This is a genomic window from Nocardia higoensis, from assembly GCF_015477835.1.
Classification (GTDB): Bacteria; Actinomycetota; Actinomycetes; order Mycobacteriales; family Mycobacteriaceae; genus Nocardia; species Nocardia higoensis_A.
Window position 1 is genome coordinate 2,238,869 of sequence record NZ_JADLQN010000001.1, and the last position, 114,390, is coordinate 2,353,258.

At 68.1% G+C, this 114,390-nt stretch carries 111 protein-coding genes and 3 pseudogenes (2 of these 114 only partly in view); 67 read left to right on the plus strand and 47 right to left on the minus strand.

Features of this window, described 5'->3' with window-relative positions:
• Both IU449_RS10120 and IU449_RS10125 read right to left on the minus strand, forming a co-directional pair.
• A protein-coding gene (locus tag IU449_RS10120) for an MFS transporter (protein ID WP_195001576.1) crosses the window boundary here: on the minus strand, window positions 1-465 show its beginning. Its footprint begins 867 nt before the window's first position; 465 of the gene's 1,332 nt are visible here — the first part of the coding sequence; it begins with the start codon at window positions 463-465; the stop codon falls past the left edge of the window.
• 327 nt (window positions 466-792) lie between these two features.
• Window positions 793-2,373 (minus strand): bifunctional phosphatase PAP2/diacylglycerol kinase family protein, encoded by a 1,581-nt coding sequence (locus tag IU449_RS10125; RefSeq protein WP_195001577.1) that lies wholly within the window; start codon window positions 2,371-2,373, stop codon window positions 793-795.
• A 150-nt stretch (window positions 2,374-2,523) separates the two neighbouring features.
• Here IU449_RS10125 and IU449_RS10130 point away from each other — a divergent pair, with 150 nt between their 5' ends.
• Window positions 2,524-3,690 (plus strand): thiolase family protein, encoded by a 1,167-nt coding sequence (locus IU449_RS10130; RefSeq protein ID WP_195001578.1) that lies wholly within the window; start codon window positions 2,524-2,526, stop codon window positions 3,688-3,690.
• Window positions 3,690-4,439 (plus strand): SDR family NAD(P)-dependent oxidoreductase, encoded by a 750-nt coding sequence (locus IU449_RS10135; protein ID WP_195001579.1) that lies wholly within the window; start codon window positions 3,690-3,692, stop codon window positions 4,437-4,439. The genes IU449_RS10130 and IU449_RS10135 overlap by 1 nt, the downstream gene beginning before the upstream one ends.
• 254 nt (window positions 4,440-4,693) lie before the next feature.
• Here the strand turns inward: IU449_RS10135 and IU449_RS10140 are convergent, their stop codons facing one another.
• A complete protein-coding gene (locus IU449_RS10140) occupies window positions 4,694-5,158 on the minus strand; it encodes a MarR family winged helix-turn-helix transcriptional regulator (protein WP_195001580.1) in 465 nt (154 codons plus the stop codon).
• 164 nt (window positions 5,159-5,322) lie between these two features.
• Here IU449_RS10140 and IU449_RS10145 point away from each other — a divergent pair, with 164 nt between their 5' ends.
• The 3 genes from IU449_RS10145 to IU449_RS10155 all read left to right on the plus strand — a co-directional run bounded on the left by IU449_RS10145 (window position 5,323) and on the right by IU449_RS10155 (window position 7,668).
• Window positions 5,323-6,075, plus strand: coding sequence for a dioxygenase (locus IU449_RS10145; RefSeq protein WP_195002463.1), 753 nt, complete (start codon window positions 5,323-5,325; stop codon window positions 6,073-6,075).
• Window positions 6,076-6,101: 26 nt separating this feature from the next.
• Window positions 6,102-6,620 (plus strand): DoxX family protein, encoded by a 519-nt coding sequence (locus tag IU449_RS10150; protein ID WP_195001581.1) that lies wholly within the window; start codon window positions 6,102-6,104, stop codon window positions 6,618-6,620.
• A gap of 139 nt (window positions 6,621-6,759) precedes the next feature.
• Complete coding sequence (locus IU449_RS10155) at window positions 6,760-7,668, plus strand: NAD-dependent protein deacetylase (protein WP_195001582.1); 909 nt, start codon at window positions 6,760-6,762, stop codon at window positions 7,666-7,668.
• 66 nt (window positions 7,669-7,734) lie between these two features.
• Here the strand turns inward: IU449_RS10155 and IU449_RS10160 are convergent, their stop codons facing one another.
• Window positions 7,735-8,064, minus strand: coding sequence for a plasmid stabilization protein (locus IU449_RS10160; protein ID WP_195001583.1), 330 nt, complete (start codon window positions 8,062-8,064; stop codon window positions 7,735-7,737).
• Between the two features lie 346 nt (window positions 8,065-8,410).
• On the opposite strand from IU449_RS10160, the gene IU449_RS10165 reads away from it, so the two are divergent.
• Window positions 8,411-9,652: an AI-2E family transporter gene (locus tag IU449_RS10165; RefSeq protein WP_416382123.1), complete on the plus strand. Its 1,242-nt coding sequence runs from the start codon at window positions 8,411-8,413 to the stop codon at window positions 9,650-9,652.
• 13 nt (window positions 9,653-9,665) lie between these two features.
• Here the strand turns inward: IU449_RS10165 and IU449_RS10170 are convergent, their stop codons facing one another.
• On the minus strand, window positions 9,666-10,730 hold the full coding sequence (locus IU449_RS10170; protein WP_195001584.1) for an AraC family transcriptional regulator: 1,065 nt from the start codon (window positions 10,728-10,730) through the stop codon (window positions 9,666-9,668).
• A gap of 74 nt (window positions 10,731-10,804) precedes the next feature.
• Between IU449_RS10170 and IU449_RS10175 the strand changes: the two genes are divergently transcribed.
• Genes IU449_RS10175 through IU449_RS10185 form a run of 3 tightly spaced genes read left to right on the plus strand, consistent with a single transcriptional unit; the run spans window position 10,805 to window position 14,644 of the window.
• Window positions 10,805-12,268 carry a flavin-containing monooxygenase gene (locus IU449_RS10175; protein ID WP_195001585.1) on the plus strand — a complete coding sequence of 488 codons (1,464 nt, stop codon included), beginning with the start codon at window positions 10,805-10,807 and terminating at the stop codon, window positions 12,266-12,268.
• A gap of 18 nt (window positions 12,269-12,286) precedes the next feature.
• Complete coding sequence (locus tag IU449_RS10180; protein ID WP_195001586.1) at window positions 12,287-14,032, plus strand: FAD-dependent oxidoreductase; 1,746 nt, start codon at window positions 12,287-12,289, stop codon at window positions 14,030-14,032.
• Between the two features lie 30 nt (window positions 14,033-14,062).
• A complete protein-coding gene (locus tag IU449_RS10185; RefSeq protein WP_195001587.1) occupies window positions 14,063-14,644 on the plus strand; it encodes a DUF4334 domain-containing protein in 582 nt (193 codons plus the stop codon).
• Between the two features lie 32 nt (window positions 14,645-14,676).
• Here IU449_RS10185 and IU449_RS10190 read toward each other — a convergent pair whose 3' ends face one another.
• The gene (locus IU449_RS10190) at window positions 14,677-15,855 is read right to left on the minus strand and encodes an XdhC family protein (protein WP_195001588.1); all 1,179 of its coding nucleotides are present in this window, start codon (window positions 15,853-15,855) and stop codon (window positions 14,677-14,679) included.
• A 261-nt stretch (window positions 15,856-16,116) separates the two neighbouring features.
• On the opposite strand from IU449_RS10190, the gene IU449_RS10195 reads away from it, so the two are divergent.
• From IU449_RS10195 to IU449_RS10210, 4 genes are read left to right on the plus strand one after another with little or no spacing between them, the layout of a single operon-like run.
• A complete protein-coding gene (locus IU449_RS10195; protein WP_324188162.1) occupies window positions 16,117-18,549 on the plus strand; it encodes a xanthine dehydrogenase family protein molybdopterin-binding subunit in 2,433 nt (810 codons plus the stop codon).
• Entirely contained in the window at window positions 18,546-19,421 is an 876-nt protein-coding gene (locus IU449_RS10200) for an FAD binding domain-containing protein (protein WP_195001589.1), read from the plus strand. Before IU449_RS10195 ends, IU449_RS10200 begins: the two co-directional genes overlap by 4 nt.
• Window positions 19,414-19,938: a (2Fe-2S)-binding protein gene (locus IU449_RS10205; protein ID WP_195001590.1), complete on the plus strand. Its 525-nt coding sequence runs from the start codon at window positions 19,414-19,416 to the stop codon at window positions 19,936-19,938. The genes IU449_RS10200 and IU449_RS10205 overlap by 8 nt, the downstream gene beginning before the upstream one ends.
• Before the next feature lie 12 nt (window positions 19,939-19,950).
• Window positions 19,951-20,700 carry an SRPBCC family protein gene (locus tag IU449_RS10210; protein ID WP_195001591.1) on the plus strand — a complete coding sequence of 250 codons (750 nt, stop codon included), beginning with the start codon at window positions 19,951-19,953 and terminating at the stop codon, window positions 20,698-20,700.
• A gap of 55 nt (window positions 20,701-20,755) precedes the next feature.
• Here IU449_RS10210 and IU449_RS10215 read toward each other — a convergent pair whose 3' ends face one another.
• The 4 genes from IU449_RS10215 to IU449_RS10230 all read right to left on the minus strand — a co-directional run bounded on the left by IU449_RS10215 (window position 20,756) and on the right by IU449_RS10230 (window position 28,940).
• Window positions 20,756-21,058: a hypothetical protein gene (locus IU449_RS10215; protein WP_195001592.1), complete on the minus strand. Its 303-nt coding sequence runs from the start codon at window positions 21,056-21,058 to the stop codon at window positions 20,756-20,758.
• A gap of 220 nt (window positions 21,059-21,278) precedes the next feature.
• Complete coding sequence (locus IU449_RS10220) at window positions 21,279-21,722, minus strand: hypothetical protein (RefSeq protein ID WP_228803875.1); 444 nt, start codon at window positions 21,720-21,722, stop codon at window positions 21,279-21,281.
• A gap of 246 nt (window positions 21,723-21,968) precedes the next feature.
• Window positions 21,969-22,535, minus strand: coding sequence for a hypothetical protein (locus IU449_RS10225; protein ID WP_195001593.1), 567 nt, complete (start codon window positions 22,533-22,535; stop codon window positions 21,969-21,971).
• Window positions 22,536-22,628: 93 nt separating this feature from the next.
• Window positions 22,629-28,940 (minus strand): PA14 domain-containing protein, encoded by a 6,312-nt coding sequence (locus IU449_RS10230; protein WP_195001594.1) that lies wholly within the window; start codon window positions 28,938-28,940, stop codon window positions 22,629-22,631.
• 842 nt (window positions 28,941-29,782) lie between these two features.
• On the opposite strand from IU449_RS10230, the gene IU449_RS10235 reads away from it, so the two are divergent.
• From IU449_RS10235 to IU449_RS10255, 5 genes are all read left to right on the plus strand, one after another.
• Complete coding sequence (locus tag IU449_RS10235; protein ID WP_228803877.1) at window positions 29,783-30,730, plus strand: alpha/beta hydrolase; 948 nt, start codon at window positions 29,783-29,785, stop codon at window positions 30,728-30,730.
• 77 nt (window positions 30,731-30,807) lie between these two features.
• Window positions 30,808-31,320 carry a hypothetical protein gene (locus IU449_RS10240; RefSeq protein WP_195001595.1) on the plus strand — a complete coding sequence of 171 codons (513 nt, stop codon included), beginning with the start codon at window positions 30,808-30,810 and terminating at the stop codon, window positions 31,318-31,320.
• A gap of 125 nt (window positions 31,321-31,445) precedes the next feature.
• On the plus strand, window positions 31,446-32,189 hold the full coding sequence (locus IU449_RS10245; protein WP_195001596.1) for a hypothetical protein: 744 nt from the start codon (window positions 31,446-31,448) through the stop codon (window positions 32,187-32,189).
• Between the two features lie 135 nt (window positions 32,190-32,324).
• Window positions 32,325-33,710 carry a helix-turn-helix domain-containing protein gene (locus tag IU449_RS10250; protein WP_195001597.1) on the plus strand — a complete coding sequence of 462 codons (1,386 nt, stop codon included), beginning with the start codon at window positions 32,325-32,327 and terminating at the stop codon, window positions 33,708-33,710.
• Window positions 33,711-33,742: 32 nt separating this feature from the next.
• Window positions 33,743-34,042: an MTH1187 family thiamine-binding protein gene (locus IU449_RS10255; protein ID WP_195001598.1), complete on the plus strand. Its 300-nt coding sequence runs from the start codon at window positions 33,743-33,745 to the stop codon at window positions 34,040-34,042.
• 702 nt (window positions 34,043-34,744) lie between these two features.
• Here IU449_RS10255 and IU449_RS10265 read toward each other — a convergent pair.
• The 3 genes from IU449_RS10265 to IU449_RS10275 are packed head-to-tail and all read right to left on the minus strand — an operon-like array spanning window position 34,745 to window position 36,916.
• On the minus strand, window positions 34,745-35,281 hold the full coding sequence (locus tag IU449_RS10265; protein ID WP_195001600.1) for a hypothetical protein: 537 nt from the start codon (window positions 35,279-35,281) through the stop codon (window positions 34,745-34,747).
• A gap of 34 nt (window positions 35,282-35,315) precedes the next feature.
• Entirely contained in the window at window positions 35,316-36,626 is a 1,311-nt protein-coding gene (locus IU449_RS10270) for a hypothetical protein (RefSeq protein ID WP_195001601.1), read from the minus strand.
• The gene (locus tag IU449_RS10275; protein ID WP_195001602.1) at window positions 36,623-36,916 is read right to left on the minus strand and encodes a type VII secretion target; all 294 of its coding nucleotides are present in this window, start codon (window positions 36,914-36,916) and stop codon (window positions 36,623-36,625) included. The genes IU449_RS10270 and IU449_RS10275 overlap by 4 nt, the downstream gene beginning before the upstream one ends.
• 63 nt (window positions 36,917-36,979) lie before the next feature.
• Between IU449_RS10275 and IU449_RS10280 the strand changes: the two genes are divergently transcribed.
• On the plus strand, window positions 36,980-37,579 hold the full coding sequence (locus IU449_RS10280; protein ID WP_324188163.1) for an HAD family hydrolase: 600 nt from the start codon (window positions 36,980-36,982) through the stop codon (window positions 37,577-37,579).
• A 5-nt stretch (window positions 37,580-37,584) separates the two neighbouring features.
• Here the strand turns inward: IU449_RS10280 and IU449_RS10285 are convergent, their stop codons facing one another.
• Window positions 37,585-38,307, minus strand: a complete 723-nt coding sequence (locus IU449_RS10285; protein WP_195001603.1) for a hypothetical protein — start codon at window positions 38,305-38,307, stop codon at window positions 37,585-37,587.
• 44 nt (window positions 38,308-38,351) lie between these two features.
• Here IU449_RS10285 and IU449_RS10290 point away from each other — a divergent pair, with 44 nt between their 5' ends.
• The 4 genes from IU449_RS10290 (at window position 38,352) to IU449_RS10305 (ending at window position 40,122) form a co-directional block, all read left to right on the plus strand.
• Entirely contained in the window at window positions 38,352-38,573 is a 222-nt protein-coding gene (locus IU449_RS10290) for a cytochrome P450 (RefSeq protein ID WP_228803879.1), read from the plus strand.
• Window positions 38,570-38,893, plus strand: a complete 324-nt coding sequence (locus IU449_RS10295) for a hypothetical protein (RefSeq protein WP_195001604.1) — start codon at window positions 38,570-38,572, stop codon at window positions 38,891-38,893. The genes IU449_RS10290 and IU449_RS10295 overlap by 4 nt, the downstream gene beginning before the upstream one ends.
• Before the next feature lie 3 nt (window positions 38,894-38,896).
• Window positions 38,897-39,199 (plus strand): hypothetical protein, encoded by a 303-nt coding sequence (locus IU449_RS10300; RefSeq protein WP_195001605.1) that lies wholly within the window; start codon window positions 38,897-38,899, stop codon window positions 39,197-39,199.
• Between the two features lie 236 nt (window positions 39,200-39,435).
• Entirely contained in the window at window positions 39,436-40,122 is a 687-nt protein-coding gene (locus IU449_RS10305) for a TIGR02206 family membrane protein (protein ID WP_195002467.1), read from the plus strand.
• Window positions 40,123-40,155: 33 nt separating this feature from the next.
• Here IU449_RS10305 and IU449_RS10310 read toward each other — a convergent pair whose 3' ends face one another.
• The 5 genes from IU449_RS10310 to IU449_RS10330 all read right to left on the minus strand — a co-directional run bounded on the left by IU449_RS10310 (window position 40,156) and on the right by IU449_RS10330 (window position 44,960).
• Window positions 40,156-41,418, minus strand: coding sequence for an acyl-CoA dehydrogenase family protein (locus IU449_RS10310; protein WP_195001606.1), 1,263 nt, complete (start codon window positions 41,416-41,418; stop codon window positions 40,156-40,158).
• Window positions 41,419-41,425: 7 nt separating this feature from the next.
• Window positions 41,426-42,430 (minus strand): phosphotransferase family protein, encoded by a 1,005-nt coding sequence (locus IU449_RS10315; RefSeq protein ID WP_195001607.1) that lies wholly within the window; start codon window positions 42,428-42,430, stop codon window positions 41,426-41,428.
• Complete coding sequence (locus IU449_RS10320) at window positions 42,427-42,723, minus strand: DUF6285 domain-containing protein (RefSeq protein ID WP_195001608.1); 297 nt, start codon at window positions 42,721-42,723, stop codon at window positions 42,427-42,429. Before IU449_RS10320 ends, IU449_RS10315 begins: the two co-directional genes overlap by 4 nt.
• A 104-nt stretch (window positions 42,724-42,827) precedes the next feature.
• On the minus strand, window positions 42,828-43,703 hold the full coding sequence (locus IU449_RS10325) for an oxygenase MpaB family protein (RefSeq protein WP_195001609.1): 876 nt from the start codon (window positions 43,701-43,703) through the stop codon (window positions 42,828-42,830).
• A 117-nt stretch (window positions 43,704-43,820) separates the two neighbouring features.
• Window positions 43,821-44,960 carry an RNA-guided endonuclease InsQ/TnpB family protein gene (locus IU449_RS10330; protein WP_195001610.1) on the minus strand — a complete coding sequence of 380 codons (1,140 nt, stop codon included), beginning with the start codon at window positions 44,958-44,960 and terminating at the stop codon, window positions 43,821-43,823.
• A 212-nt stretch (window positions 44,961-45,172) separates the two neighbouring features.
• Between IU449_RS10330 and IU449_RS10335 the strand changes: the two genes are divergently transcribed.
• Both IU449_RS10335 and IU449_RS10340 read left to right on the plus strand, forming a co-directional pair.
• Window positions 45,173-45,841 carry a TetR/AcrR family transcriptional regulator gene (locus IU449_RS10335; protein WP_195001611.1) on the plus strand — a complete coding sequence of 223 codons (669 nt, stop codon included), beginning with the start codon at window positions 45,173-45,175 and terminating at the stop codon, window positions 45,839-45,841.
• Between the two features lie 534 nt (window positions 45,842-46,375).
• Window positions 46,376-46,948, plus strand: a complete 573-nt coding sequence (locus IU449_RS10340; RefSeq protein ID WP_228803882.1) for a hypothetical protein — start codon at window positions 46,376-46,378, stop codon at window positions 46,946-46,948.
• 189 nt (window positions 46,949-47,137) lie between these two features.
• Here the strand turns inward: IU449_RS10340 and IU449_RS10345 are convergent, their stop codons facing one another.
• Entirely contained in the window at window positions 47,138-47,503 is a 366-nt protein-coding gene (locus tag IU449_RS10345; protein WP_195001612.1) for a DUF5313 family protein, read from the minus strand.
• A 108-nt stretch (window positions 47,504-47,611) separates the two neighbouring features.
• On the opposite strand from IU449_RS10345, the gene IU449_RS10350 reads away from it, so the two are divergent.
• Both IU449_RS10350 and IU449_RS10355 read left to right on the plus strand, forming a co-directional pair.
• Window positions 47,612-48,346 carry a ZIP family metal transporter gene (locus IU449_RS10350; protein WP_195001613.1) on the plus strand — a complete coding sequence of 245 codons (735 nt, stop codon included), beginning with the start codon at window positions 47,612-47,614 and terminating at the stop codon, window positions 48,344-48,346.
• 102 nt (window positions 48,347-48,448) lie between these two features.
• Window positions 48,449-48,712, plus strand: a complete 264-nt coding sequence (locus tag IU449_RS10355; protein WP_195001614.1) for a hypothetical protein — start codon at window positions 48,449-48,451, stop codon at window positions 48,710-48,712.
• A 95-nt stretch (window positions 48,713-48,807) separates the two neighbouring features.
• On the opposite strand, the gene IU449_RS10360 is transcribed toward IU449_RS10355, so the two are convergent.
• Window positions 48,808-49,533, minus strand: a complete 726-nt coding sequence (locus IU449_RS10360) for a peroxiredoxin (protein WP_228803884.1) — start codon at window positions 49,531-49,533, stop codon at window positions 48,808-48,810.
• 49 nt (window positions 49,534-49,582) lie between these two features.
• Window positions 49,583-50,140, minus strand: a complete 558-nt coding sequence (locus tag IU449_RS10365; protein WP_195001615.1) for a type 1 glutamine amidotransferase domain-containing protein — start codon at window positions 50,138-50,140, stop codon at window positions 49,583-49,585.
• 187 nt (window positions 50,141-50,327) lie between these two features.
• Between IU449_RS10365 and IU449_RS10370 the strand changes: the two genes are divergently transcribed.
• From IU449_RS10370 to IU449_RS10445, 17 genes and pseudogenes are all read left to right on the plus strand, one after another.
• Window positions 50,328-50,714 (plus strand): hydrogenase maturation nickel metallochaperone HypA, encoded by a 387-nt coding sequence (locus tag IU449_RS10370; RefSeq protein WP_195001616.1) that lies wholly within the window; start codon window positions 50,328-50,330, stop codon window positions 50,712-50,714.
• Window positions 50,660-51,397, plus strand: a complete 738-nt coding sequence (hypB, locus tag IU449_RS10375) for a hydrogenase nickel incorporation protein HypB (RefSeq protein WP_195001617.1) — start codon at window positions 50,660-50,662, stop codon at window positions 51,395-51,397. Before IU449_RS10370 ends, hypB begins: the two co-directional genes overlap by 55 nt.
• Before the next feature lie 80 nt (window positions 51,398-51,477).
• Window positions 51,478-52,533, plus strand: coding sequence for a hydrogenase expression protein HypE (locus IU449_RS10380; RefSeq protein WP_195001618.1), 1,056 nt, complete (start codon window positions 51,478-51,480; stop codon window positions 52,531-52,533).
• 11 nt (window positions 52,534-52,544) lie between these two features.
• Complete coding sequence (locus IU449_RS10385) at window positions 52,545-54,341, plus strand: nickel-dependent hydrogenase large subunit (protein WP_195001619.1); 1,797 nt, start codon at window positions 52,545-52,547, stop codon at window positions 54,339-54,341.
• 33 nt (window positions 54,342-54,374) lie between these two features.
• Window positions 54,375-55,286, plus strand: a complete 912-nt coding sequence (locus IU449_RS10390) for a NifU family protein (protein WP_195001620.1) — start codon at window positions 54,375-54,377, stop codon at window positions 55,284-55,286.
• Window positions 55,283-55,918 (plus strand): DUF5947 family protein, encoded by a 636-nt coding sequence (locus IU449_RS10395; protein WP_324188164.1) that lies wholly within the window; start codon window positions 55,283-55,285, stop codon window positions 55,916-55,918. The genes IU449_RS10390 and IU449_RS10395 overlap by 4 nt, the downstream gene beginning before the upstream one ends.
• Window positions 55,919-55,932: 14 nt before the next feature.
• Window positions 55,933-56,562 carry a DUF6084 family protein gene (locus IU449_RS10400; protein ID WP_228803886.1) on the plus strand — a complete coding sequence of 210 codons (630 nt, stop codon included), beginning with the start codon at window positions 55,933-55,935 and terminating at the stop codon, window positions 56,560-56,562.
• Window positions 56,559-57,872: pseudogene (locus IU449_RS10405) on the plus strand (hypothetical protein); the annotation flags it as partial. The gene IU449_RS10400 and the pseudogene IU449_RS10405, both read left to right, overlap by 4 nt.
• Before the next feature lie 398 nt (window positions 57,873-58,270).
• The gene (locus IU449_RS29820; protein ID WP_416382124.1) at window positions 58,271-58,390 is read left to right on the plus strand and encodes a DUF6893 family small protein; all 120 of its coding nucleotides are present in this window, start codon (window positions 58,271-58,273) and stop codon (window positions 58,388-58,390) included.
• 1 nt (window position 58,391) lies between these two features.
• Window positions 58,392-58,868 carry a hydrogenase maturation protease gene (locus tag IU449_RS10410; RefSeq protein WP_195001622.1) on the plus strand — a complete coding sequence of 159 codons (477 nt, stop codon included), beginning with the start codon at window positions 58,392-58,394 and terminating at the stop codon, window positions 58,866-58,868.
• 2 nt (window positions 58,869-58,870) lie between these two features.
• A complete protein-coding gene (locus IU449_RS10415; protein ID WP_195001623.1) occupies window positions 58,871-59,113 on the plus strand; it encodes a HypC/HybG/HupF family hydrogenase formation chaperone in 243 nt (80 codons plus the stop codon).
• Window positions 59,110-61,380 (plus strand): carbamoyltransferase HypF, encoded by a 2,271-nt coding sequence (hypF, locus tag IU449_RS10420; RefSeq protein ID WP_195001624.1) that lies wholly within the window; start codon window positions 59,110-59,112, stop codon window positions 61,378-61,380. The genes IU449_RS10415 and hypF overlap by 4 nt, the downstream gene beginning before the upstream one ends.
• A 16-nt stretch (window positions 61,381-61,396) precedes the next feature.
• The gene (locus IU449_RS10425; RefSeq protein ID WP_195001625.1) at window positions 61,397-61,732 is read left to right on the plus strand and encodes a HypC/HybG/HupF family hydrogenase formation chaperone; all 336 of its coding nucleotides are present in this window, start codon (window positions 61,397-61,399) and stop codon (window positions 61,730-61,732) included.
• Complete coding sequence (hypD, locus tag IU449_RS10430; RefSeq protein ID WP_195001626.1) at window positions 61,729-62,841, plus strand: hydrogenase formation protein HypD; 1,113 nt, start codon at window positions 61,729-61,731, stop codon at window positions 62,839-62,841. The genes IU449_RS10425 and hypD overlap by 4 nt, the downstream gene beginning before the upstream one ends.
• Before the next feature lie 10 nt (window positions 62,842-62,851).
• Window positions 62,852-63,916 (plus strand): hydrogenase expression/formation protein HypE, encoded by a 1,065-nt coding sequence (hypE, locus tag IU449_RS10435; protein WP_195002471.1) that lies wholly within the window; start codon window positions 62,852-62,854, stop codon window positions 63,914-63,916.
• A gap of 94 nt (window positions 63,917-64,010) precedes the next feature.
• Complete coding sequence (locus IU449_RS10440; RefSeq protein WP_228804382.1) at window positions 64,011-65,072, plus strand: HoxN/HupN/NixA family nickel/cobalt transporter; 1,062 nt, start codon at window positions 64,011-64,013, stop codon at window positions 65,070-65,072.
• On the plus strand, window positions 65,069-65,830 hold the full coding sequence (locus IU449_RS10445) for a DUF6390 family protein (protein ID WP_324188165.1): 762 nt from the start codon (window positions 65,069-65,071) through the stop codon (window positions 65,828-65,830). The genes IU449_RS10440 and IU449_RS10445 overlap by 4 nt, the downstream gene beginning before the upstream one ends.
• A gap of 105 nt (window positions 65,831-65,935) precedes the next feature.
• Here IU449_RS10445 and IU449_RS10450 read toward each other — a convergent pair whose 3' ends face one another.
• From IU449_RS10450 to IU449_RS10470, 5 genes and pseudogenes are all read right to left on the minus strand, one after another.
• Complete coding sequence (locus IU449_RS10450; RefSeq protein WP_195001628.1) at window positions 65,936-66,430, minus strand: hypothetical protein; 495 nt, start codon at window positions 66,428-66,430, stop codon at window positions 65,936-65,938.
• A gap of 50 nt (window positions 66,431-66,480) precedes the next feature.
• A complete protein-coding gene (locus IU449_RS10455; protein ID WP_195001629.1) occupies window positions 66,481-66,975 on the minus strand; it encodes a hypothetical protein in 495 nt (164 codons plus the stop codon).
• A gap of 78 nt (window positions 66,976-67,053) precedes the next feature.
• A pseudogene (locus IU449_RS10460) lies at window positions 67,054-67,305 on the minus strand (ATP-binding cassette domain-containing protein); the annotation flags it as partial.
• Window positions 67,306-67,474: 169 nt separating this feature from the next.
• On the minus strand, window positions 67,475-68,464 hold the full coding sequence (locus tag IU449_RS10465) for a 1-aminocyclopropane-1-carboxylate deaminase/D-cysteine desulfhydrase (protein WP_195001630.1): 990 nt from the start codon (window positions 68,462-68,464) through the stop codon (window positions 67,475-67,477).
• Window positions 68,461-69,417 (minus strand): DNA polymerase domain-containing protein, encoded by a 957-nt coding sequence (locus tag IU449_RS10470; RefSeq protein ID WP_195001631.1) that lies wholly within the window; start codon window positions 69,415-69,417, stop codon window positions 68,461-68,463. The genes IU449_RS10465 and IU449_RS10470 overlap by 4 nt, the downstream gene beginning before the upstream one ends.
• 179 nt (window positions 69,418-69,596) lie before the next feature.
• On the opposite strand from IU449_RS10470, the gene IU449_RS10475 reads away from it, so the two are divergent.
• A complete protein-coding gene (locus tag IU449_RS10475) occupies window positions 69,597-71,240 on the plus strand; it encodes an AIM24 family protein (protein ID WP_228803889.1) in 1,644 nt (547 codons plus the stop codon).
• 21 nt (window positions 71,241-71,261) lie between these two features.
• On the opposite strand, the gene IU449_RS10480 is transcribed toward IU449_RS10475, so the two are convergent.
• On the minus strand, window positions 71,262-72,257 hold the full coding sequence (locus IU449_RS10480; protein WP_195001633.1) for an alpha/beta hydrolase: 996 nt from the start codon (window positions 72,255-72,257) through the stop codon (window positions 71,262-71,264).
• A gap of 219 nt (window positions 72,258-72,476) precedes the next feature.
• Window positions 72,477-72,971, minus strand: coding sequence for a Dps family protein (locus IU449_RS10485; protein WP_195002473.1), 495 nt, complete (start codon window positions 72,969-72,971; stop codon window positions 72,477-72,479).
• A gap of 145 nt (window positions 72,972-73,116) precedes the next feature.
• Between IU449_RS10485 and IU449_RS10490 the strand changes: the two genes are divergently transcribed.
• The gene (locus IU449_RS10490) at window positions 73,117-74,742 is read left to right on the plus strand and encodes an alkaline phosphatase D family protein (RefSeq protein WP_195001634.1); all 1,626 of its coding nucleotides are present in this window, start codon (window positions 73,117-73,119) and stop codon (window positions 74,740-74,742) included.
• A 37-nt stretch (window positions 74,743-74,779) separates the two neighbouring features.
• On the opposite strand, the gene IU449_RS10495 is transcribed toward IU449_RS10490, so the two are convergent.
• A complete protein-coding gene (locus tag IU449_RS10495) occupies window positions 74,780-74,998 on the minus strand; it encodes a hypothetical protein (RefSeq protein ID WP_195001635.1) in 219 nt (72 codons plus the stop codon).
• A 238-nt stretch (window positions 74,999-75,236) separates the two neighbouring features.
• Here IU449_RS10495 and IU449_RS10500 point away from each other — a divergent pair, with 238 nt between their 5' ends.
• From IU449_RS10500 to IU449_RS10510, 3 genes are all read left to right on the plus strand, one after another.
• Window positions 75,237-75,695 carry a helix-turn-helix transcriptional regulator gene (locus IU449_RS10500; RefSeq protein WP_195001636.1) on the plus strand — a complete coding sequence of 153 codons (459 nt, stop codon included), beginning with the start codon at window positions 75,237-75,239 and terminating at the stop codon, window positions 75,693-75,695.
• Between the two features lie 5 nt (window positions 75,696-75,700).
• On the plus strand, window positions 75,701-76,111 hold the full coding sequence (locus tag IU449_RS10505) for a VOC family protein (protein ID WP_195001637.1): 411 nt from the start codon (window positions 75,701-75,703) through the stop codon (window positions 76,109-76,111).
• A gap of 100 nt (window positions 76,112-76,211) precedes the next feature.
• Entirely contained in the window at window positions 76,212-78,590 is a 2,379-nt protein-coding gene (locus tag IU449_RS10510) for an ATP-binding cassette domain-containing protein (protein ID WP_195001638.1), read from the plus strand.
• A gap of 69 nt (window positions 78,591-78,659) precedes the next feature.
• On the opposite strand, the gene IU449_RS10515 is transcribed toward IU449_RS10510, so the two are convergent.
• Window positions 78,660-79,205, minus strand: coding sequence for a TetR/AcrR family transcriptional regulator (locus tag IU449_RS10515; protein WP_195001639.1), 546 nt, complete (start codon window positions 79,203-79,205; stop codon window positions 78,660-78,662).
• A gap of 96 nt (window positions 79,206-79,301) precedes the next feature.
• Here IU449_RS10515 and IU449_RS10520 point away from each other — a divergent pair, with 96 nt between their 5' ends.
• The 6 genes from IU449_RS10520 to narI all read left to right on the plus strand — a co-directional run bounded on the left by IU449_RS10520 (window position 79,302) and on the right by narI (window position 89,404).
• Window positions 79,302-80,846, plus strand: a complete 1,545-nt coding sequence (locus IU449_RS10520; RefSeq protein ID WP_195001640.1) for an MFS transporter — start codon at window positions 79,302-79,304, stop codon at window positions 80,844-80,846.
• 445 nt (window positions 80,847-81,291) lie between these two features.
• Window positions 81,292-82,512 (plus strand): MFS transporter, encoded by a 1,221-nt coding sequence (locus IU449_RS10525; protein WP_195001641.1) that lies wholly within the window; start codon window positions 81,292-81,294, stop codon window positions 82,510-82,512.
• 28 nt (window positions 82,513-82,540) lie between these two features.
• Window positions 82,541-86,296, plus strand: coding sequence for a nitrate reductase subunit alpha (locus IU449_RS10530; protein ID WP_195001642.1), 3,756 nt, complete (start codon window positions 82,541-82,543; stop codon window positions 86,294-86,296).
• Window positions 86,296-87,960: a nitrate reductase subunit beta gene (narH, locus tag IU449_RS10535; RefSeq protein WP_195001643.1), complete on the plus strand. Its 1,665-nt coding sequence runs from the start codon at window positions 86,296-86,298 to the stop codon at window positions 87,958-87,960. Before IU449_RS10530 ends, narH begins: the two co-directional genes overlap by 1 nt.
• A complete protein-coding gene (gene narJ, locus IU449_RS10540; protein ID WP_195001644.1) occupies window positions 87,957-88,649 on the plus strand; it encodes a nitrate reductase molybdenum cofactor assembly chaperone in 693 nt (230 codons plus the stop codon). Before narH ends, narJ begins: the two co-directional genes overlap by 4 nt.
• Complete coding sequence (gene narI / locus IU449_RS10545) at window positions 88,646-89,404, plus strand: respiratory nitrate reductase subunit gamma (protein WP_195001645.1); 759 nt, start codon at window positions 88,646-88,648, stop codon at window positions 89,402-89,404. The genes narJ and narI overlap by 4 nt, the downstream gene beginning before the upstream one ends.
• 45 nt (window positions 89,405-89,449) lie before the next feature.
• Here the strand turns inward: narI and IU449_RS10550 are convergent, their stop codons facing one another.
• Window positions 89,450-90,355, minus strand: coding sequence for a sigma-70 family RNA polymerase sigma factor (locus IU449_RS10550; RefSeq protein WP_195002474.1), 906 nt, complete (start codon window positions 90,353-90,355; stop codon window positions 89,450-89,452).
• Between the two features lie 138 nt (window positions 90,356-90,493).
• Here IU449_RS10550 and IU449_RS10555 point away from each other — a divergent pair, with 138 nt between their 5' ends.
• A complete protein-coding gene (locus IU449_RS10555) occupies window positions 90,494-90,847 on the plus strand; it encodes a DoxX family protein (protein WP_195001646.1) in 354 nt (117 codons plus the stop codon).
• 31 nt (window positions 90,848-90,878) lie between these two features.
• Here the strand turns inward: IU449_RS10555 and IU449_RS10560 are convergent, their stop codons facing one another.
• From IU449_RS10560 to IU449_RS10575, 4 genes are all read right to left on the minus strand, one after another.
• On the minus strand, window positions 90,879-92,831 hold the full coding sequence (locus IU449_RS10560) for a vWA domain-containing protein (RefSeq protein WP_195001647.1): 1,953 nt from the start codon (window positions 92,829-92,831) through the stop codon (window positions 90,879-90,881).
• Window positions 92,828-94,255, minus strand: coding sequence for an ATP-binding protein (locus IU449_RS10565; RefSeq protein WP_195001648.1), 1,428 nt, complete (start codon window positions 94,253-94,255; stop codon window positions 92,828-92,830). Before IU449_RS10565 ends, IU449_RS10560 begins: the two co-directional genes overlap by 4 nt.
• Window positions 94,256-94,353: 98 nt before the next feature.
• Window positions 94,354-95,298, minus strand: a complete 945-nt coding sequence (locus IU449_RS10570; RefSeq protein ID WP_195001649.1) for an alpha/beta fold hydrolase — start codon at window positions 95,296-95,298, stop codon at window positions 94,354-94,356.
• A gap of 138 nt (window positions 95,299-95,436) precedes the next feature.
• Entirely contained in the window at window positions 95,437-95,988 is a 552-nt protein-coding gene (locus IU449_RS10575) for a nuclear transport factor 2 family protein (RefSeq protein WP_195001650.1), read from the minus strand.
• A 228-nt stretch (window positions 95,989-96,216) separates the two neighbouring features.
• On the opposite strand from IU449_RS10575, the gene IU449_RS10580 reads away from it, so the two are divergent.
• Entirely contained in the window at window positions 96,217-96,633 is a 417-nt protein-coding gene (locus tag IU449_RS10580) for a nuclear transport factor 2 family protein (RefSeq protein WP_195001651.1), read from the plus strand.
• Between the two features lie 188 nt (window positions 96,634-96,821).
• Window positions 96,822-97,634 carry a MerR family transcriptional regulator gene (locus IU449_RS10585; RefSeq protein WP_324188166.1) on the plus strand — a complete coding sequence of 271 codons (813 nt, stop codon included), beginning with the start codon at window positions 96,822-96,824 and terminating at the stop codon, window positions 97,632-97,634.
• 81 nt (window positions 97,635-97,715) lie between these two features.
• On the opposite strand, the gene IU449_RS10590 is transcribed toward IU449_RS10585, so the two are convergent.
• Complete coding sequence (locus tag IU449_RS10590; protein ID WP_195001653.1) at window positions 97,716-98,387, minus strand: fasciclin domain-containing protein; 672 nt, start codon at window positions 98,385-98,387, stop codon at window positions 97,716-97,718.
• A 304-nt stretch (window positions 98,388-98,691) separates the two neighbouring features.
• Here IU449_RS10590 and IU449_RS10595 point away from each other — a divergent pair, with 304 nt between their 5' ends.
• From IU449_RS10595 to IU449_RS10615, 5 genes are all read left to right on the plus strand, one after another.
• Window positions 98,692-99,576 carry a MerR family transcriptional regulator gene (locus IU449_RS10595; RefSeq protein ID WP_195002475.1) on the plus strand — a complete coding sequence of 295 codons (885 nt, stop codon included), beginning with the start codon at window positions 98,692-98,694 and terminating at the stop codon, window positions 99,574-99,576.
• A gap of 86 nt (window positions 99,577-99,662) precedes the next feature.
• Window positions 99,663-100,805, plus strand: coding sequence for a polyprenyl synthetase family protein (locus IU449_RS10600; protein ID WP_324188167.1), 1,143 nt, complete (start codon window positions 99,663-99,665; stop codon window positions 100,803-100,805).
• A 122-nt stretch (window positions 100,806-100,927) separates the two neighbouring features.
• Window positions 100,928-101,284, plus strand: a complete 357-nt coding sequence (locus tag IU449_RS10605; protein ID WP_324188168.1) for a UDP-glucose/GDP-mannose dehydrogenase family protein — start codon at window positions 100,928-100,930, stop codon at window positions 101,282-101,284.
• Between the two features lie 248 nt (window positions 101,285-101,532).
• Window positions 101,533-101,700 carry a hypothetical protein gene (locus IU449_RS28975; protein WP_228803891.1) on the plus strand — a complete coding sequence of 56 codons (168 nt, stop codon included), beginning with the start codon at window positions 101,533-101,535 and terminating at the stop codon, window positions 101,698-101,700.
• A 56-nt stretch (window positions 101,701-101,756) separates the two neighbouring features.
• Window positions 101,757-102,893 carry a Rieske 2Fe-2S domain-containing protein gene (locus IU449_RS10615; protein ID WP_195001656.1) on the plus strand — a complete coding sequence of 379 codons (1,137 nt, stop codon included), beginning with the start codon at window positions 101,757-101,759 and terminating at the stop codon, window positions 102,891-102,893.
• Here the strand turns inward: IU449_RS10615 and IU449_RS10620 are convergent.
• The 5 genes from IU449_RS10620 to IU449_RS10640 form a co-directional block, all read right to left on the minus strand.
• Window positions 102,876-103,505: a TetR/AcrR family transcriptional regulator gene (locus tag IU449_RS10620; protein WP_195001657.1), complete on the minus strand. Its 630-nt coding sequence runs from the start codon at window positions 103,503-103,505 to the stop codon at window positions 102,876-102,878. The genes IU449_RS10615 and IU449_RS10620 overlap by 18 nt on opposite strands.
• A gap of 192 nt (window positions 103,506-103,697) precedes the next feature.
• Window positions 103,698-104,450: an IclR family transcriptional regulator gene (locus tag IU449_RS10625; protein WP_416382159.1), complete on the minus strand. Its 753-nt coding sequence runs from the start codon at window positions 104,448-104,450 to the stop codon at window positions 103,698-103,700.
• Window positions 104,451-104,511: 61 nt separating this feature from the next.
• Window positions 104,512-105,261 carry an IclR family transcriptional regulator gene (locus tag IU449_RS10630; RefSeq protein ID WP_324188170.1) on the minus strand — a complete coding sequence of 250 codons (750 nt, stop codon included), beginning with the start codon at window positions 105,259-105,261 and terminating at the stop codon, window positions 104,512-104,514.
• Window positions 105,262-105,429: 168 nt separating this feature from the next.
• A complete protein-coding gene (bphC, locus tag IU449_RS10635) occupies window positions 105,430-106,386 on the minus strand; it encodes a biphenyl-2,3-diol 1,2-dioxygenase (RefSeq protein ID WP_195001659.1) in 957 nt (318 codons plus the stop codon).
• A 44-nt stretch (window positions 106,387-106,430) separates the two neighbouring features.
• Window positions 106,431-107,603, minus strand: a complete 1,173-nt coding sequence (locus IU449_RS10640) for an acyl-CoA dehydrogenase family protein (protein ID WP_195001660.1) — start codon at window positions 107,601-107,603, stop codon at window positions 106,431-106,433.
• 217 nt (window positions 107,604-107,820) lie between these two features.
• Here IU449_RS10640 and IU449_RS10645 point away from each other — a divergent pair, with 217 nt between their 5' ends.
• Entirely contained in the window at window positions 107,821-108,306 is a 486-nt protein-coding gene (locus IU449_RS10645) for a nuclear transport factor 2 family protein (RefSeq protein WP_195001661.1), read from the plus strand.
• 144 nt (window positions 108,307-108,450) lie between these two features.
• Here IU449_RS10645 and IU449_RS10650 read toward each other — a convergent pair whose 3' ends face one another.
• Genes IU449_RS10650 through IU449_RS10660 form a run of 3 tightly spaced genes read right to left on the minus strand, consistent with a single transcriptional unit; the run spans window position 108,451 to window position 110,666 of the window.
• Window positions 108,451-109,614 carry a 12-oxophytodienoate reductase gene (locus IU449_RS10650; RefSeq protein ID WP_195001662.1) on the minus strand — a complete coding sequence of 388 codons (1,164 nt, stop codon included), beginning with the start codon at window positions 109,612-109,614 and terminating at the stop codon, window positions 108,451-108,453.
• A 2-nt stretch (window positions 109,615-109,616) separates the two neighbouring features.
• Entirely contained in the window at window positions 109,617-110,150 is a 534-nt protein-coding gene (locus IU449_RS10655; RefSeq protein WP_195001663.1) for a nuclear transport factor 2 family protein, read from the minus strand.
• 12 nt (window positions 110,151-110,162) lie between these two features.
• Window positions 110,163-110,666, minus strand: coding sequence for a flavin reductase family protein (locus IU449_RS10660; protein WP_195001664.1), 504 nt, complete (start codon window positions 110,664-110,666; stop codon window positions 110,163-110,165).
• A gap of 192 nt (window positions 110,667-110,858) precedes the next feature.
• Between IU449_RS10660 and IU449_RS10665 the strand changes: the two are divergent.
• From IU449_RS10665 to IU449_RS10675, 3 genes and pseudogenes are all read left to right on the plus strand, one after another.
• Window positions 110,859-111,085: pseudogene (locus IU449_RS10665) on the plus strand (alpha/beta fold hydrolase); the annotation flags it as partial.
• 31 nt (window positions 111,086-111,116) lie between these two features.
• Window positions 111,117-111,965: a MaoC/PaaZ C-terminal domain-containing protein gene (locus tag IU449_RS10670; RefSeq protein ID WP_195001665.1), complete on the plus strand. Its 849-nt coding sequence runs from the start codon at window positions 111,117-111,119 to the stop codon at window positions 111,963-111,965.
• A gap of 14 nt (window positions 111,966-111,979) precedes the next feature.
• The gene (locus tag IU449_RS10675) at window positions 111,980-113,068 is read left to right on the plus strand and encodes a ferredoxin--NADP reductase (RefSeq protein ID WP_195002478.1); all 1,089 of its coding nucleotides are present in this window, start codon (window positions 111,980-111,982) and stop codon (window positions 113,066-113,068) included.
• Window positions 113,069-113,100: 32 nt separating this feature from the next.
• On the opposite strand, the gene IU449_RS10680 is transcribed toward IU449_RS10675, so the two are convergent.
• The gene (locus IU449_RS10680) at window positions 113,101-113,913 is read right to left on the minus strand and encodes an ABC transporter ATP-binding protein (protein WP_195001666.1); all 813 of its coding nucleotides are present in this window, start codon (window positions 113,911-113,913) and stop codon (window positions 113,101-113,103) included.
• Window positions 113,910-114,390, minus strand: partial view of a FadR/GntR family transcriptional regulator gene (locus IU449_RS10685; protein ID WP_195001667.1) — the 3' portion only. 188 nt of this gene lie beyond the right edge of the window; the window shows 481 of its 669 coding nt (coding positions 189-669); the start codon falls outside the window, past its right edge; its stop codon occupies window positions 113,910-113,912. Before IU449_RS10685 ends, IU449_RS10680 begins: the two co-directional genes overlap by 4 nt.

Below are 114,390 nucleotides of genomic sequence, written 5' to 3' on the forward strand. Positions count from 1 at the left end.
GAACTCGAGGAAGCTGCCGAGGAAGCCGCGGCGGCGGTCGGCCGCCGTCTCGGCCAGGTAGGTCGCCGCGCCGCCGTACTCACCGCCGGTGGAGAAGCCCTGCACCACTCGCAGCAGGATCAACAGAATCGGCGCGAACACCCCGATGCGGTCGTGCGTGGGCAGCAGACCGATGAGGCCGGTGGCCGCCGCCATCAGCAGAATGGTGGTGGCCAGCACCCGCTTGCGACCGAGCCGGTCGCCCAGCGGTCCCCAGACCATGCCGCCGAGGGGACGCAGCACGAACGAGATGGCGAAGCCGAGCATGGTGCCCAGCGTGCCGAGCTCGCCGGGGAAGAACGCGGCGGTCAGGTAGGTCGCGGTGGCGGCGTAGACGCCGTAGTCGAACCACTCGGTGGCGTTACCCATCGCCGATGCGGCCACCGATCGGCGCAACCGCCGGGAGCCCTCCTGCGTGTCGGTCATGCCGTCTCCTCACCGCCTGCGCGGACCGCGGCCACCCCGTGCTTGCCGCGCCCCGCGTTCCCTGCGCATCGACTCCGAGCCGACACGAGCACACAGGAACCGTTCCCACGTTCGACACCGGACAAACGTGACCCGGACTCGGCCGTCCGGCTGCCACAGCCCCATCCACCGGCAGGCAGGTCCGAAACATGATGTAGATCACATATCCGGACGGTTGGGCAGCTGGGATTCACGAGCCCGGGACGACGCGCCTACGGCCCGATCCGAGTTCCACCCGAACGGCCCGATGTCCACGGGTCCGAGGACCGAACCGGGATCCACCCCTGTTCACTCACCGCGCGTGCCGGCAGCAGGGCTGTCGGCGACACGACCGTCCTCGCCGTGGAAGATCCGCAGCGCGCCCGGCCTGCTGGTGAAAGTGAACTCGGTGCCTCGGTACCCGACCTCCCCGTCGGTGGCCAGCGAGACCGGACCACTGTCGATCCGCACGTGCAGCCGGTCGGTGGCGCGCCGGACATAGGTCGCGGAGTCGGCCAGTGTTCCGGTGAGGGTGGCCCACACCAACCGGGTGCGCGAGAAGGCCACATCGGCGCGCAGATAGCGCACGTCGATGGTGCCCCCGTGCAACTCCGGACGGGACATGGGGATCTGGTCGGCGGGGCTGTAGCGCCCGTTACCGACGAACAGCATCCACAGCGCCACCGGCGCGCCGTCGACGATCGCGTGCAACGGCTGGGCGCGCAGCAGGACTCGCACCATGGCGATACCCGCGGCGGGCCATTTCCCGATCCGGTGCTCCCAGCGCTCGCGCAGGTGCACGAAGTCCGGGTAGCCGCCGAGGCTGGCGGTGTTGACGAACACCCGGTCCCCGCCGCCGTCGAGATCGACAGCGGCGACATCGACCCGCGCCACCGCGCCCGCGTCCAGCGCGCTCGCGGTGTGGACGGCGTCCTCGACCCCCGCGTCCTTGGCGAAGTGGTTGAGCGTGCCACCGGCGAACACGGCGAGCGGAAGGTCCTCGCGGACCGCGATTTCGGCGATGCCGGAGACCGTTCCGTCACCGCCGAGGACGCCGAGCGCGCGCACCTCGCCGGAGCGCAGATGTTCGGCGATCTGCTCGTCGAGGGTCCGTTCGTGATCGAGTGGCAGAATGCGGGCGGCCGGCAGTGTGGCCCGCACCTCGGCGAGCACTTCCTCGGCGGCGCCGCTGCCGGACAACGGGTTGGCGACCAGCAGCAGACCCCTGCCGTGCGGCAGCGGTTCGAGGGTCTCGGTCTCCCCGACCAGCGCGGGCTCGTCGGGCCGCAGCGCCCACCATCGGCGGGTGCCCAGCGCCACTCCGGCCCCGAGCAGCGCGCCCGCGACCACGTCGGAGGGCCAGTGCACGCCGATGTGCACCCGCGAATACGCGACGGCCACGGCGACCGGCGCGACCGCCGCTGCCGCGGCGGGACTCTCCAGCGCGACTCCGGTGACGAACGCGGCCGCGGAGGCCGAGTGCCCGGACGGGAACGAGGACGACACCGGCGGCGCGACCAGCCTGCGCACCAACGGCACCGATCCGTCCGGGGGCCGCCTGCGCGGGAACAACGGCTTGGCGATGCCGTTGGCGATCCCACTGGCCAAGCCGACCGCGAGCAGCCCACGCACGCCCGCGCGCCGCACCGGCCCCTTGCCGAGCAGCAGCATGACCGCGCCGGAGCCGAGCCAGAGCCGGTTGTAGTTCGCGCCGGCGCTCAATGCGCGCAGCGCGCGGTCGGCAGGGGTAGGGCGCAGCCGCGCACTGCGTGCCACCAGGTACCGGTCCAGAGAGCCGGCGAGCCCTCGGGTCCGGGCCGGGGTGCGAGTCTCCCGGCTCGATCGCCTCGGCGTCGGCCGTGTCCGGCGCGACACCCGCTCGAACTGCATCAGCCCAGCCTAGCCCGAGCCGTGGTGTTCGGGATTCCGCTGCGGCCCAGCGCGATCGGTCACAACGGCCGCCCGCTCTGGACGATCAGAGGCGAATCCGTGTTAACTTAAGTGTGAATGGGAATTCACTTGTTTCGATCGGAGCCAGCTATGCGGTCTGCCGTCATCGTGGACATCGTCCGCACCCCGTCCGGGAAGGGCAAGGCCGGTGGCGGCCTCGCCGATGTGCATCCCGCGACGCTGCTCGCAGGCGTGCTCGCCGAGCTCGTCGCGCGCAACGACCTCGATCCCGCCGTCGTCGACGACGTCATCGGCGGTTGCGTCACCCAGAGCGGTGAGCAGGCGCTCAACATCACCCGCACCGCCGTGCTCGCGGCGGGCTTCCCGGAGACCGTGCCCGCCACCACGGTGGACCGCCAGTGCGGCTCCAGCCAGCAGGCCGCGCACTTCGCCGCCCAGGGTGTCATCGCGGGCGCCTACGACGTGGCGATCGCCTGCGGCGTGGAGATGATGAGCCGGGTGCCCATGTTCTCCAATGCCCAGGGCAAGGACACCAACGGCGGCCCGCTCGCGCACCGCTTCCCCGACGGCCTGATCCAGCAGGGCATCGCCGCCGAGATCATCGCCGCGCGCTGGAAGTTCGACCGTGCCGCGCTCGACGAATTCGCCGCGCGCTCGCATCGCCTGGCAGCCGAGACCGCGGCCGCCGGAGGCTTCGACAAGGAACTGGTCGCCGCGGGCACACTGACCGCCGACGAGACCATCCGACCCAGCACCACCGTCGAGGGGCTGGCCGGATTGCGTCCCGCTTTCGCCGACGACGCCTTCCAGGCGCGCTTCCCCGAGATCGACTGGTCGATCACCCCCGGCAACTCCTCGCCGCTGTCCGACGGCGCCTCGGCCGCGCTCATCATGAGCGAGGAGGCCGCCGCGAAACTGGGCTTGACCCCGCGCGCCCGGTTCCACTCCTTCTCGGTGGTCGGCGACGACCCGCTGCTCATGCTCACCGCCGTGGTGCCCGCCACCCGCAAGGCGCTCGAGCGGGTGAACCTCGGCATCGACGACATCGACGCCTACGAGGTCAACGAAGCCTTCGCCTCGGTCCCCCTGGTGTGGCAGCAGGAGCTGGCCGCCGATCCGGCCAAGCTGAACCCGCGCGGCGGCGCGATCGCCCTGGGCCATCCGCTCGGCGCGTCCGGCACCCGCATCATGGCGACCCTGGTCAACCACCTCGAGCAGACCGGCGGCCGCTACGGCCTGCAGACCATGTGCGAAGCGGGCGGCTTGGCCAACGCCACGATCATCGAGCGGCTCTGATGACACAGACACAGACACGCTCGGCGCTGGTCACCGGTGGCTCGCGCGGCATCGGCGCCGAGGTCGCGAACCGGCTGGCCGCCGAGGGCTACCACCTGACGATCGCCGCACGCACCGCCGAGACGCTCGAACAGACCGCCGAGCGCCTGCGCGCCGAACACGGCGTCGAGGTGCAGCCGGTGGTGGCGCGGATGAACGACCTGGACGAAGTGCGGGCGCTGGCCGCCGCGCACGGCGACCGGTTCGGCGGGTTGAACGCGCTGGTGCTCAGCGCGGGCACCGGCACGGCGGGCGCGGTGGCGGACATGCCGGCCAAGACCTACGAGCGCATGCTCGACGTCAATTTCCGGGCGCCGATCACCCTCGTCCAGGCCGCCCTCCCGCTGCTGCGCAAGAGCGCGGCCGAGGACGTCGCCCGCGGCGCGAAGATCATCGCGCTGGCCTCGATCACCGGCGTGGTGGGCGAGGCGGGGCTGGCCGCCTACGGGGCCACCAAGGCGGCGCTGGTCTCGCTGTGCGAGACGGTGTCGCTGGAGGAATCCGCGGGCGGCGTGAGCGCCACCGCGATCTCCCCCGGCTATGTGGACACCGACATGACCGCGTGGAAGCGCGACGAGCTGACTCCCTCGACCATGCTGACCACCGGCGACGTCGCGGAGATGGTGCTGGCGATCACCCGGCTCTCACGCAATGCCGTGGTGCCCAACATCGTGCTCTCGCGCGCGGGCGACCAGCTCTGGCGGGCCTGACTCACGCCGCACCGCTGCTCAACCGCGGCTGACGTCGGGATCGACTCCGCCGCACATCGCCGGGCGCCGGGGGTGGGTGTGCCGAACGCGCTCCCACCCTCCGGCACTTCCGCCACTCCGGCACTTCCGCGACTCCGGCACACCCGCCCTCCGGCACTTCCTGACTCCGGTATTTCCAGGTCCTGCATACCCGGGTTTGGTATCACCCCCGGCGCACCCGCCGACCGACCTGGCCGATCACCCGTTCGCGAGAATCAACCGCGCGCGGGTCCGCGCAACCGCGCGACCACCTCGCCGAGTCCGTCGGCGATGGCGCGGCGCTGCTCATCGCTCAGCACATCGATGAGCGCACGGCGCACGGTGGCGACGTGACCGGGTGCGAGCCGGGCGAGTCGCTCCCGCCCGGCGGGCGTCAGGACGGCGACGACTCCGCGAGCGTCGGCGTCGGCCGCCTCGCGCCGGACCAGCCCGGCCTTCTCCAGCCTGCCGATCTGGTAGCTGAGCCCGCTCTTGGAGGTGTAGAGCGCGTCGGCCAGTTCGGTCATCCGCAGTCTGCCCTGCGGTGTAGCGGACAGCCGGACGAGCGTCTCGTACTGGGGATGGGACAACCCCTCGGTCTCGAGGTGTCGTTCGATCTCGCGGTCCACCAGCGCCCCCGCCGCGAGAAAGACCTCCCAGACGCGCATCTCCCCGGTATCGAGCCACCTTGTCTCGGCCACCTGTCCACCCTACGTCACATTGTTCGAATTCGAACCAAGCGCTATGCTCGAGCCTGATAGTTCAAATTTGAACAAGTAGCCGACTCGATGCTCGCCCGGTCGGCGGAGATCCCTCGCAGGCCCGAAAGGAGTGATCCGTGCCCGACACGACGACCACCGGCCGCATGCCGGTCCTGTTCCTCTCCCACGGCGCACCGCCGTTGGTCGACCACGCGCGCTGGCCCGCCGAACTGGCCGCCTGGGCGGGCGGCCTGCCCGAGCCGACCGCGATCCTGATGGTCTCCGCGCACTGGGAAGCCGCGCCCGTCTCGGTCGGCGCGACCACCACCGTGCCGCTGGTCTACGACTTCTGGGGCTTCCCGCAGCGCTACTACGAGGTGCTCTACCCCGCGCCCGGCGCCCCGGAGCTGGCTCTCGCGGTGCGGGCGCTGCTCGGCGACGGCGTCACCCAGGCGCCCGAGCGCGGGCTCGACCACGGCGCCTACGTGCCGCTGACCCAGATGTATCCCGACGCCGATGTGCCGGTGCTGCAACTGTCGATGCCGACGCTCGATCCCACCGAGCTGTTCGAGATCGGGCGCAAGCTCGCGCCCCTGCGTGATGCGGGCGTCCTCATCGTGGGTAGCGGATTCTGGACCCACAATCTGCGTGCCCTGACCGACGACGACAGACACGTGCACACCTTCACCGCCGAATTCGACGAGTGGGGCGAGCGCGCGCTGGCCGACCGCGATATCGACGCCCTGCTCGACTTCGAACGAAAGGCCCCCGCCGCCCGGCTCGCGCATCCACGCGCGGATCACTTCGCGCCTCTGTTCGTCAGCCTCGGCGCGGGCGAAAATGATCTCGACACGTTACGCACGGTGATCGACGGATATTGGCATGGCATGGCACGACGCTCCATCCAGCTCGGCTGACCCCTCCGCGACGACAGGACACCAGCATGACGACGACCTCCACCACCCCCGTAGTAGTAGTCCGGCAGGCAGGCATCGATGTGGGCCTGCTCGTCCTGCGCCTGGGCATCGGACTCACGATGGCCGCGCACGGCGCCCAGAAACTCTTCGGCTGGTTCGACGGCCCCGGGCTCGAGGGCACCGAAGGAATGGTGAGCGGGCAGGGTTATCCCGCGCCCGACTTCTTCGCGATCGTCCTCGGCGTCACCGAGACCTTCGGCGGCCTGGCGCTGGTGATCGGTCTGCTCACTCCGCTGGCCGGCGCGGCGATCATGGGCACGATGATCAACGCCGTCGCCGTCAAATGGGGTAGCGGCTACATCGGCGGCATCGAGTACGAGACGGTTCTGGCCCTCGGCGGCGCCGCGCTGGCCTTCACCGGCGCCGGACGCATCGCCGTGGACGGCGCGATCCCCGCGCTGCGCCATCCTCGCCTGACCACCGGCCTCGGCTTCGTGATCCTCGGCCTCGTGGTCGCCGGCGTCGTCCTGCTGCTGCGCAACTGACCGGCAACCGATGGGCGGTCCGGCCCCATCCGGTTGCGACCGCAGGAGTACGCGCGGGCGCTCGGGCGGAGGCCGAGGCGCGACCGGCCCCGCACCCGAGTGCGCGGGCCGGTCCGCGGCGTCTCGGTACTCTCTTGTCATGGCGCAGCACTCTCGTCCCGCGGGGCAGCTCGCTCCGCCTCTCGGCACCGGCTCCGCCCGCACCGACGCAGGCCACGACACCGCCACGGGTCGGCTCGCCGATCTGCTCGCCGGGCGCCGAATCGCGGTCCTGACCGGCGCGGGCATTTCCACCGACAGCGGCATCCCCGACTATCGCGGCCCGGACTCCCCGCCGCGCAATCCCATGACCTACCAGCAGTTCGTCGGTGATCGGGTGTTCCGGCGGCGCTACTGGGCCCGCAACCACATCGGCTGGCGGAGCATGGACGCCGCCCGCCCCAACCCCGGCCATCGCGCCCTGGCGACACTCGAGCGAGTCGGCGTGGTGACCGGCATCATCACCCAGAACGTGGACCTGTTGCACACCAAGGCGGGCAGCAGGCGCGTCATCGACCTGCACGGCACCTACGCCCGGGTGCGCTGCCTGGGCTGCGAGACGCTCATGTCCCGCATGACCTTGGCCGACCTGCTCGAAGCGGCCAACCCGGGCTTCGCCACCGCCGCACACAGCAGCGGAATCGAGGTCGCCCCCGACGCGGACGCGGTCGTCGCCGACACCGACGCCTTCCACATGGTCGACTGCCCACATTGCGGCGGCATGCTCAAACCCGACATCGTCTACTTCGGCGAGAACGTGCCCAGGGACCGCGTCGCCGACGCCTTCGCCCTCGTCGACGACTCCGATGCCCTCCTCGTCGCGGGCTCCTCGCTCACCGTCATGTCCGGCCGCCGCTTCGTGCGCCACGCCGCCCGCCGCGGCCACCCGGTGGTGATCGTCAACCGAGGCCCGACCCGTGGCGACGACATCGCCGCCCTGCGCCTGAACACCGGCTGCTCACCTGTGCTCGATGCTCTCGCCGCGCACTTCGCTAACAGCTCCGCCTGAGCGAGAGGTCACCGGCGCAACGAGAACCGCAGGGGCGCGGGGCCGCTGCGGTCGACGATCTCGATGTCAGTCGCGGCCGAGCGCCTGCTCGAGCTCCTTCTTGGTCATCTTCGAACGGCCCTTGATGTTGCGGCGCTTGGCGTCGTTGTAGAGCTGGTCACGGGTCGGGCCCTTCGGCCCGCTGGTGCCCGAGCGCTGCCCGCCGCGCTGCTGTGGCGACTTGTCCTGCACCGTCGAACGGCTGGCGGTCTTGGTCTGCCCGGCCTGCGCGCGATTCTTGTTGACCGTGCGGGCCGCGATCTCCTTCGCGCGCTCGGTGCCCGCGCCGCGATCCTGCGCGGAATCCTTGATGTGCTCGTATTGCCGTTCCTGTTTGTCGGTCCATTCCTTCGGCATCGAAACACCTCCTTCGTGTGTTGTTCCGGGTACCCCGCGTCCGCCCGGCCAAGCGGCGCCGAGCCGGGTCATCCGCGCTCGCGCAGCAGCCGCGCGGCGTGGGCGCCGTTGCGCGCCATGGCCGCTGTCGTGGTGGCCACCTCGTCCGGGGGGCTGTCCAGATCCACCTGATCGGTGGTCTGCATGGCGTTGCCGTTCCACCAGGTGCAGCCCTGCGCCGGTGCTTCTCGGTCACTTTGTGGCGGCAATACCCGGTGGGGCGTACGGCAATCACGGTGCCGAACGTGACGAATTCCCCGCCCACAGGAGCCTGCCCGCGACGTCGCGCTCGTGTAAGACTGGGCCGGTGCGCGAGGACGACAAGCCCACGAAGCCCGGCACACACGTGGGGGAAGCCGGAAGAAGGAAGACGCCCGAGCGCGGAGATGTCATCGGGCAGGGACTGTTCTGGCTCGCCAAATGGTCGCTGTGCCTGGTGGCGATCGCCGCCGGACTGTGGGTGCTGTGGCAACTGCTGGGTGTGCTGTGGGTGATCGTGCTGCCCGTGGCGCTGGCCCTGGTGGTGGCGACGGTGCTGTGGCCGCCGACGCGCTGGCTCACCTCGCACGGCGTGCGGCCCGCGCTGGCGGCGACCCTGTCGGTGCTCGGGTTCATCGCCATCGTGGCGGGCATCATCGCGCTGATCGTGCCGTCCGTGGTCGACCAAGCCCCCGAGCTCGCCGACAAGGCGGGCGAGGGCGTGAACAAGGTGCGCGACTGGTTGCGCAAGCCGCCGCTCAACATCCGCGACGAACAATTGGATCAGGCCACCGACACCATCGTCGACCGCCTGCAGTCCAGCGCCGAGCAGATCGCCACCGGAGTGTTCAGCGGTGTCACCACGGCCGGTTCGGCACTGGTCACCCTGTTCCTGGTGCTGATCCTGGCATTCTTCTTCGTCAAGGACGGGCCCCGATTCATGCCCTGGCTGCACGGCGTGACCGGCACGAGCGCGGGCAGGCACTTCGAGGAGGTGCTCAGCCGCGTCTGGGCGACCCTGGGTGGCTTCATCCGCACCCAGGCGGTGGTGAGCCTCATCGACGCGGTGCTCATCGGCATCGGCCTGGTGGTCCTCGGGGTGCCGCTGGCGCTGGTGCTCGCCGTGCTGACCTTCTTCGGCGGCTTCATCCCGATCGTCGGCGCGTTCGTGGCGGGCGCGCTCGCGGTGCTGGTCGCGCTGGTGGCCAACGGCGTCACCACGGCGCTGATCGTGCTGGCCATCATCATCGCGGTGCAGCAGCTCGAGGGCAATATCCTGCAGCCGGTGCTGCAGAGCCGCAGCATGCAGCTGCACGCGGTGGTGGTGCTGCTCGCGGTGACCGCGGGCGGATCGATCTACGGGATCGTGGGCGCGTTCCTCGCGGTGCCGGTCGCGGCGGTCGCCGCGGTGGTGGTGCGCTATGTCGGTGAGCAGATCGACGCGGCGACGGGGACGGACGCCGCCGACGACAGCGACAGCGACAGCGACAGCGACAGCGACAGCGACGGGCCGGTAACGGAACCGGACACGACTCCCGGCGCGGCAACTCCCGACGTGGTGAAGGAGTAGACGTATCGGCCGGTCAGCGCATCTGGTGAGCGCGCCGATAGGCGGCGGGGGTGTGGCCGGTCCAGCGTTTGAATGCGTGGATGAAGGGGGTGGCCTCGGCGTAGCCGAGCCGGATCGCGATGTCGTCCATCGACAGCGGCGCGGCGGTCAGCATCTCCTCGGCCAGCGCCCGACGCACCTCGTCGAGCAGCGCTCGATAGCTGGTGCCCGCTTCGTCGAGGCGGCGGCGAAGCGTGCGGGCGCTCATATTGAGATCACGCGCCACCGCCTCGAGGGTGGGCGGGCTGCCCACGGTCGCGCCGCTGCCGGGCAGCAGCCGGTCGCGCACCTCGGCGGCGATACCGGTGCGGGCGGTGCGGCGGCGGATCAGCTCGTGGCACTGCGCGACGCATACCTGCCAGGTGGGTTGATTGGCTTGCGGCAGCGGGCGATCGAGCACCTCGGGATCGATCGCGAACAGCGTGTGGTCGCAGTCGAAGCGGGGCCGCACCCCGAACAGTTCCGCCATCCGCGCGGCGTGCGGGGGCTCCGGGTAGGCGAACTCGGCGCGCGAGAGGTTCAGGTGTTCGCCGAGCAGATCGCTCATCACCCGGTGCATGGCGACCACATCGCGTTCGACCAGGAAGGTGCGCACATCGACGGGGATCAGCTCGTGGTCGATCCGCGCGACCACCTCACCGGGCCGGAACTCCACGATCGGCGTGCAGAAGGCGAAGCCGAGACGGTAATAGCGCAGCGCCAGCGAGATCGCTTCGCGCAGGTTCGGGCTGGTGACGCAGGCGTAGCCGAAGATGCCGAAGGTGCTCACCCGGTAGCGCTGCCCCACCGCCATGCCGAGACCCGGTTCGTCGTCGAGGGCGGCGAGCAGGTTGCGCACCACGGCCAGTTCGGTGCGCGCCGGAATCTGGCGGTCGGGCTCGGCCAGCGCCCGCTCGTCGAGACCGGTGCCCGCCAGCAGAGCAGCCGTGCGCACCCCGCGGTCGGCCGCGAACTCGGCCATCACCGCGACGCCCGCGGTGCCGCGTGGGAAATCCCAGGACCGGACCTCGGGTTCCTCGATGGTGTGCACGGTCACCATTATGGCCGAAACTATTGATTTCCTGACCTCAGGTGTTTGCCGACGAGAGTTGTCCCGGTCTTAACGTCGTGTATATGAGCACACCTTCGATCGTCATCATCGGCACCGGGTTCGGTGGACTCGGCATGGCGATGGAATTGCAGAACGCCGGAATGTTCGACTTCACCATTCTGGAACGCTCCGACGATGTCGGCGGCGTCTGGCGGGAGAACACCTACCCGGGCGCGGCCTGCGACATTCCCTCGCCGCTGTACTCCTACTCCTACGCCCCGCGCACCGACTGGCCCCAGCGCTTCTCCCAGCAGGGCGAGATCCTGAAGTACATGCGTGATGTCGCCCGCGATCACGGCCTGCTGCCGAAGATCCGCTTCAACAGCGAGGTCACCGAGGCCGAGTACGACGACGCCACCGGCCGCTGGACCGTGCGCATCGCCGACGGCACGGAACTGACCTGCGACGTGCTGATCTCCGCGGTCGGGCAGCTGTCGCGGCCCGCGCTGCCCAACATCCCGGGCGTGGAGACCTTCAAGGGCACCGCCTTCCACTCCGCCGAGTGGGATCACAGCGCCGACCTGACCGGTAAGCGGGTCGCGGTGATCGGCACCGGCGCCAGCGCGGTGCAGTTCGTCCCCGCGATCGCGCCGAGCACCGAGCATCTGACGCTGTTCCAGCGCTCGGCGGCGTGGATCATGCCCAAGCCGGAGCGGGACTTCGCGGACTGGCACAAGACCATGTTCAAGCGGCTGCCGGTCACCCGGCTGACCGAGCGCTTCGCGTTCTGGGCGTTCTGCGAGTTCCTGGCGCTGGGCATCGTCGATGTGCCCGCCATCCAGAAGCTGGTGACCTGGATCGGCCATCGCCACCTGGCAAATCAGGTTCCCGATCCGGAGCTGCGGGCCAAGCTGACCCCGGACTACCCGGCGGGTTGCAAGCGCGCGCTGTTCTCCAACGAGTACCTGCCCGCGCTCGGCGCCGAAAACGTGACCGTGGAGACCACCGCGATCACCGAGATCACCCCGGAAGGTGTGCGCACCGCCGACGGCGTGCTGCACGAGGTCGACGTGATCGTCTACGGCACCGGCTTCAAGGGCACCGAGTTCCTGTGGCCGATGCAGATCTCCGGTGTCGGCGGCCGCAAGCTGCACGACGACTGGGGTACCGAGGGCGCCCGCGCCTACAAGGGCATGACCGTGCCCGGCTACCCGAACCTGTTCATGCTCTACGGTCCCAACACCAATCTCGGTGTCGGCTCGATCGTCTACATGATCGAGTCGCAGGCCCGCTACATCCGTCAGGCACTGAAGACGCTGGCCGAGCACCCCGGCCGCGTGCTCGACGTGCGCCCCGAGGTGGAAGCCGACTTCGACAAGCACCTGCAGTCGCGCATGGACCGGACCCCGTGGAACTTCTGCTCGAGCTGGTATCGCAACGCCGCGGGCCGTATCACCAACAACTGGCCGGGCACCGTCACCAGTTACCGTTGGCAAACCCGCAAGTTCGATCCCGCTGACTTCGAGCTGAAGGCCGTCTCCTCCTGAGACGAGAATGGTGAAGTGATGACGTTCGATTACGACGTGGTGATCGTCGGCTCCGGCTTCGGCGGCAGCGTGAGCGCGCTGCGCCTGACCGAGAAGGGCTACCGGGTCGGCGTGCTCGAGGCCGGCAGACGCTTCTCCGACGAGGAATTCGCCGAGAACAACTGGAACACCAAGAAGTACCTGTGGGCGCCCGCCCTCGGCTGCTTCGGCATTCAGCGCCTGACCCTGCTGAAGGACACCTTCATCATGGCGGGCGCGGGCGTCGGCGGCGGTTCGCTGGTGTACGCCAACACCCTTTACGAGCCGCCGGACCGCTTCTACCAGGACCGCCAGTGGGCGCACATCACCGACTGGAAAGACGAGCTGGCCCCGCACTACGACCAGGCCAAGCGAATGCTGGGCGTGACGACCAACCCTGCGACCACCCCCTCGGACCGGGTGCTCGCCCAGGTCGCCGAGGACATGGGCATCTCCGACACCTACGGCCCCACCCAGGTGGGCGTGTTGTTCGGCGGCAAGGACGCCAAGCCCGGCCAGCCGGTGCCCGACCCGTTCTTCGGCGGCGTCGGCCCGGACCGCGCCACCTGCACGCACTGCGGTGAGTGCATGACCGGTTGCCGGCACAACGCCAAGAACACCCTGGTCAAGAACTACCTCTACCTTGCCGAGAAGGCAGGCGCCGAGGTGCATCCGCTCACCACGGTGACCGACGTGCGCCCGAAGGCGGGCGGCGGCTACGAGATCACCACCGTGCGCACCGGCCGCTGGGTCCGCAAGGCCAAGCGCACCTTCACCGCCGAACAGGTGATCTTCTCCGCAGCGGCGCTGGGCACCCAGAAGCTGCTGCACAAGCTGCGCGATCGCGGCTCGCTGCCCGGCATCTCGCCGCGGCTCGGCGAACTCTCCCGCACCAACTCCGAAGAGCTGCTCTCGATTCGGAGCCGCCGCAAGGACAACGATTTCACCAAGGGCGTCGCGATCACCTCCTCGATCCACCCCGATCACGACACCCACATCGAGCCGGTGCGCTACGGCAAGGGCAGCAACCTGATCGCCCTGATGGGCACCGCCATGTTCGATCCCGACGGCAAGCGCGGCAATGTCCGCGTGTGGGCGAGCACGATGCGCAAGATCGGCCTGCGCGACGCCCTGCACCTGCACAACCCGCGCCGCTGGTCGGAGCAGATGATCGGCCTGCTGGTGATGCAGTCGCTGGACAACTCCATCACCACCTACACCAAGCGCGGTCTGTTCGGTCGCAAGATGACCACCAAACAGGGTGTGGGCGAGCCGAATCCGACCTGGATTCCGGCGGCGCACGAGGTCGGGCACCGGGTGGCCGAGAAGATCGACGGCATCGCGGGCGCGCCCACCAGCGCCATCTTCGACATCCCGATGACCGGTCACTTCATCGGCGGCTGCGTCATCGGCGATTCGCCGGAGACCGGCGTGGTGGACCCGTACCACCGGATGTACGGCTACCAGGGCCTGCACGTCATCGATGGTTCGACCATCTCGGCGAACCTGGGCGTGAACCCGTCGCTGACGATCACCGCGCAGTCCGAGCGCGCGGTCTCGCTGTGGCCGAACAAGGGTGAGCAGGACCAGCGGCCGAAGCAGGGTGAGCCGTACCGGCGGCTGGCTCCGATCGCGCCGCGCGATCCCGTCGTGCCGCCGCAGGCGCCCGCCGCGCTGCGACTGCCCATCGTCGAGATCAAGACACCGTCCACCACACCGGAACCCGCCGCCGACACCCGCGGCTGAAACCGGCAGACCCCAGGAGCAGCCAGGCTCATGCCCGAATCCGACACCAACGGCGCGTACCTCACCGAAGCCGAAGCAGTGCAGACCCTCGCCGCGCTCGAACGCGACGGCGGCAGCTACGAAGAGGTCACCGCCTTCTTCGATCGCCTGCCGACGGTCGCCGTCGAGGAGATCACCCTCGGCCGGTGGCGCGGCGGCGAGATCGTCACGGGCCACCCCATCGACGGCCTGCTCACCGCCTCCGGCTGGTATGGCAAGCAGTTCGACGGCCCGGAATCCGTGCACCCGCTGCTGTTCTCGACGCCGGGTCAGGGCATCTTCGCCGTCGATCCGCGACGCGTGCCGCTGAGCCTGGCGGGCAAGATCCCCAACGAGCTGGTCGCTCGCGGCAAGAAGGCACTACCCGTGCTGGCGATCGGCCTGCGCACCGAACAGCCACGGGCCCGGCTGCGGGCGATCGAGTTCCGGGGCAAGGTGAGCGCGGCGATGGTCTACGACCACCTGCCGATCATCGACGTGTTCCGCCGCGTCGACGAACACACCCTGCTCGGGGTGATGGATCAGCGCGGCGCGCCGAAGCCGTACTTCTTCACACTTCGCCTGGACCGCTGAGCCACGGTTCAGGCGCGGCCGACGCGGCCCGCTCAGGCACTCTCACGAATGCCCGGGCGGGCCGCAGGCATATCCCTGGTCTGTCGATCGGCGGTGTCGGGATGGATCGCCCGGTCGGTCGCCGACAGCGGTTGCGCCGATCCGCCGCTGCGCACGGCCACGATCTCCGCGGCGATGGCCACGGCGGTCTCCTCCGGTGTCCGGCCACCCAGCTCCAGCCCGATCGGGGAATGCAGCCTGCGTAGTTCGCACTCCCCGACCCCGGCTGCACGTAAGCGCGCTCGTCGCTCCCGGTCCGCCCGGCGCGACCCCATCGCCCCCACGTAGGCGACCGGCAGACGCAACGCCTCGGTCAGGACCGGAATGTCGAATTTCGGATCATGGGTGAGCACGCAGATCACCGTGCGCCCGTCGACCGGGGTGTCGCGCAGATATCGATGTGGCCAGGCGACGACGACCTCATCGGCCTCCGGGATGCGGGCCGGATCGGCGAAGGCGGGTCGCGCCTCGCACACCGTCACCCGATAGCCGAGCAGCGCGCCGACACGGCAGAGGGCGACGGTGAAATCCGTCGAGCCGAAGATGATCATGCGGGGGCGGGTGGTGAACGACTCGACCAGCACGGTCCGTTCCCCGGCGCCGCAGCCGACGGTGCAGACTCCGCTCGAGCCCGCCGCGAGCATCGCGCGCGCCCGCTCCACCACAGCCGAAGGCCATGGCGCGTGCGCCGAGGTCGTGATGCCGATGCCGGCGTCCGTGCCGGTGACATCCGTACCGGTGGTATCCGTGCTGGTGGTGTCCGTGCCCGTGACAGCCAGCAATCCGCCGGTGCCGAGATCACGAACCAGCGCGACCGGGATGTCGTCACGCAGCACGGCCTCGACGACCGGGTGCTCGGCGGCCGTGACGCGCTGGACGAACACCTCGAGCTCGCCCCCGCAGGTCAAGCCCACCGCGAAGGCATCGGCATCCGTATAACCGAAGCGACGGCGCACCGGCGTCCCCGTGGCCAGCACCTCCTGGCACACCTCGAAGACCGCACCCTCGACGCAGCCGCCCGACAGGCTGCCGCGCACCGTCCCCGCCGCATCGGCCGCCATCACCGCGCCGATCGCCCGCGGTGCGCTCCCCCGCACAGCGACGACCGTGGCCAGCGCGTACTCGACCCCTTCGGCATGCCAGTGCGACAACTGCCCGGCCAGCGCACGCATGATCGCCTCCTCACCGCGGTCCCGGCGCGAACACCGGTTGTCCTGCGAGAATAGCACCATGAGAACGATGCTCTCGCAATTCTGATATCTTATTCTCGACTTGGACATATGAAGCGTTGACGATGCGCGAACGACGATGTTAGACAGGGACGAGGCGGCCACCCCGCCTGCTCCACGGGAACGGAGGAACCGCCGGATGACTCGAATGAGGCTGGCGCACAGCACGCTCCATCCGCTCACAGCGATCAGACGGGGTCCGCGGTGACCGCCACCGGCGTGCCCGTCACCACAGCGGTGGGCCGCCGCGTCCCCCGTGTCGAGGACGCCCGCCTGCTCACCGGCGCGGGCACCTACGTCGACGATGTGACCAGGCCGGGCATGGCGCACGCCTGTTTCGTCCGCAGTCCGCTCCCCCGCGCCACCATCACCGGCGTGGACGTGAGCGAGGCGCTCGAACTCGACGGCGTCCTGGCCGTGTACACCGCCGCCGATCTCAACGACAGCGTCGCCGAGATCTCCTACGCGCTCGACACCCCCGGCTTCCCCGAGGTGTCGCGCCCACCGCTGGCCGAAGGCGAGGTCCGCTTCGTCGGCGACCCGGTGGTCATGGTGATCGCCCGGGACCGCTACATCGCCGAGGATGCCGCCGAACTGGTCGTCGTGGATTACGCACCGCTGACCCCGGTCGTCGACTACGCCACCGCCGCCGAATCGCCGGAACTGGTGCACGCCGCCCACCCCGGCAATTCCGCCGGCGGTCTCGGCGGCCGTCCGCCCGCCGATCTGGCGTCGGTCTTCGACGAAGCCGCGCACGCCGTGCGCAGGACCATCCACCAGCAGGCGTACTCCCCCGTCCCCTTGGAGACCCGCGGCATCATCGCCGAATGGTTCTCCGGCACCGGTGAATTGACGGTCTGGACCTCCACCCAGTCGCCCCATGAGGTGCGCGGCTTCTTCGCCCGGCTGCTGGGCGTCGACGCGCATCGGGTGCGCGCGATCGTGCGCGACACCGGCGGCGGCTTCGGTCAGAAGGTCGCCCCGCAGCGTGAGGACAGCTGCGTGGCGCTGGCCGCCCGCAAGCTCGGCGGCGCGATCAAGTGGATCGAGGACCGCCAGGAAAATCTCATGTCGGCAGGCATGGCCCGGCACGAGCACGGCGAGGTGGCGATGGCCTTCGACGCCGAAGGCGCCATCCTGGCCGCCACCATCGAACACGTGCAGAATGTCGGCGCTTATCCGATCCCCTCGCCGCTGACCTCCTCGATCGCCGTCGGCATGCTCTTCCCCGGCCCGTATCGCGTTCCGCAGGCGGGTTTCAGCACCGCCTCCTTCTACTCCAACACCGTCGGCCGGGTCGCCTACCGCGGCCCGTGGCAGTTCGAATCCGTCTCCCGGGAACTGCTGCTCGACGCGGCCGCCAGGCAGATCGGCATCGACCCGGCCGAGTTGCGGCGACGCAACATGCTGTGCCACGACGAGATGCCGACCTTCAACCCCAACGGCATGCCCTACTCCGACGCGACCCCTCTGGAATGCTTCGAACAGGCGTTGAGCATGCTGGACTACGACGCCTTCCGCGCCGAGCAGGCCGCCGCCCGTGCCGAAGGCCGCTATCTCGGCGTCGGCACCTGCACCTACATCGAGCCGACCACCGGCGCGACCCCGTTCCTGAGCACCGAGGGCGCGACCATCCGCATCGCGCCGACCGGCAAGGTGAACGTCCACCTGTCCGGCGGTTCGGCGGGCAACAGCCTGGAGACCACGGCGGTCCAACTGACCGCCGACGCCCTCGGCATCGACATCGCCGATGTGCAGACTCTGCAGGGCGATACCGCCGTGGCCCCGATGGGCGGCGGCACCAACGGCAGCCGATCCGGATCGATGGCCGCGGGCGCGATCGCGGCGACGGCGGAGATCCTGCGCGAACGGATCACCGCCATCGCCACCCACCAGCTCGGGGTCGCCGCCGAGGAGATCGACTTCGCCGGTGGCCGCGCGAGCGTGCGCGACACCGACAAGTCGCTCACCCTGGCCGAGATCGCCCACATCGCCTACTTCCAGACCGAGGCACTGCCGCCGGGCATGTCCCCCGGCCTGGAGGCGACCGGCCGCCATCGCGCCGACCAGATGATGATCTGGGCCAACGCCACCCACGTATGCACCTGCGAGGTCGACATCGAGACCGGAGCGGTGACCCTGCTGCGCTACATCGTCAGCGAGGACGTGGGGCCGATGATCAACCCGAACGTGGTGGAGGGCCAGATCTACGGCGGCACCGTGCAGGGCATCGGCGGCGCGCTCTACGAGCATCTCGCCTACGACGACGACGGCAACCCGGTCGCCACGACCTTCCTCGACTACCTCATGCCCACCGCCGCCGAGGTCCCGCATATCGAGATCGGCCACATCGAGACCCGCAGCAGCGGACCGGGCGGATTCAAGGGCGTCGGCGAGGGCGGCGCGATCGGCTCCACCCCGGCGGTGCTCAACGCCGTCGCCGACGCGCTGGCGCCCTTCGGCGTCGAGATCGATCGCCTGCCGCTCTCGCCCGCCCGCATCGTCGAGATGATCAGCTTCGCATCGACCTCGGCGTCGCACGCCGCGAACTCGGCGGCGAACTCCCGGTCGAATTCGGCCGGAGACTCGGCAACAGGCTCCGGCCCGGCCGCCCACACCGGGGAGGTCACCGCATGAAACCCGCCACGTTCACCTATCACGCACCCGAAACCGCGGCCGAAACCGTGGACCTGCTGGCCGAACTCGGCGACGAGGCCAAGATCATCGCCGGTGGTCAGAGCCTGGTGCCGATGATGGCCCTGCGGCTGGCCGCCTTCGAGCACCTGATCGACCTGCGCAAGGTCACCGAACTGCGCGGCATCGACACCGACGGCGACACCGTGCGCGTCGGCGCGGGCACCACCCACGCGATGGTCGGCCGTGACGAGAACGCCCGCCACCACGTGCCGCTGCTGCACCGCGCCACCCCGCTGATCGGCCACTTCCAGATCCGCAATCGCGGCACTATCGGCGGCGCGGTCGCCCACGCCGACGCGGCCGCCGAATACCCGGTCGTCGCACTGACTCTCGACGCCCGGATGCGCACGCTGTCCCCGCGCGGAGAACGGACGATCGACGCGGCCGACTACTTCACCGGTCTGTGGAGCACCGCGATGGAACTCGACGAAATGCTGGTCGGCATCGATTTCCCGGCCTGGCCGGGCCGCCGGGGTTTCGCCATCGAGGAATTCACCCGCCGTGCGGGCGATTTCGCCATGGCAGGCGCGACGGTGGCGATCGGCCTGGACGCCGACTCCCGCATCGAACGCGTCGGGATCGGCCTGTTCGGCCTGGCCCCGACCCCGCTGCGAGCACGGGCCGTCGAAGCCGAACTGCTCGGCCGTCCGGCGGCGGAGGCGGACGCCGAGGAGATCGGCCGCGCCGCCACCGCTGACCTGGACGCCGTTCCCGCCGATGTCCACGGCTCCGCCGCATATCGCCGCCGGGTGGGCGCGGTCATGGTCACCCGCGCCTGGCGGCGCGCTCTCGAGGAGGCGAGCGATGACTGAAGCACCCCCCGACGTCGAGATCCGAGTGGTCGTCAACGGCGTGCGCCGCCGCGACCGCATCCCACCCAGGCTCACCCTCGCCGACTACCTGCGCGAGCGCCTCGGCCTCACCGGCACCCACCTCGGTTGCGAGCACGGGGTGTGTGGTGCCTGCACCGTCATGCTCGACGGCGCCGCGGTCCGCGCCTGCCTGGTATTCGCCGTGCAGGCCGACGGCGCCGAGCTCACCACGGTCGAGGGCCTGGCCGGTCCGGACGGCGAACTCTCCTGCGTGCAGCGGGCGTTCCGTGATCACCACGGTCTCCAGTGCGGCTTCTGCACACCGGGTTTCGTGGTGTCGGCGACGGCCTTCCTGAACGACAACCCCGACCCGAGCGACGAGCAGATCCGCGACGCCATGTCAGGAAACCTGTGCCGCTGCACCGGCTACCAGGGCATCCTGCGCGCCATACGCGCCGCCGCCACCGACAGCGCCACCGAGCCCGACGCCGAATCAACTGCGGCGCAGCAGAAATAAGCCGAGGAACCCGTGAAACTCGAGAACACCTTCACCATCCCCGTCCCCGCCGACCAGGCGTGGCCGGTCCTGCTCGACCTGGAGCGCCTGGCCCCGTGTGTTCCAGGCGCCACCATCACCTCCCGTGAGGGCGACGACTACCACGGCCGCATCAAGGTGAAACTCGGCCCGGTCGGCCTGTCCTACAAGGGCATCATCAAGGTCGTCTCCCAGGACGAGTCAGCGGGCGTCGCTGTCCTGGAGGGCAGCGGCCGCGAGAACCGGGGCAACGGCACCGCCAAAGCCGTCATCACCTGCCGTCTCGTCGAATCCGGCGACGTCACCGACGTTTTCGTCGACACCGATCTGGCGATCACCGGCAAACCGGCCCAGTTCGGACGCGGCGCGCTGGCCGAAGTAGCGGGCACCTTGATCGGCACCTTCGCCGACAACCTCGCCGCCGAACTCACCGCCGCCCCGAGCGCCACCGGCGCGGCGCAGGACGCGGGCGAGAACTCCACGCTCACTGACACCGCGACGCAGAACGGCACCGCATCGAGCGCGGCCGTGACGGCGACCATCACCGCAGCGCGATCCGACAACGCGCGAGATTCGGTCGTCCGGCCGATCACTCCCCGGCAGGGTGCCGAACCGATCGACATCATGGCCGCCGCGGGCCTGTCGCCGAACCGACGGCTGACCCTCGTCGCCCTGGCCGGAGTCGGCGCGGCTGTCCTGTTCACACTGTTCTTGCGACGCCGCTCCGGCCGGCGGGTGCGCTGAGCGCTGTTCAACCGTCTCATGCTGATAGTGGAAGGCCGGTGTAACGACTACAACGTCAGCCCATGGCTTCCTTCCCCACCGCCCGCAGGATATCAGCGAACCAGATCAGGTCGTATGGCGTCATGATGTCACACGCTATCGACTTCTCGATATTCTGCCACGCCTCGGAGAATTGGCCTATCGTCAAGGTCGGATTCGAGTAGACATCGGTCATTTCCTCAATCGGAATCGACCAGAAGTAGTCGTCGTTGACGGTCGCATATTCCCCCGGACGAGCCGATCGAATATGCGCGATCAGTAGTTCGAACACCTCCAGTAGCCGCTCGTAACTGATGGCAGCAGACGGTTCACGATTCAAGAGTCACTCTCCATTAAGAACTTGTCGATAGAGACTGCCGCAGGTTGACCTGTCAGGAGCACATAAGGCGGGCTTCATCGTCGAGGGAGGAACCTGCGGGTTCTGGGGCGAATTCAGCGCGCCGAAAGGCGGCGGCCGCGGCGACGAATACGCTGAGATATCGAGCGGTCGGCCGGCGCCCTGCGGGGCGCCCTGAAAGGCCGCCCCGCAGGGTGCATTACTATTCCTTCGAAACCATAGAAATGCCACCCTGTGCAAGCGAGAACACTTGGGCGAGCGCTTGGCGAACGGCCTCGTCTCGGTCGATTCTGTTCATCGTACTCAACCTGTCGGGGCGAACATCGATTGTGGCGACTCCGCCGGCAGTTGCATCCTCTACGGTCGGGAACAACACCAGGCATCGATAGGCTCGCACACCCCCTTGTCGTTCTTCACGCATGAACGGAATCAGAAGGGAAACCCCAATTTTCACCTGTTTGCGAAGAGCCTCTTCCGAAGACCATCGAGTCGCCAAGCCGAAGCATTCGGCCTCCTGCTGCAACTGGCGGAGCGCGTCGAAGCCAACTCGGCATACTCGAAAATCTGGGTCATCCCAATGAACCATTGCCATCCGAGTTCCATCCTCCCGCATGTACATCAATTCAAACCGGGTCAATTCTCCCATCCGCGATTCTGACCATCAGCTGATCCCGGCAAGATGGGAGCGCTGACATCGGTGAAAACCGTGTAGACGGCGAGGACGCCGCCGGGACGAGCGTTGCGACCACCGTTCGGGCGACGAGGGGCCGGACATGAATCGATCAGAGATCAGCTCGAATAGACTGTCCACGTATCGATGTCAGCGGCACAGGCAGGTCCAGACAACCCGATGCGCGGGCGTGAGAAGCGCAACGCAAGCGTCCCGCGCGATTCAGGAGCCGGTGAACGGGTCGTCCGGAGCGAGCATCACGAATCCCTCTCCGTCATAGGCCCCGACGATGACCAAACGCAGATCAGCAGTGTCGGAAACAATTTCGGTGGATTCGCCGCGCAGCCATGCTCTGGTCTTCACGTTGTCCTCGATGACGAAAACACAGTACAGGTAGGTGGGATCCTGAGCATTCAGAGTTCGTGTCACGACGTACTCAGGGCTGCTCGTGGTACAGACGGCGAACACCTCCTCTCCCAGTACCACCCGCTCGAATACATGATGTGACAGGTGCGGATCTCCTGGACGGCGCAGAGGCTGCTCAGCGATGATCAAGCAGCCGGGAAACCGGTCGATGACGAACTCCGTCAGCTCACGGATCGTTGCCTTTCCCGCAGCAGCTCTGAACTCGAACCAGCTGTTCTCGGCAGCGCCGTGCGGCACCATCGCTGTTGCTCGCATTCCCTCGACCAGAGGGAGCACCGCTCGAGCGGCGGCGAGCCCGTATCGCAGATTCTCTACGACATACTCGTACCCTCGAAGACCTGCGGGCACCACGGTGGCTTTCATATCTAAACGGTCCTTCCTTTCTCGAAATCTTGTTGGGCATCAGCCTCATCGACGGTGGATCTCCAGTGGCCCGGAGATCCACCGTCGCGACACTCAGGGTTTCGGCTCGAATCGGCCGTCTTCGAACATCCTCCAGTGTTGACCATCTCGGGGGTCGACGTAATCCCAGTGAGGGTCGACACCCGGTGGATGATTGAGGTCTGGGTGCCACGATTCGTCGGTACCCGGGTTGAACCAGGCGCCGCGCGCACCACCGGGGGCATCGGGCCCCCGCCATTCCCAGCCGGGGCCAGGGGAGACGCTGCCATCGGTCCAGCTCGGCACCGGTGCCGAAGGGGACGGCGTTCCGCCTGGTGATGCGGCACCGCCAGTGTTCGGGGACGACTGAGTGACCCCCGGCTGCGAGGGTGATGGATCTGTTGCGGGCGCAGGCTTGGACGGTTCTTCGTTCTGACTCGGGAAGCTGTCGATGCTCGGCAGATCGATGGGGTTGTTGTAGAGGTACATCGCTCCGCCGTAGAGGATCATGGCACCGCCGCCGAGAATGGTCAGCGGGACGGCCAAAGCGCACGCTGGGCACTTTCCGGTGAGGTCGAAGGAGTTGACGGGGTCGCCGTTGACGTAGTCGTAGTTGTTGGCGGAACCTCCGGGGATCGGGTCGGTCTGCAGGAAGCGCCCCAGGACCGGTAGATAAGTGCGGGCGCCCATTTCGAGGGCCTGGTGACTGGCTACGTGTTCGACGGGGACGGTGTGTGTGCCGAGCCAGCCGAAGTCCATTCCGCCCTCGGCGGTGGCCGGGATCGGGATGTCGCCGATGACGCCGGTGGCCGAGTCGATGTTCTGGCCGAAGGGGTCGTAGAGGTGCAGAGTTCCGGTCCTGGTGCCGGTGCCGTCCGCAGTGAACATGATGTCGCCGTGGATGTTCGGGTAGGACCAGTTGGTGGCGTTGCCCGCGGTGTAGTTCTTGGTCAGAACCGTGCCGCCGGGCAGTTTCAGCACGCGCTGGCGCAGGTTGGCCGTGGCGTCGAGGACGAAGTCGGGACCACCGGCGTCACTGGTGTAGCCGTAGTGGTTGACCTGTGTCGGGTTCGTCGGATCCTGGACGGTGCGGCCGATGATGCGGTCGGTGACGTCGCGGGTGTAGGTGACCGAACGACCCGTCGCCGTGGTGGTGGAGACGTGCCTGCGGGTGGAGTCGTAACCGAGGGTGTCGGGTCCGACCGTGATCGCGTTGCCGTAGTTGTCGTAGGTGAACGACAGGGCGGCGCCGCCGCTGGTGGACAGCAGACGGTCGGCGTGGTCGTAGCAGTAGGTAGTGGTCACTGCCGGCGTACCGTTGAAGCTGTCGCTGAACGACGTTCGGTTGGTGTTGCGTCCGGCCTGCGGGTTCGGGCCGCACCCACCGTCGGCGGCGTAGCCGTAGGTGAGCTGGTGGAACGGTACGGTTGCCGCCGTCAGCCTGCCGACACCGTCGTAGGTGTAGGAGAACTGGTGGGTCGCGCCCGCGGTGTCGGAGATGGACTCGTCGATGATGCGCTGATCACGCGAACGCGTCGCCGCGCTGGTGACTGTCGACCCGGGAACATCCCAGGCCAGCGCGCTCACCGAGCCCGCGTCGTTGCGAGTGACGGCCAGATCGGAGCCGTTGCCGTAGTCGACGCTGGTCAGCACACCGGAGGTGTAGCCGGGGGTCGCGACGACGGCGCCGTCGAGGTCCACCCTGGTCAGACGGGAGGAGTCGTCGTAGCGGTAGTTCAGCGTCGAGGTGACACCGTTCACGGTGCTGGTCGCGCTGGTCTGCCTGCCCGCCAGGTCGTAGCCGTTGACGGTGACGACACCATTGGCGTCGGTGTAGGACACCGTACGACCCAGCAGATCAACAACCTTCGTGGTCGAACCATTCGTGTCGCCGACCCGCATCTTCAGCGGATCACCGCCCACGGCGTAGTCATAGGTGGCGATCCGGCCCGGTTGTCCGCCCATCGCCGGGAACGACGTGCTGGTCAGACGACCACGCAGATCGTAGGCGCGACACGACCAGGGCTCGCTGTTGGTCCGCATGGCGACGATGCGCCCCGCGGGGTTGTAGACGGTTTCGACCGCGTTGGCGGCCCCGTCCGAATCCTGTGCTCCGCGAACGAGCTTCACCCGTCCGGCCTGATTCACGGCCGGTGAGTTCGGCACGCACGGGTTGGCTCGGGTTTCGTTGTCGCCGTAATAGGTCGATGTGCCGCGACGATCGACATCCGTGATGTCGCCGCCGGGTAGTGACGCCGACAGTTGCCGCATGAATCCCTGACCGGGCTGCTCGAAGACCGCACGGCCGGTCAGCGCGAGGCCGCCGGGATCGCCGGTCTTCGATACCGCCAGGCCGTAGACGGCGTCGAGGCCGTTGGCCGGGTCGGCGTAGGTGGTCGCGATCGTCTTCGCTGGGGCGCGTTCGACACCGCCACCCGAGGTGTTGTGGGTGGTGAGGTTGGTTTCGAGACCGTAGCGAGGGGCCAGGTGCTGTCCCGGAACGGTCACCGCGGTGCTCGACCCTGGCGGTGTCCACTGGAAATCGAGCGCGCCGGTAGTGCCGCTGCGGTTGTAGTAGTCGACACGGATCCGGTGACGGCTGTCGGCGACGGTGTTGGTGTAGGCGCCGACGACCGTGGTGGAGGGCTTGTCGGTCCAGCTGTCGACGATCAGGACGTCATCGACCCACAACCGCACGCCGTCGACGGCGGTGAACCCGAGGGTGTATTCACCGACGGTCGGGAAGACGACTTCACCGATGAAGCGGCCCGACCAGCCAGCGCTGTTCGTCAGCGGTGGAGTCGAACCCCATGTGCGACTGAGGCTTCCGTCGACAGTGCCGATGCCGGTTGCCCACTCCTTCGGGACACCGGACAGGTACGGGTTGTCGTAGAACGCCGCCTCGAGCCCGACCAGGTTCTCGTCGTAGGTTTTCTGGGTGTGCGGCATCGTCGTCGCACACGCCGGGGTGGGCAACTGTCCGGCGAAACAGGTCGCCAGTGCCGGACCGTACTCGTCGGTGGGTCGATCCGCGTGATCGTAGATCAGCGTGGTGCGACGGCCGGTGGTGTCGATCCGCGCGGTCGGGTAGTCCTTCGGATTCCATTCGGTCCGTTCGGTGTTCCCGTGTGCGTCGGTCGCGCTGAGCGTGCGGCCGGCGGCATCCCAGGTCAGGGTGCGGTCACCGAAGGTGTCCAGACCTGCGATGTCGATATACCCCTTCTTCCCGGGAATGTCGTAGCGGTAGGTGTGTGAGGCCCGTGGTGCGAGGGTCACACCGTTCGCCGCTGGCGCGGTGACGCTGATGACGCGCGAATGCGGCGGTAGTCCCGCGGTGATGTCGTCGTGGAAGGCGTCGTACTCGATGAAGGTGCTGTCGGTGTAGCGCGGCGGGGTCGTTGTCTGGGCGGCCCGCCAGTCGACGGCCAGACTGTCGCGGACCTGCTCCATCGGCCCGACGGCGTCCATCGCCCGCAACTTCGCGGCGGTGTCGCTGCCGGCCTGGTCGTATTCCAGTCTGGCGGCGTCCAGGCTGACGTAGCTGTAGTCGCGAATCTCGGCGCCGGGGTTCTCGATACGCGCCAGAGCGCCCACCGCGTACCAGAGCAGGGTTTCGGTGCCGTCCCAGTACGTGATGCGGCACAGTCGCTGCGGAGGAGCGGGATGCGATCCGGACGGGAACGACGCACCGCCGTAGCAACTGTCACTGTTGTCGGTGTTGTAGTGCAGGATATGGCTGCGTCCGGACACCGGGTCTTTGATCTCGGTCAACCGTGTGGGCGTTCCGGAATACAGGTACTGGATCGACGCGGGCTTCTTGCTGTCCTGCACATTCGATACCGCGGCCAGGGTGCCGTCGATATTGAACACCGAGACCACACCGTCGTCGGTGATCGAGATGCGGCCGTCGGCGTCGACGGCGAGAACACCGTCCTCGTCGCGAGGCGGAAGGTAACCACCAGCCTCGGATTTGGCCCAGCTGCGCTTGCCGCCCGCGGAATCGGTCACCACGACCGAGCCGTCGAGCATCTCGGCGGACACGTAGCGGCTGCCCATCACCCCTAGGGTCCACCCGCCCGGCAGCGGAGACGGATCCTGCGCGTACAACCATTCCGTCGGCACAATCCGGGGATTCAGGTTGTGGCTACGCTGGTTCGATGAGCCGGTGGTGCTTTTGGCCCACAAGACCATGCGCGGATTGCTGGTGGTGCTGTGTCGCAACTCGATCTTGATCGGAACCCGCTGGCCGGCGATCAATGACACGTCGGTGCTCGCCTTCGGGGCGGGCTGGTTGAACGCACTGCCGACCGTGGCGGCGTTGGCCGCGTCGTAGACGACGGTGTTGTCGACCCAGATCGTCGCGCCGTCGGCGTGGTTGGCTGCGAAGCTGTAATCACCGGTGACCTGGGGCCGGAAGTAGCCCTCCCAGTGGACCACGTACCACTCGTCGTCCAGGGCTGCGGGCATCGGATCTTCCTTCCACGGAAGGTTTTCCGATACATTGCTCCAGATGTTGCCCCAGTCCAGATTCACCTGTGGCTCGCTGCGCACCATCACCGGCACCGCGTCCGCGACACCGTCACGATCGACGTCGTTGAAGTACGACGCGCGCACACCACGCCCGTCGGCGGTCTGACGCGAGTTGTAGGCGAGAGTGACACCGGCCGACCCGCCGAGCGCTTCGAAGACCGGGCCTGCGGCTTCGGTGTGCAGGTTGCCGTTGAACAGATTGACAGTGACCGGGCTATACTCGTCGACCGGAGACGGACCAGGACGCCCGATCCGCTTGTCGATCGTGAAATGCCCGACCCAATTCGACACCGCCGGCGTGGTGCTTCCCGAGGCCACCGTGGCCACCGTCCAGCTGTAGCGACCGCCGTCACGCAGGACATGCTGCGGCACAGTCCATTTCGGTGCGGTCAAACAGCCGGAGTCCACAACGCTGCCGGAGCGACCGTCGAAGCCGGTGGAGATCTTGAAGCAGTACTGAGTACCCGAAGGGCCGGCACCGACTTCGAGGGTCGGTGTGTCGGTGGCGATGATCGCGTCCTCGACCGGCGCGACCATCGTCACCGGCGGCCCGGTCGGCGGGTTGCCGGAATCGGTGTAGTCGACCACCAACGAGGCGGTGAGCGCCTTGTAGGAGAAGGTGCTGGTCTCGGTGCCCGTCAGCATGAACCACGCGTTCGGGTCGGTCGCGTCGGCCTGCTGATCGATGTGGTTGATCAGGTCGGGAGCGCTCAGTGAACCGGTGGAACCGACGGTCGCCGAAGCGAGTTGGGCACCGAGAGCGGTGTAGCCGAGCGGAGTGGTGGCCTGGTGCAGCTTCACCGTCGACGGGACGATCTGGTCGGCAGCCGAGGTGGTCACCGACAAGTTCAGCTGTGCCGCGGTGATGGTCTTACCCGCCAGCGGTGCCAGGTTGTAGCGGATCGCCGACCGCCAGAACTGGTCGGTTCCGAGGAAGCTTCGGTTGTTGCCGGTGCGGATTCCGCACCATCCACACGCGCTCGCACCTTGCCGGTAGGCGACCGTCTCAGCTTGCGTCCCGAAGGTGTAGGTCGGATCGACGACCACCGGATACTGCCGCTCACCCGCGGTCAGCCACGCAGTGTCCACCGCGACGGTCAACTGCCACGAATCACCTCGCTGTTCCAGTCCGTAGGTACCGTCGGTAGTGGTGCCGGTGGCGTCCCACACCTGGATCGGCGGCAAGGCTGCGACTACCGCTCCGGTGGTGTCGACGAACTCCACGGAATCGTCGGCCAGGCGCGGAGTAGACCCCTGAGCGCCCAACGTGAAGACCCATCGGCCGTCATCGACCGCTGAGGCAGACTCCAGGATCAGCGATTCCTTCACAGAATCACCGGTGACCTCGTATCGCAGATCTACACCGGGCAACACGTCGGTGTAGGTCGCCGTGGAATCGGTGACCTCACGCAGAGACGCTTCGGCGCCCTCCAGGCCGAGCGTGATCCCAGCGCCGCCGCGGTCCACGCTGACCAGCGCCGTATCCTCGGCCGACTCGGCGAAGGACACCTCGGCATCGGTACGCGCCGCGGACACTCGATCCGTGTCCGGATCAGGCACCAGTCGTGTATCGATCGGGTCCCAACCACCATTGCCGTCGGACAGGCTCACCGGGGTCGGCGACAGCACCACCGACCGCGAACCATCGAGATTGGTGTACTCGACACCGAACTCCGTGCGACTGAACTCGGTCGAGGTGTCCGGATCGAATCCCACCGCCGGATCCGCCAAAAACGGCGTGAAATCCGCTTCCGGGGCCGCAAAGTCGGGGGCGGATTCGATCTGGTCGACCTCGCTGGAGCTCAGCAGAGGCACATCACGCGGCGAGATCGGTGCGCCCGGGGTGTCAGAGCTCACCAGAGCCTGTATCAAGCCGGCCACCAACGCGATAGACACCACGCCGGTACCCACGCGGACGTCCCGACGAGGCATTCGAGGAGGTCCGTCGTCGGTGGGATTTCGTAGCGAGCTTCTGAGCAGCCCACCCCGCCCACGGGCGAGAATCCTCGCGAGCAGCCGGAGCGCCCAGGCGAAACGACACTTACTGGACATGATTCGACTTGGTCCTTCCATGAATCTGGACACAAAAAAACCCAAGCCCCGAGACGAGAGACTTGGGATAGCGGTGGAGGTGATATCCGGCTCGCGACGCCGATTCGGACACGAATGCGTCGAACGCATCACTGTGGCAACGAATCTCGAACGTCAGATAGGACGCTGTAGGCAGGCGCCGACAGACACGTCGGAGGCTTTGTCTTGCAGGGGCTTTCCGGATGCGAACCGGTGGAGAGCGCAGCTATGGCGCTGTCACCAGCTTCACCGAAGCCTCATCAATAGTCAATACACCCACGCAAAAGCGCAGCTCAGTGCCCTGGCGAGATACGCTGCGCCACCAGGTTTCCAGTGCATCGGCCAGCTAGCTGACAGGGTGCACTTCCCGACGCAAAGCCCCGCTACCGCACAGCCCTCCCCGATGTCCGATGACCGCCGCACGACGGAATTCATGCCCGTCCTCCCGACCTCATAGCTGTGCGTGGGCACGGTTGACGTTTCTCTGCGAGGCCGGTTTACCGCGGGGTTGACAGGCCGACACGCGCCCAATGGCCTCCCGAGCCCCAACGCGGGCCGGTCGGGCGACCCAGGACGAAATCCGCACCGTGATGCGGATCTGCGCTCTCGTCCTACATAGTCAGCGGCGCATGGTCGCGGATGCGCACCTCTGCTTCACTGATTTGGTGCCATCAGCCAGCGCCACCACCCGAATCCGCACACTCGACGGCCTTCACCTTGCAGCTAGCCTCGTCACTCCCGAGCAGCCAGTGACGCGTGCCGTCCTGCTGGTACACGGCGGGGGCGTCACCCGCGAGGAGGGCGGCTTCTTCACTCGCCTGGCCGCGGGCCTGGCCGATGTCGGCATCGCCTCGCTTCGCTTCGATCTTCGTGGTCATGGCGAGAGCGAGGGCCGACAGGAGGAGCTGACACTCGCCACCATCCTGAACGACATCCGCGTCAGTTTGGCGCACCTGCGAAAGGCAACCGGCGCTGACGAACTGAGCCTTTTGGGTGCCAGCTTCGGCGGTGGTATCTGCGGCTACTACGCCGCCAAGCGCCCCGACGAACTGGCCCGGCTGGTGCTGCTCAATCCGCAGTTCGACTACAAGAAGCGAACCATCGATACCCGGCCGTACTGGACCGACGATGTCATCAACGACGAGGCTGCCCGCGAGCTGAATGAGACAGGCGCCATTCGGTTCACACCGACGCTGAAGCACGGTCGCCCGCTCCTGAACGAAGTCTTTTGGGTGAAGCCGAACGAGGTGCTCGGCGAGATCAAGACGCCGACCCTCATCGTCCACGGCAACGCCGACACGCTGGTGCCGATCGACGGCTCGCGCGCCGCGGTCACTCAGTTCACCGCACCTGTCGAACTGGTCGAGATCGACGGCTCGCAGCACGGCTTCGCCGTCCATGATGATCCGCAGTATCTCAACCCCAAGAGCCAGGAGTACCAAGCCGAAGTCATCGGCATCGTGGCGCAGTGGCTACGGCATCAGCCAACCACCGCTCGCGATCGACACCTCGCCCCCCGCAGCCTGTTCAGCGGCGCCGCCCCCTTCTACGCCCGCTACCCCGGAACCATGAAGTAGTTCAGCCCGTTCATGCACGACCACGCCGATATGATCTGCACCGGCAAGGGGCCACAACGCGATGAGGGGATGGGCGCATGTCGGATCTGGCATCGGTGTGGGACGAGGCAGCCCAGGATGCTCCAGCGTGGGTGGCGTGGTCGGATCTGCGCCGTTGCCATATCCAGATCGACGCCCTTTTCGACGACACCTTACGGTCGCTACCCGTTGCTGAGGACTTCACCGCCGGTGAGAACGTGCCACCGTGCCCGGTCGCGGCTCGCTACTCTCCGGCCATGCTCGAATGGGTGGAGTACGGCGCGTTCGCCGTGTTTCCCACCCGCGCATCGTTGATCGACAGCTCCGAGGTCGCTGATCGATTCGTCTGCTACCTGACCGAGTATCTGGTGCGCAACGCCGACGGATTGCGGTTCAACGTGCCCGCCAACGGGACCCCGGTCTACGAGGGGATCGGGCCCTCGGTCTGCTACGGCTACACCTCGGCGGTGGACAATCCCGTCGACATGCTGCTGTCGATGATCGAGCATGGCGACGGTTTCGCCGACGACATCACCGACCGTGTCGAGGAGTACCACGACTCGAAAGCCTGACCGCAGTAGCAGGGTTCAGATGATACGGCGGGGGCGGGCCGATGACTTCGGAAGACGAAGAGAGGCGTCGCCGCGCCGAGCGCTCTCAAAAATCCCGGGAGCGGGGACGCCACTTCCATCGAGGCATGGCGCAGTTGCGGGGTGAGACGCGCGCGAACGGCTGGCAGCATGAGCAGAGCATTGTGCTCGGCCCGGACAAGGGCAAAACGCGAATCCATGACACCGCACGAACGAACGCCGCTGGTGGCCGGGATTTCACCGAATACAAGAGCGGTGTCCGCGTTCCCGGTGATGCCCATACCCTCAACCAGATAGCCCTGGACCGCAAGGTGCTGTCCACAGACCCCCATGCGACGGGCACATGGGTGATGCGGGAGGGCGCCGCGGATCGTGCGGTCCGTCAGCAACTCGAGGGATTGCAGCGTGACTTTCCCGGACGGTTCCAGGTCGTGGAGGTCTCACGCGCTGAAGCGGAGAAGGCCCGCAAACTCGGACGCGCGCTCGAGCAGCAGGCGGTCGGGGTGCAACGGGAACTGCACAATATTCCCGAGCTGATCCGCCAGCAACAACAGCAACGTGAATCCAAGACCCGAGTCCAGGAAGCGGCCGCGCGGGCGATCGCACGGCAGCAAGCGCAGAGGACAGCAGAACAGGCCCGTCGGCACGAACTCGCTCGCATCCAGGCTGCTCGGGACCAACTACTGGAACGGCTGCCACCCGACGTCGCGCGGGTACTCGAGGTGAGTATGCCTCCAGTGGAGCGGGAATTGGATCGTGAGCCCGCGACGCCGGGCAGCGGCATGACTCGCGCCGGGCGAGAAGCACGGGCCCAGGAACGCGAACGAGGACGGGACGCACGCGGACGCTGACGGAGGAAGGTTCGCTCTGGTGTTGCGAGGACTCCCATGAACTTTCCTCCGCAATGCGGTGATTGAAGACACGCGCCGCGAACGGAGCCCTTACGCTGCCCGTACACAACCAGCAGACACCGAGGGGCGGGCGTAGTGATCGTGGTGACGAAGTGGACCGGTTTGGAGGTACGCGCTCTGCGCCGGGAGGCCCTGCGCATAAGCCAGCGCGAGTTGGCCGAGATGACCGGCTTCTCTGAGGCAGCGGTCGGGAAGTGGGAGCGTCGCGGCGAAACAATCACCCTGACTGGTGAATTCGCCGCAGGCATGGACACAGCGCTGAGCAGGCTCGATGGCGAACAGTTGGCCCGGTTTCAAGCTCAGCTAACTGATCTGGCGCAGCGCGACGCATCCGCTCATGGTTCAAAGAACCGTCCTATCATCGGGACGGAGGGCACGGGCCAACTTCCGGTACCCGATGCCGCGACAGAGGAAGCCGAGGACGAGGTGAACCGCAATGAGTTTCTGCGCGGACTGGTCGCGGTCTCGGCCGCAGCAGTAGCCGACGGCCTTGAAGTTGTCGGGAGTACGCCCATCGAGCCGCCGGTTCCCCGCCGGGTAGGGATGGACCATGTTGCCCAGATTCGAGCATGGGCAGGGCTGTTCCGCGCCGCCGATGACGCGGGCCTGCGAATCGGCGAGGCGATGGCCGCACAACTGCGTACCGCTGTCGGATACCTCGATGCGGACATGCCGACGCACGTCCGGACCGCCATGCAGTCGGCAGTCGGAACATTCTTCCGTGTCGCGGGATGGGCGTACTATGATCGCGGACAGCACGGTCCGGCGCGAGCGTATTTCCAAGCAGGTTGGCGATTGGCCGACGACGTCGGCGAATGGTGGTTGCGCGCTGCGATTCTGACTTGTATGGCGCGGCAAGCCATATATCTCGACAAGGCCGATGATGCTCTGACCATGCTGGGCGTCGCCTCGGTGCGCTCCGATCGCATTTCCCTGCTGCGTCGAGCCGATATCGCTGCTGTACAGGCACGTGCCTTCGGCCGGTTGGGCAACGATGTGGAGTGCGTCAGGTCCATTCGACAAGCAGAGCAACTCTTTTCAGAGGCAGCAGACCAAGACCACGCCGACACCGAGCACGAAGGGTTCGGCACTTACTACAACGAACAGTTGCTGAACAGCGACGCCGCACATGGATTGTTCGATCTGGCATACGAGCGAAACATCGAGGTAGACAGCAGTATCGACCGTCTGCGTGGCGCACTGCAGCTGTCAGACGAGCACGCCAGATCGCGGCAAATCGGCCTCACGCGGTTGGCGGCGCTACAGCTCCGCCACGGCGACCTCGACGAAGGGGTGGCCCTCGGCCAAAAGGCCGTCGAAGATGCCTCAGGCACAACGTCGATGCGCGTGCTGGACGAGTTCAAGAGGGTGTATCAGGCAACTGGCGAAAGCCGGATCAAAAACGCAACGGGCGTGCTCGAGCTGCGACGTAACATAGCTGACCTCTTCGAGACCGTGTAGTTGAGATAATCAAACACAGCAAGGAGTCGACAGTGATCATCGCCTTCTCGATTACGCCGGTAGGTTCCGGAGAAAGTGTTGGTGCGGCGGTCGCCGAAGCTGTGCGCGTCATCCGCGCCAGCGGTCTGCCCAACGAAACCAATGCGTTGTTCACGACCATTGAAGGCGAATGGGATGAAGTCATGGCGGTGGTCAAACAAGCCATCGACGCTGTCATGGAAGTTTCGCCGCGATGCAGCATCGTACTCAAGGGCGACGTGCGCCCTGGTTCGTCGAACGCGATTACCTCGAAAGTCGAGTCGGTGGAGCGACATCTGAAGGAATCCATGTAGGAACACGCGCTGCACCCTGGGTACTGCTTGCCAGCAGCTCCAGGGGCGCTGCGCGCGATCGAGTTGCACCGATATACGGTGTCGGTGTCCCGATAGTCAACTGCGAGTCCGCCAGGGATGCCGGGTACAGCGACTTGTCTCGTGCCCAATGATCCGATGCTCGCAGACCGGCCAGCACCGTTGGCGCGTCGGCGGCCCACTGCGCGATCGCGGCCAAGGACCTGGCTCCGGTGACGGTCGCGGCCAGCGCCACCGCGAGCACACCCGCCAGTCGGTGCCGGCGGCCGCGTCGTTTCCCGAGGCTCGGGCGCCATCGCCAGCACCTCCAGCAACCCGGCAGGCATCAACGCTTCAGGGGTGTCCACAGTTGCCACCGCGCTGATCGATGTGGTCGATTCGACACACACCGCAGGCACGGGTGATGATGAGAATGCAGGCACGGCATTGGCTTTCATGGACGGTCCGAAGTGGTATCTCGATCATCGCCACACCCGAGCAGTGCCTACCCCATCGACACACCGAAAACCCAGATCAGCCCACTACTTCAAAACTTTGCCACCGCCCTAGGACTTACGCAACCAGTTCGCCAGGAAGCTTTCCGAGATCCCGAAATACTTCGCGATCTGCATCAGCGGCGCCAGCCCCTTGCGAGTGACGTCAACGACGTCGCGACGGAATTCTCTCGGGTAGACAACCAAAAAACTACGTCCTGAAGTAGTACCATGAATCATCGAGGCGGACATATTTATGATCGATATCACTGACGAGGGCTTCGCCATTAGGCAGATACATGAACCCGCTACGAACTCCCGGGTAATACCGCGAAAAATAGAATTCACATTCTCCGGCAGGCCCACTTTCGATATGGTGAAACTGGTACATGCCAATAGCTTCACTCGCATACGAACCGCCTGATCGCCCGCTTTGCAGTTTGTCACATGCCGCGGCTGCCTGATCCATTTCGCTTCGCGTCACCAACCAGCCGATCCGACCAGGAACGGAGAATCCGGCCAGCGCCACCGTGACTGCAACGAACGCAGGGACTAGAAGTCCCAAGCGCCACCAACCCGCATACCTTATACAGGCGACGACAATCAACACGAACCACACTGTCACCGGTATGGCGACCAAAAGTCCGACGGTCAGCCATAATTCATCGTCTTCGAATGCTGTGACATCCGCCCACATTTTCATAGCGCAGCATAGTCCCGTCGCAATAGCTGCCATCACCATCGTCACGTTCCAGACCACCGGTGCCGGTGCCCTGTGACGCTTACGCCATTCCCTCTTCGACATCCCGGTACTCCGTGTTCCCATTCGCACGATTCTCATTCACCAACGTATAACGCAGCGGGACCTGGTCACCGGTGTATTTGTCGGTCAGAGATACGCCCATATCGGTGACAAACCGACTCCAATCGTCAGGAGGCATTGTCTGACAACCAGCACTGGCGACATCCCCTTCTCGTCCACAGTGCCAGAACATCGATTCTCCCCCCTCACCAAAGGCATTGTCATTGAATAATCCATCATGATTCGTATCGTACTCCGCCGCTACGCGAGCATCCTCCGGCATTGTGAATACGTTTCCATCACCCACTGTGTCATGCTTATTCTTGAACCAGTTATGTCCGTACTCGTAAGTGCCTGCCGGGAGGCGCCCTAGCTCCTTTGTTCCGTCGCCATTTACATCTCGAGTCTCATTTGGATTATCGATGTACCGCGCCGTGGGGTCCGTATTTGCCTTGTACTCGCTCACATGCTTGATGCCATGGTCATCAACCCAAATCAGAACCGCCTTGTCATCGTAAATTCCCTGCCCATTGTTCGCAAAAGTGTTGGTCTCACGGCGAATCGCGACCATATTCTTCTGGTCGATCCCAGTATCGACGATTCCTCCGTTTCTTTCAATTAGGGACTTATAATAGTCGTACTTGGCGTCGATTTTCTGCTGACTGGGCGAAGTTTGCCCTGGAGCTAATATATCGGGGTCGGATATTTCATGTAGCTGGCCAACCAAACCATTGGCGTTGTTCCCCAATGTCGATTGCGGGGCGACCGCGTCGCCTTCACCTAGACTGTTGCCTCGGGTCCGGACCTCGTTTGCTGCGACGGTGATCGCGGTATTGATGTCGGTTTGCGCTCCGAGCATCTCATTAAGCGCGGTGGTGACAGCTGTCTGATGGTGCGTGCGATCGGTCTCGCGATCCTCCGTGAAGTCGTTGAGTGCCTTCACGGCCCAACTGTCGGAGACAATGAACCCGTCTTCGGCGGCAAGAGCGACCTTGTCGAAGAGGATCCGCCGGTAGTTGGTGAGGGTGGTGCCACCGCAGATCATGGCATCAGCGAGGGTGTCGACTGCCTGCTTGACCTTGTTGCCGTTGTCGCGGTCGCCAGCGACTCGGTCGTAGGCTGACCAGTACGCGTCGCCGTCCCAGTGTATGCCTGCATCGCGGATCTGTGTGACGGCGCTATCGATGAGAGTGAGGAAGTCGGTGTTGCGGGCCTTCATTTCATCGCCGGCCTCAGAGATCTTCCATGGCTCCCATGCACGGACCTGGGTTTGAGTCGGAGGTTCGGTCACAGGTTCTCGCCCATCTGCGCGAGCTTGTCACGGAAGTCCGTGTCGGTGACCTCGAAAGTGTCGGCACTGCCTTTGCACAGGTTGGAGACACGCTTGTGACGCATCGCCATCCGCAACCACGCACCCTCCACATACTCGCTCGCCGTGGCGCAAGCCGCACCGAGTGAAGACCCAGGCAGTACCCCGGCGACTGCGTCCCCCTTGGTGTGGACGTCTAGCGCGGCGACTTTGCCACTGATGTCATCCATCGACGTCGCCAGCGCGCGCAGTTGACCCGGATCGACCTTCATACCTGTGTCCCCCTTCGAACTCTATGCTTCCAGCTCACCACATTAGCTAGCTAGAGTCGACGGGTGATCAGGTCAGTGGTGTTCGACGTCGGTGAGACCCTGCTCGATGACACCCGCGAGTTCGGAGCCTGGGCCGACTGGATCGGAATCCCGCGTCACACCTTCTCGGCGGTCCTCGGCGCGGTCACAGTGCAGGGCCGGAACAACGCCGAGACCTTCCAGTACTTCCGCCCCGGCTTCGACCTGGATCGGGAACGAGAGCGCCGGGAGGCCGCTGGGCGCGGTGAGCAGATCGACGAACAAGACCTCTACCCCGATGTGCGACCAGGCTTGGCCACTCTCCGAGAGCGCGGACTATGGGTTGGCAGCGCGGGGAACCAGACCGCCCGAGCCGCAACACTACTCAGAGCACTCGAACTACCCTGTGACGCCATCGCGACTTCCGGCGAATGGGGCGTGGCGAAACCTGATTCGGCCTTCTTCGACCGCCTGGCCGATTTCGCTCCCGGAGCACGGCACGAGATCGTCTACGTCGGCGACCATCGCGACAACGATGTCATTGCGGCCCGTGCGGCCGGATTCAGGACCGCGCTGATCCGCCGGGGCCCTGGGGTCATCTGTGGGCGGACGAGGTCCGCGAGAACCGAACTGCCGACTGGGTGATCGACTCACTGAACGATCTGGTTTCGATCCTGCGCTAGCGATTCAATCGCTCGATCATGTCTTTGACATAGGGATGAGCGTGCGTGTGCTGAGGTGCGATGGCCTCGGCCATGCGGAGAGCAGCGCGCGTCATCGCGCCGCTGAGTCTGCATGTAGGCCCGAGCGGCATCGATGTAGAAGTGAGATCGTCGCTCGGCCGGAATTTCCCCGGACGGTGCCCAATCATCCGCGGCGGATATCGCCGCACCGGTGTCGCCCAATTCCACACCGAGCGAAAGTTCGTGAATTCTGACCGAACTCGGGCCGAAAGCTGTTCCGTGATAGATGTTCTCGGACACGTACCGCGCCGCTCGAGCCGCTTCGTTCAGGTGTGCCCGAGCAATGTCGGAGCGAAACTCTTTGGCTGCAACCACGGCTGCACGCATGTGGATCGATCCGTACGTGGCTGCGTCTCGTTCGGATCGCGTCGGATCGATGGCCTCGGCGGCCCGTTCGAGGAGTCGGCGGCCGATCGCCAATTGGCCGTTGGCGAAGAAGGTTTCGGTTCGAACATAGGCGGCGGTTGCGACCAGCAAGTCGTCGTCGGATGCAGTGGCCGCGTGGTGGATCATCCCGATAATCCGGGCTGACAAGTCGTAGTAGCCGAACTTATCAGCGATGGCGTCAGCGGCTCGATAGGCATGGACGAGAAGGCGGGGGATTTCGACAGCCGCCGATCCGGCGTACATGAATCGGGCCCGATGCAACTCTGTGAGAATCGCTGGAAGTTCGCATGCGAGATGCACGTAATTGCCTCGGCGCACCACTGGCCCGGTTGGAAGCAGCGATCGCGCTGCCCGCACTGTTCGATCGGTTCCCCGACATGACGGTGGCCGGTCCCCTAGAAGGGGTGGAGACGTTGGAGAGCTTCATCTCCCACGGCCACCGACATCTGCCCGCCCGACTGACGGAACCTGTCCATACCGATACCGGCCCCGCAGAGTCCAGCCTGTGACAGCACGACCCACCGGCCGAGAGGCATCGACGTCGGCGCGCAGGGACGCCACGGCCACCGACACTCCGCCACCGAAGACGCCCGAACCGGTCGGTGCCGTCATCCCGATAGACCGTGCCCGCCGCATCCGCACACCGGAGACCACCAACGATCACCTCCGCCACGACAACCCGCACTGGCCCGTGCGCTCACCCACCGACGCAGCGAACGCACTACTCCTCCACGGCGGCTGCCCCTGGCATTGCTCGACCCGCGTCGCCGCACTCCTCGTCAGCCGCAACGACTTCCAGTACTTCCGCAACTGCGGTCATCGAAAGTGACTCATGGACAACGTCCTCGGACTAGTTAACCTGGGCATCAGCCAGTCCCACACCGCCGATCAGGCAATCCTTCTGGAGCTGGCGGCCTCGCACGGCTGCCACATCACCGAGGTCGTCATCATCGACGACGAGACCTTCATGCCGACCACGCTCATCGCCCACACCGCCCACACGACCCGCGCTTCGGCGATTCTCGCTCCGAGCCTGGCCCACTTCGGCACAGCCACCAAAGCTCTGACACTGGCCTGCGCGCTGGTCGTGCCGGGGACCGTCATCCCACGGGCGGCCGGCTGGACACCCTATTGACGACCGCGACCGCATCACACCAGCACACCGTTCACTACGTCCAGATCGGGCGTGAGGTGCGGTCGAGCAGGCTCGTCGGCAGGCCGACCGGTTGTTGCTGACTCCGGAGCGAATCGACGGCTTGAACCGATGCGCGAGGGGCCACGGACTGCGACCGAACGGGGCGATTGGCTGACACACCGTGAGCCATTCTGTGCGCGGAGCCGATCCGCGCTCGCGCTAGGTTGGTCGGCGTGGTGCAACCACTGGCGAGCGAGTTCTCGGCGTACGGAGTGTCGCACTGGGTTGTGCTGGCGGTATTCGCGGTGGGAGCGGTCGCGGTCGTCGTGATCGGTCGGCGGGAGCGCACCGGGGACGGCCGCAGCCACTTCGGCCCGGTGCTCGGCTGGGTGACGCTCGGGCTGTATCTGGTGATCTTTCTGGCCGCGATGTTCCCGCCGGCGATCGGTCGTTCGGTGCCGCTGCGGTTGACCGATCTGGCGACCCTCGTCGCCGGGTACGCGCTGGTGACGCGGCGACGGTGGGCGTACACGCTGACCTACTACTGGTGTCTCACCCTGAGCACACAGGCGCTCATATCGCCGGCGTTGGAGGCCGACGATTTCCCGGGACGCGAGTTCCTGGCGTTCTGGGCGATCCACCTGCTCGTCGTCTGGGCGGCGATCTACCTGACCTGGGGTGTGGGTATGCGGCCGGATTGGGGCAGCTACCGGCTTGCGGTGACTGCGACAGTGGTGTGGGTCGCGGTGACCTTCGTCTTCAATTCGGTGGCCGGCACCAACTACGGGTTCGTCAACGGGAAACCCACGACACCGTCGCTGCTCGACGTTCTGGGGCCGTGGCCGTGGTACCTGGGCACGGTGGCTGCGCTGCTGCTCGCAGTGTGGGCGTTGATGACCTGGCCTTGGGTCCGGGGCAGCTGAGGTCCAGGCGGCCGGGTACCGGTACGAGTACGGCTACACGCCCTTGACCACGGCGCGGTCCATGAAGCCGAACAGATACCCCGCGACCCGGCGCATCTGGATCTCCTCCGCACCCTCGGTGATCCGGTACCGGCGGTGGTGCCGGTAGATGTGCTCGAACGGCTTGTACCGGGAGTAGCCGAGCCCGCCGTGCACCTGCATGGCGCGGTCGGCGGCCTCGCAGACCAGCCGGTTGGCCCAGTAGTTGCACATCGACACCTGCTCGGACACAGAGAAATTGCCGTACCGATCCATCGACCAGGCGGTCTTGTGGACCAGGGCCCGCAGCATCTCGCACTGGGTGTGCAGTTCGACCAGCTGGAACTGGATCGCCTGGTTGGACGACAACGGCTTGCCGAAGGGCTTGCGCTCGTTGGCGTAGGCGACGGCCTGATCGATGCAGTACTGCGCCGCGCCGAGACTGGAGGCGGCCTGGCGGATGCGGTTCTCGTTGAAGAAGTGCTGGACGACGCCCAGGCCGCGACCCTCCCCGCCGAAGATCGCCGAGTCGGGCACCCGCACGCTGTTCAGCGAGACGCGGGCGTGGTCGGTGGGCATGTTGAAGGTCCACAGGTACTCCTCGACGTGGAAGCCGGGAGTGTCGGTGGGGACCAGGAAGGCGGTGATGCCGCGTCCGTCGCCCGCCTTACCGGAGGTGCGGGCGAAGATAAGGTCGGCGTCGGCGATGTGCACGCCGGTGTTCCAGGTCTTGATGCCGTTGATGACCCAGTCGTCGCCGTCGCGCACGGCGGTGGTCTCCATGTGGGTGGCATCCGAGCCGTGTTCGGGCTCGGTGATGCCGAAGGCGAAGAACTTGGTGCCCTCGGCCAATCCGTCCACCCACTGCGCCTTCTGGGCCTCGGTGCCGTATTCGAGCATCAGCAGCAGGCCGACATTGTTGGCGACGATGGCGTGCTCGTTCTGCAGGTCGCAGTGCAGGCCCAGGCCGCGGCGGGCGAGATGTTCGCGGATGACCGCCATGCCGAGGTTGGTGCCGTCGCGGCCGCCGAATTCCTTGGGGAAGGCGTAGCGGTAGTGGCCCGCGGCGTCGGCGCGGCGGCGTGATTCGGCCAGCAGCGCTTCCCATTCCTCGGTGGGCAGGCCGCCGCGGTCCCAGTCGGTGCGGGCGTCCTCGCGACGGTGGTCGAAGAACTTGATGTTGTCGCCGGTCTGTTCGAGCGGGATGATCTCGGCCTCGATGAAGGCGTCGAGCTCCTTCAGGTAGGCGGCCAGTTCCTCGGGAAGTTCGAAGTCCATGTCTCTCCTAAGCTTTCGCGTCGGGCCGGATCTGCATCAGCAGGTCCCATTCGATTTCCGACACGCGGCGGCCGCTGGCGGCCATGACGATGTCGCGGACCGTACCGTCCAGATGCGCGGCGGCCTGTCCGGCCAGCCCGACGCCCCAGGCGAGCGTGCCCATGACCTTCCACCAGCGGAAGCGGTCGAGGTCGAAACTCCCGCCCGCCTCCTCGTAGCCCCGCACGAAAGCGTCCCGGTCGGCGAAACCACCGAATTCCTTGTCGTCGTTGCGGAATCGCCACATCCGCAGCGCGGGCCAGGCCACATCGCGCATCGGATCGCCGTCGCGCTGGGCGCCTTCCCAATCCAGGACGGCGGTCAGGCCCTCGGGGGCGACGATGATGTTGCCGTTGCGCAGGTCGGTGTGCAGCAGAGCGGTGCGGGCGGGCGCGGTGGGCAGCCTGCGTTCCAGCCAGCGCAACGCCATGGCGAACACCGGGCGATCGGCCAGCAGCGTGCGCACGCCCTTCTCGGCCTCGGCCAGTTGCTCGGCGGCCGGGTCGGCTCCCGCGGCGGGCAGCGCCTCCGGGGCGAGCGCCGGATCGACGGCGTGCAGCGCGCCCATCGCCGCACCCCACTGCCGGGCGACGACATCGGCATTGCCCGAGGCCGCGATCAGGCGAAGGACCTTGCGCGGCACCGTCTCGCCGTCGATGCGCTCGGATACCAGGAACGGCTCACCGATGCGGGTGGGATCGGCGCACACCGCCACCACCTCGGGCACCGGAACGCCGTTGGCGCGCGCCAGTTCCCGCACCGCGGCTTCGGCGTCGACGGTCATGATCTCCACCGCGGGCGGCACGATGGTCGCCACCAGCGGACGCGCCCCCTGCCCCTGGACTTCGGCGGTGAAGGCGACATTGCGCCGCCGCGCTCCCGCGGAGAGGAATTCCAGCCCGGTGACCCGCGTCGGGCTGCCGAAGGTCTCGCTCAGGAACTCGGCCAGTCCGGCGGACGGATCGCCGCTCACTCGCCCTCCCAGCCGTCGTAGCCGGGCTTGGCGATCGCGAGGTCGGCGCGCACCACGTCGGCGAGGGCACGCCAGAGGGCCTGTTCATCGCCCTCGGGCACGGCGGCCAGAAGTTCGGCTTCTCGCTTCGCCGCCTCCGGACCGAGTTCGACCTCGCGACCGAGGATGCGGGCCAGGTTGGCCCCCACCCGCGCGCGATGTTGCAGACCGGGCGGCAACGCGGGCAACAGCGTGTCCTCCAGCAGTTCGGCCAGCGATTCCAGCAGCTCGGCTGCCGTCGGTCGGTTCTGCACAGGCGACTCCCTCGTCGGACAGCCCGGTGATAAATGGGACCCGATCAATTTGGCCGATCGGTTGGCCCGGCGTCAATAGCCCGGCCGAGCCGGTCGGACAGCGGCTACTTTCCGCGCACTCGTTTGATACCGGCGTAGGCGCGCGGGGCGTACTTCAGGCGGTCCGGCAGCAGCGGCCAGGTGTAGCGGATGGCATTGCAGAAGACGGTGAACGCCGCCTGGTCGACGCGCCCCCACGGCCGCATGCCGAGGATCTCGCGCGCCCGCTCCGGCATCAGGCCGTTGGCCAGCCACAGGTTGAACGCCATCACCGGCCGCCAGATCACCGACCACACCGGCTCGGGAATGCCCGGCATCGTCGGAATCTTCTGCCGGTCCAGGCGCAGCGCGAAATCGGTGGTGGCGTTGCGTTCCAGCACCTCGTCGATGGTGCGGTCCCAATACTGCTTGAAATCCGCGTAATTCGAGACGAGCACCCGGTCCGACAGCCCGTACATCCGCCACCAGGTGATGCCTTCGGCGATCAACTGCTCCTTCTCGGCGTCGGTCAGCGGAGTGCCGAAGTACTCGTTGATGGCGATATTGAGTTCGACGAAGGTGGCGTGGGTCCACCAGTACACATCCGGGTTGAGCGCGTGGTAGCGCTCGCCGCGCGAATCGGTGCCCTTGAGCGGCTTGTGATAGTCGCGCACCCGCGCGGCCTGCTCCTCGTTGTCGGCGTCGTAGATCATGCCCTGGATCTGCGGCACCGAGCGGACCAGGCGGTCCCACGGGTTGTCGAAGAAGTTCGAATGATCCTGCAGCGCCGCGCCGACCGTCGGGTGCATGTTCTGCATGATGCCGGTCCGGCCCAGGAACAGCATGTTGCGCCAGTCGCCCGCGTACTTCCAGACCAGCGAGCCGGGGCCGATCGGAGCGCCGATCAGCGCGGACTCCTCCACGGCGGCAGTCGCGACGGCCGAGCCGTTCGTAGCACCCACCCACCCACCCACCACCCACGATGGGACCTCCTCTTGACTTCCTCCCGGCCCGAAGGGCGGGGATTCCCTACCTCACGGCAGAGGGTTCCTGTTTCATCGATGGTTGCCTTCCCGCAATCAACTGCGGGACGGTCTCACACCATCTCCGCAGGCGAGCACGGCCAGCCCAGCCGCGCGTATGTTCAGGGCCGCGTTCACATCCCGATCGTGCACCGCGCCACACGGGCAGGTCCATTCCCGGATGTGCAGCGGCAGCTTGTCCGCGATCCGCCCACAGTCCGAGCAGGTCTTGGACGACGGATAGAAGCGGTCGACCGCGACCACAGTGCGGCCACACCAGTCGGCCTTGTACTCCAGCATCGACCGGAACTCCGACCAGCTCGCATCCGAAATCGCCCGCGCCAGACAACGATTCCGCACCATGTTCCGCACACTCAAATCCTCGATGGCGATCACTTGGTTTTCGCGCACCAGTCGAGTCGAGAGCTTGTGCAGATGGTCGCGGCGGCGATCGGCGATCCGCGCATGAATACGAGCAACCTTCAACCGGGCCTTCGCCCGGTTCGCCGAACCCTTCTCCTTCTTCGACAGCACCCGCGCAGCCTTCGCCAGACGGGCACGGTCGCGCTTCTCGTGCCGAGGGTTCGACACCTTCTCCCCAGTGGAGAACGTGTACAGAGATGTGATCCCCGCATCCACACCCACTGTCGCATCCGCGGGCGGGTGTTCGGTGACGACCTCTTCGACCAGGACCGAGATGTGGTAGCGGCCCGCAGCATCCTTCGACACCGTGACCTGCGAGGGCACCGCCCCCTCGGGCAGGGGACGCGACCAACGAATATCCAGCGGTTGCGACTGCTTGGCGAGCTTGATCTTGCCGTCGCGGTAGGTGAAGCAGTTCGAGAAGTAGGTGGCAGAATCCTTCGTCTTGCCCTTCTTCTTGAAAGCCGGGTATCCGGTCTGCTTGCGCCAGAACTTGTCGAACGCGCCCTGCAAATTCCGCAGCGCCGCCTGCAACGGCCCCTTCGACGGCTCGGTGAGCCAGTCGGTTCCGGGGTCGCGCTTCCAGGCGGTGAGCATCCTGTCCGACTCGGCGTAGGAAATGCGCCGCTGCTCCTGCGTCCATGCGCGGGAGCGTTCCGCGAGGGCCCGGTTGTACACATAGCGGACGCAACCGAACGTGCGGGCAAGCTGTTCGGCCTGCTCGCACGTCGGATAGAAACGGTACTTGTACGCCCGCCTCACCGCTCGCGCCATTGTGACACACTAGCGTTGTTGCCCGTCAAAATCGAATGAATGTGCTAACCCCGCCCTGAAGGACAGGGCCTGCACACTACGTTTCCCCGGTCACACGAGTGAATTTATGCGACAAAATATAGCGGATTGTCGCATCGTCTCGCCAGGCGAGCGGGCGCTCGTCTCGCCGGAGCGGCCCGCATACCACCCCGGCCCCGGTAAGGTTCAGCCGCGTGGCGTCACCGAACTCCCCGGACGAGAACCCCCCGGAATCCAGCGACTTCGCATTGCTGCTCGGCGCCGAGATCGACCGCGACGCCACCACCGCCCGCATCCTCGACGCCGCCCTGACCCTGTTCGCCGACATCGGCATCAGCCGCGTCAGCGCCGACGACATCGCCCGGCAGGCAGGCGTCAACCGCGCCACCCTCTACCGGCGCGTGGGCGCCAAGGACGTGATCGTGCGCGCCGCTCTGCTGCGCGAAACCGCTCGCGTCCTCGAACAGATCGCGGCCCGCCTGCGCCATCTCGATCCGGCCGATCCCGAAGCCGCCGCCGAGCGCGTCACCCACGGTTTCGCCACCACCGTCACGCTGCTGCGCACCAATCCGATCCTGGTGAAACTGCTTGCCGTGGACCGCGATCAGACCCTCGCCGCGATCACCATCGGCGCGGGCGACATCCTCGCCCTGGCCACCGCCTTCGTCGCCGAGCAACTCTTCGCCACCACGGGCGCCGTCCGTGACCCGGAGACCGTCGCGGGCATGATCGTGCGCCTCGTGCACTCCCTGGTCCTCACCCCCGACGCGCCACCGCGGCTGCGTGACGAGCCGGAACTGCGCGCCTTCGCCGTGAACTATCTGACGCCGGTGCTGCTACCGGACAACCCGAAGCTCCGGTAACCGGCGCACCCACGCGCCACGAAATCCGAAGTGAGCAAGTTTCAGATTTTGGGCAGGTGGATGCGCCGGTTTTCTCCGCGGCTCGGGCTCTACAACCCGTGGATCAGCTGTTCAGCTCGCCGAATCGATCCGCATCCGCGGTCATCGTCGTTCTCATGGTCGTGCCTCATCTCTCCGGCCGCCTCGTCGCGGCCGGGATAATCACCCGGATCTTCCGGTCTTCCGGTTCCGGCGGACTGCCGTGAACAGCCGGATCGTATTCAATTCCACACCGGGACGACGGTTTTCGAGGGCGATCGCCGTGCCCCCGGTTTTCCCGGGCATGCCCGCCGCGACCGGGCAACCCGGCACCGGAAGGCGAACCTCGTGTCCGCAATCACCCGAGGAAATACCAGCTCGCCGCCGTCCCGACGCGAGTACGGTGGGAGCCGAGGACACAACGAGAAGTACGCGCACCGACACCGCCAGGCCGTGTGGTCCGCGCTCGCGGATCGCGCGCCGCCCTTTGTATTTCCGAGCCTTCCTGGAGGACGGATGTCCGATCCCGCCCCCGTACCACTTCACACCTACGGAACAGTTCCCGGACCCACCGGATTACCGCCGAACACCAAGGTCTGCGTGACCGAGGGCAGGCGACCGTCGATGTCGTTGTTCCTCGTTCCCGAACCACTGATACCCGGTGGACTGATCCTGCACGTGCTCGAACAGGACGACGTTCGCACCACCGGGGAAGCCCGGCCCGATCGCGAGCTGATCGACGCGGCCCAGGAAATCGTCACCCCGCCCTATCGAACAACCTTCAGTACCTACGATCCCAGCCCCTGCGACCCCGATCTGATCCGCACCGTCCTGCGCGACCATCTCATCACCGATCCCGCCCCCGCCGGCCTCGATCTCGGCGACCGCGCCGAGGTGCTGCGCCTGGCGACACTGCCCGAGCACCGGATCGGCATGCGGCGGATCGAGGACTTCCAGGCGTGGTCGGTCCGCCAGGCGATGCTCGCGGTCTACCGGCACTTCGACATCGACCAGCGCGCGCCGCTGATCTACCACGGTTTCGCCGACCCCGGCGAGGGCTGGTTCGCGCTGCGCGCCGCCGACGCCTGACTCCCACCGTGCTCCTCCGACCTGCGCGGTTCCCGATATTCGAGGGACCGCCGCAGGCGTTCGCCCGCCCGGCGGAGCGTTCGAGATCATCCGACGACTGCGACCCAAGGCGCCGCGCCATGGGACAGCGCGCCGGGGCTCACACATCGTGTGGGCGGCCTCTGTCGGCCGGAACGCGACGGCACGCGGCTACTGGTGGCCGAAGTCCCGCTCGTAATCCTCACGATCGTGCTGAGCGCCATGGCGGGTCCGCGATACGAGGTTCGGATCGAGTCCGTGCTCGAGGAGGCGGAACCGGCGGTACACGTAGTCCAGCGCGACGGCGAAGTAGATCGTCGGCACGAGCAGAATCACGATCATCGCCGCAGGCACCCATGCGGGTCCCGGGAGGAGGAAGAACAACAGCAGCAATGGCACAGGAATCATGACGCGGAGCACGTAGCGGAGATTCGCGCCACGGCCCGTGAGGTCTTTGCGGACCCAGTCCTGCAAGTCCAAGGGCAGCGTCCCACCCAAGTTGTACCAGATACGCTGGCGCAGAGATGGGGTCTTCATAGGCCCGAGCCTACCGCGACAGCATGATTCGCGGCGGTCGCCGACCGGACTCCGGCGCGCCCCGAATTCGTTCACCACCCTCGACGACACGGCCGATAGGGTCTTGCCATGTCGGTGCTGGGATGGATCGTGCTGTCAGGGCTGGCGATGAGCGCGCTCGCACTGGTAGGCAGCGTGTCCGTGCTCGTGCCCGAGTCGGTGTTCCAGAAGCTGGTGCTGCCACTGGTCGCGCTGGCGGCCGGGGCACTGCTCGGCGGCGCCCTGTTCCACATGCTGCCCGAATCCATCGCGGTGCTCGGTAACAACCTCGCCGTCTACACCTGGCTCGCCGCCGGATTGTTCGCGTTCCATGCGCTCGAACAGTTCCTGCATTGGCACCACTGCCACCGTCCGGTCGGGGAACACCGCCCCCTCGGTTACCTGATCCTCGCTGCCGACGGACTACACAACCTGATCGGCGGGGTGGCGGTCGGTAGCGCCTTCATCGTCGATATCCGGTTGGGGATGATCACCTGGTTGGTCGCGGCCGCCCACGAGATACCGCAGGAACTCGGCGACTTCGGAATCCTGGTCCACAGTGGGTGGAGTGCCCGCCACGCCCTGCTCTACAACGTGGCCTCGGCGCTGACATTCCCGCTCGGTGGCCTGCTCGCCTACGGCGTGTCCGGGCGGATCGATGTCGCGGTGCTCGTGCCGTTCGCCGCAGGAAACTTTGTCTACATCGCCGTGGCCGATCTGCTCCCGGAAATCACCACCTCCCCGATTCCACGGGAGAAGATCGTGCACACCGCCAGCTTCGGATTCGGGCTCGCCGCACTGTGGACCCTCGCGGTGCTGGTGTAACAGAGCGGCCCCGATAGGCCGTTCGGCCCTACCGGACACGCCCGTGACGGCCTGGACTGGAGGCAGGGAAACAGCCCGGAAGAAGCGGAGAGGAGATCTCTGATGAACTGCTGGTGCGGACACGGTCCCTGGCACTACCACGGCTACGCTTACCCGCCTGGAGGGGCGTATGGGCCGCCACCGGCTTATTACCCGGCTGTCGAGCCGCCCGAACCGTACGGCTACGGCAGGCGCAGGCGCCGCCGCGGACAAGGGCGGGCCGACGCCGACGAATTGGCGGACTACCTGCACGAACTGGAAGAGGAGATCGTCCGCCTCCGGCGCGAACTCGACGAACTGCGCAACTCCGGCACCGACGAAAGCTGACCGGGTCTCATCTCACCGCACGTCCACGGGTCGGACACAGGGGCACGATGGCGGATGCCGGGCAGTACCCGGCATCCGCACACCCGCGAACGGGGCTATCCCTTGCGGATGGCCCTCTCGACGTCCTCTTCGCTGATCTGCTTGGTGCAGAAGAACCAGTCCTCGCACTCGACACCTTCCTCGGCACCGGCCATGCGGTCCGCGGCGACGCCGCAGGACCCGGCGGTCGGGACGATCACCCGGTCGCCAGGACGCCAGTCGGCGGGCGTGGCCACCTCGAAGGCATCCGTGGTCTGCAAGGCTTTGATCACGCGGAGCAGTTCATCGAAATTGCGGCCGACGCTCTGCGGGTAGTAGATGATCGCGCGGATGATCCCGGCAGGGTTGACGAAGAACACCGCCCGGACGGCCTTGGTACTGTCCTCGCCCGGCATGATCATTCCGTACGTGCGGGCTACTTCCATCGTGACGTCGTCGATGAGCGGGAACGTCACGTCCACATTGCTCATCCCGCGAAAAGTGATCTTGTCCTTGATGGTGCGCAGCCAGGCGATGTGACTGTAGAGGCCGTCGACGGACAGGCCGACGAGTTCGGTGTTGTACTTCGCGAACTCGCCCTGCATCGCGGCGAAGGTCATGAACTCGCTGGTGCACACCGGGGTGAAGTCGGCCGGGTGGGAGAACAAGATCACCCACTTCCCCTGGTAGTCGGCCGGGAATTCGATTCCCCCTTGCGTGGTCACCGCGGTGAACGGGGGTGCCGGGTCGCCGATTCGGGGCATCGAGGGTGTGGTCTGAACAGGAACGTCCGCAGTGCTCATCGGTCTCACCTCTCCGATAAATGGTTGGTGGCGAAACAAAGACGGGCGGTCAGGCCGCCGCGACCTCCCGCGTGATCGCGTACACGAAGTCGTCGAGGTCGCCGGGCTTGCGTGAGGTGATCAGTGTCCACCCGCCCGTGCCGGAACGGACAGCGGGCTCGTCCACCCAACTGCCGCCCGCGTTGGCGAGATCGGTGCGCAGTGACGGGTACGAGGTCAGCGTCTTGCCTTCGACCAGGTCGGCCTCGGCGAGCAACCACGGTCCGTGGCAGATCGCGGCGATCGGCTTACCGGCCTCGGCGAAGTCCTTGGCCAGAGCCACCGCGCGATCGTCCATGCGCAGCTTGTCGGCGTTGACGGTGCCGCCGGGCAGCACCAGTAGGTCGAAGTCCCCTGCCCGGACCTCGTCGAGACCGAGATCCGGCTCCACGCTCTCGGCCGGCTCGAGATCGTGGCGGTAGGTGCTCACCCGCTCGGCCTTCGGCGCGGCATGGGTGACCGTCGCGCCGCGTTCGCGCAATCGGTCGCGCGGCGTCACGAGCTCGTCGTGTTCCACTCCGGTGTTCGCGGTGAGAACCAGTGCCCGCACCCCGTCCAATTCGGCCATCGGCCGCTCCTCTCCTCGGCGCACGACCGGTTGTGCACATGACCGGTCCTTATCGGGGGCATGCCGCGCTATCTCGCGGCTAAACATCGAGCGACCGGTGTGGCAGGTTCGGCGCCCACCGTGGCGCGATAGCAGATGGGCATCGGGCGGTAGTAGCATCCAACTATCCCTCGAGAGTCGGAACACGATGCACGAACTCGCCATCACGCAGAGTGTCATCGACGCCGTGTGTGAACACGCGGCGGGGCGGCAGGTGTACAGCGTGACCGTCGATGTGGGTGTTCTGACCGCGGTGGTCCCCGAAGCGATGCGATTCTGTTTCGACCTCGCGACCGAGGGCACCGTCGCGGAGGGCGCGAGCCTGGATATCCGGTGCGTACCTGGCGCGGCACATTGCCGCGACTGCGGTGCGGACTTCACCGTCACCGATCCGATCCTGCTCTGCCGGTGCGGAAGCGCCGATGTGGAGCTCAGGGCGGGCCGGGAATTGCGAATCCGGTCGATGGAAGTGAGCCGAGAATGTGCGCAACCTGCGGATGCGGGAACGTCGCCGAGCACGAGCACGCGCCCCTGACAGAGACGGTGTCGCTGGAGCAGAAGGTGCTGGCGAAGAACGACCACCTCGCCCAGCACAATCGCGAGTGGCTGCGCGATCGCGGCATTCTCGCACTGAATATGACCAGCTCCCCGGGCGCCGGGAAAACCACACTGCTCGAGCGGACGATTCGCGCGCTGCCCGATACACCGATCGCGGTGATCGAGGGTGACCAGGAGACGGAGCTGGACGCGGAGCGCATCACCGCGACCGGGGCGCGGGCCGTGCAGGTCAACACCGGATCCGGATGTCATCTGGATGCCGAGATGACGCATCGGGCTCTGAACGCGCTGAACCCCGCGCCCGGGACGGTGCTGTTCGTCGAGAATGTCGGCAATCTGGTCTGTCCGGCCCTGTTCGACCTCGGGGAACACCGCAAGGTCGTGATGATCTCGGTGTGCGAGGGGACCGACAAACCGCTGAAGTATCCGCACATGTTCGCCGCGGCGGGTCTGGTGCTCGTGAACAAGATCGATCTGCTGCCGTACGTCGATTTCGACCTGGCCGCGTGCACCGAGTACGCGCGCGCGGTGAATCCGGGCGTGGACATCCTGCCGCTGTCGGTGACCACCGGCGAGGGCCTCGACCACTGGTACGAGTGGCTCGGGCAGCAGCGCCGGACGGTCTCGGCGAGCCTTGAGGGTGTGATCGACCCCGCCTAGACTGACGTGATCGGCGTCACAAACCCGCGAAGCGGGCCGGAGCGACGAACCGCCGCCCCGACTCCGGAAGGTGGCAGCACATGCCCACTCAGGAAGCGGTCCGAGCTGAGGAGACGCTGATCCATGTGCTCTGGATCAACGCCGGTCTCAGTTGCGATGGCGATTCGGTGGCGTTGACCGCCGCCACCCAGCCCAGTGTCGAAGAAATCGCCCTCGGCGCATTACCCGGTCTACCGAAAGTGGCCGTGCACTGGCCACTCATCGATTTCGAGTGCGGCCCCAACGGCGGAGCCGACGATTTCCTGCAATGGTTCTTCCGCGCGGACCGGGGCGAACTCGACCCCTTCGTCCTGGTGGTGGAGGGATCGATACCGAACGAAAAGGTGCACGACGAAGGTTACTGGTGCGGATTCGGCAACGACCCCGCCACCGGCCAGCCGATCACGACCAGCGCATGGCTGGACAGGCTCGCGCCGAAGGCCACCGCGGTGGTGGCGGTCGGTACCTGCGCGACCTACGGCGGAATCCACGCGATGGCGGGCAACCCGACCGGCGCGATGGGCGTACCCGACTACCTCGGCTGGGAGTGGAAGAGCAAGGCGGACATCCCGATCGTCTGCGTGCCCGGCTGCCCCATCCACCCGGACAACCTGTCCGAGACGCTTACCTACCTGCTCTACCTGGCCACCGGCCAGGCGCCGATGATTCCGCTCGACGAGGCGCTGCGGCCGAAATGGCTGTTCGGCGCGACCGTGCACGAGGGTTGCGATCGTGCGGGCTATTACGAGCAGGGCGATTTCGCCACCGAATACGGCTCGCCGAAATGCATCGTCAAGCTCGGATGCTGGGGTCCGGTGGTCAAGTGCAACGTGCCCAAGCGCGGGTGGATCAACGGGGTGGGCGGCTGCCCGAACGTGGGCGGTATCTGCATCGGCTGCACGATGCCCGGATTCCCCGACAAATTCATGCCGTTCATGGACGAGCCGCCCGGCGGGAAGCTCTCCTCCGCTGCCTCGGGCGTCTATGGATCGGTGATCCGCAGCCTGCGGACCATCACCGGCCGCACCGTGGACAAAGAGCCGCGCTGGCGGCATCGCGGCGACAAGCTCGAGACCGGCGCCACCCGCACCTGGTAGGAGAAGCTCCGATGACCCAGATCATCCCCGAGCCCTCGCACCGCACGATCGAACCGGACAGCCTCGTCGACATGGCGTGGGATCCGATCACTCGTATCGTCGGCAGCCTCGGCATCTATACCAAGATCGACTTCGCGAACCGGGAAGTGGTCGAGTGCCACAGCACCTCGTCCATCTTCCGCGGTTACTCGATCTTCATGCGCGGCAAGGACCCGCGCGACGCCCATTTCATCACCAGCCGGATATGCGGGATCTGCGGCGACAACCACGCGACGTGCTCCTGCTACGCCCAGAACATGGCCTACCGAGTCCAGCCGCCGCACCTGGGCGAATGGATCGTCAATCTCGGCGAGGCCGCCGAGTACATGTTCGACCACAACATCTTCCAGGAGAACCTGGTCGGGGTGGATTTCTGCGAGAAGATGGTCGCGGAGACCAATCCGGGAGTGCTCGCGGTGGCCGAGCGGACCGAGGCGCCGCACGCCGAGGCCCACGGCTACCGCACCATCGCCGACATCATGCGCGCCCTCAACCCGTTCACCGGGGAGTTCTACCGGGAAGCCCTGCAGGTCAGCCGGTACACCCGCGAGATGTTCTGCCTCATGGAGGGCAGGCATGTGCATCCGTCGACGCTGTATCCCGGCGGTCCGGGCACGGTGGCGACGGTGCAGTTGATGACCGACTACATGACCAGATTGATGCGCTACGTCGAGTTCATGAAGCGCGTCGTTCCGATGCACGACGACCTGTTCGATTTCTTCTACGAGGCGTTGCCCGGCTACGAGAAAGTCGGCCTGCGGCGGACGCTGCTCGGCTGCTGGGGTTCGTTCCAGGACCCCGAGGTCTGCAATTTCGAGTACAAGGACATGGAGGACTGGGGTCGCAAGATGTTCGTCACGCCGGGAGTCGTGGTGGACGGCAGACTGGTCACCACCTCCCTGGTCGACATCAACCTCGGTCTGCGGATCCTGCTCGGCAGTTCCTACTACGAGGACTGGACCGACCAGGAGATGTTCGTGACCACCGACCCACTGGGCAATCCGGTGGACCGGCGCCACCCCTGGAACCAGCACACCAATCCCAAGCCACAGAAACGCGACCTGGACGACAAGTACAGCTGGGTCATGTCACCGCGCTGGTTCGACGGCACCGACCACCTCGCGCTGGACACCGGCGGCGGCCCGCTGGCCCGGCTGTGGTCGACGGCATTGGCGAACCTGGTCGATATCGGCTACGTGCAGGCCACCGGTCACAGCGTCCGGATCAATCTGCCGAAGACCGCGCTGAAGGGGCCGGTCACGCTCGAGTGGAAGATCCCCGTGCACGGCAGCAACACCATCGAACGCGACCGTGCCCGCACCTACTTCCAGGCCTACGCGGCGGCCTGCGCCCTGCATTTCGCGGAGAAGGCGCTGGCGGAGATCCGGGCGGGCCACACCAAGACCTGGGAGCCGTTCGAGGTGCCCGAGGAGGGCATCGGCTGTGGTTTCACCGAGGCGGTGCGCGGTGTGCTCTCACACCACATGGTGATCCGGGACGGGAAGATCGCGAACTACCACCCGTATCCGCCGACCCCGTGGAACGCCAGCCCGCGCGATGCCTACGGCACCCCGGGCCCCTACGAGGACGCGGTGCAAGGGCAGCCGATCTTCGAGGAGAACGACCGCGAGCACTTCAAGGGCATCGACATCATGCGCACGGTGCGCAGTTTCGACCCGTGCCTGCCGTGCGGTGTGCACATGTATCTCGGCAAGGGGCAGACGCTGCGGAAACTGCACTCGCCGACGCAGGCGCTCACCCCGGAGTGAATCCGTATCGGTACCGGCGACGGGAGGGTGGCGGTGGATGTCCGCCCGGCAGAACAGGTCGACGCGCACCCCGGCGAGAGCCGGTGGCGTACGGCGGGTGATCGGATAGAGACGCTGCTCGAGGCCAGTTCGGCGGGCGGCGCGGTGGCTCGTGAACGCGCCGAACAGCTGGTGCGCGAGGTCGTCGACCTGTACGGGGCCGGGCTGGCGCGGGTGGTCGCACTGCTGGACGCCGGGATGCTGGAACGGCTGGCACGCGACGACCTGGTCGCGAGTCTGCTGCTCGTCCACGGGCTGCACCCGCACGACGTGGACACCAGAGTGCGGTCAGCGCTGGACAGCGTGCGGCCCTACCTGGGTTCGCACGGCGGCGACGTGGAATTGGTCGAGATCGTGGACGCGGTGGTCCGCCTGGAACTGACCGGCAGCTGCCGCGGCTGCCCGTCCTCGTCGGTGACCCTGGAGCTGGCGGTGCAGGACGCGGTCCGCGCGGCGGCGCCGGAGATCGAGGCCATCGAGGTCGTCGCCGCGCCCACCGAGCCCGCGGCGCCGATCCCCGCCGATTCGCTGTTCTCGCGGGTGCGTTCGAGCGATGCGTCAGGCCAGTGGGTCCCGGCTCCCGAACTGGCCGAGCTGGTCCCCGGCGAGGTGGGCGGGTTCGCCGTGGCCGGGCTCCCGGTGTTGGCCTGCCGGGTGGGTGAGCACGTATTCGCCTACCGGGACCTCTGCCCGGTCTGCGCGCATTCGCTCGCCGGGGCCGCCCTGCACCGGCGGCCGGGTTTCCCGGTCGGCGACGCGGTCCTGCGCTGCCCGACCTGCCGCACGCATTTCGACGTCGTCGCGGCCGGTGCGCGTATCGACGGCGACGGTCACCTCGAGCCGATCCCGGTGCTGGTGCGTGACGGTGTGCTGTCGATGGCGGTGCCGGTGGGGGTGCACGGGTGAACACACCGTTCCGAACGTTGCAGCGGATCACCGCCGAGCGCCCGCCCCAGCGGCGGACGGGTGACCGGTGTGAGATGTGCGCCGATCCCATTGCCGGCGAACACCAGCACGTCGTGAATATCGAGGGCAGGCAGCTGTTGTGCGTATGCCGCGCCTGCTACCTGCTGTTCGTGGACCAGGAGGCGGCGCTGCGTTACCGGGCGGTGCCCGACCGCTACCTCGCCTTCCCCGATGTCGAGATCGGCCAGGGCGAGTGGGACGCGTTGGAGATTCCGGTGGGCCTGGCGTTCTTGTTCCGCAACTCCGCACTGGGCCGGACCGTCGCTTTCTATCCCGGACCGGCGGGCGCGACCGAATCGGAATTGCCGTTGGCGCAGTGGAACACGATCGTGCGGCGGCATCCGGAACTGGACACCCTCGCGGCCGATGTCGAGGCCCTGCTGATCCGGGTCCCGGAGAAGGGGGCCGCGGCCGCGAGCTGTCTGCTGCTGCCGATCGACGCGTGCTACGAATTCGTCGGCCGGATGCGGTTGCTCTGGCGCGGCTTCGACGGCGGGGCCGAGGTGCGCCGCTATCTGGACGAGTTCTTCGCGACGGTCTCGGCCCGAGCGCGGACGGGCGGCGCGCCATGAGTCCGGTCCATTCGATGACCTTCGCCGTGCTCGAGATCAAGCCGGAGCCGTACGCGGTGGCGCCGACCCTGACCGCACGGGTCGGTCTCGCCGCGCTCGCCGAGGAACCCGTGCACGCCGTCGCGTTACGCGCGCAGGTGCGGATCCAGCCGTCGCGCCGCCGCTACTCCGACGAGGAGGGCGCGGGTCTGACCGATCTGTTCGGTGCCCGCGAACGCTGGCGGGACACCCAGCGCTCCTTCCTCTGGATGCACTGCGCCACCATGGTTCCCGGATTCGCCGGTGGCGCGGAGGTGGATCTGCCGATGCCGTGCACCTACGACTTCGAGGTGACCGGGTCGAAGTACCTGCACGCGCTACGTGCGGGCACGGTGCCGCTGGTGTTCTTGTTCAGCGGCACGGTCTTCATCCGGGGCAGCGGCGGCTTCGCGATCCAGCAGATCCCCTGGGATCGTGAGGACACCTACGACATGCCGGTCTCGGTATGGCAGGACGTGATGGCCGCGCATTTCCCGAACACCGGCTGGCTGCGCCTGCACCGGGACACCCTCGACGCGCTGACTGCCTACAAATCCGGCCACGGCCTGCTCGGCTTCGACGAGGCCGTGACCCGCCTGCTCACCCACGCCGGAGAATCATCGTGACCGCCGCGGGGATCGCCCGGGCCCGCGCCGTCGCCGACGCGGTGCTCTACGAGGGCTACCTGCTCTATCCCTATCGGGCGAACAGCCCCAAGAATCGGTCGCGCTGGCAGTTCGGCGTGCTGGGTCCGCCCGGGGCCGCCGCGTCCGGGCTCGGCGAAGAGCCCTCGTTGTCGGCCGAGTTCGTCTTCGAGCCGGGTACGGACCCTGTGCTGACATGGACGGTCCGGTTCCTCCAGCTCCAGCGCCGTCAGGTGATCGACGGTGCCGGTGTGGCGCGCGCCGAACTCGCCGTCGGGGATCGATCCTGGCTGTCCTGGGACGAAGCGGTCGCGCGGGAGATCGTCGTCGGCCCCGCAGCGCCCGGGAACCTGGTGCGCGCACTGACGGTTCCCGGTGGCTCCGACACCGAGGAGATCGTCGGCGCGGCAGGCGAGGCCGTCGGCGCGCTGGTGCGGACCAGGCAGCCGCTGGCCGGTGAACTCGCCCTCGACGTCGAGCGGGACGGCCGATTCCTGCGGCTCGCCGCCGAGGTCCGCAACGTGGCCGCACCCGCGACCGACACCGACGACGCGCTCGCCCGCTCGCTGATCGGCGCACACATCATCGCCGAAGCCACCGGGGGACAGTTCGTTTCCGCGCTCGAACCACCGGCGGGGGCCGCGGCCGCGGTCGAGCGCTGCGACCGGCACCGGTGCTTCCCGGTGCTCGCCGGCCCGCCCGGCGACCGCGACCTGCTGCTGATCTCACCGATCATCCTCTACGACCATCCCGAGATCGCCGAGCAGAGCGAGCAAGCGCTGTTCGACTCCACCGAGATCGACGAGATCCTCACGCTGCGCGTGATGACCATGACCGACGACGAGAAGGCGCAGGCCCGTGCGACCGACGCGCGGGCCGGCGAGATCATCGACCGCTGCGACGCCATCACCCCGGAGGCGATGCGGCAGCTGCACGGCGTGCTGCGCGATCCGCAGTCCGGCCGCTCGCCCCTGATACCCGAGGTCCCCGAGGGCATCGATTGGTGGGATCCGGCGGCCGACGGCGCCGTGCGCCCGGAGGCCGACGCGGTGCCGGTGTCGGGCGTGCTGGTGCGCGCGGGCAGCAGGGTCAGGCTGCACCCGTCCCGCCGGGCCGATGCCCAGGATCTGTTCACCGCGGGCCGGTCCGCCCGCGTCGTCTCGGTCCACGAGGACGTGGACGGACAGACACACGTCGGTGTCGTGCTGGACGACGATCCGGCGGCCGATCTGCACGAATGGTTCGGCCGCTATCTCTATTTCGCACCCGACGAACTCGAACCGCTCGACAGCCCCCGAGAACCGGAAGGAGACACCATGCAGGACCGCAGCGAAGAACCGCAGGAGGCGCGCGGGCAGCCGGGGTCGCGCGACACCGGCGCGGATACCGCGGCCGCGGGCAGCACCGACCGTGAGCCGGGCGATATCGGCCACGAGGAGACGACCTCCGCGCCCGGAACCGCTGCCGAGCGCGAGGCCCATTTCGTCTCGGAGCCGGTCCCCGGCAGCGAACCGCCGGTCCCGCCCTACGACGACCGGGAGAAGACCGCGAACGACTCCGACGAGACCGCGACCGGCACCGTCGACGACGCGGATGTCGGCGGCGCCACTGCGCCCACCGAAGGGCAGGGATGACCCGCCCGCCGACCGGCGGGATCGGCGGCCCGAGACAACGGAAAGGAAGGCCGATTATGGCAACCGTGGGAGCGATCGCGACCGCAATCGTCGCGGTGGTGGCGGCGATCGGCGTGTACATCGGCGTCCGATCGGTGCCGGACATGCGCCGGTACCTGCGAATGCGCCGTATGTGAGATGGCGGACCGGGTATTGGTCGCCGGGATCGGCAACATCTTTCTCGGCGACGACGGATTCGGCTCCGAGGTGGCGCGCAGGCTGCGCTTCGAGGAGGAGCCGCGTGTGCGGGTGGTCGATTACGGCATCCGCGGTATGCACCTGGCCTACGACCTGCTCGCGGGATGGGATGCGCTGGTGCTGATCGACGCACTGCCCGACCGCGGATCGCAGGGACAGGTGGAGGTGTTGCGAGCCGAACCCGACGAGGCGGGCGCCCCCGGGCTCGATGCGCACGCCATGCACCCGACGGCCGTCTTCGCGGCTGTGCAAGCCCTGGGCGGCCGGGTGCCGCCCACCGTCGTCGTCGGCTGTCAGGTGGTATCGGCCGCGGAGCGGATCGGCCTGTCCGACCCGGTCGCGGCGGCGGTGGACCCGGCGGTGCGCGCGGTGTACCGGGTGGTCGCCGATCTGCTGCGGACGAAGCAGGAGGTATGAGCATGTGCCTCGGAATTCCCGGCCTCGTGCTGGAGATCCCGGACGGCTACTACGGCCAGATCGCCCTCGTCGATGTCTCCGGCGAGAAGCGACGTGTGAACATCGGGCTGCTCGACGACGATCCGGTAGGACCCGGCGATTGGGTGATCATCCACATGGGCTTCGGGATCGAGAAGACCGACGCGGCCGGTGCGGCAGCGGCCATGGCCGGGTTGCGCATCCTCGGCAGTGGTGAGCAGCAGTGACCGCCGACCGGGCCCGCCGCCGGTTCGTGGTGCGCGGTGTGGTGCAGGGCGTGGGCTTCCGGCCGTTCGTCTACACCACCGCGGCCGAACTGTCGCTGAGCGGGCGGGTATCCAACGACAGCAGTGGCGTCATCGTCGAAACCGAGGGCACCCCGGCGGATCTGGTCGAGTTCGAGCGGCGGCTGCGGTGCGCGCCGCCACCGCTGGCGGTCGTCGAATCGGTGGAGCGCTGCGAGATCCCGGTGCGCGGCGGCACCGGATTCCATATCGCCGACACCACTCGCGGCGGCGGCCGCACCCTCGCCTCACCGGATATCGCCCTCTGCGCCGCGTGCGAGGCGGAACTGCGCGACCCGTCCGACCGGCGCTACCGCCACCCGTTCGTGAACTGCACCAACTGCGGTCCCCGGTTCACCATCATCGCCGCGTTGCCCTACGACCGGGCCCGCACCTCCATGGCCGAATTCCCCATGTGCGAGCGCTGCGCCCGCGAGTACCACGATCCCACCGACCGCCGTTTCCACGCGCAGCCGATCGCGTGCCCCGAGTGCGGCCCGCGCCTGTTCTACACCGGCCCCGGCCGCGGCGAGCCGCTCGCCGCGGCCCGCGAACTGTTGCGGTCGGGCGGAATCCTGGCGGTGAAGGGCGTCGGCGGCTATCACCTGGCCTGCGACGCGGCGAACGAGACGGCAGTGGCCGAACTGCGACGCCGTAAACGCCGAAGCAGCAAGCCTTTCGCCGTGATGGCGCCGGACATCGCGCTCGCGCGCGAGATCGCTGTCGTCGACTCCGCGGCCGCCGGACTGCTGACCGGCCCGCAGCGGCCCATCGTGCTGCTCGCCCGCGGGGGCAGACCGCTCGCCGAGTCCGTCGCGCCGGACAACCCCGACCTCGGTGTGATGCTGGCCTATACCCCGCTGCACGTGCTGCTGTTCGGCCTGGCCGGCGACCCGGTCGGCCCGGATGTGCTGGTGATGACCTCGGGCAACCGCAGCAGTGAACCGATCTGCTACGACGACGCCGATGCGCGCGAGCGCCTCGCCGGGCTGGCGGACGGCTGGCTGTGGCACGACCGCCGCATCCTGGTGCCCTGTGACGATTCGGTGGTTCGCCTGGTCGACGGCATCGAGTCACCGGTACGCCGCTCGCGCGGGTACGCGCCGCTGCCACTGGCCCTTCCGGCGCCGCTGCCGCCGACGCTCGCCGTGGGCGCCGACCTGAAGAACGTCTGTGCCGTCGCCGACGGCCGCTACGCCTGGCTGAGCCAGCATGTCGGCGATATGGACGATCTGGCCACCCTGCGCGCTTTCGACGGCACGCAACGGCACCTGGAGGAGCTGACCGGGGTGCGCCCCGCCCAACTCGTCGCCGACGCGCATCCGGGTTATCGATCCACCGCGTGGGCTCGCAGGCACGCGGGCGAGCGCCCGGTGCGCACGGTCCAGCACCACCACGCGCATATCGCCGCCGTCATGGGCGAGCACGGGCTCGGTCTCACCGATACCGTCCTCGGAATCGCCTTCGACGGCACCGGGTTCGGACCCGACGGCGCGGTGTGGGGCGGTGAGATCCTCGCCGCGGGATACAAGGGCTACCAACGGCTGGCCCACCTGAGGTATGTGCCGCTGGCCGGTGGCGACACGTCGGTGCACCGGCCGTACCGCATGGCGCTGGCGCATCTGTGGGCCGCCGGTGTCGAGTGGTCGCCGGTGATCGGGTCGGTGGCCGCCTGCCCGGCCGAGGAGCGCGCGGTGCTCGCGCACCAGTTCGGCACCGGCCTGGGCTGTGTGCCGACCTCCAGCATGGGCAGATTGTTCGACGCGGTGTCCTCGCTGGCCGGGGTCCGCCACGTCGTGGATTACGAGGCGCAGGCGGCCATCGAACTCGAAGGACTTTCCCGAGGCGGGGATCCCGGTGACAGCGCGTATCGGTTCACCGTCGGTTCCGGTGCGGATCCCGCGCTGATCGACCCCGGCCCGGTGATCGCCGCCGTCGTCGCCGACGCAGTGGCCGGTGTTGCGGCGGCGGTGATCGGCGCCCGCTTCCACGCCGCCGTCGCGAGTCTGGTGCTCGACATCGCCCGGGAGTTCGCGGCGACGGACCGGGTGGTGGCGCTCTCGGGCGGCGTGTTCCAGAACGCGCTGCTGCTGTCGGGTACCCGAAGACTTCTGCGCGACAACGGATTCACCGCGCTCACGCACAGCAGACTGCCACCCAACGACGGTGGCCTCGCATTCGGGCAGGTGCTCGCGGTCGCCGCGGGCTGAGCGGAAAGGAGCAGACATGTGCTTGGCAGTTCCCGGAAAGGTGCTCAGCCTCGAGGAGCGTGACGGCACCCTGATGTCGGTCGTCGACTTCGGCGGCGTGCACAAGGACGTGTGCCTGCAGTACATCCCGGACGCGGCGATCGGCGACTACGTCGTCGTGCACGTCGGATTCGCCATCCAGCGGCTGGACGAGGAGTCCGCGTTGCAGACCCTGGCCGAGTTCGAACACCTCGGCGTGCTGAAGGAGGAGTTCGCGGACGGTTTCGCCGTCGCGGCCGCGCAGGCGGGAGAGGAGAACCCGGAGAAGGCACATCAGGATGCCCCCGAGCACGCCCCCGAGGAGGAGCTGTGAAATATCTCGACGAATTCAGCGACCCGGAGCTGGCCAAGCGTCTTCTCGAACGGATCCGGGCCACCACGGACCGCCGCTGGGCGATCATGGAAGTGTGTGGCGGACAGACACATTCGATCATCCGGCACGGGATCGACCAATTGCTGCCGGACCGGATCGAGATGATCCACGGTCCGGGCTGCCCGGTGTGCGTCACCCCGCTCGAGGTGATCGACAAGGCGCTCGAGATCGCGGCGCGGCCCGGGGTCATCTTCTGTTCGTTCGGCGATATGCTCCGGGTCCCGGGCAGCGAGAAGGATCTGTTCCGCGTCAAGAGCGAAGGCGGGGACGTCCGAGTCGTCTACTCGCCGCTGGACGCGCTGGAACTGGCCAGGGCCAATCCGGATCGGCAGGTCGTCTTCTTCGGTATCGGCTTCGAGACCACCGCCCCCGCCAACGCGATGACCGTGTACCAGGCCCGGCGGCTCGGCATCGAGAATTTCTCGCTGCTGGTCTCGCATGTGCTGGTGCCACCGGCGATCGCCGCGATCATGGAGTCGCCGCAGTGCCGGGTACAGGCCTTTCTGCTGGCCGGGCACGTCTGCACGGTGATGGGCACCCAGGAGTACCCGCCGCTGGCGCAGCGGTACCAGGTCCCGATGGTGGTCACCGGTTTCGAACCCTTGGACATCCTGGAAGGTATCCGTCGCACCGTGGCGCAGCTGGAATCCGGCCGTCACGAGGTGGACAACGCCTATCGGCGGGCGGTCTCGGAGGAGGGCAATCCGGCGGCCAAAGCCATGCTGGCCGACGTCTTCGAGGTCACCGACCGGGCCTGGCGCGGCATCGGGGTGATTCCGGACAGCGGGTGGCGGCTCTCGCCGCGCTACCGCGACTACGATGCCGAATACCGCTTCTCCGTAGGCGATCTGCACACCGCCGAATCGGCGGTCTGCCGCTCGGGCGAGGTACTACAGGGCCTGATCAAGCCCCACGAGTGCGCCGCGTTCGGCACCCAGTGCACGCCGCGCAACCCGCTGGGCGCCACCATGGTGTCCTCGGAGGGCGCGTGCGCGGCCTACTACCTCTATCGGCGCCTGGATCAGCCCGCGGAGGTGGCCCATGCGTGAGGACCCGATCATGCCCGCACCGGCGACGATCGATGCGGACGGGTGGGTCTGTCCGATGCCGCTGCGCGATTCGCCGAATATCGTGATGGGTCACGGCGGCGGTGGGGCGATGTCGGGCGAACTGATCGAGCATCTGTTCCTGCCCGCCTTCGGCCCCGCGGCCGACGCGGGTCTGGGGGATTCGGCCGTGGTCACCCTCGGCGATACCCGGCTCGCGTTCTCGACCGACTCCTTCGTCGTGAAACCGCGCACTTTTCCCGGCGGTTCGCTCGGCGAACTGGCCGTGAACGGCACCGTCAACGATCTGGCGATGGCCGGTGCGCGCCCGCTGGTGCTGTCCACCGCCTTCATCCTCGAGGAGGGCACCGCGCTGTCCGAGATCGCCGCGGTGGCCCAGGCGATCGGCACCGCGGCGTCGGCCGCGGGAGTGACCTTGGTGACCGGTGACACCAAGGTGGTCGACGCCGGGCACGGTGACGGCATCTTCGTCAACACCACAGGTATCGGCGTCATCGACCGCGGGGTCGACATCCGGCCCCAGCGCGCGCGGCCCGGCGATGTCGTCCTGGTCAGCGGCGATATCGGGGTCCACGGTATCGCCGTGATGAGCTGCCGGGAGGGGCTGGAATTCGGGACGACGGTGCTCAGCGACACCGCTCCGCTGAACGGTCTGGTGGCCGCGATGCTCACCAGCGGCGCCGACGTGCACACCTTGCGCGATCCGACCCGGGGTGGAGTGGCGGCCACGGTGAACGAAATCGCCCGCGCCGCCGGCATCGGGGTGTCGCTGGACGAGACGGCGCTGCCGGTGCCCGCCGCGGTGCGCGATGCTTGCGGGCTGCTCGGCCTCGACCCGATGTACGTGGCCAACGAGGGCAAACTGATCGCCTTCGTCGCTCCCGAGGACGCGGATCGGGTGCTGGAGGCGATGCGCGCGCACCCGCTGGGCGCTCACGCGGCGGTGATCGGCGTCTGCGTCGAGGAGCATCCCGGAATGGTCGTGGCGCGGACCGCACTCGGCGGTACCAGGGTGGTGGACCTACCGGCCGGGGAGCAGTTGCCGCGCATATGCTGACGCGGTGGGTCGTCCGGTTCGCCGGCCCGGGAAAGAAACGAGGTACCCGACAGTGCGGATATCGGCGGCAGCGATACGGGCCGGATGGTCGGATCTGGATCCGGCGCAGCGGCGCAGCGTCACGGGTATGACCCTCACGATCGTGGCGCTGCACTTGCTCGGCTTCGCGACACTGCTGTTGCTCGTGGTTCCCGGCGGCTACCTCGTGGACGGGGCGGTCTTCGGCGTCGGCCTCGGGATCACCGCCTATACCCTGGGCGCGCGGCACGCGTTCGATGCCGACCATATCGCCGCCATCGACAATACGACGCGAAAACTTCTGGCGGAGAACCGCAAACCGATGTCGGTCGGATTCTGGTTCGCGCTGGGCCACTCCACCGTCGTCTTCGTCCTGGTCGCACTGCTGGCGGCCGGAGTGAAGGCGCTGGCGGCCGACCTCGAGGACGAGAACTCGCGGTTACAGCAGTGGACGGGTGTCTTCGGCACCGGCGTCTCGGGCACCTTCCTCATCCTGATCGGTCTGCTGAACCTGATCTCCCTGATCGGAATCTGGCGGGTATTCCGCGGCATGCGGCAGGGCCGTTTCGACGAGGCGGAACTCGAACGCCACCTCACTGATCGAGGCGCGCTGAACCGGGTGTTCGGACCGCTGATGCGCGCGGTCCGAACACCCAGGCAGATGTATCCGGTCGGATTGCTGTTCGGGCTGGGCTTCGACACGGTCACCGAAGTGAGTCTGCTCGTCATCGCGGGCGGCGCGGCGGCCACCGACCTGCCGTGGTACGCGATCCTCGTTCTGCCCGTGCTGTTCTCGGCGGGCATGACGCTGTTCGACGCGCTGGACGGGACACTCATGAACTACGCCTACGGGTGGGCATTCGCCGGGCCGGTGCGCAAGGTGTACTACAACATCGTGGTGACCGGTCTGTCGGTCGCGGTGGCGCTGTTGATCGGCGTGCAGGAGATCATCTCGATCATGACCGAGAAACTCGACCTCACCTCGGGACCGCTGGCCTGGGTCGCCGAACTCGATCTCGGGGCAATGGGTTTCATCATCGTCGGATTGTTCGTCCTCACCTGGGCGATCGCGGTGGCGGTCTGGCGTCTCGGTGATGTCGAACGGCGCTGGCAGCCCGAATCGCCGGTGGATCCGTGACCACGCATGCCGCGGCGACCCGCGGCGCGGACATGTTCGCCAGGTTCGCCTACGCGCCGAATTCCCTGGGGTACTGCGGCCCATCGGGAACGACGGCGCTGCGTGACGGGTCCGCCGAGGACGTGCGGGCCGTCGCGCGCAGCTTCACCGGAGCATGGCCCTACCTGCAGGTCATGTCGCGCATGACCGGCATCGACGATCCATTGGATCACCGCCTGGTCGAGTCGTATTGGCTCGGAGGCGGCATCGGTGCGCGGCTGGACCCCGCGACCTTCGTCGACGAGTTGCTGGCGGTGATAGGTCCGGCCGCGGGGCACTACTGGAAGTACCTCACCGATGGTTCGCTGATCGAGGAGGCGGCGGCGAATCACTGTTTCCACGTCTTCGGTGTCTATCCCTGGACCCGCCTGCTCGGCCGGGGCGGCGACCACCCGGTCCGCGTGCTCGACAACTGCCGGATCACCTGGGGCACAATCAAGGCGCGTGAAGACGACCACGTCGTCGTCGAGTGCCCGCGGCTGGAGTTCGACGGCCACCGGTTGGCCCTGAGCACACCCGAGACCCGGTCGATCCCGATATGGACGGACGGCTACGCCGCGGTGCCCGACGCGGCGCCGGGCCAACTCGTCGCACTGCACTGGAACCGACTGTGCGGCCGACTGACCCGCACCCGAGCGCGAGCGCTGGCAATCAGCACCGAACAGCAACTGCGAGCCACCAATCGCAGGCTCGCCCGGGCGATGACCGCCCCGCCGTGACACCCGACATCGGCGATAGTCCGTTCTCGATGCCGCTGGCGGCCCCATCCCCCGATGAAGAGCTACACCCGAGCCGCCCGCATCCCCAAGAAGGCGAATCCAGAATCAGTCGTCCTCAGCAAGTATGGCCTCGTCCTCCAACGCCTCGAGGCGCGCCTGTTCCATCCGAGGACGGAACCAGGCGGGCAATTTCTCCTCCGACCGCGGAAACCGTTCGAGTTCCCTCACGAAGCTGTTGTAGGCCGGACCGAAGCCGCTCCACTCCGGTTCGTTCTCGTAATCGAATCTCGCGACAACCCGCATATCAGAAATAATAGTGAGCGTCATCGAATACCACGCCCCACCATCGGGAGTCGCCATAACCTTCCTGAGTTCCCCCAAAAGACCACCTGCTCTCATCGGAACGGAACAACTGACAGTGTCCGACGGTGCACGCTCTATGTACACTTGACTTTGCGACCAAGGCCCGAGCGTGCGGCGCTCGAGTCGCATTTCGACCCACTCGGTTCCGTATTCTTCGACCAGTATGCCACCGATCTCCGAGATCAACTCCCCTTGTCGAACCATCGGCAGGGCACCCGGATCTTCATCGCTGCACATCGTCGGACTCCTCATGTTCTATTCCGCCGCCATTCAGTTACGGCAAGGGCTCAGTCGTCCTCGGCAAGTATGGCCTCATACTCCAATGCCTTCAGGCGCGCCTCTTCCATCCGGGGACGGAACCAGGCGGGCAATTTCTCCTCCGACCGCGGAAATCTTTCGAGTTCCCTCACGAAGCTGTTGTAGGCCGGACCGAAGCCGCTCCACTCCGGTTCGTTCTCGTAATCGAATCTCGCGACAACCCGCATATCAGGAGTAATAGTGAGCGTCATCGAATACCACGCCCCACCCTCGGGAGTCGCCATAACGTCCCTGAGTTCCCCCAAAAGACCACCTGCTCTCATCGGAACGGAACAATTGACAGTGTCCGACGCTGCGCGCTCTATGTACACGTCGTCCTCCGACTCAGGCCCGAGCGTGCGGCTCTCGAGCCACATTTTGTCCCACTCGGTTCCGTATTCTTCGACCAGTATGCCACCTATCTCCGAGATCAACTCCCCTTGTCGAACCACAGGAAGAGCACCAACACCTTCATCGCTACACATTATTAAACCTCTCATGTCTTATTTTGCCGCCATTTATTCGGTACTCCATTTCCAACCGGTCGGGTTGCGGCTTTCCTCCCCTCGCTCCTCCGGCATGTATCCGAACTGCCTGCGCAACGCGAAATCGACCGTCGCGCCGTCGAATCGGACTTCACCGGCGTCGGCGGCGAGAACGCCGAGCACGATCCGCATGGTGGTCGACTTACCCGCGCCGTTGCTGCCGACGAACCCGAAGATCTCCCCCGACCCGACCTCGAAACCCACATCGGTCAGCGCGGTCACCGCACCGAACCGTTTCGCCAGTCCCCGTATCTCCAGCCGCACGCGCATCCCTCCCATATGTGACTCCATCCGCATCAGGGGTCCGCGCCGCGCACCCGGCGCGCAGCACCCAGGGGCCGCACCACCCGACGAACGTGTGCCAGGCAGGAGCCGCGCCGCTATCGCGGACAGCGCCGCAGGCGGCGGTCGCGCTCACCGCGCCGACCCGACCGGGCGGTCATCGTGGGCCGTTCGTGTTCACGAACAGCACCGGCCGGTCGTCTTCGACACGCGACGCGGCGAACTCCAGCGTCGCGGCCATGGCCTTGCCTGTGTAGACCGGTTCGAGCCATAGTCCTTCCCGGTCGCGCGCCGTGCGCACGGCGACGGCTCCTTCCGGCGTGGAATGCCCGTAACCGGGACCGAGCCATTCCCGGGTGACGAGCAACCGGTCCGGGCGCAAGGCCGGGGTCGGGAACACCGCGCCGCGGGCGCGCAGCAGTCGCACGCACCGACCGGCGAGCCCACCCAGGGACCGGTGGTTAAGTCGCAGCGTGTCGTTGACGACCACCGCGACGACCGTGACATCGGCCAGCCCGGCGAGCTCGAGACCGAGCCACAACCCGGCGGCCGTGCCACCGGAACCGACAGGCACCACGACACGACCGGGACGCGGCAGCTGTCCGGCCTCGATCTGTGCAGCGATCTCGAAGGCGGCCTCGACATAGCCGAGCACCCCGAACTCGTTGGAACCCCCGGGCGGCACCAGGTACGAGGGCCGATGTCGCAGCATCAGGTACGGCGCCGCCGCATAGGTGCGAGCCTTGGTGTGGGTGAAGTACAGCCGGGCACCGGATTCGCGCAGACGCTCCAGTTGTGCGCGCACATGGTCGTCGAGCGGCTGATCGACCAGGGCGAGCGCGGTGTCCAGGCCGTGGTCGCGGGCATAGCGGGCGGTGGCCAGGCCCCAGTTGGTGCCGAGGGCGCCGAAGGTCAGCACCGTGCGCTTCTCGCGGCGCACCGCCTCGGCCAGCAGCCATTCGAGCTTGCGCACTTTGTTGCCGCCCCAGCCGCCGTCGCCGAACGCGCCGTCGTCTTTGAGCCACACGGGAGTTCGGCCGGACAGCGCGGTGAGTTCCCTGACCGGTGTGGGCGCGGTGCCGAGCGGCAGCCTCGGCAAGCTCGCGCGCAATTCGGGGAAACGCTGATACAGCGACGGCGTACTCATGAGCCCTCGCGGCGGGCACGGGCTCGGCGCTTGCCCTCGTGCATGGCGTGCACACGCGCGACCGGGATCGTGTGCCCCTCCTCGACGAGGTCCGCCGGAAGCGCTTGCGGCGCGGGCATGTCGTCCTGCCAGGGGTCGGTCCCGGCGAGAAGCCCGGGCGCGGTGCGGATGGTGAAGTCGGCGGGCGCGACCTCGGGCAGGTCGGGCCAGCTCACCGGAAACGACACCGGCACCCCGGGCCGCACGCGAGGACTGTAGACCGAGACCACCGTCGCGCCACCGGAACGGGTGGAGTCGAGGAACACCTTGCCTTCCCGGTCCTCCCGGATGAAGGCGGTGGTCGCCAGACCCGGATCGAGCCGTTCGGCGCGGGCCGCGATCGCCCGGGTGGCGGCGGCCGCGTCCTCGACCGGGATGCCCGGCTCGACGGGAACGAAGACGTGCACCCCCTTCGAGCCGCTGGTCTTCACCACGCCGCGCAGCCCGTCGGCGGTGAGTGCGTCCCGGATGAGCTGGGCGGCGAGCACCGCGTGCCGGAACGTCTGCCCCGGCGAAGGATCCAGATCGAGGACCAGGTGCGTCTGCCCGGCCTCGGTGTCGGTGGTGAGCAGCGTCGGGTGGTACTCGACGGCACGCTGATTGCCCAGCCACAACAGGGTGCGCCGATCCTGGCAGAGCGGATAGGTGATCTTCCGGTGCACGCTCGCCGCCCACATGGTCACCCGGGGCACGAAATCCGGCGCGTACTCGGGCAGATTCTTCTGCATGAAGGGGTCCTGCCCCACCCGCACCCGCACCACCGACAGCGGCCGATCCCGCAACTGCCCGATCAACGGATCGGCAACAGCCTCCAGATAATCGATCAGGTCGCGCTTGGTGGCGCCCGCCCCGTCGAACAGCGGCTGATCCATATTCGTCATGGGGACGCCCGCGCGTTCCTCCTCGCTGCCCATCGCCCCACCCTGCCCTTCGGCTGCCGGCGGGTCAACCGGCGCGCCCGAGGGAGGACATGGCGCGAAATCGAGATCCGGGACAGACTTGGAATCGTGAAGGCGATATCGAACGGTGACGCCGGGAGCGCGTCGTGACGGCGCTGGCCCGCGGAGAGAACCGTCCCGCGCCCGGGGATCGGATGACGGTCACCGTCACCAGCGCCGCCCCGCTGGACGTATCGGCGCTGCTGCTGAATGCGTCTGGGCGAGTGCGGGCCGACGGCGATTTCGTGTTCTTCAACCAGCCCGCCGGCGACGGTGTGCTTCTGCGGCACGGGCGCGGCGGGCCGGACGTGATCGACGTACAGACCTCGGCGCTGCCGCCGGACATCGAGACCGTGGTGGTCGCGGCGAGTCCGGCCGGACGTGGCGGCGCCACCGCCTTGGCCGCGGCGGGCGGTCTCACGGTGACCATCGGATCCGATACGGGCACAATGACTTTCCCCGTCACCGGGCTGACCACCGAGACCGCCGTGGTCTGCGTGGAGATCTACCGACGCGCGGGCGCGTGGAAGATCCGTGCCGTCGGCCAGGGATACGACAACGGTCTGGCGGGAATCGCCACCGCGTTCGGGGTGAACGTCGACGACGAACCGGCTCCCCCGCCGCCCGCACCCGCACCTGCGGCACCGCCGCCCCACACACCGGGAGCACCGCGCGGGGCCACCCCGCCGACCGCCGCGCAGTCACCGGGGGCCGCCGCGCCCGGCGGCTATCTCTCGCCTCCGCACAGCCCACCCCCGCCTCACGCCCCCGCGCGGGGCACAGCCGGTCACCCGCAACACGTGCCCGCCGCGGGCCCGCCTCCGCACGGCGCGCCCGGCCACCCGCCACCGCCTGGTGCGCCCGGGGGAAGTCATCGCCCTCCGGCCGTGCCCGGCTACCCATCCGCGTTCCCGGGAACCCCAGGACAGCCCGGGTCCGGGGCGCCGGGCCACCCGCCCGCGGACGCACCCGGGCAGCCGCCGTACGGCGCGCCGCCCGCGCACCCCCAGCCGTCCCACCCGGCCCCACCACCGGTCGCCCCACAGCAAGGAGCACTACCGATGCAGAGCGATCTGTTCGACGCCCGCCACGCCGAGGTCAGCGGTCTCGGCATCCAGAAGCAGGGCGGCAAGATGATCAAGGTCGGAGTCAACGGCGAGGTCATGGCCAGATCCGGCTCGATGGTGGCCTACCAGGGCGAATTGCGTTTCCAGGCACAGGGTTCCGGTGGCATCGGGCGTGCGATCCAGGCGCGGCTCACCGGTGAGGGCGTGCCGCTGATGAAGGTCTCCGGGCGCGGTGATCTGTTCCTGGCCAACGCCGCCGCCGACGTGCACCTGATCGATCTGGACGGCTCCGACGGGCTCACCGTCAACGGTGCCAATGTGCTCGCCTTCGACAGCTCGCTGCGCTTCGACATCAAGCGGGTGCAGGGCGCGGCCGGATTCGCCAGTAACGCGGGCCTTTTCAACTGTGTGTTCACCGGGCGCGGGCGGATCGCCATCACGACCGAGGGCACCCCCGTGGTGCTGAACGTGGATCAGCCGACCTACGCCGACCCGCAAGCCGCGGTGGCATGGTCGTCGAGCCTGCAGACCGGCATCAAGCGCAACGACTCGTTCGGTCTGGGTACGTTGCTCGGCCGCACCACCGGAGAAGGGCTGACGCTGGCGTTCAGCGGACGCGGCTTCGTCGTCGTGCAGCCTTCGGAACTTCCGCCCGGTGGGTTCATCGCAGGCACCGGCAGCGGTCAGGAATCCGGTCAGACCAGCGGATTCATGGGCGGCCTCCTCGGCTGAGCGTCGTTCGGCCGCCGCCGGCTAGCGGTTCAGGGCCGCTTCGAAGACCGGCCACGCCTTGTGCAGGTCTTCCTGCCAGTAGTCCCAGGCGTGCGTGCCGGTGGGCCGCAGATCGATGGTGGCCGGTATCCCCAGCTCCCGCAACCGCTCTCGCAGCTGCAGGGTGCACATATTGGTGACCGCCTCCAGCGGCGCGCCGAACAACAGGCGGTAGCCCAGTTCGGACTGGTCGCCGCCCACCGCGGTGGGCGAGTCGTACGGGCCGGGGATGCCGGAGCCGCTGGAGATGTAGATCTCGGTGCCGCGCAGACCTTCCGCGTGCAGATAGGGGTCGTTGGCCTGCCAGGTCGGGTCGTCGGGCGGGCCCCACATGTTCACCGGATTCCCGCGATGCGCCGCCACGACGGCATTGACCATCACCTGGCCCTGCAGATCACTGGTGCGCACGCAACCGCTGAACGAACCGATCGCGCGATACAGACCCGGTGCGCCGAGCGCGAGCTGGAAGACCGAGGTGCCCGACATGGAGACCCCGACGACCGCGTTTGCGCCGTTCCCGCCGAACTTCTCGTCGATGAGCGGCGGGAGTTCCTCGGTGAGGAAGGTCCCCCAGCGCTGGGTGCCCAGCACCGGATCCTCGGACCGCCAATCGGTGAAGTAGCTGCCCGCGCCGCCCAGGGGAATGACGACGTTGACCTGCTTGCCCGCGAAATAGCTCTGGTAATCGGTGCTGTCGTGCCAGCTGCCGTCGACGTGGCCGGAGGCGCCGTTGAGCAGGTAGAGGGTGGGTGCGGGCCGGGTCGGGTCGGCCGCGCGCAGGACGAGCACTTCGGTGGTGCCCTTCATGGCGGGCGAGAACACCTCGACTGTCAGCGCTCGCTCGGTCCCCTGCCGGATGTCGGTGACGGCGGGTTCGGGCCCCTCTGCTCGCGCGGGCCCGAGTCCGCCGAGGAACAGCGCCGCCGCGGCTACCGCCGCACCGAAAGACCGGCGTCCCGTGAACCCGAATCCGACCATGGCATTCCTTTCCGGTGACGCAGATATGTGCGGCACCGCCGAGGATACGGTGCCGAACTCCGAGTGAACGTCATGAGTCGCCGCGCGCGATAGCCCACACCGGAAAGATTGTGCGGTTTAACCAGCACGGGTCCGGCCGAGATGGGAGCAGACCCGATGGCGCCCGCCGCCGTGCGGTCGGCAGCGGGCGCAGTCTTCGGGGCGCGGGAGATGAAGCGATCAGGCCGAGGTGGTTCGAACAGTGGCGACCTGTGCCTGCCACATCCAGTGCAGTTGCTCGAGTCGCGCGGCGATCGCGATGAACAGGTCCTGGGTGACCGGATCTGCCTTCTCGGTGGCGTCGATGCGCTCACGCAATCGGCTGATGACCGCGGCGAGATTGGCCACGATCGAGTCGATCACGGCGGTGTCCTCGAGCCAGCTGTCGCCGATGCCCGGCGCGCCGGAATCACGGGCCACGCTGGCGGCCCGGCCGTCGGGGCTGACGCCGATGGCGGTGGCGCGCTCGGCGGCCGAGTCGGTGAAGTCACGGGCCGCGGTGACGAGCTCGTCCAGCGCCAGGTGCACCGAACGGAAGTTCGGGCCGATGACGTTCCAGTGCGCTTGCTTGGCGATCAGCGACAGATCGATCAGATCGGCCACCGTCGCGCGCAAGGCGTCGCCCGCGATGCGCCGCTGCTCGGAATCGAGGGTACTGGTGATGGGCTGGGACATCTGATGCCTTTCCGATCGTCGGACGGTGTCACGTTCGGGCTTACCCAGCACCGCCGCGGTCAACCAGGAAGCGAGCACGGCCACACCTGCCGGTCGAGCTCATGACGGCCCGCGTCGGCGCCTCCGGTGGCGGTACCGTGGCGATATGGCAATCCCCCGCAGGCAGGCGCTGCGCCTGGCCGCCACCGGGTCGGTCGCCGTGCTGGTGGGAACGTCGGCGGCGAGCAGCGGCCGGTTCCGTGCTCCGCGATGGTCGGCGGACCCGTTCACCCTGGGTGTCGCCTCCGGCGACCCCGCTCCCGACAGTGTCGTGTTGTGGACCAGGCTCGCCCCCGACCCGCTGGCTCCCGACGGGCACGGCGGCATGATGAACGCTCCGGTCTCGGTCGATTACGAGATCGCCCACGACGAGCACTTCCGCTCGGTGGTGCGGCGCGGCACCGCCGTGGCCACCAGGGAACTGGCGCATTCGGTGCATCCGGAGATCCATGGCCTGGAGCCGGATCGCTGGTACCACTATCGATTTCGCGCCGGATCGGTGATCTCCCCGGTAGGCCGCACCCGCACCGCGCCCGCCCGCGGCCAGGCCGTCGAGAGGCTGCGCTTCGCCTTCGCGTCCTGCCAGGCCTGGAGCGCCGGCTACTTCACCGCCTACGAGCATCTGGCCGCCGAGGATCTGGAGCTGGTGGTGCACCTGGGCGACTACATCTACGAGAAGAGCTGGCGGCACAATCGGCTCGACGAGCCCGCGGTCCTCACCGGCGAAGCCACCGACCTGACCGGCTACCGTCTCCGCTACGCCCAAGGCAAGGCCGAGCAGCCGCTGCGCGACGCGCACGCCGCCTTCCCGTGGATCGTCACCTTCGATGATCACGAGGTCGACAACAACTGGGCCGCCGACCATCCTGGTCTCGGCTTCGACATCTACCGCCTGCCCGCGTTGTTCCGCCGCCGCAGGGCCGCCGCGTTCCAGGCCATGTACGAGCATCAACCACTGCGCCGGGCACAGCTGCCGAACGGGCCGTCGATGCTGATGCACCGCCGTTTCGGCTGGGGAGATCTGGCCGAACTCACCATGCTCGACACCCGCCAGTACCGCTCGGCCCAGGTCTGCAGTGAGAACACCACCTCGGACTGCCCCGAGGTCGCCGACCCCGAGCGCAGCATTCTCGGTGCCCCGCAACGCGACTGGCTGCTCGACGGACTGACGGATTCCAGGGCCCGCTGGCAGATCCTGGGCAATCAGGTCGGCATGAGCGAAACCGACATCGATCCCGGCCCCGGACTGACGATCTCGACCGACTCCTGGGACGGCTACACCGCCGACCGCGATCTGGTCCTGGGCACAGCCGCCGAGAGCGGCGTCGGCAACCTCGTCGTGATCACCGGTGACCGCCACCACAACCAGGCCTCGAACCTGCGCGCGGACTACTCCGACCCCGGGTCACCCGTGGTCGCGGCGGAATTCACCGGCACCTCGATCACCACCGGTGGCAACGGCCACGATCTGGACGGCATCGGGCGCATGCTGCTCGCCGCCAATCCGGACCTGCAGTTCTTCAACTCACAGCGCGGTTACGTGCGGGTGGATCTGGATCATCGGCTCTGGCGCAACGACTTCCGGGTCGTCCCCTACATCGACCGCAAGGGCGCGCCGATCCACACCAGGGCAACCTATGTCGTCGAGAACGGTGTGCCGGGGGTGGTCGCGGACTCCGAACATGCCGCGTCGGCCCCGGGTCCGGCGCCGGTCCGGGGCAGCGAGCGCTGAGGGTTCGGTTGCTCGACGAGTACGATTCCCGAGCCGCTCAGTTCTGCCTGGGTCCGTGCGCGGCGTCGTACCACCGGTGCGGCACGGACCAGTCCCACTGCGCGGCGTGCCCCAGCGCGTCGGCCAGTTCCTCGTCCTGGGAGCGACGCAGCCATTCGTCGTAGCAGGGCATCAGGCCGCCGACACCCGCGCCGTAGAGCAGGAACCCCCGCATGAAGTACCGCCAGACCGTGCGAGCGGTGATGCGCTTCGACATCGCGACCTCCTGACCGATGACGACACCGCCCGTCCGGCCGTCACCGGCTCGGCCGGACGGGCGTCGGTGGCGCTCAGGATAGTCCCGGGGACCGTGGAAATGTCCGGTTTCGCCGATCGCGGCCGCGGCCGGGACCGGCCGAGCGCAGCGGCTCCGGCCGTGCGGAATCGCACCGGGCGGACCGGGGGCACCGGGCGCGTGTCGCGCCCCGCTGGGCGCCGTCGCCTGATGTGCGACGATGGGGCAGGTGACCGGTAAGAACGGCTCTGAACAGCGCCTCCGTGATCTCGCCCGATTGCGCCGGGTGCGCGACCGCATCGACCGTGAATACGCCCGCCCGCTCGACGTGGAGGCGCTCGCGCGCGACGCGCACATGTCCGCGGGACACCTGAGCAGGCAGTTCCGCGCCGCGTACGGCGAATCTCCCTACAGCTATCTGATGACCCGCCGCATCGAGCGCGCCATGGCCCTGCTGCGCCGCGGCGACCTCAGCGTCACCGAGGTCTGCTTCGAAGTCGGCTGCTCCTCGCTGGGTACCTTCAGCACCCGTTTCACCGAGCTGGTCGGCATGTCCCCCAGCGCCTACCGCAAACAGGCCGCCGAAGCGCCGGTGGATCTGCCCTCGCTCGTGGTCAAGAAAGTCACCAGACCGGTCAGGAATCGAGAAGCGCCGGCGCATCCGCCGCAACTAGCGTGATCGTCATGGACATCACCATCGCTTCCAGCTTCCTTCCCCACGACGACGCCGAGGCCGCGCTGGCCTTCTACCGCGACGCCCTCGGCTTCGAACTGCGCCAGGACGTCGGCTACGAGGGCATGCGCTGGCTCACCGTCGGCCCGCCCGGACAGCCCAGCACCTCCATCGTGCTGCATCCGCCCGCCGCCGACCCCGGTATCACCGAGGAGGAGCGCCGGACCATCACCGAAATGATGGCCAAGGGCACCTACGGGTCGATCCTGCTCGCCTCCGACGACGTCGACGCCGCCTTCGAAAAGCTGCAGGCGCGCGATGTGGAGATCGTGCAGGAGCCGATCGACCAGCCCTACGGCGTGCGCGACTTCGCCCTGCGCGATCCGGCGGGCAACATGATCCGCATCCAGCAGCGTCGCTGACTCTGCCCTTTCTGTCCCCGCCAGCCGGTACCCTGCCTGCGCGTACCGCCCCTGCCAGTTCACCGACTGACAGCCCGATCTGCCGACCGATGGAGATCCGATGAGCCCGGCCCCCGCCACGGACACCCCGCACGTTGCCGACACCCACGATGTGATCCGCGTGCAGGGCGCGCGCGAGAACAATCTGAAGGACGTCAGCGTCGAGATCCCCAAACGCAGGCTCACGGTCTTCACCGGCGTGTCCGGATCGGGCAAGAGCTCGCTGGTCTTCGGCACCATCGCCGCCGAATCACAGCGGATGATCAACGAGACCTACAGCGCTTTCGTGCAGGGGTTCATGCCGACCCTGGCCCGTCCCGAGGTGGATCTGCTCGAGGGGCTGACCACCGCGATCATCGTCGATCAGGAGCGGATGGGCGCCAATGTCCGCTCCACCGTCGGCACCGCCACCGACGCCAACGCGCTGCTGCGCATCCTGTTCAGCCGCCTGGGCACCCCGCACATCGGTGGCCCGCAGGCCTTCTCGTTCAACGTCGCCTCCATCAGCGGCGCGGGCGCGGTCACCGTGGAGAAGGGCGGACGCGAGATCCGTGAACGGCGCGAGTTCAGCGTCACCGGCGGGATGTGTCCGCGCTGCGAGGGCATGGGCAAGGTCTCCGACTTCGACCTGACCGCCCTCTACGACGACGGCAAATCGCTGGCCGAGGGCGCGCTCACCATTCCCGGCTACAGCATGGACGGCTGGTACGGCCGCATCTTCATGGGCTCGGGCTTCCTCGACCCGAACAAGCCGATCCGCAAGTACACCAAGCGCGAGCTCAACGATCTGCTCTACAAGGAGCCGACCAAGATCAAGGTCGACAACATCAATGTCACCTACGAGGGCCTGATCCCGCGCATCCAGAAGTCGTTCCTGTCCAAGGACCGCGAGGCGATGCAGCCGCACATCCGCGCCTTCGTCGATCGGGCCATCACCTTCGCCTCCTGTCCCGAATGCGAGGGCACCCGGCTGAGCGAGCTGACCCGCTCGTCGAAGATCAAGGGCATCAGCATCGCCGACGCGTGCGCCATGCAGATTACCGATCTCGCCGACTGGGTGCGTGATCTCGACGAGCCGTCGGTCGCGCCGCTGCTGAGGACCCTGCGCCACACCCTCGACGGCTTCGTCGAGATCGGCCTGGGTTACCTGTCGCTGGACCGCCCCGCGGGCACCCTGTCCGGCGGTGAAGCCCAGCGCACCAAGATGATTCGTCATCTCGGCTCGGCGCTCACCGACGTCACCTACGTCTTCGACGAGCCGACCATCGGCCTGCACCCGCACGACATCCAGCGTATGAACGAACTGCTGATCCGCCTGCGCGACAAAGGCAATACCGTGCTGGTGGTCGAGCACAAGCCCGAGACCATCGTGATCGCCGACCATGTGGTCGACCTCGGTCCCGGCGCGGGCACCGACGGCGGCACCATCTGCTACCAAGGCGATGTCGACGGCCTGCACAGGTCCGACACCCGCACCGGACGCCACCTCGGATACCGCGCCACGCCGAAGGACACCGTCCGCGAGGCCACCGGAGTGCTCGAGATCCGCGGCGCGAACCAGAACAATCTGCGCGACGTCGACGTCGACGTCCCCACCGGTATCCTCACCGTCGTCACCGGCGTCGCGGGCTCGGGCAAGAGTTCCCTGATCCACGGCAACCTCGGCAAGCGCGACGGCGTCGTGGTGGTCGACCAGACCGCCATCAAGGGCTCGCGCCGCTCCAACCCCGCCACCTACACCGGCCTGCTCGACCCCATCCGCAAAGCCTTCGCCAAGGCCAACGGCGTGAAACCCGCTCTGTTCAGCCCGAATTCGGAAGGCGCCTGCCCCACCTGCAACGGCGCGGGCGTCGTCTACACCGACCTCGGCCCGATGGCGAGCGTGTCCACGGTGTGTGAACTGTGCGAGGGCAAACGCTTCGACGCCTCGGTGCTCGACTACCGCCTCGGCGGCCGCGACATCAGCGAAGTCCTCTCGATGCCCGCCGCCGAAGCCGCCGATTTCTTCGGCACGGGCGAGGCCCGCACCCCCGCCGCGCACAAGATCCTGCAGCGCATCACCGACGTCGGCCTCGGCTACATCACCCTCGGCCAGCCCCTGACCACCCTGTCCGGCGGCGAACGCCAGCGCCTCAAGCTGGCGAGCCAGATGGCCGACAAGGGCGAGATCTACATCCTCGACGAACCCACCACCGGCCTGCACCTCGCCGATGTCGCCAATCTGCTCGGGCTGCTCGACCGTCTCGTCGACGCGGGCAAGACGGTCATCGTCATCGAACACCACCAGGCCGTCATGGCCCACGCCGACTGGATCATCGACCTCGGCCCCGGCGCGGGTCACGACGGCGGCAAGGTCGTCTTCGAAGGCACCCCCGCCGAGCTGATCGCCGACGGGACCACCCTCACCGGCAAGCATCTGGCCGAGTACGTCGGCGGCTGATCACCTCGCGGATTGCGATCGGTTCCGGGGCACCCCGGAACCGATCGACCGCGCGTGGCGGGCGAGGTCTCAGCGCCCCAGCAAGCGCTCGACCACCCGCCGGTACCGCTGCGGGTCCATGGGCGCGATGCCGAGCAGGGCACGCAGGTAGACGCCGTCGCCGACCAGGCGGATCAGGTCGGCGCGCACCTGGTCGCCGACCTCGGCCTCCAAGCCGTCCGACCAGGAGGCCATGAGATCGGCCAGGGCCCGCTGGATGCTTTCACCGCCCGAACCCGAGGTGGCGTCGACGGTGCGCATGGTGGCCAGCATCGAGCGGTACAGCTCGAGTTCCACGGCCTCGCTCGTGTCCTGTGGATCGGGAGTCTGCAGGTACCACTCGGCGACGCCGCCGCCTTTGGCGCGGGTCTCGGCCAGCTGCTGTTCGACGCGCGCGCCCAATCGCCCGACCAGGCCGGTGAGCAGCGCCTCCTTGCTCTTGAAGTGGTAGAGCAAGCCGCCTTTGGAGACGCCCGCCGCGGCGGCGACGTTCTCCAGGGTCACCCGGGACATGCCTTTGTCCAGCAGGACGGCCTCGAGCGCGTCCAGAATCCGGTCGCGAGTGCTGGATGTCACGGCGCACGACTATACCGGCCGGCCGGTGCTGCGTAGTACTGTACCGTCTGGACGGTAAATAGTCCGGCCCTTCGAGCGACGGAAGTCGAGAAAGTCATGAACGCCCCGGCGTCCTCCACACCCCCCTCTCCCACCCGCACCTCTCCCGACCACACCCTCCCCCCGCGCGCCACCCCGCGCGACTGGGCGGGGCTGGCTGTCCTCGCCCTCGCCCTGCTGCTGCTGGCCGTCGACGCCACCGTGCTCGACCTCGCGGTGCCGGCCCTCAGCGCCGACCTCGCGCCCACCACCCCGCAGTTGCTGTGGATCATCGACGTGTACTCGTTCGTGCTCGCCGGACTGCTGGTGGTGATGGGCGATCTCGGCGACCGCATCGGCCGCCGTAAGCTGCTGATCATCGGCGCCGTCGGATTCGGGCTGGCGTCGGCGGTGGCAGCGTGGGCTGTCTCGCCCGCCATGCTCATCGCCGCCCGCGTGTTGCAGGGTGTCGCGGGCGCGACGCTGATGCCCGCCACATTGGGCCTGATCCGGTCGATGTTCCACGATCCGCGCCAGCGCACCGTCGCCATCGCGGTGTGGAGCGCGATGGCCGGAGGTGGCGCGGCCGCCGGTCCGCTGCTGGGCGGATGGCTGCTCGAGCACTACTGGTGGGGTTCGGTGTTCTTGGTGAACCTGCCGGTCATGCTCGTTCTGGTCGCGCTGGCCCCGGTGTTGATCCCCGAATCGCGCGATCCCGCCCCCGGCCGGTTCGACCTGCCGAGCGCGGCGCTGTCGATGCTCACCCTGGTGCCGATCGTCTACGCGGTGAAGGAGACCGCCGCGCACGGCCCGCGGCCGATACTCGCCGTGGCCGCCACCGCGGGCCTGCTCGCAGGCACACTGTTCGTGCGCAGGCAGCGACGGCTCGCGCGGCCGATGCTGGATCTGACCCTGTTCGACCGGCCCGCCTTCCGTACCGCCGTGCTGACCAACCTGCTGGCCGTCTTCGCCCTGGCCGGCGTGCTGTTCTTCGGCTCGCAGTACCTGCAGCTCGTGCTCGGCCACTCGCCGCTGCGCGCGGGCGTGCTGTTGCTGCCCGGCCTGATCGCCGGGGTGCTCGGCTCGCTCGCCGCCGCGTGGCTGGTGAGACGACTGCGTCCGGGCACCGTGCTGGCCGGTGCGCTGGCGACCGCCGCCGCAGGCGCGGCACTGTTGCTGCTGCTGGGCTCCGACGCCACCGCGGCTACCGCGCCCTTCGTCCTCGGTTTCCTCGGTATCGGCGCGGGCGTGGGCGTGGCACTGACGGTCTCCGCGGACCTGGTGATCAGCTCGGCCCCGGCCGAGCGCGCCGGCGCGGCGGCGGCGGTGTCGGAAACCGCCTACGAGACCGGCCTCGCGCTGGGCGTCGCCCTGCTCGGCAGCATGGTGATGGCCATCTTCCGCAATACCCTGCGCCCCGCGGGCCTACCCGGCGAGGCGGGCGAATCGCTGTCCGCCGCGACCGCATTCGCCCACGGACTACCGGAAGCGACCGCCGAGACAGTCCTCACCTCGGTACACGAGGCATTCGTCACCGGCATCCATTCGGCCACCGCGGGTGTCGCGGCGGTGCTGCTGATCGCCGCGGCCTTCGCGTTCCGGCTGCGCTCGTCGGCGAGCTGACCCTGTCCCGGCCGAACACACGGCGCAATCGGAGGTATCCGCCGCAGATCAGCCGGGCGAACGACACCTCGCGGGCGCTGTCGCCGGGCGCATACCGATCCGACGACCGGGCGGAACTTCCAGAGGCATAAGACTCTCCGCAGGAACGGTTTTCGCGGCGGAGGCCCGAATCATCCGCCGGATGGCAACTCTCTGTGCAGCGTTCACCGGCCGTTCCACTCTCCGGGGGTACGCTGGCCCCTGCCAGCAGGAATGCGCCGCGGACTTCCGGAAGCCACCGGACAGCCGGAATCCGCGTCGTCTTCCCGACATCGCACGCCCGGCAGCTCATCCGTTCCGCCGGACCCGAGACGGTTTCCGTCGGTCTCCGGATGAGCCGATGCCGCGGACATCTTCCGGTTCCGGACAACACCCGCCCGCACGCGAACGAGTCGAGGGAGCGACGATGGGAGCGGTGGATACTTCGGCCACGGGCCGGACCAGGAGCGCGGTCGGCGGCCGCACACTCATGCTGGTGCTGGCGACCGTCGGCTTCGCCCTCAATTTCTGGGCCTGGGCATTGCTGAGCCCGCTGGCTCCCCGATTCGAGGAGTCGCTGGGACTGGGCGCGTTCGCCGAGTCGCTGGTGGTGGCGGTGCCGGTGATCGTCGGCGCGCTGGGCCGGATCCCGGTGGGCGCGCTGACCGACCGGTTCGGCGGCCGGGTGATGTTCCCGCTGGTCTCGCTGATCACCGTCGTGCCGGTGCTGTTCCTCGGGCTGATCGGCCACGACTCCCTGGCGGGGCTGTTGATCGGCGGCTTCTTCCTCGGTCTCGGCGGCACCACCTTCGCCATCGGCGTGCCGTTCGTCAGCAGGTGGTTCCCGCCGCAGCGGCAGGGGCTGGCGATCGGGGTGTACGGCGCGGGCATGGGCGGCACCGCGATCAGCGCGCTGACCACGGTTCCCCTGGTCGAAGCGGGCGGTCTGTCGACCCCGTTCCTGCTGTGCGCCGCCACGCTGTCGATCTACGCGGTCGTGGCATGGCTGCTGCTGCGCGACGCGCCCGGCCGTACCGCACCGGCCGAGCCGATGCTCACCCGTCTGGGCCAGGCCCTGCGACTGCCCGCCACCTGGCAGGCCTCGGTGCTCTACGCGGTGACCTTCGGCGGTTTCGTCGCGTTCTCGGTCTATCTGCCCTCCTACCTCAAGAGCGCCTACGAGCTGACCCAATCCGACGCGGCCAACCGGATGGCCGGATTCGTGCTGCTGGCAGTGGTCATGCGTCCGGTCGGCGGCTGGCTGTCGGACCGGTTCGGCGCGGTCACCGTGCTGACGGTCGCCCTGGGCATCGTCGCGGTCGGCGCGTTCGCGGACTCCTTCACTCCCGCTCTCATGCCGATCGGCACCATCGCGTTCCTGGCGATGGCGGCCGCGCTGGGCACCGGCAGCGGCGCGACCTTCGCGCTGGTGGCCTTGCTCGCGCCGCCGGGCAAGGTCGGCGCGGTCACCGGCGTCGTCGGCGCGGCGGGCGGGCTCGGCGGATTCGTGCCGCCGCTGGTGATGGGCGCGATCTACGGCGCGATCTCCGATTACGGCCCCGGCCTGCTCGCGCTGGCGGTCGTGGCGCTGGCCGCGATGATCTTCACTCTCACCGTGGTGCGAAAAGCCGTGGCAGCCAACGCGTGAGCTGTCCCCCGCGACGGAAGGAATACCCATGGCCGGTTCCCGGAAGGGCGCACCCGCCCCGCAGCTGGACACCGAACTGACCGATGCCCTGGTCCGCACACGCCGGTTCTTCAACCGGACACTGCGCACCGGAACGGAGGTGTCGCCGGACCTGCGGGCGATGTACCAGTCCGGCGGCAGAGCGGCCGACCAGTTCTACCGGGACCGCTGGAGCCACGACAAGGTGGTGCGCTCGACCCACGGCGTGAACTGCACCGGCTCGTGCTCCTGGAAGATCTACGTCAAGGACGGGATCATCACCTGGGAAACCCAGCAGACCGACTATCCCTCGGTCGGTCCCGACAAACCCGAATACGAGCCGCGCGGCTGCCCGCGCGGCGCAGCGTTCTCCTGGTACACCTACTCCCCCACCCGGGTCCGCTACCCGTATGTGCGCGGTGTGCTGCTCGAGATGTACCGGGAGGCCAAGGCGCGCACCGGTGATCCGGTGGCGGCGTGGGCGGAGATCGTCGAAGACCCGGAGAAGGCCCGGCGCTACAAGTCGGCCCGCGGCAAGGGCGGGCTGGTCCGCGCGAGCTGGGACGAGGCCGCCGAGATCGTCGCCGCCGCGCATGTGCACACCATCGCGGCCTACGGGCCCGACCGCGTCGCCGGCTTCTCGCCGATTCCGGCCATGTCGATGGTCTCGCACGCCTCGGGCGCCCGGTTCGTCTCCCTGCTGGGCGGCACGATGCTCTCGTTCTACGACTGGTACGCCGATCTTCCCGTCGCCTCGCCGCAGGTGTTCGGCGACCAGACCGACGTGCCCGAATCCGGAGACTGGTGGGACGCGGGTTATCTGATCATGTGGGGCTCCAACCTGCCGGTGACCCGCACCCCCGACGCGCACTGGATGGCCGAGGCGCGCTACCGGGGGCAGAAGGTCATCGCGGTCTCCCCCGACTACGCCGACAACGTGAAGTTCGCCGACGAATGGCTCGCTCCCGTGCCCGGCACCGACGGCGCGCTGGCGCTGGCCATGGGGCACGTGGTGCTGCGGGAGTTCTTCGTCGACCGTCAGGTCTCCTATTTCACCGACTACGTCCGTCGCTTCACCGACCTGCCCTTCCTGGTCCGGATCGACGAACACGACGGCGGGTACCGGCCGGGCAAGTTCCTCACGGCTGCCGACCTGGGCGAGGTTCGCCCCGGAGACGAGGCACGCCGGACAGTCGCCGGGGACGACACGGCTCACGACAACGCCGAGTTCAAGACGGTGCTGCTCGACGACGCGACCGGGCGTCCGGTGGTGCCGAACGGCTCGCTGGGCTTCCGCTACGGCGATCAGGGCGCGGGCCGCTGGAACCTGCGGCTCGGCGAGGTCGTCCCCCGGCTCACCGTGCTGGGCGAGGAGGCGGTCACGGTGACACTGCCGCGTTTCGACTCCGCTGATGGCTCGCCCGCCCTGCTGCGCCGCGGCGTCCCGGTGACCCGGGTGAACGGGCACCTGGTGACCACGGTCTTCGACCTGCTGCTCGCCCAGTACGGCGTGCGTCGCGACGGCCTGCCCGGTCAGTGGCCCACCGGCTATGACGACCCCTCCGAGCCCTGTACCCCTGCCTGGCAGGAAAAGATCACCGGCGTGCCCGCGGCGGCCGCCGCGCGCATCGGCCGGGAGTTCGCGGCCAATGCCGAAGAGAGCCGTGGCCGGTCGATGATCGTGATGGGCGCGGGCACCAATCACTGGTTCCACTCCGACACCATCTATCGCGCCTTCCTCACCCTGACCACGCTGACCGGCTGCCAGGGCGTCAACGGCGGCGGATGGGCGCACTATGTGGGGCAGGAGAAGTGCAGGCCGGTCACCGGGTGGTCGCAGCTGGCGTTCGCGCTGGACTGGACCCGCCCGCCGCGGCAGATGATCCAGACCGCCTACTGGTATCTGCACACCGACCAGTTCCGGTACGACCCGTTCGGCGCCGACACGCTGTCCGCCGCGCACGCCGACGGACAGCTGGCGGGCATGAGCACCGCCGACGTCATCGCGCAGGCGGCACGCCTGGGCTGGATGCCGTCCTATCCGACCTTCGACCGCAATCCGCTGGACATCGCCGTGGCGGCAGAGCGTCTCGGGGTGCCCGTCGGGGAGTACATCGTCGGGGAATTGCGGGCGGGACGGCTGCGATTCGCCTGTGAGGACCCTGATGCCCCGGCCAACTTCCCGCGCGTGCTCACCGTCTGGCGCGCCAATCTGCTCGGCTCGTCCGGCAAGGGCAACGAGTACTTCCTCGAACACCTGCTCGGCACCGATTCCTCGCTGCGAGCCTCGGAGGCGCCGCCGGGCGCGCGCCCGCGCGATGTGGTCTGGCAGGAGCAGGCCCCGCGCGGCAAGCTCGATCTGCTGTTGTGCCTGGACTTCCGGATGACCAGCACCACCGTCTTCTCCGATGTCGTGCTGCCCGCCGCCACCTGGTACGAGAAGCACGACCTGAACACGACCGACATGCACCCGTTCGTGCACTCGTTCAATCCGGCGATCGCCCCGCCGTGGCAGACCCGCACCGACTGGGACGCCTTCCAGACCATCGCCGAGACCTTCAGCGCGCTGGCTCGCGATCGGCTCGGCGTGCGCAAGGACGCGGTCGCGGTCCCCCTGCTGCACGACACCCCCGACGAGCTGGCGACACCGCACGGCCGGGTGGCCGACTGGCGCGACGGCGAACACGAGCCGGTGCCCGGCAAGAACATGCCGAAATTCGTTGTCGTGGAGCGTGACTACGGCGCGGTGGCGGACAAGATGCGCGCACTGGGCCCGCTCGCCGACACCCTCGGCGCGACCACCAAGGGCATCACCTACGACCTGGAACGCGAGGTGGCCTACCTGCGGGAGAAGAACGGCACGATCCGCGGCGGGCCCGCCGACGGGCGTCCCTCGCTGCTGCGCGACGTGCACGCCTGCGAGGCCATCCTCGCCCTGTCCGGCACCACCAACGGACATCTGGCCACCCAGGGTTTCCGCGCGCTCGAGCGCCGCACCGGCACGGAACTGGCCGATCTGGCCGCCGAGCACGAGGGCAAGCGCATCACCTTCGCCGACACCCAGGCCGCGCCGGTGCCGGTGATCACCTCCCCGGAGTGGTCGGGGTCGGAGACCGGCGGGCGCCGCTACTCGCCGTTCACCATCAATGTCGAACGCGACAAGCCCTGGCACACCCTCACCGGCCGCCAGCACTTCTATCTCGATCACGACTGGATGAGCGAACTCGGCGAGAACCTGCCGGTCTTCCGGCCGCCACTGTCGATGCACGAACTGTTCGGCGAACCCGGCGTGGGCGAGACCGGCGAACTGGGCATCGCGGTGCGCTATCTCACCCCGCACAGCAAGTGGTCGATCCACTCCGAGTACCAGGACAACCTGTTCATGCTCAGCCTCTCGCGCGGCGGCCCGACGATCTGGATGTCACCGCTGGACGCGGCGAAAGTCGGCATCGCCGACAACGATTGGATCGAGGCGGTGAACCGCAACGGCGTCGTGGTGGCCCGCGCGATCGTCTCGCACCGCATGCCCGAGGGCACGGTGTACATGTACCACGCGCAGGAACGGCTGATCGACGTGCCGCTCAGCGAGACCACCGGCCGCCGCGGCGGCATCCACAACTCGCTGACCCGCCTGCTGGTCAAACCCAGCCACCTCATCGGCGGCTACGCCCAATTGAGTTTCGCGTTCAACTATCTCGGCCCGACCGGCAACCAGCGGGACGAAGTGACCGTCATCCGCAAGCGCAGCCAGGAAGTGAGCTACTGATGCGAATCATGGCGCAGATGGCGATGGTGATGAACCTCGACAAGTGCATCGGCTGCCACACCTGTTCGGTCACCTGCAAACAGGCGTGGACCAACCGCTCCGGGGTGGAGTACGTCTGGTTCAACAATGTGGAAACCCGTCCGGGCCAAGGATATCCACGCACATACGAGGATCAGGAGCAGTGGCGCGGCGGCTGGTCGCTGGACCGCAGGGGCAGGCTGCGGTTGAAGGGCGGCGGCCGGTTGCGCAAGCTGCTCACCATCTTCAGCAATCCGAAACTGCCCGCGCTCGGCGACTACTACGAGCCGTGGACCTACGACTACCGCAATCTCACCACCGCGCCCGCCCAGGAGCACACCCCGGTGGCCAGGCCGAAATCTCTCATCACCGGCAAGGACACCAAGATCTCCTGGTCGGCCAACTGGGACGACGACCTCGGCGGCGCACCCGAGCACGGCCACAAGGACCCGATGCTGGCGAAGATCGCCGACCAGGTGAAGTTCGAGTTCGAGCAGACCTTCATGTTCTATCTGCCCCGGATCTGCGAGCACTGCCTCAATCCCTCGTGCGCGGCCTCGTGCCCCTCGGGCGCGATCTACAAGCGCTCCGAGGACGGCATCGTGCTCGTCGACCAGGACCGCTGCCGCGGCTGGCGCATGTGCGTCTCGGGCTGCCCCTACAAGAAGGTCTATTTCAATCACCGCACCGGCAAAGCGGAGAAGTGCACGTTCTGTTTTCCGCGCGTGGAGGTCGGTCTGCCGACCGTGTGCGCCGAGACCTGCGTGGGACGGCTGCGCTACATCGGCCTGGTCCTCTACGACGCCGACAAGGTGCTCGAGGCGGCGTCGACCCCGAACGAGCGGGATCTCTACGACGCGCAGCGCGAGGTCTTCCTCGACCCGGAGGATCCACGAGTGCGCCGGGAGGCCGAGCGGGCGGGCATTCCGCACGACTGGGTCGAGGCCGCGCGCCGGTCGCCGATCTACTCGCTGATCAACACCTATCGGGTGGCGCTGCCCCTGCATCCGGAATACCGCACGCTGCCGATGGTCTGGTACATCCCGCCGCTGTCCCCGGTCGTCGACGTGGTCCGCGATACCGGTCACGACGCCGAGGACCACGGCAATCTCTTCGCCGCCATCGAGGCCCTGCGCATTCCGGTGGACTATCTGGCCCAGCTGTTCACCGCGGGCGATCCGGCGCCGGTGGTCGAGGTATTGCGCAAGCTCGCCGCCATGCGCAGCTACATGCGCGACATCAACCTCGGCCGCGAGCCCAGGGAGGAGGTGGCGAACGCGGTCGGTATGAGCGGCGAGCAGGTCTACGACATGTTCCGGCTGCTGGCGCTGGCCAAATACGACGAGCGCTACGTCATTCCGGCCGCGCACGCCGAACAGGCGCACGGTCTGGAAGAACTCGCGACCGAGTGCAGCCTCGACTACGAGGGCGGACCCGGCATGACCTCCGGTCCGTTCGGTGAGAGCTCCGGCGGGGTCTCCCCGATCGCGGTGGAGAACTTCCGGATGCTGCGCGAGCGCCAGACCACCGAGGACACCACACCGGCGGGCAACCGCGCACAGGTGAACCTGCTCAACTGGGACGGCCGCGCCGAAGAGGGCCTGTTCCCGCCCGAGCGCGAGACCGACGGGGACGGCGGCCGATGAAGATCGATCCCGCCACCCGCTCGGCCGCCTGGCAGGCCCAGTCGCTGCTGATGAACTATCCCGATGATCACTTCGCCGCGCACCTGCCGACCCTGTGCCGCGTCGCCGCCGCGCTGCCGCGACCGCTGGGCGCACCGCTCGGCTTGTTCCTGGCCCACGTCGACGCCGTCGGCCGCGAGGAGCTGGCCGCCGACTACGTCGCCACCTTCGACCACCGCAAACGGTTCAGTCCCTACCTCACCTACTTCGCCTACGGCGACACCCGCAAGCGCGGGGTGGCGCTGCTGCGCTTCAAACAGGTCTACCGCGCGGCCGGACTCGACCTCTCCGACGGCGAACTGCCCGATCACCTCGCGGTGGTACTGGAATTCGCCGCCTCCGGCGACGCCGAGACCGGGCTGCGGCTGCTCACCGAGCATCGCGCGGGACTGGAGGTCATGCGGCTCGGTCTGCACGAGACCGGCTCGCCGTGGGGCCATGTGCTCGACTCCGTCTCGGCGACCCTGCCCGCGTTGAAGGGCTCGGAAGCCGACGCGGTGGCTCGGCTCGTCGCCGAGGGGCCGCCCGAGGAACAGGTCGGGCTCGCGCCCTACGCCCCTTCGCACTATCTGCCCTCGCAGGGCGAGAGCACCGCTCGGTTGTTCCTGCCCGACCCGCACATGCCCGATCCACTGGAGGCCAGCCGATGACCGCACATCTCGCCGGCGCCGCCGACCCCACCGCCGCCGAGACCCTGCTGTGGGTCGCCGTGCCCTATGCGAGCCTGGCGATCTTCGTCGTCGGCCACTACTGGCGCTACCGCTACGACAAGTTCGGCTGGACCACCCGCTCGTCCCAGCTCTACGAGAACCGGCTGCTGCGCCTGGGCAGCCCGCTGTTCCATTTCGGCATCCTGGTCGTCATCGTCGGCCACGTCGTCGGACTGCTGATCCCGGAGTCGTTGACCGATGCCGTCGGCATCAGCGAGACCGCGTATCACGTCATCGCGGTCACCCTGGGCGTGATCGCCGGTGTCGCGACGCTCACCGGCGCCGCCATCCTCATCTATCGCCGCCGCACGGTGGGCCCCGTCTTCTCCGCCACCACCCGTAACGACAAGATCATGTACGTCCTGCTGGTCGGCACCCTCGTGCTCGGCCTCGGCACCACCGTGCTGGCCAACCTCACCGACGAACCGCACAACTACCGCGAGACCGTCGCCCCCTGGTTCCGCTCGATCTTCGCCTTCCAGCCCGACACCGCCCTCATCCTCGCGGCCCCACTCGGCTTCCAACTGCACGTCCTGTCCGCCTGGATCCTGTTCGCCTTCTGGCCCTTCAGCCGGTTGGTCCACGTGTTCTCCATGCCCCTGGGCTATCTGACCCGGCCCTACATCGTCTACCGCAGCCGCGACGAGCAACTCGGCGCCCGCGCGCCGCGGCGCGGGTGGGAGCGAGTGCAGTAATCACCGCGTCGGCGCAGCCGGTCGACCGCGCGGGCACCATCCGGATCAGGCGCCCGTCGCTCGCCCGGGCGCGGGCCATCGGTCCGGGTCCGACGCGATCTGCGTCCCGTGCAGGACCGGTTGCGCCTCGTCGGCCGCGTACGACGTGATGTCGACCTCCGTAATCGTCGCCTCGCGGAACCGGAAGCGGAGGACGGCGTACGGATGCCCGCCCGGCGCGATGACCGCACCGGCGACACCGTCCACGAAAACTGGTGTGGTGACAGCGATCCGATCCAGGAAGTACCTCGTCTCCTCCGCGATCGCGCGGGCGCCGCGCACCGTGGTCGCGGCTCCGCGCGGAAGTAGCCGGACGTCGGCGGTGCGAACGGCATCAGGGGCCAGCAGTGTCACGAGACGATCGATGTCGCCGCCCCGAGCGGCGGCCAGGAATGCCTCGACGATCGCGAGATGGTCGGCGCCGACCGCCGCCCGGGCGGGCTCGGCAGGGCGGAGGTCGGCGCGGGCGCGGCCCGCGAGCTTCTTGGCGGCGTCGGTACTGGTACCGAGGACAGCGGCGACCTGGTCGAACGGCACGGCGAACAGGTCGTGCAGGACGTAGGCGACTCGTCGGCGAGGCGAGAGCCGGTCGAGAAGGACGAGCAGCGCTCTCGAGACGTCCTCGCGTCGCAGGAACTCCTCGTCGGCGGCCAGTTGTTCGCCGGGGAGCTCGGCGGCGGGCCGGAAGACCTCGTCCCGGCGCTCGCGGCTGCGCAACAGATCCAGGCACAGCCTGGCGGTGATCGTGGTGAACCAGCCGTCGGGGTTGTCCACGTCGGTCTGCCGCGCGCTCTGGATGCGCAGCCAGGCGGCCTGCACTACGTCCTCGGCGTCGTGATGCGATCCGACGATGCGGTGGGCCAGGGAGGTCAGCTTGGGCCGGGCGGCCTCGAACTGATCGACGATTTCCATGGAGAGACTCACGCGGGTGTCCCCTTTTCTTCGTACCGAGCGTCAAGAGGGGTGAGAGACCGATCCGACCGATGAAGACTTCCGAGGAGACATCATGAGTCTACTTCCGCACGGCACCGTCGAGAGGCGGTGCGTCCGATGACCGCGATCGAGGTCGCGTTGCTCGGCGCGACCATCGGCTGCGTCATCGCCAACGGATTCGAGGTCGTCGCCAAGGCGACGCGCGCGCAGTTCGTGGTGCGCAATTGTGCCGAAGTAGGGGTGGACCGGAAATGGATCCCCTACCTCGCGGTGATCGAGGGGGCCGGAGTGGTGGGACTGATGCTCGGGCTCGCCGGAGTGCCGATCATCGGCGCAGCCGCAGCGCTGGGTCTCGTGGCCTTCTTCATCGGAGCGATGGCCGTCCACATCCGGGCGCGCGTGCTCCACAATCTGGCGTTCCCGGCAGGGTTCCTCCTGCTGGCAGCGGCCTCGGTCCCATACTTCGCCTGACAGCGTCGAACTGAGGGCGAGAGCCTGCCGCTCAGCCGCGCCTGCCCCGCAGGTAGTCCGACACCACGGCGGCCCCCAATCCGTCGAGGTCGGGAGCGATCACCCGGCCCCCGCCGCGCCGCGCGATCAGATCGACGAACGCGGCCAGGCGGGGATTCTCGCCGAGCACGAATACCGACACCGAGGCGCCCAGCCGGGCCAGCGAGTCGACCTGGGCCATGGTCACCGCCAGGGTGCGGGGCGCGGGCGGCCACTGGAAGTACGCCGCGCCGTCGGGTTCCAGGTGGGCGGTGGGCTCGCCGTCGGTGACGACCAGCACCACCGGCACCGCGTCCGGATGCCTGCGCAGGTGGCGGCCCGCCAGCAGCAGGGCGTGGTGCAGATTGGTGCCCTGCTCCCACACCGCGTCCAGCGCGGTCAGCTCGCCGATGTCGACGGTCGTGGCCTGGCGGCCGAAGGTGATGAGATCGAGTGCGTCGGAACGGAATCGGGTGGTGATCAGCTGGTGCAGCGCCAGCGCGGTGCGTTTCATCGGCACCCAGCGACCGTCCTGCACCATCGACCAGGACGTGTCCACACACAGCGCGACCGCCGCGCGGGAACGCTGCTCGGTTTCCATGATCTCCACATCCGTCACGTCCAGCCGCACGCTCCGGCTGCCCGCCGAGGCCGAACGCAGCACCGCGTTGCGCACCGTCCGCGACACGTCCCACGGCTCGGTGTCGCCGAACCGCCAGTGCCGCGACGACCCGGTCGGCTCGCCCGCCGCACCGGCCCTGGCCGTGTCACGTTCACCGCGCCTGGCCCGTAACTGTCCGACCACGTCCCGCAGCGCCATCTCGCCGAGGCGGCGCAATGCCTTGGGTGTCAACCGCAGCGACCCGTCCGGCGCCCGCTCGAACATCCCCTGACGACGCAGTTCGCGTTCCAGTTCGGCCAGCCGCGCGGCATCGACACGGGCGTCTTCGCCGAGGTGGCGGGCCAGCGCCTCCAGGTCGATGTCCTCGAGCTGAGCCCCAGGATATGCCTGAGAGAGTTGTTCCGCGAGGGCGTCCAGCTCGGCGAGATCCTGCAGAGCCCGCGCGCCCTCGCCCATGCCGAGCGGGTCGTCGCCACGGAACCCGCGCGCGGAGTCCCAGTCCGCGTCGGGGCGCAGCTGCCGCAGGTGGGCGTCGAGCGCGCCGACCTGCTCGGCCAGCCGGGGATCGCCGAAGGCCTGGTCGATCAGCTGCTCGAGTTCCGCGCGCTGCTGCTGCGACATCGAGTTCATCATGCGTTGCGCGGCGGCGGCCCTGGCGGCGAGCGCGTCGATCAATTCCTCGATGTCGCGGGGATTCTCGGGGAAGTACTCACCGTGCTCGGTCATGAATTCGGCGAACTGCCGCTCGACGTCCTCGCCGCGCGCGTGGGCGGCGAGCAGGTCGTTGAGGTCGGTCATCATCCGGCGGACCCGTTCGAGATCCTCGGGGGTGGCGCTGCGCAGCGCCTGCTTCATGCTGTCGAACCGCGACTCGAGCAGTTCGCGGCCGAGCAGCTCGCGGATGGCCTGATAGTTCTCCCGGCCGGTCTCCGACCGCCAGGGATATTCGGAGAGTTCGCCGACCGCCGCGGCGGTGCTCGACGGCAGGGCGTCCAGGCGCGCTTCGGCGAAGCGCGCCTCGTCGGACGGGTCGGGAAACAGCACGCGCCGTTCGGCTTCCAGCGCCTCGTCGAGCAGTTCGCGCACCCGGCGCAGCGTGCCGTCCAGCCGGTGATCGCGGGTGATCGCGGCGCGCTTGCGCCACAACCGCCTGGTCAGGTCCTCGAGCCCGCGCATCTCGCGAGTGCCGCGGCGCAGCAGTTCCGCGAGCGCCGAGCGCGGCGAACTGCCCGCCATGACTTCCTGCCCGACCATGTCGAGCGCGGCGCGCAGGTCGACCGGCGGCGCGAGCGGGTCCGGTCCGTCGTGATACGGGCCGTAGGAGTAGCGGTCGGCGCTGGTCATGGCCGGCGGTATACGGTGGCGCCGTCGGCCGGATCACCGGTGGGCCCCTCGGCGGAACCGGTGTCCTTCGCGATCTCGCGAGCGAGAAACAAGGACTCCAAGGCGAATTCAACGGCCGAGGCGATGCGCGCGGGCTGATCGGAGGCGACCACGTCGAGCCGTTCGGCGACCTCGTGCAGCACCGGCAGCTCGGGCAGGGCGGACAATACTTCCGCGCCGGGCACCCGGTCGCCGGTGGTCACCTGATGGCCTGCGGCGACGGCTTCCACCAGCGGCCGCAGATTCAGACCGCCGAGCCGGTCGCGGGCGGTCTCGGCGAACGCGCGGCGCAGCAGATGCGCGAGGTGTTCCTGTTCGCGGCCTTCCTCACCGGATTCGAATTCCAGCTTGCCGCGCAACACCGCCGCCACCGAATCCAGATCGACCGGCCGTGCCACGGCCGGATGCTCTCCGGTCAGCGCGGACCGGCGCAGCGCGGCGGCGGCGACCGTCTCCGCGGCCGCCACCGCGAACCGCGCCGACACACCCGAGCGCTGGTCGATCGCCGGGGAGTCCCGCAGGTGCCGGACGAATCTGGCGAGCACCTCGATCAGCGGTTCCCCGACCTCGGCGACCAGATCGGCCTCCTGCCGGACCAGCGCGATCTCGGCGGCCACGTCCAGCGGGTAGTGGGTGCGGATCTCGGCGCCGAACCGGTCCTTCAGCGGGGTGATGATGCGGCCGCGGTTGGTGTAGTCCTCGGGGTTGGCGGTGGCCACCAGCAGCACATCCAAGGGCAGGCGCAGGGTGTAGCCGCGGATCTGGATGTCACGCTCCTCCATCACATTGAGCAGCGCGACCTGGATGCGTTCGGCCAGGTCGGGCAGCTCGTTGATCGCGACGATGCCGCGGTGCGCGCGCGGCACCAGGCCGAAGTGGATGGTCTCCGGGTCGCCGAGGCTGCGTCCTTCGGCGACCTTGACCGGGTCGACGTCACCGATCAGGTCCCCCACCGAGGTGTCCGGGGTGGCGAGCTTCTCCGCGTATCGCTCGGATCGGTGCCGCCACGCGACCGGCAGGTCGTCGCCGAGTTCGGCGGCCAGTCTGCGCCCGGCCGGGCTGATCGGGTCGAGCGGATGCTCGCCGAGTTCGGCCCCGGCGATCACCGGCGTCCATTCGTCGAGCAGGCCGGCGAGAGTACGCAGCAGCCGCGTCTTGCCCTGGCCGCGCTCCCCCAGCAACACCACATCGTGGCCCGCCAGCAGCGCCCGTTCCAGTTGCGGCAGCACGGTGCGATCGAAGCCGACGATGCCCGGCCACGGGTCCTGCCCGGCCCGCAGCTTCGCGAGCAGGTTGTCCCGGATCTCGGACTTCACCCCGCGCGGCCGGTAGCCGGCCGCGCGCAGGTCACCGGCGGTGGTGGGCAGATCTGTGGGAGCCGTCACCCCATCGAAACTACGTCGATTCGCCGTTCCGGTCGATGTTTCCGGCCTCCGTCCTCCGGCAGGCTGCGTCGTGAGGAGCACGCCACGTTCCCGCTCGGTCACGCCGCCACATATCCGATCCGTCCCTCTCGGCGCACGCGCGCGAGCAGCCGTGCGAGGACCTCGGCCACCTCTGTCGGCTGTTCCAGGATCACCGAATGCCCCGCGCCCTCGAGGATCACCAGCGCCGAGTTCTCGACCTCGGCGGCCATCGCCAGGGCGTGCGAGGGCGGAGTCATCAGGTCCGCCGACCCGCACAGCACCACCGTCGGTATGCGCGAGAGCAACGGCAGCGCTTCGGTGCGGTCGTAGGTGAGGAAGGCGCTGAGGAAGCTGGCCATGGTCACGATGGAGGTCTCGTTGTGCATGGCGTTCGCGAGCGCGAGCACCTGCGGGCCGACGCGGCGGTTGCCGAACTCCGCCGACCGGATCACCGGGGCGAACAGCTTGCAGGCCAGCAGTTTCGCGCGATGCATCGCGCCGGGCGCGCGGCGCACCGCTCGCTGGAACCACGGGATGGCCGGATTGCGCAGCAGCCGCCCGAAGCCGGCGTCCGCGATCCCGCTCGCCGCTGTCGCCAGCAGCGCGACCCCGACGATCCTGGTGCCGATCTCCTCCGGGTTCTGCGCGGCGTAGGTGAGCACCGTCATTCCGCCCATCGAATGCCCGGCCAGCACGACCGGCCCGGCCGGGGCCACCGCGTCGAGCACCGCGCGCAGGTCACGGCCGAGCTGGTCGAGGTGGTAGCTCTGATACGGCGCGGCCGCCGAGGCGCCGTGGCCGCGATGGTCGTAGCAGACCACCCGGGCCCCCGCGTATTCGCGCAGCAGCGCGTCGCGGACATCGGCCCAGGATTCGGTGCGCAGGCAATGACCGTGCGCGAGGACGACGGTGAGCTCGGCATCGCGCGGACCGTATTCCCGCACCGCGAGCGCCACACCGTCGTCGGCGACGACCGTGACGCGACGCCCCGGCGTGGCGGCGATCGTGCGGGTGGTGGACATCGCGGGCTCCGGTTCTCTCGGACTACTGGAGTTCCCACTCTCCGGCAGACCGCCGCCGCGCATCAGGGGCCTCGGGTGCTGGGATCGTTCCCCGAGGTGGAACGAATCACCACCCAGGTGGGGCCCGGCGGCGCCGAGTCACCACATGGGAACCGGGGTGCCACCCAGCGGGTACCAACCGGGCAGCTCGCCCCCGGAATTCACCACGCGATCGATGCGCTTGTGGATGCCGGGCGTGAGGTCGCCGTTGGAGATCATCTCGGTGAACAGCGCCGTCACGTTGCCGTAGTCGAAGAAGTCGCGCTGCCAGCCCCACTGGTAGTCGCCCGCGTATTTGAACCAGCTGCCCTGGATGCCGTCGAGGGCGTAGTTCGTTCCGTCGGGGCGCTTGACGTCGCAGATCTGCTTCCACAGACCGATCATGTCGCCGGTGGCCTCGTCGACGACCCAGGACTGATAGGGGTAGGTCCAGCCGTCGAGGCCGTCCATCTCCAGGCCGATGGCGTAGTCGCGGATCTCGTCGCGGCCGACCGCCATGAAGTCGTGAGCCTGCCCGTAGTTCCAGCCGTAGGTGGCGTCCTCGGTGTAGAACTCCGCCAGCGGCCGCCAGTCTCCTGCTTGTTCACACTCGTCGTTCGCCTGCAGCCAGCGGCGGATCATCTCGTCGAGTTCGGCGCGGGGAAAGGACATGAACATCTGCTCCGATCTGTGCAGCGGACTCCGGGCGCTCGAAGGCGTTCCAGACAGCAGCGATCACGGTACACGCGGCCGGTACAGTTGTATAGACACGTGTCCAGGGGTGTGGGCGGCGGCCGATCCGGGGAGGATTGCCACCGGAGTCCTCGATGTGGCCTCCCGGCTACGCGAACAGCGCTACGGTGGCGGGTCGATCGATCATTCGACAATGCGAGGTGGAATATGCACGCTTTCCGGGCAGCCGTGGAAGCTCGTGACGAGGCGGCGATGGAGGCGCTGCTCGCCGACGATGTGGTCTTCACCAGCCCGGTGGCGTTCAAGCCCTACCCGGGCAAACCGCTCACCGCGGCCATCCTGCGCGCGGTCGTCCGGGTCTTCGAGGACTTCCGGTACGTGCGCGAGATCGCCGATCCGGGCGGGCGCGACCACGCCCTGGTGTTCGAGGCCACCGTCGACGGCAAGAAACTCACCGGATGCGATTTCCTGCACGTCGACGAGGAGGGCAAGATCGACGACTTCATGGTCATGGTGCGCCCGCTATCCGCGGCGCAGGCCCTGGCCGAACGCATGGGTGCGCAGTTCGAGCGGATCAAGGCCGAGGCCCAGGCCCACTACGAGCGAGAAGCCGCCGGTCGGTGAGGCGTCCCGCGCGGAGCCGGATTCCGGCATCGTGAACCGCTCCGCGCGGTTGCGGTACCGTGGGCCGACGCAGAGTAGGTGCTGCGTCGCGTGAACGGTTTCACCCGGCTGAGGAGGGGGTTGTGTCACCGGACGGTGATGTTCGGGAATCCGCTCCGGATCCTGGTGCGGCCGGATTCACGGTGCGGGTGGCAGCTGAACGCCTCGGGATACCGACAGCGACACTGCGCAGCTGGACCCGCCGCTACGGCATCGGCCCCAGCCAGCAGCGACCGGGGAAGCACCGCCTCTACACCGAGTCCGATATCGCGACCCTGGAGCGGATGCTCGCCTTGATCCGGACGGGCGCGAGTCCGGCGGGCGCGGCGGCCGCGGTGACCGAACGACCCGCCCCGCCGACACGGGGGGATCGGGAGCCGCTGCTCACCGCGGCATTCGCCCTCGACGCCCGCGCGGTGTCGGCTCTGCTCACCGCGCACCTGGAGACCTACGGCGTCTTCGACACCTGGGAGCTGTTGTGCCGACCGGCGTTCGCGGAGATCGTCGCGCGCCAGCTGGGCGGCGAAGGGTGCATCGATGTCGAGCATCTGCTGTCCTGGTCGATCACGGCAGCCCTGCACGCCTGCGTACCGCCCACCGCCTCGGGAGAGCCTCCGGCCGCGGTCCTGGCCTGCACGAGCGGCGAGACCCACGCCCTCGCCTTGGAAGCCCTGCGGGCCGCGCTCGTCGAGCGGGGTGTCAACGCGTGGATGCTCGGTGCCGACGTCCCCACCGCCGCCGTCGCCGACGCTGTCGCGCGTATCGACGGCAACCCCGACGTGGTGCTGTGGTCTCACCAGGAGTCCACCGCCCTGACCTCGGCCGTCCGGGTCTGCGCCGACGCGGGCGCCCGGGTGTTCGTCGGCGGTCCCGGCTGGGATCTGGCGATCCTGCCCGAGGAGGCGATCGCGGTGCACACGCTCGCCGACGCGGTCGCCCGGATCGCCGGATCCGACGACTGACACCCACGACCCGGCCGGAGTGAGCCGACAACGGGCGGAGCCGGCAACCGGCCCCGCCCGTTATTGCCTGAGCCGCGCCTGTCAGCCCTCCGCGGGCGGCGTCAGGACCTGATCGATGAGATACACCGTGGCGTTCGCGGTCTGGATGCCGCCGCAGACCACGGACACATCGTTGACCTCGATCTCGTCGCCGTCACGGGTCACGGTGACGTCGGACCCCTCCACGGTGGTGTGCGTGCCCGCGATGTCATCCGGCCCGACGCGGCCCGGCACGGCATGGTAGGTCAGGATCGCGGTCAGCGCCGCCGAGTCGGTCTTCAGGCTCTCGAGGGTGGCCGGGTCGAGCGCTTCGAACGCGCTGTCCACCGGCGCGAAGATCGTGAACTCGCCGCCGTCGAGGGTGGCGGCCAGATTGACCTGCGGATTGAGCTGACCGGAAACCGCCGCGGTGAGCGTGTTCAGCAACGGGCTGTCGGCCGCGGCCGCCGTCACCGGCTGCGTGGCCATCGACTCGAGCGAGCCGGGACCGCTCGGGACCTGCTCGGCGTAGGCGGCGCATCCCGGGCCGACCGGCGCGGCGGCCGCGGCCTGTCCCTCCGCCGTCGTCGTCATCATCATCGTGGTCGTCATCGCACCGGTCGTGGTGGTCGTGGCATCCGTCGTGGTGTCGTCGTCATCACCACAGGCGGCACTGGCGATCGCGACCGCCGAGAGCGCCGCGATCAGTGCAACGCGGGATTTGCGAGTCCTCATGTCATGCCTTTCTCGAAGGGGCGGGGCGTCGCGTGCGGTCTGTCACGCCCCGTGAACAATGTGCCCACTGCATCGATAGTGCATCATTTTGCGAGTATTGTGAAGCCCGCGGGAGGAAGGCCCACCGACCCGAATACCCACACCCGACCGATCGACACCATCGACATGGAGGAGACCGTCATGCCGTACTTCGCCACCGCGGGCTCGCTCGGATGGCTCGCACGGGCGAACACGGAGCCGCCGGGCGTCCGCCGCGCCGGGTCGGCCGGGTGAGCCCGTGGTCGCGTACGACGCAGGGGCGGACATGACCGGCCCCGGCCCGACAGCAGGCAACGCCGAGGCCGAGTTGACCGTCAGCGCGGCGGCTCACGCCCTCGGCATTCCGGTCGCCACGCTGCGCAGCTGGAACCAGCGCTACGACCTGGGCCCGTCGAATCACCGGCCGGGCAGCCACCGCACCTACGCACCGCGGGACATCGCGGTGCTCGCCCGCATGGTCGAGCTGGTCAGAACCGGCGTCAGCACGGCCAGCGCGGCGGCGGCGGCCCGAGCCGCAGCCGATCCGGCGCCCGAACTCGGCGACGTGCGGGCGGTGCTGACCGCCGCGGAGGGGCTGCGCGCCACCGAACTGCTCGCCCTCCTCACCGCCCATTTCGCACACTTCGGCGTGGCCACCACCTGGAACCGGCTGTGCCGTCCGGCCTTCGCGGATCTGGTGACCCGCCAGCTCCGCGACGAGGGATTGGTCGACGTGGAGCACGTGCTGTCCTGGGCGATCACCACCGCCCTGCACCGCACCGCGCCACCGGTGCGCGACCGGCACGACATCACCCCCGTACTGCTGGCCTGCACCGCGGGCGAGAACCACGTCCTGCCGCTGGAGATCCTGCGGGCGGCACTCGCCGAGAGCTCGATCCCGTCGTTGCTGCTCGGCGCCTCGGTCCCCGGCGCCGCGCTGGCCGACGCGGTGGCCAAACAGACCCGCAGCCCGATCCTGCTGCTGTGGTCGCAGCGCAAGCGCACGGCACACGACGTTTCCGACCTCACCCCACCGCCCGCGCAGTTGCTGCTGGCCGGACCGGGATGGGCCGGCACGGACGCCGACGCGGGCGCTCTGCGTGTGCACACACTCGAAGACGCCGTCCACCACATCGAACGCACGGCGCGCGCCCCCCACGAACGCGGCTGACGAGACCGCCGAACAGGAGAGAGACCGATGAGCATCTTCGATTCAGAAACGATGCAAATTTCGCCGCGATGTGTCAGGCTCGAAGGGTGAACGCACAACGCACCGCGCAGCTGTCTGGAACCGCGCAGTTGCCACGGCCCGCGCCGTCGCCACGTACCGGCGAGCCTGCCGTCGGCGAACCGGCCTGGTTCGCGCGGGTGGCGGATACGCTGCGCGCCCACACCGTCGAGTTCGTGGCCGCGCGCTGCGCCGAGGATCTGGCGACGCTCGGCTTCGACGAGCCGATGCACGCGGTGGGCGACATCGTCGCGGGCGGCAAAGGTCTGCGACCGACATTGATGTATCTCGGCTGGCGGTGCGGTGCCGCGGAGTCCGACGCCGCGTTGCGCGCGGCGGCCAGTCTCGAGTTGTTGCACGCGTTCGCGCTGCTGCAGGACGACGTGATGGACGAATCCGACTCGCGCCGGGGTCGTCCGTCGGCACACGTCCGACTGGCACGCCGGCATGCCGAGCAGGCGCGGTCGGGGTCCTCGTCGCGCTTCGGAGAGTCGGCGGCGGTATTGCTGGGCGATCTGTGCCTGGTGTGGGCCGAACGGATGCTGCGCGAAAGCGGCGTCGGCGACGCGGCACTGGCACGCATGTGGCCGCACTACGACGCGATGCGCGCCGAGCTGGCGGTCGGGCAACTCGCCGACCTGCTCAACGACGCGGCGCGGCTGCCCTCGCTGGATCAGGTCCTCGACATCGCCCGCCGCAAATCCGGCAACTACACCGTGCGCCGACCCTTGGAGCTGGGTGCGGCCATGGCAGGCTGCGCCCCGCCGGTGCTGGAGGCGCTCGGCGGCTACGGCTCGCTCATCGGCGAAGCCTTCCAGATCCGCGACGACCTGCTCGGCCTGTTCGGCCATCCCGCGGTCACCGGCAAGCCCGCGGGCGCCGACCTGCGTGAACGCAAGGCCACCACGGTCATCGTGCTGGCCGATCAGCTGGCATCCGCTCCGGAGCGCGCTCGGCTGCACGAACTCTGGGCACGTGGCGAATTCGACGACGACGCGGTGACCGCGGCCCTCACCGTGATCGTCGACAGCGGCGCACCGCAGCGGGCGGAGCAGATGATCAGCGACCGGGTGCAGCGCGCGGAATCCTTCCTCGCGCGCAGCGGCCTCGATCCTGCTCTCACCTCGGCACTGCGGCAGGTGGCGCAGCGCTGCGCCCACCGCGATCACTGATCCCCTATCCGAGTGGCGCCGCTTCCCGGTGTTCGCGTCGATCGACCAGGTCCGCGGCGCCGATCCCGGTGGTGAATTCGTGGATCCGCCGCGGCCCGCCTGCGTGGGCGTCCAGCGGAGGCGTGTCGCCGCCCGCGTTCACAGCCGGAACCGGTGACCTCCGCGAATCTCCCGCCCTCGCCATCGCGCACCGGCTCGTCGAACCCAAGGCCGCCGTCACCGCCTACGATCCGCGGGTCCCCGCCTCGAATCATCCCGACTTGGACGAGCTTCGCGTCGTGGACGATCCGTACCTCGTCGCCGAGGAGGCCCGCGCCCTCGTCGTACTCACCGAATGGCCCGAATTCCGTGCTCTCGACTGGCCGAGGCCGGCCGACGCCGTCGAGCGAGCGGTTGTCGTCGACACCCGCAACCTGCTCGACGAGAGTCTGCTCGACGAAACAGGGTTCACGGTGTTCGGCACCGGCATCGCACGCTGAGGGTCCCCCGCACGACACGCTGGGCGAGCGCTGTCACGCGCCGCCGCCGACCGACTGTTCCGCTGGACCGAATTGCTGTGGCTTCCGCCACATCACGGTTCCTAGCCTCGTTCCATCCGAGGAAAGGGATCCGGAAATTGCAGCCGCTCGCCTGTCGCACCTGTGACGCTCGCGTATCCGTCGCGAAGTACAGCCCCGCTCACACGAGCATCCAATGGACCGCCGGGGCCTCCCGAACCTGCCAGGAGATGGTCGCGGCGGGGACCGTCGGCCGCGGCGGCTATCTGCTGCGCTGTGCAGCGCTCGACCGCACGGTCGACGACGCCGTGGCCCGGGGCGAGATCGCCATGACCACGCGCACCGAGCCGGCCGTCGCGCCCCTCGCGTCGCCGGAGATCCCCACTTCCCGCCGGTGACCACAGACCGCACACCCCGTGCCCGTTCGAGTACCTACACATCACTGGAGACGCCCATGACCGTCGAGCAGGAGCGGATCGAAATCCGCAATATCGATACCGGAGCCAATCCGACGCGTTTCGCGCGGGGCTGGCACTGCATCGGGTTGGCCAAGAACTTCCGTGACGGCACGCCGCACCAGGTCAAGGTGTTCGGCACCGAGGTCGTGGTGTTCGCCGACTCTGCCGGCGAGATCCACGTGCTCGACGCCTACTGCAGGCACATGGGCGGCAATCTCGCGCGTGGCGAGATCAAGGGCGACACGATCGCCTGCCCGTTCCACGACTGGCGGTGGAACGGCAAGGGCCGATGCGAGTCGGTTCCCTACGCGCGCCGCACGCCCAAGGTCGCCCGCACCCGGGCCTGGACCACGATGGAACGCAACGGCGTGCTGCTGGTGTGGCACTGCCCCCAGGATTCGCAACCGCCCGCGGAACTGGCGATCCCGGAGATCGAGGGCTACGACGACGGGCTGTGGAGCGATTGGACCTGGACGACGATCCACGTCGAGGGTTCACACTGCCGTGAGATCGTCGACAACGTCGTCGACATGGCGCACTTCTTCTACGTGCACTACCAGATGCCCGAATACTTCAAGAACGTCTTCGACGGTCACATCGCCGGACAGCACATGCGCTCCTACGGCCGCGACGACATCAAGACCGGTGTGCAGATGGATCTTCCGGAGGCGCAGACCATTTCGGACGCGTTCTACTACGGTCCTTCCTTCATGCTCGACACGATCCACACCGTCGCCGAGGGCGCCACCGTCGAATCCAAGCTCATCAACTGCCATTATCCGGTGACCTCGAACTCCTTCGTCCTCCAGTTCGGCACGATTGTCAAGAAGATCGACGGGATGACCGAGGAACAGACCGCGGAGATGGCCACACTGTTCACCGATGGTCTCGAAGAGCAGTTCACGCAGGACATCGAGATCTGGAAACACAAGACCCGCATCGAGAACCCGCTGCTCACCGAAGAGGACGGGCCCGTCTACCAGCTCCGCCGCTGGTACAGCCAGTTCTACGTCGATCTCGAGGACGTCACTCCGGAGATGACCCAACGCTTCGAATTCGAGGTCGACACCTCTCGCGCGTTGGAGTCCTGGCACAGGGAGGTCGCGGAGAACCTCTCAGCCTCCGGCGAGTGAGCTCGTTTCCCGCTCCGCCCCGATCGGGGCGGAGCGGGGTCGCATGCCGTCGACGAACACCGAGATCACGGTCCGGGCGAGGTCGGACAGGGTGTACTCGGGGGACGGCCGGAACCAGCGCGAGGCATGCCAGACCGCGTCGTAGACGAGTTCACGGAAGACCTCCGGATCGATGTCCGCGCGGAGATCCCCCGCCGCGACGCCGTCGCTGATGGCATCACGCCAGGCGATCTCCATCATGTCCGCGGTGGCCGCCATATCGGCCTCCACCACACGTTCACGCATGTATTCGCCTTCGCGGCGCCAGATCGAGGTGGCACCGTGGTAGTCCTCGCTGGTCGCCAGCGCGATCTCGGCGAGCGCCTCGAGCCGCTGCACGGGCGGCAGATTCCGCGCCAGCACCTGCTTGCACCGGTTCGACAGATCCTCGATGTACTCGCGGATGAGCTCCGTGACGATCGCTTCCTTGGACGGGAAGTAGTGATAGAGCGCGCCCGAATACACCCCTACCGCATCGGCGATCTCACGGATGGTCGTCGCGGAAACTCCCTTGCGAGCGAAGATCTCAGCCGAACGGTCGAGGATCAGCCTTTTGCGTTCCTGCGGGTCCACGGTCTTTCCCCTGTCGGATTCGGCGCGGTCGGATACGGGCGCGGCGTGCCTGGGAGCTGAATTGTGCCACATCCATTGATCAAGTGGTCAATGGGCTTCGAAATGAGGATGTCACTGGCGGATTCGATCGCATCACCGGCCACACCCCGGCAGTCGACGGCGGGCCGTCGCTCCTGCGCCGACCCGGGCGCATCATCCCGCTCGTCGCCCAGAGCCGTCCCCGCCGAGACTCTGCCAGATCACGTGCGCCGCGGATCGCACCGCCCCGGCCAAAGTCACGCTGTCCACGTGGTCAACCGGGCCGGTTACCGAGACCGCGCCCACACAGGTGCGGCCGTTGCCGATGGCAGCGGCCACACACGCGACGCCCGCGACACACTCCTCGCGTTCGTAGGCCACGCGCTGCTGACGGATCCGGGCGATCTCATGGCGCGGCAGCGCAGGGATACCCGTCGACCTCGGCGCCCCGTCGGCCGAGCCGTCGACCGCCGGACCGCTCCGGGAATGCGCGACGAGCGCCTTGCCCAACGCGGTCCGCAGAGCCGGCTGCCGCCCTCCGATGCGAGAAGGAATCGGGACCCGACCATAGCCGACCTTGTCGAGGTAACGCACGTCATTGCCGTCGAGCACGGCCAAGTGAACGATCAAACCGCTCGTCGCGTGCAGTTCGTGCAGGACCGGATGGGCAGCTCGGTGCAAGCTGTCGTGTTGCTGTGCGAGAGCGCCCCATTCGAACATCCTGCGGCTCAGCGCGTAGGCCTGACCGTTCCTACTGACCCACTCCAGTTCGACGAGCCGGGAAAGCAACCGGTGCGTCGAGGACCGAGGCAATCCGGTCCGGCCCGCCAACTGGGACAGGGTCATCTCGCCGCCGTCACGCAACTCGTCGAGTAGAGCCGCGACGCGGTCGATGACGGCCGGGGAGAAGTCGTCGCCGTTCTTCACGGAAACCTCCATCGGTGAGCAGGCCGGCGGGGCCTGGAAGAGCAGGTCATAGATCAATCGATCAATCACTGACCGAGCCGACGACAGCAGGAGCACAGCGCCGGCGAGAAGCGATGTCGCGACCTGCGCCTCGGGCGAGCTCGGAGGCCAACGAATCGACGGCCGAGGCGAGGTCGCGGACGGCGCCGTCCAGCTTTCGCCCGGCCGGACCGCTCAGCGACAGCGCGGCGATCTCATCTCGCCCCGCCTCGAAGCCGACGGTCAGACAGCGCACCTGCCCGCCCGAACCACCCGGCACGACACACTCCCGCAGGACCGGCCCGCGCCCCGCGCGCACCGCGAGCAGGGCGGCACCCTCGACAGCGCCCTGGGCACGACGGCGCTGCCCGGGCCGGGTGCGCAACGCCGCCGCCGCCCAGCGTCCACCGATCTGCTCCAGGACCAGCAGCTCGTCACCCTCGAGGACGATCAGACGAACAGCCATCCCGGTGCGTTTGTGCAACCGGTACATGAGCGGGGCGGCAGCTCGGTAGATCCGGTCGTGAGCGCGCGCCTCGGAGCCGAGCTCGACCATCTTCGGACCGAGGTGATAACTGGTGCCGTTGCGGCGCAGCCAACCGACATCGACCAGCTGCGACAGCATCCGGTGGGCCGAAGAACGGGGGAAGCCCGCGCGCTCGGCAAGCTCGGTGAGCGTCAAGCCATCGCGTTCGCGGAAAGGTTCGAGAAGCAGGAGAACCCGCCCCATGACGGTCTGAGATCGATCGGCTACAGCGGTCACGTGCACTCCAGAAACACAACGGATAGTCATTGATTGATCAGACAATCAATGAACTGACCATACCCTAGCCGCGGGGTCGCTGTGAAGGGAATCACTGCCGGTGAGCGAGGGCGCTCCGGAGATCGGCGACACGGAAGAAGCACCGCGGCTACCGCCGCGGTGCTTCTTCCGACATGCGCCCAGCGCCGCGGGCGAGGATCAGCCTGCCTGCGGAACGAACGCCTTCAACGGCTCCGAACCCGACTGGTCGTGGCCCCAGTACGCGTCCGCGGTGATTTCCTCGGAGGTGTAGTAGCGCTCGTCCACGAGCATGCCGTCGGTGCCGAACTCCAGATCCCAGCCGCCGGGGGCGCGGACATAGAACGAGATCATCTTGTCGTTGGTGTGCCTGCCCAGCGTCGAGGAGATCGAGAACTTCTGCCGGTTCACGCGATCCAAGGCCTGGCCGACCGCGTCGAGGGTGTCGACCTCGGTCATCAGATGCACCAGGCCGGGCTCGTCCGTCGGCGGGGCCGGGCACAGCGCGAGACTGTGATGGCGCTGGTTGATACCGAGGAAGCGCACCCGGTTCAGGCCCTCTTCGTCCAGGCGGATCGACCCGCGGGGCAGGAAGCCCAGCACCCGGGTGTAGAACGCGTACGACTCGGCGAACTTCGCCGAGGGCAGCACCACGTGGCCGAGACCGTGCGCACCGGTCACCCATCGCCCAGCGTATGGAGTCACCAGCGGACTGTGGTCGAGAACCGGTCCGAAGAACGCCTCGAGGCGAGTTCCGGCCGGATCGTCGAACGCGATGGCCTGCTCGACGTCCAGATAGCCGCATTCCGTGCGCGAGAGCACCTCGACAGCGCGTCCGGACTTCTCCACCGCCTCACGCACCCGCTGGAGCGCGAATTCGTCGCGGACCTCCCAACCGACGGCCAGCGCCCGGTCGGAATCACCGGGCAGCACCGCGATGCGAGCGCGGCGTTCGTCGACGCGGGCGTAGAGCGCCTCCGGGTCGGGGCCGGAGCCCACGGCCATGCCGAGGCCGTCGATGAGCAGTTCACGCCAACGCGGCACGTCCCGGCTCTGGACCCGGAGATAGCCGAGGCCACGCAATTCGGTGACAGGAGGTTCGGTCTCGGGAAGTTCGGGCACAGCGGATTCAGGCATTGTTCTCTTCCTCGAAGTTCTCTTCCACGAAAAATGAAGCGGCGTCAGATCATCGCGCGGTACGGACCCTGCGGGTCACCGCCGAGCTGCGTGAGAGCGGCAGAGTGGTAGATCGTGCCCGGCACGTGGATGGCGTGTGTCAGGCCGACATGGGCGTCGCGCCAGAACCGCTGCATCGGCGTCTTCAGGTGCGCCGCCGCGCCGCCGGCCCGGGCGAAGACCTCGTCCATCGCACGCACCGCGCGCCATGCCGCCGAAATCTGGGTGCGCCGACCGATGGCGCGTTCCTCGAATTCGATCTCCTCGCCACGGTCGACCCTGTCCCAGAACCGATCGACCGTGTCGAGCAGCGTCACGCGGGACGCGGCGATTTCCGCCGCCGCCTCGCTGAGGGCGAACAGGACATAGGGATCCTCCCTGATGGGAACGCCGGTGACCTGGACGCGCTCTTTCTGCGCCGCGATGTAGCAAGCCAACGCGCCCTCGGTCATACCGATCAGCGACGAGGTGATGCCCAGCGGGAAGAGGTAAGAGAACGGGAAGCGGTACAGCGTCTCGTCACGACCCGCGTGCCGCCAGCCGTTGCCGCTGAGCACGATCTCGGCGTCGATCGTGCGATGTTCCGGCAGAAAGGCGTCCTTGACGACCAGATCCTTGGAACCGGTACCGCGCAGACCGATCACATTCCAGCTGTCGTGATCGATCTCGTAATCCGAACGCGGGAGCACCACGTGCAGCACCTGGCCGGTGCGGTTGCCGTCCTTGTCACCGACGGCGGCGCCGATCATGACCCAGCCACAGTGGTCGGTGCCGGAGGAGAACGACCACCGGCCGTTGAGGATGTAGCCGCCCTCCACGGGGACGGCCACGCCCATCGGCGCGTACGGCGAGGCCATCCACATGTCGTTGTCCTCGCCCCAGATCTCCTCCTGCGCCTTGGGATCGAAGAAGGCCAGTTCCCAGGGATGCACGCCCACGATGCCCGCCACCCAGCCCGCCGCGCCGTCGAGCGCGCCGAGAGCCATGATCGTTTCGGCGGCCTCGCGGGGATGGCCTTCCAAGCCGCCGTACTCTGCCGGCTGGAACATCCGCACGATGCCCGAGTCACGCAGGTGCCTGGCGGTCGCGTCGGGAAGCCGCATCAGCGACTCGCCTTCGGCGGCTCCGGCGCGGATCTCCTCCGCGTGCCGCATGATGTTGTCCAATACGTGGCCCATGGTGTCTCTCCTGGAATTCGGCCCCGTCGACGAGGGACGGAAACTGCTCGGCCCCGCGCACCGCGCGGGTGTGATGCGACAAACACTCCCAGCGCGAATGTGATCGCACACCCCGCTTTCCGTTGAGCGGAACCCTCGAGGTCCGGACGGGCCGGTACCGGTAGAACGGGAAACGGCCCCGCCGAAGCGGGGCCCGCACTCTCCGGAAAGGACCGTTATGACCGACACCGCAGACCTGGTGGCCGACCTGCTCGACCGGGTGCGGGCCCTCGAGGACAAAGCCGCCGTCCACGACGTCCTCACCGCCTACGGTCCCGCCGTCGACGCCGGTGACGCCGAGGCCGTGGGCCGGTTGTGGGCCGAGGACGCCGTGTACGACATCGACATCCGGGTGATGCGGGGACGCGAGGCGATCACCGAGATGGTCCGCACCGCACCGCACCAGGACTACATCCACGAGGGATGCGGGCACCTACTCGACCCCGTCCACATCCGTGTGGACGGCGACACCGCGCTGGCGACCTGCCATTCGCTGTTGCTGCGCCACAACGACGACGAGGATTCGTTCCGGGTGTGGCGAGTGAGCGCCAACCGTTTCGAACTCGCCCGCATCGACGGGACGTGGCTCATCACGCGCCGCACGGCCCGGCTGCTCGACGGCAGCGCGGCCGCGCGCGACCTGCTCGGCCGAGCCGCCGGCTGACCCCACCGAGCGCCGGCTGATCCGGCCGCCCCCGCCCAGCCGCCGGCCGAGCCCGCACGATCCGGCCCGGCCTTCTGCTGATCCGGCCGGGCCGATGCCGGCGACTCGTGGTGCCGGTGTCGTCCCCGCAGAGCACCCGCCAGGTCAGTGCAGACTGCCTTCGTGGAGCGCGCGGTCGAACGGCGTCAACGGTGCGCCGGTGCGCAGGGTCGTCGCCAGAGCGGGGTCGGCCAGGTGCAGGCGCCCGATCGCGATCAGGTCGAACTCGCCGGACTCGATCCGGCGTTCGACCTCGCCGATGTTGTCGACCACCTCGGCGGCGCCCTCGGCACGACTGTCGCGCATCGATGTCCCGAGACCGACACTGCCCACCGCCATCGCGTGCGCGCCGGTGAGCTTCTTGGCCCAGCCTGCCAGCGACAGGTCGCTGCCCTCGAACACGGGCAGGTCGAAGCGCCGGATACTCGCGTCGAACACATCGACACCGGCGTCGGCGAGCGGCCCGAGGAGCGCCTGCAACTCGTCGGGGGTCTCGGCGATGCGAGCGGTGTAGTCCTGCTGCTTGTGCTGGGAGAAGCGGAAGAACAGGGGCAGGTCCTCGCCGACCGCGGCCCGGATGGACCGGACCACCTCCGCGGGGAAACGGCTGCGCGCCAGGCCGTCTCCGCCCCACCGGTCGTCGCGGGTGTTGGTGTCGCGCCACAGGAACGAATCCAGCAGATAGCCGTGACCTCCGTGCAGTGCGATGCCGTCGAAACCGAGGTCGGCCGCGGCGACCGCGGCGCGGACGAAGGCCTCGATGATCTCGGCGATGTCGTCCTCGGTCATCGGCCGGGTGGGTCGCGCGGCACGCGCGACGTACTCGTCGGAATAGGAGGTGACACCGGCGGTGCCCCACCGTCCGGACGGCCGCATCGGCGTGATCGCCGCGTCGACCTCGCTCATCGCGCCCCAGAGCGGCCCGACGTGCCACAGCTGCGGAACGATCCGCCCGCCCGCCGCGTGCACCTGCTCCACCACGGCCCGCCACCCGGCCAGCGCGTCCGCGCCGTACATGCGGGGCACCCGCGGGTTGTCGACGGCACCGGGATGGTCGATGCCGACGCCCTCGGTGACGATCAGCCCGGTGCCGCCCTCGGCCCGGCGGCGGTAGTAGTGCGCGACATCGGCTCCGGGGACTCCGCCCGGAGACGCCGACCGGGTCATCGCGGACATGACGATCCGGTTCGGGAGTCGCAGCGAGCGGATGCTCAGCGGCTCGAAGAGCGCGGCGTGGTGATCGGTCGTCCTGGTCCTCGTGGTCGTCATGGTCACAGGGCTTTCGTGAAGCGGAAGAAATCCGGCGGGGCGTCGACCCGCAGACGGGTGAGCTTGCGGTAGCTGATCAGCCACTGTCCGTCCACCTTGCGGTATTCCTCGTGATAGTGGCCGTACCCGTGCAGGTGCATTTCCCGCTCGCCGTCGGACCACCAGAGCAGGTCCTCCATCGCCCAGACACCGCGGGCGGTGGTGGCCGAGAGCAGCTCGATCTCCGGGGTGTGCCCGTGATGCACGGTGGTCACCGGAACCGGTCCGTCGAGCAGGGTACGAATCGTGTCGGCCAAGATGTGGTTGCCGACCACACGGTTCGCGGCGCCGCCGCTTCGGGGTTGTTTGTCGTCGGGCAGCCCGCCCCAGGTCTCGCTGACGACGTCCTCGGTGTGCAACTGGGCGTACCGGTGCCATTGCTTGGTGTCCATATACCGCAGGCGGGCGGCGAAAACGCGCTTGATCTGCTCGGTGGCCAGCGCCGCGTCGGCCGCCGAGAGGCCGAGCGGCAGGGAATTCGTCGTGTGATCCGTCATGGGAGAACCTCTCTAGGCGCTGAGCAGATTCGCGGGCGTGCCGATGCCGAACTCGCCCCGGAAGAAGATCATCGGCGGCGCCTGGGTGAGGGTCTCCAGTTCGAGCACCCGCCCGATCACCACGTCGTGATCGCCGGCCGCGTGCACCTCGTGCACCTCTGCGTGCAACCGCATGAGCACGCCGGGCAGCGATGGTGTCGACCACGTCGAGATCTCGCACTCGAGGTCGTCGAACTTGCGGCCGTCGCGCGAGCCGAATCGCGTGCACAGGTCGGTCTGCTCCGCGTTGAGCACATTGACGGTGAATCGTCCGGCCGCGCGGATCCGCGGCCAGGAGCGTCCCCGGTGATCGGCGCAGAAGAGAACGAGTGGCGGGTCGAGCGAGACCGACGCGAAGGACTGGCACGCGAACCCGATCGGGCCCTGCTCGTCCATCCCGGTCACCACTGTCACCCCGCTGGCGAACTGGCCCAATGCGCTGCGCATCTCGGCCGGTGACACCGACTCCATGGTCATCCGACCTACCTCCGATTCGTTGTGGTCGAGACCTGCCTTGACAGCTGCGAGCGTATGGCCGCCCGGGCATCGTTCCCAGCCTGCTCTCGCTCAGTGGAAGCCGCGGCCGGGCCGGGAATGGGGAGGATCAACCGTCTCGCTCAACGGAAGCCGTGCTGTGGCGCGTGCCGCTGTCCTGGCACGCTCTCGCTCATGAGCACCGAGGTGAGCCATGAGCACTGCCGCAGAGAACTCGCCACGCGACCGGGAGTGCTGCGCTGTCACGGGGCGGGCGAGGTCCTCCGCTGTTGCTGCTGCACGGATCCGGGCCGGGAGTGACCGGATGGCGCACTTCCCGCGGGGTGCTCGCCGATCTCGCCGCGCACTTCCGATGCCTGGTGCTCGAATTCCCCGGCTTCGGTGTGCGCCGTGAACCCGGTGCGCGCTGACCCGTCGGTGACGACAAAGGAGATGCCTGTGACAGCGACCCCCTCCGCCGACACGACCGCATGCCGGTACGCCGGCACGTTTCTCGGCAGCCGCACCGTGTCCTACAGCGAGCGCGACGCTATCCTCTACGCGCTCGCGGTCGGCGCGCGGGCGAGCGAACTCGACCTCGTCTTCGAAGACCGGCTCCGGGTGTTGCCGACCTTCGCCCTGACCCTGGCGCAGTGGGCGCCCGACACTCTCGGCTCCCTGGGGGCGTTCGATACGCGGACCGCGATGCACGGCGCACAGCAGCTCGCCGTCGCGGCACCGCTGCCGCGCAGCGGCGAGGTGACGATGTCGGCGTCGGTCGGCCGGGTGTGGGACAAGGGCACCGCAGCGATCTTCGAGATAGTCGTGCGCAGCGAGTACTTCGTCGCCACCTGGTCGCTGTTCGCCCCGGGGGCGGGCGGCTTCGGTGGTGACCGCGGACCGACCGGGCCCGCAGGCCCCGCAGGCGATCCGGCCATCGACGGTGTTCTGACCACCACGGAGAATCAGGCGGCGCTGTACCGGCTGACCGGCGACCGGCACCACATCCACATCGATCCCCAGGCGGCGGCACGGATCGGGCAGCCGCGCCCGATCATGCACGGCCTGTGCACGCTGGGCGCGGCAGCGCTGGAGGTGGCGCGACTGACGGGTGTGCATCCGGCGGATCTGAACAGTCTCGCGGGCCGGTTCGCCGCCGTCATCCATCCCGGCGAGCGCGCGCGGATCGCGATCTACGGCACGGCTCCCCAGGTCTCGTTCGAACTGATCAAGGACGGCGCGCCGGTCGTCTCGGGTGGACGGGCCGGGTTCGCCGACGCGGAAGGGCAGCAGCCGCGATGAAGACAACGACAGACATGACCACCACCGAGGCGCCCGCACCGATCGAGACGCCCGCTTCCGCGGCCTCGCCGCGGAGTTCGCGTGCGGTGCTGGTGACCGTCGCGGCAGTGGTGGAGGAAACCGCGGACGCCCGGTCGCTGGTGTTCGACATCCCCGCCGACCGCCGCGCCGAGTTCGGCTACCGTCCGGGGCAATTCCTGACCCTGCGGATTCCGAGCGATCGGACGGGTTCGGTCGCCCGGTGCTACTCGCTGGCGAGTTCCCCGTTCACCGGCGAGCCACCGAAGGTGACCGTCAAGCGCACCCGCGACGGCTACGCCTCGAATTGGCTGTGCGACAACGTGACCGCAGGCGACACGATCGAGGTCCTGCCGCCGTCGGGGGTCTTCACGCCCGCCGACCTGGACGACGATCTGCTGCTGTTCGCCGCGGGCAGCGGCATCACCCCGGTGATCTCGATCCTGAAATCGGCGCTGGCACACGGCTCCGGGAAGGTGCGCCTCGTCTACGCCAACCGGGACGAGAAGTCGGTCATCTTCGCCCACGAACTCCGGGAACTGTCCGCCGCCCACAGCGACCGGCTGTCGGTGATGCACTGGCTGGAAACGGTGCAGGGCCTGCCGACCGCCGCGCAACTGGCTGCCCTGACCGCGGCCCATCGGGACCACGCGGTGTACATGTGCGGCCCGAAACCGTTCATGGACACCGTCCACGACGCGGCCGCGCACTCGGGTATTCCGCGCGAGCGGGTGCACGCCGAAACCTTCACCTCCCTCTCCGGTGATCCCTTCACCGACGTGGCACTCCCCGAAGCCGACGCGGATGCCGCCGACGCCGCGACCGTCTCGGTCACCCTCGACGGCGTCGCGCGGGAGTTCCGCTGGCCGCGCTCGGCGACTCTGGTCGACGTCCTGCTGTCCAAGGGCGTGAACGTGCCGTTCTCCTGCCGCGAGGGCGAATGCGGTTCCTGCGCGGCCACATTGACGCAGGGCGAGGTCGACATGGGCAACGCCTCGGTTCTCGACGAGCAGGACATCGCCGACGGCTACATCCTGGCCTGCCAGGCCCGGCCGATCAGCGAGAACCTCGGCGTCGAGTTCTGATCCGCCGAGCCCACTGTCGGCGACGTCGGGGCCTAGGTCGGGATCGTCGCCTGCTCGGCCCCGCGGCGCGCCCGCGCGTGCCAGCGACCACGGGTCCGTGTGACGTCGATGGGGTGCTCGAACGCGCGGGTGATCGTGTCGGCGGTGACCGCGTCCTCGACCGCGCCCGCGGCGACGGCCCTGCCGTCGGCGAGGATCAGGGCGTGGCTCGTCGTCTCGGGCAGGTCCTCGAGGTGGTGGGTGACCAGGATGGAGGCCAGATCCGGCGCGGTGCGCGATAGTGCGTCGATGGTCTCGAGAAGTTGTTCGCGGGCGGCGACGTCGAGACCGGTGGTCGGCTCGTCGAGCAACAGCAGCCGGGGTTCGGCGACGAGCGCGCGGGCGATCAGTACCCGGCCGCGCTCGCCCTGGGACAGGTTCGGCCACAGCGCTTCCCGTCGTGCGGTCAAACCGACCTCGTCGACGAGCATCGTGGCCCTGTCGATCTGCTCGGCGGTCGGCTGCCACCGCATCGGGGTCTCGATGGTGCCGGTGATCCCGGTCAGCACGATCGTCAGCACCGACAGCGGCGAGCGCAGCGGATGACGCGGGTCGACGTGCCCGATGTCGCGCCGCAGCTGCTGCATGTCGACCCGGCCGAGGCGGCGGCCGAGCACGTCGACCGTGCCGGAGGTGGGATGGGTCCGGGCGCCGCAGAAGCCGAGGATGGTGGACTTGCCTGCGCCGTTGGGGCCGAGTAGCGCCCAGTGCTCGCCCGCCCGGACGGTGAGGTCGACGCCGTGCAGGATCTGCCTGCCGTCACGACGGAAGGTCACCCCGCGCAGTTCGAGGACGGTCGCGCTCACGCCAGTCCGTCCTTCAGCGACGCCAGATGGGTGCGGCAACGTTGCGCGGCGGCGGCTTCGTCATGATCGGCGACGGCGTCGAGCAGCAGGGCGTGTGCGTCGTGGTCGGCTTCGCTGCCGAATTCGGTGCGGATGCGCAGCATCTCGATCATGGCTTGGCGCACACGCGGGGTGAAGCCGTCGAACAGTTCCACCAGGATGGGATTGTGGGCGGCGACGACGATGCTGCGATGGAAGGCGGTATCGGCGTCGACGTGCTCCTCGATACTGGAACGGCGTTCCGCCCGGCCTGCCAGCGCGCGGCGCATCGCGCGCAGGTCGGCGGGGGTACGGCGCTGGGCGGCGAGGGCGGCGGCTTCGGTCTCGATGGCGATGCGGGCCTCGATGACGGCGATGATGTCGGCGCGGCGCAGCACGGTGTCCCAGTCCTCGCGGACATCGAGCGCGTTCACGAACACTCCCGCGCCTTGGCGGGAG

Coding starts and splice junctions, on each gene's coding strand:
- IU449_RS10225 (WP_195001593.1), bottom strand. CDS start 22,535: ATGAAAGCCACCGTGGTGCCCGCAGGTCTTCGAGGGTACGAGTATGTC.
- IU449_RS10555 (WP_195001646.1), top strand. CDS start 90,494: ATGACCGCGATCGAGGTCGCGTTGCTCGGCGCGACCATCGGCTGCGTC.
- IU449_RS10275 (WP_195001602.1), bottom strand. CDS start 36,916: ATGAAGGTCGATCCGGGTCAACTGCGCGCGCTGGCGACGTCGATGGAT.
- IU449_RS10135 (WP_195001579.1), top strand. CDS start 3,690: ATGACACAGACACAGACACGCTCGGCGCTGGTCACCGGTGGCTCGCGC.
- IU449_RS10175 (WP_195001585.1), top strand. CDS start 10,805: ATGAGCACACCTTCGATCGTCATCATCGGCACCGGGTTCGGTGGACTC.
- IU449_RS10330 (WP_195001610.1), bottom strand. CDS start 44,960: ATGGCGCGAGCGGTGAGGCGGGCGTACAAGTACCGTTTCTATCCGACG.
- IU449_RS10155 (WP_195001582.1), top strand. CDS start 6,760: ATGGCGCAGCACTCTCGTCCCGCGGGGCAGCTCGCTCCGCCTCTCGGC.
- IU449_RS10550 (WP_195002474.1), bottom strand. CDS start 90,355: ATGGAAATCGTCGATCAGTTCGAGGCCGCCCGGCCCAAGCTGACCTCC.
- IU449_RS10655 (WP_195001663.1), bottom strand. CDS start 110,150: ATGACGGATCACACGACGAATTCCCTGCCGCTCGGCCTCTCGGCGGCC.
- IU449_RS10370 (WP_195001616.1), top strand. CDS start 50,328: ATGCACGAACTCGCCATCACGCAGAGTGTCATCGACGCCGTGTGTGAA.
- IU449_RS10660 (WP_195001664.1), bottom strand. CDS start 110,666: ATGACCATGGAGTCGGTGTCACCGGCCGAGATGCGCAGCGCATTGGGC.
- IU449_RS10360 (WP_228803884.1), bottom strand. CDS start 49,533: ATGAGCACTGCGGACGTTCCTGTTCAGACCACACCCTCGATGCCCCGA.
- IU449_RS10160 (WP_195001583.1), bottom strand. CDS start 8,064: ATGCCGAAGGAATGGACCGACAAACAGGAACGGCAATACGAGCACATC.
- IU449_RS10450 (WP_195001628.1), bottom strand. CDS start 66,430: ATGTGCAGCGATGAAGATCCGGGTGCCCTGCCGATGGTTCGACAAGGG.
- IU449_RS10285 (WP_195001603.1), bottom strand. CDS start 38,307: ATGTACGCCGGATCGGCGGCTGTCGAAATCCCCCGCCTTCTCGTCCAT.
- IU449_RS10520 (WP_195001640.1), top strand. CDS start 79,302: ATGAACGCCCCGGCGTCCTCCACACCCCCCTCTCCCACCCGCACCTCT.
- IU449_RS10575 (WP_195001650.1), bottom strand. CDS start 95,988: ATGTCCTTTCCCCGCGCCGAACTCGACGAGATGATCCGCCGCTGGCTG.
- IU449_RS10410 (WP_195001622.1), top strand. CDS start 58,392: ATGGCGGACCGGGTATTGGTCGCCGGGATCGGCAACATCTTTCTCGGC.
- IU449_RS10150 (WP_195001581.1), top strand. CDS start 6,102: ATGACGACGACCTCCACCACCCCCGTAGTAGTAGTCCGGCAGGCAGGC.
- narI (WP_195001645.1), top strand. CDS start 88,646: ATGACCGCACATCTCGCCGGCGCCGCCGACCCCACCGCCGCCGAGACC.
- IU449_RS10240 (WP_195001595.1), top strand. CDS start 30,808: ATGTCGGATCTGGCATCGGTGTGGGACGAGGCAGCCCAGGATGCTCCA.
- IU449_RS10485 (WP_195002473.1), bottom strand. CDS start 72,971: ATGTCCCAGCCCATCACCAGTACCCTCGATTCCGAGCAGCGGCGCATC.
- IU449_RS10185 (WP_195001587.1), top strand. CDS start 14,063: ATGCCCGAATCCGACACCAACGGCGCGTACCTCACCGAAGCCGAAGCA.
- IU449_RS10640 (WP_195001660.1), bottom strand. CDS start 107,603: ATGGGCCACGTATTGGACAACATCATGCGGCACGCGGAGGAGATCCGC.
- IU449_RS10220 (WP_228803875.1), bottom strand. CDS start 21,722: ATGGGAGAATTGACCCGGTTTGAATTGATGTACATGCGGGAGGATGGA.
- IU449_RS10145 (WP_195002463.1), top strand. CDS start 5,323: ATGCCGGTCCTGTTCCTCTCCCACGGCGCACCGCCGTTGGTCGACCAC.
- IU449_RS10130 (WP_195001578.1), top strand. CDS start 2,524: ATGCGGTCTGCCGTCATCGTGGACATCGTCCGCACCCCGTCCGGGAAG.
- IU449_RS10470 (WP_195001631.1), bottom strand. CDS start 69,417: ATGGGCAGCGAGGAGGAACGCGCGGGCGTCCCCATGACGAATATGGAT.
- IU449_RS10650 (WP_195001662.1), bottom strand. CDS start 109,614: ATGACGACCACGAGGACCAGGACGACCGATCACCACGCCGCGCTCTTC.
- bphC (WP_195001659.1), bottom strand. CDS start 106,386: ATGCCTGAATCCGCTGTGCCCGAACTTCCCGAGACCGAACCTCCTGTC.
- IU449_RS10180 (WP_195001586.1), top strand. CDS start 12,287: ATGACGTTCGATTACGACGTGGTGATCGTCGGCTCCGGCTTCGGCGGC.
- IU449_RS10125 (WP_195001577.1), bottom strand. CDS start 2,373: ATGCAGTTCGAGCGGGTGTCGCGCCGGACACGGCCGACGCCGAGGCGA.
- IU449_RS10455 (WP_195001629.1), bottom strand. CDS start 66,975: ATGTGTAGCGATGAAGGTGTTGGTGCTCTTCCTGTGGTTCGACAAGGG.
- IU449_RS10595 (WP_195002475.1), top strand. CDS start 98,692: ATGACCGGCCCCGGCCCGACAGCAGGCAACGCCGAGGCCGAGTTGACC.
- IU449_RS10505 (WP_195001637.1), top strand. CDS start 75,701: ATGGACATCACCATCGCTTCCAGCTTCCTTCCCCACGACGACGCCGAG.
- IU449_RS10340 (WP_228803882.1), top strand. CDS start 46,376: ATGTCCGATCCCGCCCCCGTACCACTTCACACCTACGGAACAGTTCCC.
- IU449_RS10415 (WP_195001623.1), top strand. CDS start 58,871: ATGTGCCTCGGAATTCCCGGCCTCGTGCTGGAGATCCCGGACGGCTAC.
- IU449_RS10365 (WP_195001615.1), bottom strand. CDS start 50,140: ATGGCCGAATTGGACGGGGTGCGGGCACTGGTTCTCACCGCGAACACC.
- IU449_RS10495 (WP_195001635.1), bottom strand. CDS start 74,998: ATGTCGAAGCGCATCACCGCTCGCACGGTCTGGCGGTACTTCATGCGG.
- IU449_RS29820 (WP_416382124.1), top strand. CDS start 58,271: ATGGCAACCGTGGGAGCGATCGCGACCGCAATCGTCGCGGTGGTGGCG.
- IU449_RS10300 (WP_195001605.1), top strand. CDS start 38,897: ATGGACAACGTCCTCGGACTAGTTAACCTGGGCATCAGCCAGTCCCAC.
- IU449_RS10630 (WP_324188170.1), bottom strand. CDS start 105,261: ATGACTATCCGTTGTGTTTCTGGAGTGCACGTGACCGCTGTAGCCGAT.
- IU449_RS10200 (WP_195001589.1), top strand. CDS start 18,546: ATGAAACCCGCCACGTTCACCTATCACGCACCCGAAACCGCGGCCGAA.
- IU449_RS10580 (WP_195001651.1), top strand. CDS start 96,217: ATGCACGCTTTCCGGGCAGCCGTGGAAGCTCGTGACGAGGCGGCGATG.
- IU449_RS10205 (WP_195001590.1), top strand. CDS start 19,414: ATGACTGAAGCACCCCCCGACGTCGAGATCCGAGTGGTCGTCAACGGC.
- IU449_RS10530 (WP_195001642.1), top strand. CDS start 82,541: ATGGCCGGTTCCCGGAAGGGCGCACCCGCCCCGCAGCTGGACACCGAA.
- hypE (WP_195002471.1), top strand. CDS start 62,852: ATGCCCGCACCGGCGACGATCGATGCGGACGGGTGGGTCTGTCCGATG.
- IU449_RS28975 (WP_228803891.1), top strand. CDS start 101,533: ATGGTCGCGGCGGGGACCGTCGGCCGCGGCGGCTATCTGCTGCGCTGT.
- IU449_RS10525 (WP_195001641.1), top strand. CDS start 81,292: ATGGGAGCGGTGGATACTTCGGCCACGGGCCGGACCAGGAGCGCGGTC.
- IU449_RS10675 (WP_195002478.1), top strand. CDS start 111,980: ATGACCACCACCGAGGCGCCCGCACCGATCGAGACGCCCGCTTCCGCG.
- IU449_RS10570 (WP_195001649.1), bottom strand. CDS start 95,298: ATGTCCACCACCCGCACGATCGCCGCCACGCCGGGGCGTCGCGTCACG.
- IU449_RS10475 (WP_228803889.1), top strand. CDS start 69,597: ATGACGGTCACCGTCACCAGCGCCGCCCCGCTGGACGTATCGGCGCTG.
- IU449_RS10355 (WP_195001614.1), top strand. CDS start 48,449: ATGAACTGCTGGTGCGGACACGGTCCCTGGCACTACCACGGCTACGCT.
- IU449_RS10245 (WP_195001596.1), top strand. CDS start 31,446: ATGGCGCAGTTGCGGGGTGAGACGCGCGCGAACGGCTGGCAGCATGAG.
- IU449_RS10490 (WP_195001634.1), top strand. CDS start 73,117: ATGGCAATCCCCCGCAGGCAGGCGCTGCGCCTGGCCGCCACCGGGTCG.
- IU449_RS10590 (WP_195001653.1), bottom strand. CDS start 98,387: ATGAGGACTCGCAAATCCCGCGTTGCACTGATCGCGGCGCTCTCGGCG.
- IU449_RS10380 (WP_195001618.1), top strand. CDS start 51,478: ATGCCCACTCAGGAAGCGGTCCGAGCTGAGGAGACGCTGATCCATGTG.
- IU449_RS10350 (WP_195001613.1), top strand. CDS start 47,612: ATGTCGGTGCTGGGATGGATCGTGCTGTCAGGGCTGGCGATGAGCGCG.
- hypB (WP_195001617.1), top strand. CDS start 50,660: ATGTGCGCAACCTGCGGATGCGGGAACGTCGCCGAGCACGAGCACGCG.
- IU449_RS10310 (WP_195001606.1), bottom strand. CDS start 41,418: ATGGACTTCGAACTTCCCGAGGAACTGGCCGCCTACCTGAAGGAGCTC.
- IU449_RS10170 (WP_195001584.1), bottom strand. CDS start 10,730: ATGGTGACCGTGCACACCATCGAGGAACCCGAGGTCCGGTCCTGGGAT.
- narH (WP_195001643.1), top strand. CDS start 86,296: ATGCGAATCATGGCGCAGATGGCGATGGTGATGAACCTCGACAAGTGC.
- IU449_RS10510 (WP_195001638.1), top strand. CDS start 76,212: ATGAGCCCGGCCCCCGCCACGGACACCCCGCACGTTGCCGACACCCAC.
- IU449_RS10615 (WP_195001656.1), top strand. CDS start 101,757: ATGACCGTCGAGCAGGAGCGGATCGAAATCCGCAATATCGATACCGGA.
- narJ (WP_195001644.1), top strand. CDS start 87,957: ATGAAGATCGATCCCGCCACCCGCTCGGCCGCCTGGCAGGCCCAGTCG.
- IU449_RS10235 (WP_228803877.1), top strand. CDS start 29,783: ATGGTCGCGGATGCGCACCTCTGCTTCACTGATTTGGTGCCATCAGCC.
- IU449_RS10190 (WP_195001588.1), bottom strand. CDS start 15,855: ATGCGTGCGCTGGCCGGGCAGTTGTCGCACTGGCATGCCGAAGGGGTC.
- IU449_RS10560 (WP_195001647.1), bottom strand. CDS start 92,831: ATGACCAGCGCCGACCGCTACTCCTACGGCCCGTATCACGACGGACCG.
- IU449_RS10400 (WP_228803886.1), top strand. CDS start 55,933: ATGACCTTCGCCGTGCTCGAGATCAAGCCGGAGCCGTACGCGGTGGCG.
- IU449_RS10290 (WP_228803879.1), top strand. CDS start 38,352: ATGCGAGATGCACGTAATTGCCTCGGCGCACCACTGGCCCGGTTGGAA.
- IU449_RS10500 (WP_195001636.1), top strand. CDS start 75,237: ATGGGGCAGGTGACCGGTAAGAACGGCTCTGAACAGCGCCTCCGTGAT.
- IU449_RS10385 (WP_195001619.1), top strand. CDS start 52,545: ATGACCCAGATCATCCCCGAGCCCTCGCACCGCACGATCGAACCGGAC.
- IU449_RS10645 (WP_195001661.1), top strand. CDS start 107,821: ATGACCGACACCGCAGACCTGGTGGCCGACCTGCTCGACCGGGTGCGG.
- IU449_RS10670 (WP_195001665.1), top strand. CDS start 111,117: ATGCCTGTGACAGCGACCCCCTCCGCCGACACGACCGCATGCCGGTAC.
- IU449_RS10480 (WP_195001633.1), bottom strand. CDS start 72,257: ATGGTCGGATTCGGGTTCACGGGACGCCGGTCTTTCGGTGCGGCGGTA.
- IU449_RS10345 (WP_195001612.1), bottom strand. CDS start 47,503: ATGAAGACCCCATCTCTGCGCCAGCGTATCTGGTACAACTTGGGTGGG.
- IU449_RS10425 (WP_195001625.1), top strand. CDS start 61,397: ATGTGCTTGGCAGTTCCCGGAAAGGTGCTCAGCCTCGAGGAGCGTGAC.
- IU449_RS10465 (WP_195001630.1), bottom strand. CDS start 68,464: ATGAGTACGCCGTCGCTGTATCAGCGTTTCCCCGAATTGCGCGCGAGC.